The sequence below is a fragment of the Pseudoalteromonas sp. DY56-GL79 genome (assembly GCF_041414765.1).
In the GTDB taxonomy this organism is placed as follows: Bacteria; Pseudomonadota; Gammaproteobacteria; order Enterobacterales; family Alteromonadaceae; genus Pseudoalteromonas; species Pseudoalteromonas piscicida.
This window is the reverse complement of sequence record NZ_JANHZS010000027.1, coordinates 1-85,303: the sequence shown is the minus strand read 5'-3', so window position 1 is coordinate 85,303 and position 85,303 is coordinate 1. Positions and strand designations below refer to the sequence as shown.

The window sequence follows — 85,303 nt, the reverse complement described above, 5'->3', positions numbered from 1 at the left end:
GGAGTGGTAGTTCAGTTGGTTAGAATACCGGCCTGTCACGCCGGGGGTCGCGGGTTCGAGTCCCGTCCACTCCGCCAGTTTGCACTTTCTCTTCTAAGCAAGCTTCCTTGATCAAAAATCAAAAATCAAAAATCAAAAATCAAAAATCAAAAATCAAAAATCAAATAGCTCATTTGCTTTAGCCTTTCTTTTGTCATCACTATCAAGTAACTTATTTTCAACATAAGCTTATAATAATGTCGTTATAACTTTGCCAGTTGCAGCGAAGTGGTAGTTCAGTTGGTTAGCTGTTACCTTAGAGAAAGCGGCCTGTCACGCCAGGGGTTGCGGCGGTTCGACGCTTCGATTCGAGTCCCGTCCACTGGGCCAGTTTGCAATTTCTCTTCTAAGCAAGCTTCCTTGACCAAAATCAAATAACTCATTTACGTTAATCTTTCCCTTGTCATCACTATCAAGTAACTTATTTTTCAACATAAGTTTATAATAATGTCGTTATAACTTTGCCAGTTGCAGCGAAGTGGTAGTTCAGTTGGTTAGTTGTTGCCTAAGTGGGTAGCACTCATCGAGGCCAAAAGACGATTATCTACGCGCCACACTCATTGTTTTACGTCTCAGTTCTTGTCGCCTTTTATACAAATAGACTAGGGCCTGTTGACCTTTGCTGTTTGATTTTTGTTCTTCTGAGTGTGTTTTGGTCGCGACGCTCGACTTGCCGCCTAGTAATCTAGGCAAAAGTTGAGCAACAATGAACAAAGCGCACTCAGATGAACCCAAAGGGCAGCGCTTGATTAGCATTTCTTCTGTGTTGCCCCACAAGGATGTGGGGTAAGGTGACTTTGCAGGAGCACAAAGTCTTTATCGCCAGACTTACATAGAATGACTATGCTACGCTGGCTCTGTCTTGTATAAATACCAATCAAACTGCTGCAAAAACAAACTTGAAAGATCAACAGGCCCTAGTTGTAGATCTCATTTCTCCTAAGCAAAACACGATTAACTTAAAGCGCAAACTATGGTTATTTTTAACTCGCCTCTTTTCTAGCGATCTACTTGCGATCTGCCTTTATTTAAATATACTGTATATATAAACAGTATTTGGTGATGTATGGCGAATTATATAGATCTTCTTGAGCGTAAAAACTTGCTTTGGCGTGGACGTGGACAGGCCGTGCAGCATGATGTCGTCAGTACTCGCTTTGCTGCACTTGACGATTTGCTGTGCGGTGGTTGGCCGCAACAAGGTGTGATTGGTGTGGAAACTGCAATGGGAGTAGGAGAGTTAAGGTTGATATTGCCCCATTTTGTGGATGATAACCGTTTGAAGGTATTAATTAATCCTCCAGGGCAAATACATGCCGCAGCATTGCATTATTTATCGTTAGATCTGAGTGAATTTATGATATTGCAGCCACCAAGTGAAAAAAAAGCATTGTGGGCTGCGGAACAATGTGTAAAAAGTGGTGCGTGTAGTGCGCTTGTACTTTGGCACGAAGCGCTTTCTATTGCTGCTGTAAAGCGTTTGCAGTTAGGTGCACAGGCGGGAGGTTGTAGGTTATTTGCTTTGTATCAAGCGCAGTACGCCCAGACTTTACCATTTACACTTTCAGTGGTTTTACAAGCACAGCACAGCGGCTTGGATGTGACAGTAAAGAAGCACAAGGGGCACTTTGCACATCGCAGTCTTAAACTAGAGAATCCCCACTATTGGCCAGAGCTTGAAAAGCCAAATCTACCTCATGTTAGCGATAATATAGTTGCATTTTCGGGCTATGAGCGGCGTTTAACGAGCTAGTTATGTGGTTATATCTCTATTTTCCTATGCTGCAACTAGAAGGAATGACAAAGCAAACAGTTTCCGGTGATTTTGTGACACCCGTTGTTATTATTGATGGCCGCAAAAACCAGATAGTACAGCTAAATGATGCAGCGCAGCAGCGAGGTATAAAAATAGGAATGGGCCTTGGGACTGCTTGTGCATTGTGTACACAGCTTCATGTTTTGCCCTACGACGACCTTCTAGAAAGACAGCAGCTATTAGAAATTGCCAATATGCTTTATCAAGTAAGTGCAGATATTGTAATCGATGAACCTAATGGCCTTGTGCTTAAAGTCGATTCTATGCTGTCGCTCTATCATGATTTGCCAAGTTACTGGCAAGTAATATCTGGACAATTAGCGCAGCTTGGCAAGAGTTATTATTACGGCATGGGTGAGTCCACAATAATGGCTAAACTCTTGGCGCGAGAGCATTGCAATGCGCTTATGTTAACGCTGTGCCAAAAGCGTCATTACTTGGGGAAAATTGGACTAACACATACAAGTCTAGACAGTCGGGTGATTGAGCTGCTTGCTCGCACCGGAGTTAAAAATGTGGCGCAGTTAGAGCAGTTTGCACTCAGTGAGCTGGCTAAACGTTTTGATACTGAACTCGTACATTATGTAGGCTGCTTGTTTGGAAAGCTAAAGGAAACTCTTAACTATTACCAACCTGCGGAAACCTTTGAGCTTACTGCACCTTTACTTTACGAAGTCGAAGTAATGGCTTGGTTAGAAAAGCCAATCGAGCATTTGCTATCGCGTTTAGCATTATTCCTACAGCAACGTAACTTAGTAACTCGAACGCTTTATTTTACCTTAGCACTTCGAGATAAAGAGGCTTTAGAGATCACATTAAACAGCGTGGAGCCTGAATATAAGGCAGAAAATTGGCAGCGTTTGTTAAACCTCAAGCTAGAATCCATAACCTTAGATGCGCCCGTACAAAGTGTTTCACTCAAAGCTGATGCACTAGAAACGCAGCATGCCATAATAAAAGATCTCTTCTCAACGCAGCAAAGTGCGATGTCTGCGCAAGAGTTGCGGGCTATTCTATGTGCTAAGCTCGGTGAGCAGGCTGTGCAAGGTTTACAACTTACAGGCGATCCTCGTCCTGAAAAGGCCAGCACTTATAGCCACGAGCCACATTTCACGACACTCAAGAGTAAATTAAGACCTACCATTTTATTTCCGAAGCCACAGCCTTTATGTGAAAGAGTCAATATTATTTCTGGTCCAGAGCGTATTGCTTCAGGGTGGTGGGACGGTGAGCCGGTCCAGCGAGATTATTTTATTGTACAAAATGAACAAGCGCAGCGGTTATGGGTATTTCGAGAGCAAAATAACCATTGGTATATTCATGGAGTATTTAGCTAATGTCTTATGCCGAGCTTTTTTGCCAGAGCAACTTTTCATTTTTGACTGGCGCATCGCGACCAGAAGAGTTGGTCAAACAAGCAGATTTTTTAGGTTATAGCGCAATAGCCATTACTGACGAATGCTCTTTGGCTGGAATTGTCCGCGCTCATGCTTATATTCGTGATCATAAGCTCAAGATAAAACTCATCGTTGGAAGTTTGCTGAAGTACAACAATATTGACTTGGTTGCTATTTGTCCTTGCCAGCTCGCTTATACAGAGTTATGTCGAGTGATCAGTAATGCTCGCCAGCGAATGGAGAAGGGACAATATCAGCTTAGTGAGTGGGATATTATGTCGCTTAAGCATGTCTTATTGTTGTGGTTGCCAAAGGGGAACAGTCAAGATGTTCAAGCATTGCAATGGCTGTGTAAATACCACCAAAATAGAATATGGATTGGCTACCGACGTAACTTGAGTGCAAAAGATGTACATTACTTTACCCATTGTGTAAAACTGTCAAAAGCTTATCAAATACCTGTCTGCGCTGTTGGTGGGGTGCTTATGCACTGCCCGTCTAGACTAGCGCTACAGCACACACTGACAGCCATTCGACAGAATCGTGTGATAAGCGAGATCCCTGAGAAAATGATTAGTAATAGCGAGTCGGCACTGAGATCTATCTCTAAGCTTAATAAGTTGTTCTCACCTACCTTTCTTGAAGAAAGTGCCAATATCGCGAAGCGATGTGTATTTAATTTAGACTCATTGCATTATCAATATCCTCAGGAGTTAGTGCCTAAAGGCTTTACTCCAATGGCTTATTTACGCGCGTTGGTCGAAAAGGGTAAACAAGTTCGCTTTCCTGATGGCGTGCCGCCAGATATAGAAGCCATTATTGATAAAGAGCTCTCGCTTATCGAAGCGCTTGATTATCCGTTTTTCTTTATCACTATTCATGACATTGTGATGTATGCAAAACAGCATCAAATCTTATATCAAGGGCGAGGCTCAGCCGCTAACTCTGTGGTCTGCTATTGCTTAGAGATAACCGCAGTTGACCCTCGGCAAGTGGGCGTATTGTTCGAGCGTTTTATTAGTAAAGAGCGTAATGAGCCACCCGATATAGATGTAGATTTTGAACACCAACGTCGTGAAGAGGTGATCCAATATATCTACAAGAAATATGGCCGTAAACGCGCAGCATTAGCAGCAACGGTGATCACGTATCGTTTAAAAAGTGCCATGCGTGATGTTGGCAAAGCCTTGGGCATTGAAATGGCGCAAATAGAGTACTTTATTAAGCATCTCAACCGCCGTGATAAAGGACTTAACTGGCAGGCCCAATTAGTGGAGCTAGGGTTAGAGCCAAACTCATTAAAAGGTCAGCACTTTATTCAGTTGGTTAATGACATTATGGGGTTTCCAAGGCATTTATCGCAGCATGTTGGTGGTTTTGTTATCTCAGAAAGTCCATTACATGAATTAGTGCCCGTAGAAAATGCAGCTATGCCAGAGCGCACAATTATTCAATGGGATAAAGATGACCTTGAAACCCTTAAGTTACTCAAAGTCGATATCTTGGCCTTGGGTATGCTAAGCGCTATCCGTAAATGTTTTGGCTATATTGTAGCGCATACGAAGCGAAACCTGGATCTTGCCCAATTGACTCGTATGCAAGACGACCCTTTGGTCTATAAGATGTTGCAAAAAGGGGATAGTGTTGGCGTGTTTCAAGTAGAGTCTCGCGCGCAAATGAGTATGTTGCCAAGGCTGAAACCCGCGAATTACTACGACTTAGTGATCCAAATTGCCATTGTACGTCCCGGCCCTATTCAAGGGGATATGGTGCATCCATTTTTAAAGCGGCGAGATGGTGAAGAGCAAGTGACTTATCCATCAGAAGCGGTTAAATCTGTATTAGAGAGGACCATGGGGGTTCCTATTTTCCAAGAACAAGTGATAAAACTGGCTATGGTTGCAGCTGGATTTACTGGAGGAGAAGCAGATAGCCTACGCCGAGCTATGGCGTCATGGAAGAAAACCGGAGAGCTGATGCAGTTTAGAGAAAAGCTTATTCGAGGCATGCTGGAGCGGGGCTATGAAGCACAATTTGCTGAGCGGATTTTTGAGCAGATTTGTGGCTTTGGTGAATATGGTTTTCCTGAAAGTCACTCAGCTTCTTTTGCTGTGTTGGCTTATGCCTCTGCGTGGTTGAAATACTACTACCCAGCAATGTTTTATACCGCTCTACTTAATAGTTTACCAATGGGGTTTTATTCGGCTTCACAGCTGTTGCAAGATGCATCAAGGCATAAGGTTAGCATTTTACCTATTTGTGTTAACCAGTCCAATTACGAACATCAAGTCGTACAAGAGCCAAGACAAACAACGTTTGCGATCCGTTTAGGACTTCGGCTTATAAAAGGGTTAAGTGAAGAAGAAGCACTGCAATTATTACAATGCAGACCTCAAGAAGGGTTTGGTAAAATCGTGCAGTTACAACAAGCTGGTATTACCAACAGTACTATTGAAAAGTTGATTTCTGCGGATGCTTTACATCACTTTGTGGATAGCCGTTATGCTGCTAGGTGGTCGCTTGCAGATCAAAGTAAAACCTTGCCACTATTCAGCGATATTGAAGAGAAAGAGTCGCAATATAGTCACTTTAGCGCCACAGAGTTTGAAAACTTACAGGAAGATTATAATAGCACTAAGGTTTCCTTACGCACTCACCCAATCAAGCAACTTGAGCAAGCTAAGCTTATAGCCCGAACGGTTAAGGCCAATGAACTGCTTTATCGACCGCATAAATCGTTAGTAACAGTGATAGGGCTGGTAACAGGAAAGCAAGCCCCAGGTACCGCAAAAGGCGTGACCTTTTTTACTTTGGAAGACGAAACAGGCAACATCAATGTAATTGTGTGGTCTGGTACTGCTCGAGCACAAAAGCAAGCCTATATGGGCGCTCAGCTATTAGAAATAAAAGGCATAGTAGAGAAAGAGGGTGAAGTGGTACATGTTATTGCTGGTAAGTTAATCGATAGAAGTGAGTTACTAGAAGCAATGAAAATTAAGGCTCGCGCTTTCCACTAAAACTCAGTGTAGAGGGGGGAACTTTTGCTGCAGCCTTTATTGTTGACATAAATCATTTCTATTTTTTTCTTTCAGGTACAGTATCTAATGCCAATTTGATTTAATACTTGCTCAATTTGAGAGATTAACCTGACGCTAGCTGCGTTAAAAATTTCTTATTTAGAACAATTGGATAGCAAGATTTTTGCCTAGCCTAAATGTGGATTTAGGTATCTTGGCGATAGTAAGATGCTGAAGCGGAGCTATCGACATGATTTTCTTGCCTCAAAATAGACCACTTAATTGAGTGAATTGGTATAAGCCTAATTAAAAATACGTTATAAAAGGACGTAACGAATGACACTAAAAAGAAATACACTACTTATCCCACTACTTTTTTCTTCAGCTTCTCACGCTACGGTTATTGTCCAAGCTACAGCAGATAATGAAAATGCTACGGTAGAAGCGATAGGTGGTCGAGTTAACTTTGATACCGTCATAAAAAATGAAGGTAGTGCAGATGCTAACCTAAGGTACTATGACACGTTGATTTTTCCTAAAGGGGAGCTATATAACCGTTCAGCTGCAAGTAATATTACATTATCAGCTGGTGCAAGCTTTGAGCAGACCAGGCCAAGTGTTGTTGTGCCTCCTGAGTTTCCTGCTGGAGAATATAATTACGTACTATCTGTATATAATAAGGATACGGGTGAGATCACATCTTCTAACTTTTCATTCTTTAAGCAATATGGAGAAAAGAAAGGCGCCAGTTGTCATGAAATACTGATCGATGGGCAGAGCCAAGGAAGTGGCATTTATACGATAAAGTCCGAGAGTGCACCAGTACCTTATCAGGTGTATTGTGATATGGAAACTAAAGGTGGTGGTTGGACACTCGTTGGAATTAAAAATAAGGCATTACCTAATGAGGAGGTTGAAGAGCTTACTTCTTTAGATAGTGAAGCAAGTGTTGTCTCTGATCAAAAGTGGCAAGAGTTAAAATATGTTTCCCAAGAGGTATTGGTGGTAGCTGATAAAATTACAGCCGTGCTAGATATGGATATTTTGAAGAGCGCAAATTGCAAACCATTGGCTGAGTCCCTGACAGAAAACCTATTAGCCCACAACGAAACTGGTGGTTGTAATGGCAAGGGACAAGACTATTCGCTATTTGGTTCAAATCAAGGCATTACTTCCGTATACGATTATTCTTCAACTAAATTTATTAAAGAAAAAGGTGGCTCGGGATGGGGAGGTGCAGATACCTCACCCTATTATAATGGAACTAAAATGTGGATTTATGTCCGCTAAGCTAACTTTTACCCAGCGAAGTTTAAAAAATGATGATACGGTTGTTTAAGCCGTATCATCATTATAGAAGTTCCGTTGCCCTTTCAAAGCGATTTTTTAAGACTGAAGCAATTTCATCATGGCCGCTATAAAGCCTTCTTGTTTGATTATTTGATATTTTTGACAGGTGTCTGGGTTTTTCAAATCGTGGCATAGGTATAGTGTATTGCGCTCAAGCGCTGGCTTTGGATGTAAATTTGAGTCAAATAGCACAGGATCAATACCAGGAAGACCCGGCCAATATACACTACTAGCCACAAGTCCTAATTTCTCATAAGTAATCAGTTGTGGTTTTGGCAAGACAACAAATAGTATTCCAATGACTGCAAGAGTTATCCACTTACCTTTTCCCTTAGGTCTATCATTATCTGTAGCAGTTTGTGCTTGCTGTGCTTGTGCGGTTTGCTGAGCCTTCATCGCTGCAATTTGTTGTGGCGATGGTCGACGGTTTTTTGTTGTACTAGTGCGTTTCTTTTGGTTGGACTGTACTTGACCTAAAAGCGATTGTTTTTTTGATGGTTTTGCCATGCTTTAAGTAGCCTTTTAGTTGCAGGTCTCTATAATGCTTCTATGCTAAGTATAATAGCTTATTTTTACACTACAGCCTACGGGAAAGGACTATGGATCAAAATATCTCTATTTTAATCGTCGATGATGTAGGGACAGTTCGCAGCTTTTTACATCAAACCTTAATGCACTTAGGCATTGATCATGTAAGAGAAGCCTCCACTGCAACGCAGTGTGTAAAGTCATGTGAAGAGCAACATTTTGATATTGTCTTTCTAGATATTGAGCTGCCCGATGGTGATGGTAAAGAGTTAATTGCAACCCTAAATGAAATAAACCCGAATATTAATGTCGTTATGGTGTCGGCACACTCAACGGTAGACAATGTTAAAGATGCTATTGAGCGCGGTGCTAAAGGTTTTGTTGTTAAGCCATTTTCGCCAAAGAAAATCGCGGCTATGCTGAAGAAGTTTTACCCAGATTTAGAATTGGTTTAAAACTGCACTGATTTTATCTTTTGATACCAAAGTATATAAATTACAGACATAAAAAAACCGACATAATGTCGGTTTTTTCAATCCAGCAACAAATTAAAGTGCTTTGATCTTAGCAACTAAACGGCTCTTATGACGAGCAGCTTTGTTTTTGTGGATTAGACCTTTAGTTGCGTAACGGTCTAGGATAGGTGCAGCAACAGCGAATGCTTGAGTTGCAGCTTCTTTATCACCAGCTTCAATTGCAGCGATTACTTTTTTGAAGTATGTACGCATCATTGAACGACGGCTTGCGTTGTGCTTACGACGCTTTTCGCTAGTGATAGCGCGTTTTTTTGCAGACTTGATGTTAGCCAAGGTTTGCTCCTAACAATCTTAAAATAAGCTTAATTTAAAGGCCGAGGAATATGCCTGTTTTAATCGCAAAAGTCAATATAAATTAACAAGCGCGGCCTAATGTTCAACACCCAAGACTCGACTTGGGCTATTCTCAATTCTTAACCTGTACAAATCAAAACGTTGCTATGCGACATTTTTACTTCTATAGCAGGCAAGTAAACCCGTAATATCCCAAGTTGCACTAATAATTTGCAAAGCGTAGCTTCACAAAGTGCCTTGAAAATCTCAGGTCTGAACCAAAGTAAACAGTCAAATTTCACGAGGTGAAACAGGCCTACCAAGGTTAATGGCGCGTATTGTATCAAAGCTGACAGGGCACGCCTAGTGCTAAATGCACAACGACTGTGGCATAATCTGCCGCGATTCACTGAATTTAGGAGTTAAGGTGGCAAAAGGGTTATTTAAATCGGGTATGATTGTCAGTGCCATGACTATGATTTCGCGGGTTCTGGGGCTAGTTCGAGATGCCGTCGTGGCAAACCTATTGGGCGCAGGATTGGCCGCAGATGTCTTTTTATTCGCCAACCGGATCCCTAATTTTTTACGTAGGTTATTTGCAGAAGGCGCGTTTGCTCAGGCGTTTGTTCCTGTACTTTCAGAAATTAAAGAAAAGCATGGAGACGATAGAGTAAGGTTATTCGTTGCACAAGCTGCTGGGACACTCGGGACCGTATTGCTTATTGTTACTATTTTAGGGGTGATTGGCTCGCCTTTGATCGCCGCATTATTTGGCACTAGCTGGTTTCTTGACTGGTGGCAAGGTGGTGCTGATGCCGAAAAATTTGTGCTTGCAAGCGCACTATTAAAGCTCACCTTTCCTTACCTATTTTTTGTTTCATTAGTTGCACTTAGCGGGGCGGTACTGAATGTTTATAATCGCTTTGCGGCAGCGGCCTTTACGCCAGTTTTACTCAATGTGTCGATTATCGGCTGTGCTATTTTTCTCCATGATAAATTTGCACAAGGTGCGTACGCTCTAGCACTCGGTGTATTTATTGGTGGTATTGTTCAACTATTATTCCAGATCCCATTTTTGTTGCGCTTAAAAGTCTTGAGTCGCCCTCAATTTGCATGGCGAAGCCCTGAAATAACCAAAGTCAGAACATTAATGATCCCTGCATTATTTGGTGTTTCTGTTAGTCAAATTAACTTACTACTGGACGCCGTCATTGCTTCTTTTCTCGTGACGGGATCGATCGCTTGGCTTTATTATTCAGACAGATTAATTGAATTTCCACTCGGCCTATTTGGTATCGGTATTGCGACCGTGATACTGCCTGCACTTTCTAAATTACATGCAGGAGAAAAAAGTGAAGACTTTCAGAAAACACTAGACTGGGGTGTACGTTTTGTCATCTTCTTGGGATTACCAGCGATGCTAGGGCTGATGGTGACAAGCCCACTTATCATTTCAGTATTATTTGGCCATGGTGAGTTTGTTTCTCAAAATGCAGACAATATAAACAAGGTAAGCTTAGGGGTAGCCGCATATTCCGTTGGTTTATTAAGCTTTATGTTGATTAAAGTACTGGCACCGGGCTTTTACGCTAGACAAGATACTAAAACGCCTGTTCGTATTGGTATTATTACTATGGCACTCAATATGGTTTTCAATCTTATCTTAGCGCCTTTTATTGGTTATCTAGGCCTTGCATTGGCAACTTCATTGTCAGCGTCTTGTAATGCGTTTTTACTTTATCGTCAGCTGTCACATCAAGGTGTGTATCAGCTAAGCGCATTTTCTCTTGGTTTTACTGCCAAATGCTTTGTTTCAGCGGTCTCGATGGCTGCATGCGTATACTTTCTAGGCGCCCGCTTTGAATGGCTAGAGTGGGGACTAATGGAGCAGGTGCTATTACTTTGCGGATTATTAGTAACTGCGATGGTGAGCTATTTTAGTTTACTATTTATACTAGGGGTAAGATTGAGCACAATCCGAGATGCTTGATTCGCATTTTTAAGCAACTTGGGTATAATCGGGCTCTTTGATATTTGCTGCACAAAGGCACGGCACTATGCAACTAATCCGAGGGATCCATAATATTCGACCACATCATTTTGGTTGTGTGTTGACGATTGGAAACTTTGACGGGGTTCATCTTGGACATGTAGAGGTTTTGAAGGGGCTGATTAGCGACGCAAAACACTATCAACTTCCAAGCACAGTGATGTTATTTGAGCCGCAGCCCTTGGAGTTTTTTGCCAAAGATAAAGCACCGGCTAGGCTGACGCGATTACGTGATAAACTAGTCCTGTTGCAAGAGCTTGGTATAGAGCGAGTCATTTGCGTCAACTTTAATCGCAAATTTGCCTCGCAAGATGCAGAGCAATTTATCAAAGAAGTCCTAGTGACAAAGCTTGGAACCAAGGCGCTCACGGTCGGCGATGACTTTCGTTTTGGCCGTGAACGAGCTGGTGATTTTGCAATGCTAAAACGAGTGGGCGAACCGCTAGGTATGCAAGTAAAAGACACGGCAAGTTTTCGCAAGCAAGATTGTCGTGTAAGTAGCACGTTGATCCGCACGGCGCTTGCGGCTGGTGATTTACGTCAAGCACATGATATGTTGGGCCATACTTATGCCATTTCAGGCCGTGTTATTCACGGTTGGAAGAAAGGCAGAGAGCTTGGTTTCCATACTGCAAATATAGCCTTAAAACGCCAAGTGAGCCCTGTGCGCGGTGTGTATGCAGTCAAAGCGACTGTGAATCACAAAACACATTATGGCGTAGCGAATGTTGGCACTAAGCCAACCCTAAACGGAACGAAAGCCCTTTTAGAGGTGCATCTGTTTAATTTTAATGAGACCATCTACGGTCAGTTTATGAAAGTGGAGCTAATTGAAAAGCTTCGCGATGAGCAAAAATTCGAAACATTGTCGCAGTTAACAGAACAAATCAGTCGTGATGTTAGCAATGCAAAACAGTGTTTTTCTTTAACGTAGCCGATACGGAAAGTAGGATAAATGAGCGACTACAAACATACTTTAAATCTACCGGAAACTGAGTTTCCGATGCGTGGTAATTTGGCGCAACGCGAACCAAAGATGCTGAAAAAATGGTATGAAGAAGACCTATACGGTCAAATTCGCATTGCGAAAAAAGGTAAAAAGCCATTTATTTTGCATGACGGTCCTCCGTATGCAAATGGTGATATTCACCTAGGTCACTCAGTAAACAAAATCCTAAAAGATATTATTATTAAGTCAAAAACGCTTTCTGATTTTGATGCGCCTTATGTACCAGGTTGGGACTGTCATGGTCTTCCAATTGAGCTACAAGTGGAAAAGAAAGTAGGCAAACCAGGTAAGAAAGTATCGGCTGCTGAATTCCGTGAAAAGTGCCGCGACTATGCTAAAAAGCAAGTTGATGGCCAAAAAACAGATTTCAAACGCCTTGGTGTGTTAGGTGACTGGGATAAGCCATACCTAACCATGAACTTTGATTTTGAAGCCAATGCTATTCGTGTGCTTGGTCGTATTATCAAAAATGGTCACCTGCACAAAGGTGCAAAGCCAGTTCACTGGTGTACGGATTGTGGTTCAGCGCTTGCAGAAGCAGAAGTTGAATACCAAGACAAACAATCGCCGGCAATCGACGTAAAATTTGTCTTTGCTGATCAAGCGGCAATCATTAGTGCGTTTGGTTTGGCCGAAGGCCATGAGGGCAAAGGCGAAGTAAGTACCGCAATTTGGACTACAACGCCTTGGACATTACCAGCAAACCGCGCTGTGGCAGTACACGGTGCGCTAGAGTATGCGCTGGTACAAATTGAAGATGAAGGTCAAGAGCAGCGTATTGTGCTTGGTTCTGAATTAGTCAAAGACGCTGTTGATCGTTTTGGATTCAAGCACTTCCACGTACTAGGTTACGCGAAAGGCGCTGCGCTTGAGAATCTGCGCGTTGCACACCCATTCTTAGATTTCGATGTGCCTGTTATTTTAGGTGAGCACGTAACAACAGACTCAGGTACTGGTATCGTTCACACTGCACCTGGTCACGGTCAAGAAGACTTTGCAGCGGGTCAAGCTTACGGTCTAGAGGTTGCAAACCCGGTTGGTGCAAATGGTGTTTATCTACCAGATACACCGATTTTTGCAGGTCAGCACGTATTTAAAGCAAATGACAGCATCATTGAGTTATTAACTGAGAAAGGCGTATTGTTCCGTCATAAGGCGCTAACGCATAGTTATCCACATTGCTGGCGTCACAAAACTCCTATTATTTTCCGTGCGACGCCACAATGGTTCGTCAGCATGGATCAGGCTAACCTTCGCACTGATTCACTGAATGAAATCAAAAAGACAGAATGGTTGCCTGAGTGGGGTGAAAGCCGCATCGCAAACATGGTTGAAGGTCGCCCTGACTGGTGTATTTCACGTCAGCGTACTTGGGGTGTGCCAATCGCGTTATTTGTTGATAAAGACACCGGCAGCCTACATCCTGGAACGGAAGCCCTTATCGAAGCCGTTGCTAAATTAGTGGAAGAAAAGGGTATTCAGGCGTGGTACGACTTAGAGCCTAGCGCGCTATTAAGTGAAGCTGATGCTCAACAGTACGTAAAAGTACAAGACACACTAGACGTATGGTTTGACTCAGGTGTAACACATGCGTGTGTTGTTGATGCGCGAGAAGAATTAACAGGTCCTGCAGATCTTTACCTTGAAGGCTCGGATCAGCACCGTGGTTGGTTTATGTCATCAATGATGACTTCAGTTGCTATCAATGGCCATGCACCTTACAAGCAAGTGTTAACGCATGGCTTCACGGTCGATGAAAAAGGCCATAAGATGTCTAAATCATTAGGCAACGTGATCTCGCCGCAAGACATCATGAACAAGCTAGGCGCAGATATTTTACGCCTATGGGTAGCTTCTACCGATTACACGGCGGAAATGACCGTGTCTGATGAAATCTTTAAGCGCTCAGCTGACCGTTATCGTCGTATTCGTAACACAAGTCGTTACCTACTTGCGAACCTAAGCGGCTTTGATCCAAAAACGGATTTAGTAGCAATTGAAGATATGGTTGAGCTAGATCGCTGGATTGTAGCGCGCGCTGCACAGCTACAAACTGAGATCAAAACAGCGTACGACAAGTATCAAATGCTTCAAGTAACACAGAAGCTTATGAACTTCTGTACTGGTGAATTGGGCTCGTTCTATCTAGACGTCATCAAAGACCGTCAGTACACGGCGAAAAGTGATAGCCATGCGCGTCGTTCTTGTCAATCCGCGCTTTATCATATCGCCGAAGCGATGACACGTTGGATGGCACCTATCATGAGCTTTACTGCACAAGAAATCTGGGAAGTACTACCAGGTGAGCGTGGCCAGTTTGTATTCACGGATACTTGGTATGATGCAATTGAAGGGGCGACAGAAGGCTCGTTGAATAACGAGTACTGGCAGAACTTACTCGCGGTACGTGATGAAGTAAACCGTGTGCTTGAGAATGCACGTAAAGAAGAAGTGATCGGTGCAACGCTACAGGCTGAAGTAACGCTATATACAGGCGGTGACTTAGCTGAGCAGCTCAATGCCATCGGTGACGAATTACGCTTCGTATTACTAACTTCGAAGGCAACGGTAGAAGTAGTCAACAGCAAACCAGAAAATGCAGTTTCATCAGAAATTGATGGTTTATACATTAGTGTAGCGGCAACATCGGCTAAAAAGTGTGATCGTTGTTGGCACTATACCGACGACGTAGGTACGGATGAGCAACATGCAGACATCTGTGGCCGTTGTATTAGTAACGTTGAAGGTGACGGCGAGCAGCGTCAATTCGCCTAGGAGTAAAACGTGACACAAACTACACAGAAAAGTGGTCTGGTGTGGTTGTGGCTTAGTCTACTGCTTTTTGCAGTAGACTACTTCACCAAAGCACTGGTTATGGCTGAAATGGAACTCTATGAATCCATTGATATTTTGCCTATATTCAATCTCACCTATATGCATAACTATGGTGCGGCTTTTAGCTTCCTAAGTGAAGCTGGTGGCTGGCAGCGTTACTTTTTAAGTGGCATTGCCGTGGCGATTAGCACTTTACTGATTTTTTGGCTACGTAAATTGCCCGCATCAAATTGGAAGTTGGGATTGGCCTACGCGCTGGTATTAGGTGGTGCTGTAGGAAATTTATACGACCGTATCATTCATGGTTATGTGATTGACTTCCTTCATTTCTATTATCAAGACTGGCATTATCCAGCGTTTAATGTGGCAGACATGGCGATTGTCGGCGGTGCTGCACTATTAATTTTCGATGCCTTTACCAGTGGCGATAAACCACAGGAGAAAAATGCGTGAGTGAGCAACTAATTGGAGCAAAGTCTGAAGTCTTGTTCCATTTTTCAATCAAGTTATCAGACGGTTCAGCAGCAGATTCTACCAAAGTTCATAATAAACCCGCTAAGTTGTTTATGGGTGATGGCAGCCTGACGGAAAATTTTGAAAAGTGTTTGCTTGGATTAAAAGCGGGCGATGAGAAATCTTTTGAGCTAGAGCCAGAAGACGCGTTTGGACAACCAAATCCTGATAACATCTATTATGTTGATAGAAGCAAGTTTGGCGCAGAAACCCCCGCTCAAGTAGGTAGCATCATTGCATTTACGCAACCAGATGGTACTGACTTACCTGGATTGATCCGAGAAGTGGCCGGCGACTCGGTAACTGTCGATTTCAATCACCCGCTTGCAGGTCAAAAAGTAACGTTTGAAGTTGAAATTCTTGAGGTAAATAACTAATGGATATCTTGCTGGCAAACCCGAGAGGATTCTGTGCAGGTGTAGATAGAGCGATCAGCATTGTTGAGCGTGCACTCGATATTTTCGAAGCGCCTATTTACGTTCGCCATGAAGTTGTTCATAACAAATATGTTGTTGATGGTCTGAAGTCTCGTGGTGCGGTATTCGTTGAAGAGCTAAATGAAGTGCCAGACGACAGTATTGTTATTTTCAGCGCGCATGGTGTTTCTCAGCAAGTACGCAATGAAGCGAAGCGCCGAGAGTTAAAAGTCTTTGATGCAACTTGTCCGTTAGTGACAAAGGTGCATATGGAAGTGACGCGTGCTAGCCGCAGAGGTACTGAGTGTATTTTGATTGGGCACCACGGCCACCCTGAAGTTGAGGGTACTATGGGCCAGTATGACAATCCGAACGGTGGTATTTATCTCGTTGAAAAACCAGAGGATGTAGAAACACTTGAAGTCAAAGATGCTGACAATGTGTTCTATTGCAGTCAAACGACGTTATCGGTAGATGACACTGCGGATGTTATTGACGCACTGCGTAGCAAGTTTCCAAACATCAGTGGCCCACGAAAAGATGATATCTGTTATGCCACGCAAAACCGCCAAGATGCGGTTCGCGACTTAGCGGACAAAGTTGATTTATTGCTTGTGGTAGGGGCGAAAAATAGTTCTAACTCTAACCGCTTAAGAGAGCTTGCAGATAAAATGGGAACTAAGGCATTTCTTATCGATGATGCCTCTTCCATCGAAGAAACTTGGTTCGATGGGGTTGCAAAGGTTGGTGTAACTGCCGGCGCATCTGCACCTGAAGTGCTGGTTCAACAGGTTATCTCTCGACTTAAAGAGCTTGGTGGGGAAACGGTAGTTGAGAACCCTGGGCAAGAAGAAAATGTCGTGTTTGCCGTACCTGTAGAACTCAGATAAGAGAGTTAGCACGATGACACCGCGTATCAGGTTGTTGTCTGCACTATTGAGTGAGCGAGGTGTGCTAGCATTGCTAGTTGCCTCGCAAATCCTAGCCTTTTTATATACGCTGATTTCCGCGACTGCGTTTTGGCAATCCCTTGGGTTAACTAGCTTATTTATTCATTTCACTGCCTTTTTATCACTTGCCGTGATAGCGATTGTGCGCCACGCTGTTGAGAAGCGCTCAGATCTAGTTGAAGCAGGTATTCTCATTTCTGTCTTCGTGCTTTGTACTGCTGTCACTAGTACGGCTTTTCCCTATGGTTTTACACTGCTCGGTTGGATTGATGAGGCTAAAATTGAATTGAGCTTATGGCGTAACATCGCAATATGTCTTTGCATTATCACGCTTTTCGCGCATTTCTTAGCTATATTTACCGATAATATTCGTAAGGTGAAAGCGCTATCTCAAGCGGAACTTGAAGCGTTACATGCGAGAATTCGGCCGCACTTTTTATATAACTCACTCAATACCGTGGCCGAATTGACTCATATCGATCCAAATGCAGCAGAAAAGTCAGCATTAGCCCTTGCCGATTTATCTCGTGCTGCGATGTCCACACAAAATATTGTTCCGCTGGAAAGTGAAATATCTTTATGCAAAGCGTATTTAGCACTTGAGCAGTGGCGCTTTGCAGAGCGTTTGAGGGTAGAGTGGGAGTTAGACAATGTCTTGGGAGATGTTTTGATCCCTGCGTTGATATTACAGCCATTGGTAGAGAACGCGGTTAGTCATGGGGTAGAGCCAAACCCAAATGGAGCGGATATTCGTATCCATATTCACTGCAGTAAACGTACCTTAACGGTGGTAATTTTTAACAGCTATGACGCAAAATTAAAGCCGACGCACCAAGGGCATGGCATTGGGATAAGCAACATCAGACGCCGCTTGGCTTTACACTACAATCAGCCCATTGATTTTAAAACCGAAGCCAGTCAAGATAGCTATACTGTCAGTTTTTCGCTACCGCTATGAAAACAGTAATATCTTACCTTATTGTGGATGATGAGCCGTTGGCAAGAGCTCGCGTTAAACGATTAATGCAAAAGCACGTAGGCTTTCGTTGTATCGGTGAAGTTGACTGCGCGGGCGGTGTGAAAGCGCTGCTAAATCAGGAGCCTGTGCAGCTAATTTTTCTTGATATTTCGATGCCGGGTCAGTCAGGTGTTGAGCTTGCGAGCCAACTACGCCTGCAATTTCCGAGGATGAAAATCGTGTTTCTAACGGCGCATCCGGAATATGCGTTAGAAGCATTTGAGCTGCACGCCAATGGTTATCTAGTGAAGCCACTAGATAGTGATAAGCTAGATGCTTTATTGACTACTATCTTTCCGAGTATGGAGACGCTCAGCTATTACGTTGGCAGTGAGTTGCGTCACGTTCAGGTTTCGGATGTGATTGTTGCCGAGGCGGATGAAAAATATACGCGAGTAACATTGAATTCTGGCCTACAAGCACTCATTGACATGTCACTCAAGTCACTTTTAGATAAGTTCCCGACACATTTTATTCAAATCCATCGCCGCACATTAGTTAAGCGAACGGAAATTTCCGCGTTAGAGTTGCATGAACAAAAACACTATGTGTGCCTCGAGTCACTTCCCAATCGCTATGAAGTTAGCCGTAGAGCTTACACCCAACTAAAAACATTGTTTTGAGTGTTAAGCGGTGAATAAACCGTTTATCGCCTCAAAAGACCTTTCATACTATCTCGTATTGAGTTTCAAAGACGACGGCTTACACTGAGGCTAGGACAATTGAATTCTGGTTGAGATATGCATACTTCGCTAAAGCAACATGGCTTCACACTGTTAGAAGTGCTTATTGCGTTTATGATTTTAAGCTTTGGACTGCTTGGTGCGGTGGCATTACAAGCAAAAGCGAAACAAGCAAGTTTTGATTCTATGCAACGAGCCGCTGCGGTAGAGCTTGCCAGTGACATCATGCACAGAATAAGAACAAATGATGCGGCAAATATCACCACACTTTACGATGTTGACTTTAATAGCACCGAAGACGTACAGGCAAACACTACGTGTTATACACAGCGCTGTAATGCAGAAACGCTTGCGAAAACAGATATTGCCAATTGGCGTCAAGCGATAAGAGCAAGGGAAAATACAGGTTCGTTGGATAACGCGATTGTGTGTATTAATCCAACCGCAGGTGCCACTCCATCTGGGGTAAATGTGCAGGTTATTGTCACTTGGCGAGGGCGTCAGGCAATGACTGCATTGGAAAATAATCCAGCAGCCGGGTGTGGTGTTGAAGACGATAGACGGCGTGCAGTCGTAATGGAAACTTTTGTGTTGTTAAGGAGTCAGCCGTGAAAAAAATCCGAGGTTTTACATTGTTAGAACTCATGATAGCGATGTTTATCGGCGTATTGTTGTTAGGCGGCGTCATTGCTACTTATGTCGGTATGAAAGCGACGACCAACGACACCATGAGTATTGGAGAGCTACAAGAAAAAGGACGTTTAGCGCTTTCCATTATGCGGCGGGATATCGAACAAGTTGGTTTTTGGGGGACTTTTTACGATCAAGGTTTCACGGATGACAATCAAGCCGCTCCAGCTAATCCAGGAAGTGACTGCTCTGGTGGGATAAACAATGGTAGCTTTCCGAACAATGAGCCTGCTAATTTCAGGCCTATTTGGGCAACATTCACAACAAATGCAACGGCAATGGGATGCATAACTAAAGCTCGACCACAATCAGAAGTGTTACAGGTGAAGTTTCTGGAAGGGAGTCCTGTAGAGATAACAGGTCTTGTGCCAGACGCAGGTGCTATCCAATCAACTAGGTATTATTTTATTGCACAGCAAGAGCAAGCCGAATTTATTGCAGGTGGCAATGTTGGCAACATGCCAAGCGTGAATGCGACACTTTGGCCATATAGTCACCATGTATATTATGTGAGTGAAGAGCAGCAAGTTATTAATAATCGTACGATTACTGTTCCAGTGTTGAGGCGGAAGAGGCTATTAATTAGCGGTGGAATGGTTGATGAGCTAGTGATTGAAGGTGTTGAACAGATACGGTTTGTGTTTGGTTTAGATACCGATTATGACGGCCGCGTAGACAGATACAGGCATACCGCGAATATGTCTGAGGCTGATTGGAGCGGAACACGAGGTATTTTGTCTTTGCAGCTGTTTGTTTTAGTTAGAGTATTACAGCCTGATGCCGATTTCGGGGTGCAAAAGCGAACATATTATCTTGGTAATGATCCTGCTCGTCGAGAACTAACTTATACAGATGCGGTTCGGCGAACGGTTTTCTCAACCACGATTTCGATGTACAACATGGGGGGCTCAGCATGGGAAATGTAAAGCAACGGGGTGTAGTACTGATCATGGCGATGGTCATGGTAGTCGCCATAATGGCGGTTGCAGTGACTTTAATGAGTACCAGTACGTTGGATATAAAAATGACCCATGCCGTCATGGAACGAGAAGAAGCTGAAAGCCTACTCTTTGGTGAAATGCAAAGATTAATTCAGCAAGAGCAGCCGCTTCCTAACAATATTTTTCTGCGTTCAAGGCAGCAGTTAGCGGACGAAGGCACAACAGTACAAACGCCTAATGGCTTACAAGCCACTGTGACTAACCTAAATAATGGTGAGCTAGAGCTGTTTTGTCCACGTCAATATGACTATACCGAGGGTTTTGTGTGCAACATGACGGAAGTCGAAGCCACTGTGGAATATGGTGATAGGGGGCGTCACAACGTCACAATCGTGATGGGAATTGGTCAGGAAATTGTGAGTGTTTCAAATTAACAGCCTTTTTCGAGTAACTGATATGAATAAGTTAATATACACGATAGTTGCATTAATGGCGCTATTACAAACCGCTCAAGCAGAAGACATTGAGCTTTATGTTAAACATAATGTTTCTACCCGTGAGCAACCTCGGGTACTGATGCTGTTCGATACATCAGGCAGTATGGCGTGGGATTCTCAAAATGGTAAGGCGTGTTATGAGCGTTATTCATATCGTGTTTGGAATGGCTGGTACTATGAAACGCGTTATGGCTACCGAGAAACAGAGTGTTTTAATGGCAGTAACTGTTATCAAGCGAACCAATATAATCAAGCGGTTCAGGGCTGCGCGGATAGCCGCCTAAAAGTAGCACAAAATGCAATGCGCAGTTTAGTTAGCGATAATGATGATATTAGATTTGGCCTGTCTCGACTTTATTCTTCGAGTGGGGGTTATATTCTTAATGGGATTGGCAGTAGCCGCAGCGATATTGTTGATAAGATCAACGCATTACCAGCAAGTGGTTCTACGCCGCTGTCAGAAACGCTTTGGGAGTTGTATAACTATCTTAAAGGTGGCGGCGTATACTGGGGTACTAACGGAGGAAACGACAGGGATAAAGGGATTGAACGTGGGAGCAACTATATTTCTGCTTTTAAGCCCGTGCGTGGCGAAGAAGAGCGGTGTGATACGTCAATCAACTTAATTTTAATGACGGATGGCGACCCTACCAGCGATACTGATTCTAACACAAGTATCGTTAATGAATATTACTCAGTGTATGGCGCCTACCCTAATTATTTCGACATTAATGAAGGCTCTGGTGTTACCAAAAACTATTTACCAGCTTTAGCCAAAACAATGCGCGGTACGTCTCAAGTTAAAGTTGACTTATACCCTTCTACGCCTGATGAACACGACTTTGCACGTGTGTTTACAATCGGTTTTGGTAACGGTATGTCTGGTACAGGCAAGAAGCTGCTGAAGGAAACCGCGGCGCAAGGTGGTGGGCAATATTTTCATGCTCATACTGCGGAAGAGTTGTCAGACGTACTCAAAACCACCATTACCAATATCAGAAATGTAAGTGCAAGTTTTAGCTCACCAACGGTGTCTGCCAATGCAGAAGACCAAACCCAGACCGGTGATGCACTTTATTACACACAGTTTAAACCGGAAACACATACGCGTTGGCGTGGCAACCTGAAAAAGCTTAAGTTTGTGGGCACAGAGATAGTAGGTCAGGAACTGACTAAAGCGATAAATGATAAAGGTGCGATTGATAGCAATATCACAACATATTGGTCGCAAGCGGAATCAAAAGATGGCAACAATATTGAAAAAGGAGGAGTTAACTATGCGCTTGAAAATCAGGTTACTAGAAAAGTACTGTCTGATTTTGGTGGCGGTGATTTAGTTGATTTCACCTATAATAACGCCGAAAGTGCCTATGGTAATTTAACTAAACTTGCCGCTGCAATGGAATTAAGTGGTGCAAGTAAAAGTGAGATACAAAATATTTTTAATTGGGCGATAGGTCAAGACGTCGACGATGATGATGGTGACGGTTTGAGATCTGAAAGAAGGCCAGACATATTCGCCGATCCCCTACACTCAAAGCCTGCAACGGTCGACTATGGCAATGGCGATATTCGCGTGCTCATTGGTACCAACGCCGGCATGCTCCATATGTTTAAAGATCAAGGAAATAGCGTAACTGAAAGCTGGGCATTTATCCCAGGTTCTTTATTACCTATCCTGAATCCAGTCAAAACACGTAAAGCAGAAACGAAACTGTATGGCCTAGATGGACCTATTACTGTGTACTTTCACGATGTGAATAAAAATCGTAAGGTGGAAGCGGGTGATAAGGTTTGGGCCTTTGTGGGAATGCGCCGCGGCGGCAATAAATACTATGGCTTTGATATTACCAATCCAGATTCACCCAAACTATTGTGGGGTGGGCCTATTTCCGGTGATTCAAATAAGTTTAAGAACTTGGGGCAAACGTGGTCCAAGCCTGTGGTGACTTTCATTGAAAAGCAAAAGGATAGACCGGTATTGGTTTTTGCAGCAGGATACAATACCAATAAAGATAATGTTTCACGTAGCGATGATAATGATAAAGGCGTAGGGGTTTACATGGTTGATATCATGTCAAACAATGCTGATATCGTTTGGTCGCTGACTGGTGATGCGTTTAAAGGTAAGCACAGTATTGTTGCGGAGCCAACGTTAACGGACTCAGACTATGATGGCTATATTGATAGAATTTATTTAGCGGATACCGCAGGGAGTATCTGGAGAATTGATATACCCGGTCCAAACCCATCTGATAGTACTGAGCCTTGGACTCATTTTGAGTTGGCGCGTTTGGGGAGTAGCTTTGCTGATGAGGATAGACGCTTCTTTTATCGTCCAAATATTGCTCGCACCTTTTATAGTAAGGTAACAGAGACTAGATATAACGGGAATTTGATTAAGGAGCGCAGAGATACGCCGTTTGATGCCATTGTTATTGGTAGTGGTAATCGCTCGAAGCCGACAGATTCAAGTGTGACTGACTACCTTTTCATGATTAGGGACATACATACGAAGACTCAGTCATTTGTAAATGACATTCCAGAACCGATATTAATTTCTGATTTAATGGAAATGAAGAGCGATCCGTTTGGGAATGCTGTAGATGATATTGATGACTTTGTTGAACTAGAAGTAGAGCTGGCTAAGTTTAATGGCTGGAAGTATCAGTTATCAGGAGGTGAAAAATCGCTCTCTGGTGCGACTGTTATTGGAGGAGTTGCTTACTTTACTTCATTTACACCTGCAGATCAGACCACTCAGCAATGCACATTAACGGGTGGTAAAGGGCAGCTGTACATGTTCCATTTACATTATGGTACAGGTAAAACTTATGTTACTTCGCAGGATTTACCGGATACACCGACTCTAGTTGTACGCAAAGATGAAAATGGTAAAAGAGTTCCTTATATTGCAGGTCCTGGGATCATAGCTGAAGACAGCAATCCATTTGTACCGCCAGGAATACCTGGAGAACCAGTGCCAGTTGTAGGAGATAATGGCAAGGTTGTCATCTTTAAAAATAAAACTTCGGGTATCAGAACAAAACAACTTTACATTTATAAGAGGGAAGATAGCGATGAGAAGAAATAGTACCCTAGACAAAGCAATATCAGGTTTTACCCTGATTGAAGTAATGATAGTGGTGGTGATCATCGGTATTCTCTCTGCGATTGCGTACCCTAATTACACTGAGTATGTGAGAAGGGGGGCAAGGGCTGATGCCATGACTTTGTTACTTGACGCCGCAAATAAGCAAGAGCAGTTCTTTGTTGATAACAGAGCTTACAGCGATAATCTAGCGGCAATCGGTGTAGCGACGGCAACGGAAAATGGTTATTTCAATATAACACTTGAAAATGTCACTGCAGATACCTTTAGAATCGTTGCAACAGCCGCAGCAGGGCCGGTTCGAGGCGATGAACAGTGCCCAGCTTTAACCATTGATGAACTTGGGGTTCGTGGTGTGACTGGGACAACCAATCAAGACGCTATAGATAGGTGTTGGGAACGTTAATTTTCGGGGGAGTAGCTAACCTCCCCTATGTATTCATACTAACTATCCCCGAGCTTAGGTTATTTAACCTGAGGTTTGGATAAGGAATGAGCTAATTCATTGTTTTTAATATTACATTAAATTATTTCCTTATCTAGCCAGAAAGTTTTGGGATTAACAAGGCGAATTTACGTACCAATAGCGGGCTATTGGAAGTGAATTCAACGCTGTTAGCGCAAAAACTGGCCGCTAGAAAGGCATTAATTATCCGAAGCTTAGGTTATTTACTTTTGACACTCATCAGTATCTTTTAAAGTGCTTCTCCCTGTGTAGCTAACTGACAGAGACAATCCCACGGTAGAACTTGCGTTACAGTAGACAAAAGTACCGTTATATAGTCCCGCGAGATGACCAAAGCGGCGAAATATAATGGCGTTTCTTGGGTAGGTGAGCATGTCCCCTGAGTCTACTGAGTCCACAACCGCTAATTTATAATCATCGCCTGAAAACTCACCTTGAGGGTGGTAGTCGATAAAAACCGTTAACTGAGAATGCCATTCTTTGTCGTCACAGCGATTGTTTTTCAGCGGGCATAAAGTGACGGTTGCACCGCTTGAAACGGCCTGAATACGAGCAAAATTGATGGCTCGCCGCAATGCTTCGAGCTTTATTTTTGGTTTATCAAACTGAAATAAAGCCGTAAGACTGGGAAGAGAAAATAAACTGACGATAGTGATAATCGCCAAACACACTAAAGATTCCAATAGGGAAAAACCCATATGACGATGCATATCCTTTGCCTCGTTTTATATTTTCTTTAAGCCTAGTCGTTTATATATTAAAGGCAAGATTGAAACTTCGAGATATTTTGCGCATCAGTACTTTTGTGGCTATCCACAGGTATCTGTTGTATTTCCTCGATATAATGCTGTGCCAGCGGTTGAAACACTCAACTGCTGATTGTTGTCGTCACTACCAGGACAATAGGTAAAATTTCCGGCGTTTGAACCACTTAAGAGTCCACTTGAATCAAACCTTAGACGATTGTCACCAGAAAATACCATAGTGTCGTTATCGTCTACGACCTCCATCGTTCTATGGATAGTATCACCATTACTAAATGTGCCATTTTTATCCCTATCAACAAACACGCTAATTCTGTTCGTTGCCCAATTATCTTGGCAAGTAAATGGACTCCTAGCTTGAATATTGGCTGGGGGAGCTGGGCAGAGAATGACAATTTCGTCTGCGGCGGTTGCTTTTACACGAGCAAAAGCGATATTGCGCTGTAATTCTTGTAAGAAGGACTCTGCTCGGTTGCGTTGCAGCAGGTTGCCATCAAAGCTAAATGAAATGGCCAATACGATAGCCAATATAGCGATGGTTATCATCAGTTCTAGTAGATTGAATCCTGCTGATTGTTTCATTACCGCCTCACAACCAAAAAGTAATAATTTATGATTAATATTATTGCGTGAAATCACTTCAACTTTCAATGTCTTTGTTTGCCTTGGGCAAGCGGATTGTCTAAAATCGACGCTATACCAAAGGAATCGAGATAGTCATGAAGAAAATAGAAGCAATAATTAAACCGTTTAAACTTGATGATGTCCGAGAAGCGCTTTCGGATGTGGGGATCACAGGTATGACGGTATGTGAAGTAAAAGGTTTTGGTCGTCAGAAAGGTCATACTGAGTTATATCGCGGTGCTGAATATATGGTAGATTTCTTGCCTAAAGTAAAACTTGATATTGTTACCGCAGATGAAGACGTTGACAGAGCGATTGAAGTTATCCTAAAGACCGCACAAACGGGCAAAATTGGTGATGGTAAAATCTTTGTGACCGATGTTGAGCGCGTGGTTCGGATCCGTACAGGTGAAGAGGACGAAGAAGCGATTTAATACGCTGTTAAGTCAAATGCTTACCTTTTAAGGCTGCTTACCTTCTATTATGGGCAGCCTAATTCCTTCCTTATTACAACTACAATCAAATAAAATATGCTGACGGCTGATGTCTATGTACAGAAAACAAGTATTTTTTACTGCTGTAGAATGCTTGAAGGCGAGTACTGGTAGGAGAGAAGTCACGACATCGGTGATATCGTGACTTAACAGTGTATTTATTTGTTACGTGCGTTAACCGATTTGGCTTTTTTCACATTATCCGCAAGGTCTGGCAGGCCGAGTTTGCGGTAGCTTTTTTCCATAATGTCAAAAGCTTGGGTCAGATAACTACTTTGAGAGTAGTGTTCTACTACATATTTACCACGGTTTGCTGCGGCAAGATATGCTTCACGCTCGAAGTAATATTCAGCGACTCTCAGCTCGTAACGAGCCATTTTGTTTAGTAGCCAAACTAAACGTTTTTTCGCCTCTGGTGCATACGGACTGTTTGGGTAGTTTTTAACTAACGTGGTTAAATCCTGAAAAGCAACACGGGTACGATTGGCATCGCGGTCGGCTCTGTCTACACCAAAATATTCTTGGAATGCGTTTTCGTCGGCTTTAATACTTACCAAACCTCGCATGTAGTACATGTAGTCTAGGTCTTTATGATTTGGATTTAAGCGAATAAAACGATCAATAGTGGCAAGTGCTTGGTCAGTGTTACCTGTTTGATAATATGCGTAGACTAAGTCCATTTGAACTTGTCTTGCATAAGGGCCAAATGGGTAACGAGCATTAATCGCACCCAATAATTCAATGGCGCGGGCATATAAACCGGAATCTAATGTTTGTTTAGCATCTTCATAAAGCGCTTGGGCGGATTTGTTTGGTACGCGTTCAATATCTTCTTGTTCTGGTGCGGATGAACAGGCTGCCAAACCCAAAACAGACGCGGCTAACGCCAGCCTAAAGGCGTGTGTCCTTAAGTTTTTAATCATTTTATTTTACTACCTTTGTTTTCTTCGGCTAGGCCAACTCGGCAAAACCGAGTAAACTATGCATTAATACGATTCTAACCCAGTCGAGCACGGCTTGCACTGGTAAATTAGGTAAAGTTTCAGATGTCAGAGCAAATTTCCCTCCAAGCGGAGGTTCCAGTCGAACTCGGTGGTAAACGTCTAGACCAAATATTGGCTCAATTGTTCCCGGATTTTTCTCGTTCAAGAATAAAAACTTGGATCCTTGAAGATAAAGTCACCGTAGATGGCGAAGTATTCAACACCCCTCGTGAAAAGTTACTTGGTGGTGAAAGTGTCGCTATCGAGACGGTTATCGAAGCACAACGTGAATACGAAGCGCAAGATATAGAGTTAGACATTGTTTACGAGGATGATGACATTCTTGTGATAAACAAGCCGATGGGGCTGGTGGTTCACCCCGGTGCCGGTAACCCAGATGGCACTGTGTTAAATGCTCTGCTGCACCATCACCCAGAAATCATTAACGTGCCTCGTGCTGGTATCGTACACCGTCTAGATAAAGACACTACCGGTCTAATGGTCGTGGCGAAAACTATTCAAGCACAAACGCACTTGGTGAAGAATCTGCAAGCGCGTGAAAACTTCACGCGTGAATACGAAGCGGTTTGCAATGGCACGATGACCGCAGGTGGCATGATTGAAAAGCCAATCGGTCGTCACGCAACCAAGCGTACACATATGGCAGTACATGAGATGGGCAAGCCAGCTATCACTCATTATCGTGTTGCTGAAAAGTTTCGAGCACACACGCGCCTGCGCCTGCGCCTAGAAACCGGTAGAACGCACCAAATTCGTGTACATATGGCGTATTTGAATCACCCGCTAATTGGCGATCAGCTCTATGGCGGCCGTCCTCGTCCACCAAGAAATGCGACTCAAGGATTAACCGAGCAATTAAGAGAGTTTAAACGTCAGGCATTGCATGCTATAAAACTGAGTATCGCTCACCCTATTACTGGCGAGAAGATGACATGGGAAGCGCCTGTGCCTGAAGATATGATTAAGTTGGTGGCAGCGCTCAGAGAAGACACCAAAGAAAACCCGGATTTAACCTTATAAGATGCAACTTGCTCAGTGGCCATTAACCCAATTCGTTGGGACATTATCAACAACGCGCAAGGGCGGTGTTTCAGCACCGCCGTATGATAGCTTTAATCTAGCCTTTCATGTTGGCGATAATGCCGAACAGGTAGCCGAAAACCGTCGAATTTTACATGGCTATGTGGCCAACCCGATTGTATGGCTTGAGCAAGTTCATGGCGCAGAAGTGGTGGTGGTCGACGAGCAGTTTGAAATCGCGCAGGTCCATCAAGCCGATGCCTTATACACTCGCTTGCGTCAAACGCCACTGGCTATCATGACAGCAGACTGCTTACCCATTCTGCTTGCATCAAAAGATGGTGAAGAGGTGGCCGCTATCCATGGTGGTTGGAAGCCTCTTGCTGCTGGAATTATCTCGCAAACACTGGCTAAGTTTACCTGTGCACCTGAAGAGATCTGTGTATGGTTTGGCCCAGCGATTGGGCCTAGTGCATTCGAGGTGGGCGAAGACGTAGTACAGGCTTTTGAGGCGCAACGAAATACGGCATTTGTTGCCAAAAAAGACGGTAAATATCTTGCGGATATTTTCGAGCTTGCACAGTCGTTATTGCGCGAACAAGGTGTAGAGGATTTTTACGGCGATAAACACTGTACAGTAACTATGTCCGAGCAGTATTTTTCTTATCGTAGAGACAAAACAACGGGCCGTATGGCAACTTTGATTTGGCGCAAATAATCAGGGTAAATTATTACTTTTACGCTTGATCTTCGTTCAGTTAATACCCATAAATAAGGTAATTCGATATTTTATATGGGTAAATAAATCATGCGTTTAGATAGATTTACAAGCAAATTCCAAGCTGCGCTTTCCGATGCGCAGTCATTAGCGCTTGGGCGCGATCACCAATTTATTGAACCTGTTCATTTAATGTATGCTTTGCTCCAACAGAGCGGCTCAAGTGTGCGCGCATTATTAGCACAAGCAGGTGTGAGCGCCGACGAGCTTAATACTAAGTTGTCACAAGCCATTGAAAAGCTATTTAAAGTAGAAGGCGTAGGTGGTGATGTACAGCTTTCAAATAACCTTATTTCGCTGATCAATCTGTGTGATAAATATGCACAAAAGCGTAAAGACAAATATATCTCCAGCGAGTTGTTTGTTTTTGCTGCGTGCGAAGATAAAGGCCCATTAGGCGAGATTTTCAAAGCGCTTAACATCACCCAACCAAAGATTGAGCAAGCCATTAAGGCTATTCGAGGGGGTCAAAAAGTGGATGACCCTAATGCCGAAGACACTCGCCAAGCTCTTGAGAAATTTACTATCGATCTCACTGAGCGTGCCGAGCAAGGCAAGCTTGATCCGGTTATTGGCCGTGACGACGAAATCCGCCGCACTATTCAAGTGCTACAGCGCCGTACTAAAAACAACCCTGTACTTATCGGTGAACCGGGCGTTGGTAAAACCGCCATCGTTGAGGGGCTCGCGCAGCGTATTATCAACGGTGAAGTTCCAGAAGGCTTGAAAAGTAAGCGCGTACTATCGCTAGATATGGGTGCATTGGTAGCGGGAGCCAAATACCGTGGTGAATTTGAAGAGCGCCTAAAGTCGGTATTAAACGAGCTGGCTAAAGAAGAAGGCCAAGTTATTCTCTTTATTGACGAAATCCATACTATGGTAGGGGCGGGCAAAACCGACGGTGCAATGGATGCTGGCAACATGCTAAAACCCGCACTTGCTCGTGGTGAGCTTCACTGTGTGGGGGCGACCACACTCGATGAGTATCGTCAGTATATTGAAAAGGACGCGGCACTTGAGCGTCGTTTCCAAAAAGTATTTGTTGCAGAGCCAACCGTAGAGGATACCATCGCTATCCTGCGTGGCTTAAAAGAGCGTTACGAGTTGCACCACTCAGTGGATATTACCGATCCTGCGATTGTCGCTGCGGCTAATTTATCACATCGTTATATTTCAGACAGGCAGCTTCCAGATAAAGCTATCGATTTGATAGACGAAGCAGGGTCTTCAATTCGACTGCAAATAGACTCAAAGCCGGAGCAATTAGATAGACTAGAGCGCCGTATTATCCAACTAAAATTGGAAGATAACGCGCTGGCAAAAGAGAAAGATGAAGCGAGTCAAAAGCGTCGCACTGAGATGCAAACGCTCATCAATGAATTAGAAGCTGAGTATCGTGAGCTGGATGAAGTGTGGAATGCCGAAAAAGCCTCACTACAAGGCACACAAGTGATTAAGGCTGAGCTTGAGCAAGCGCGTTTAGATCTAGAAGTCGCGCGTCGAGCAAGTGATTTGCAACGTATGTCCGAACTACAATACGGTCGGATCCCTGAGCTTGAGCGAAAACTAGACCTTGCTTCTCAGGCTGAAATGCAGGAAATGAGCCTTTTAAAAAATCAGGTTGGTGAAGATGAAATTGCAGAAATTTTATCTCGCTGGACTGGGATCCCGGTCGCAAAAATGCTCCAAGGTGAGCGTGAAAAGTTACTGCAAATGGAAGACGAGCTTCACAAAAAAGTGATTGGTCAAGACGAAGCTGTTAATGCGGTTGCCAACGCTATCCGTCGCTCACGAGCCGGGCTTGCAGACCCAAATCGCCCAATTGGTTCGTTCTTGTTCTTAGGTCCAACAGGGGTTGGTAAAACGGAGCTGACCAAAGCGTTAGCCAACTTTATGTTTGATACGGAAGATGCCATGGTGCGCATTGATATGTCCGAGTTTATGGAAAAACACTCAGTTGCGCGCTTGGTTGGTGCACCTCCTGGTTATGTCGGCTACGAAGAAGGTGGCTATTTGACAGAAGCGGTAAGGCGTCGTCCTTATTCTGTGATTTTACTTGATGAAGTGGAAAAAGCGCATCCAGATGTATTTAACATCTTATTGCAGGTCTTGGACGATGGTCGCTTGACCGATGGTCAAGGTCGCACGGTTGATTTTAAAAATGCAGTGATCATCATGACCTCGAACTTAGGGTCGGATGTCATTCAAGAGCAAGCAGGAAATAACGACTACGCAACACTCAAGGAGCGTGTTATGGGCGTGCTGGCTAGTCAGTTTAGACCTGAATTTATTAACCGTATTGATGAAACCGTGGTGTTCCATCCGCTTATCAATGAACATATTAAAGAAATAGCGAGTATCCAGTTAGACAGATTGAGTAAACGCTTAACTGAAAAAGGCTTTGCGCTTGAGCTCAGTGACGCCGCGCTTGATAAAATCGCAGCAAGCGGATTTGATCCTGTATATGGTGCTCGTCCTTTAAAACGAGCCGTGCAACAATACATTGAAAACCCGTTGGCGCAGGACTTGTTACAAGGTAAGTTTGTGACTGGAGATACCATTAAAGTCGAGGTGGTTGACGACCAGATAGTGTTTAAGCACTAATATAGCTAAATGCTCTTACAGCCATGCTGTAAGAGCATTTTTCCTTCCCATACTGTAAATTTCTTCAAACTCCTTACCCTTTCGCGTATTCTACAAAGATAACAAACTGTCTTCTAAGAAAGCCGCATATGATTAATAAGTCAACCACTTACGGTATCTACGAATTTGGTGATAGCAACCAGCTGTGTAGCACCATCATTTCTTTGCCAGCGCTTACTTCAGGCCAAGTGCGCATAAAAGTAAACAGTACCAGCATAAATCCTATTGAAGTGAAAACCAGACAAGGCCTTGGTTATGTTGCAGCGCAAAAAAGCGCAGATGCCTTTTTGCCGCTCGGATACGATCTGTATGGTGAGGTGGTTGAGGTTTATGGCCCAGATAGCCAATTTAAAGTAGGCGACCTTGTCATCGGTATGGTTGGATTTGCAAGTAACCCCGGGACCTATAGTGACTATACAATGGCGCTTGAGTCAGAGCTCATCAAGGTTTCTTTGCAAGAAAATCCAGATATTGCAGGTCTTTGTCTTGCGGGTCTTACGGCAAAACAAGCGTTAGATAAATTTTCGAATCATAATCGTCCACTATATGTATTGGCACCAACTGGTGGTGTGGGGCATTTAGCAATTCAACTAGCGCAGCTCCAAGGGCGAAAAGTCATTGCTGTCTCGACCCGTCCTGAGCACGAATTGTTGTCGAAGCTCAAGGTAACGGCAATAAGTTATGACAAATTTTATCAGCACCAAGTTGAGTGCGATTTACTGGACTTAATTGGTGGCGATATTGCATTACAGTGTGTCGACTCGATGAAGCCGAATTCGCACCTAGTGACTATTCCCAGCGTCACCAAAGAAATGGTCTGTGAGCGAGCTACGATAAGGGGTGTAAGGGCTGAGGGGATGCTGGTTGCGAGTAATTTAGACGATCTTAAATATTTGTATCAGGCGTATCAAGCTGGCAAAATCAGCATAAATGTAAGTCATTACTTTGCTATGGCGGATATTGCGCTGGCTCATCACTGTATGGAAAGTGGTAAGCATGTTGGCAAAGTTATTATTAAGGCCTAAGTGTACTAAAAGTAGCCGTATTTAAATTGATTGCTCGGTTTAAATCACTCATTTAATGAATACACTTGGTATAATTTGGTTTCGACCCCATAAACTTGAAATTGGCCTGTAGGTTCGAGGAAGAATTTTTGAAACAATTAGACTTAAACACTAAGCTGGACTTATTGTCTGACGGCGCGCATCGCGGCGTTTTCAAAGGTATCAAAAGAGGTATCGAACGTGAGGCATTGCGGATCCAAGGGTCGGGAAAAATAGCGAAAACACCGCATCCAGAAAAGACAGGCCACGCACTGACCAATGGTCATATCACCACTGATTTTTCTGAGTCGCTACTCGAATTTATCACTCCAGTGAGTGAAGACCCACAAGAGACATTAGCGCAACTTTCTGATCTACAGAAGTTTACTTTGGCTAACATGGGTGATGAGTTACTGTGGCCTTTGTCGATGCCATGCTTTATTGAGGACGAAGAAGATATTGTCCTAGCGCAGTTTGGCACTTCTAATATCGGCAAAATGAAAACGCTTTATCGTGAAGGGCTGAAAAACCGTTATGGCAGCATGATGCAGGCCATTGCAGGTGTGCACTTCAATATTTCATTTCCAGAGACCGTATGGCAAAGCCTGCAAGTGATGTCTGAAGACGATAACCCTCAACAATCATTTATCTCCCAGCAGTATTTAGGCCTTATTCGTAATTTCAAGCGTGAAATGTGGCTGATAAGCTACCTGTTTGGCGCATCTCCTGCGCTTTGTCCGTCATTTTTGCAAGGTAAAAAGAGCGACTTGCCATTTAGTAAGCTAGAAAATGGCTCCATCTACCTTGAATACGGCACCGCACTTAGACTGGGTGATTTAGGTTATACCAATAGTGCACAAAGCTCGCTTAAGGTGATGTATAACGATCTGGATGAGTATATTGCGGGCTTGCGACAAGCCATTCGTTGCCGCTCCGACTTGTATCATGAAATTCCAGACTATCGAGCAGCAGAGCCAAAACAGCTAAATCGCAACATTTTACAGATTGAAAACGAGTTCTACTCACCAATTAGACCAAAACGCAATGCCAAGTCTGGTGAAACACCGACTCAAGCACTTGAACGTGGTGGTATCGAATATATCGAAATTCGTGCGTTGGATGTTAACCCATTCGAGCATACTGGTGTGAGTCTTGAGCAAATCCACTTCCTCGATGTGTTCTTAACCTATTGTTTGCTAAAGCCAAGCCCGGAGCTTTCTTTTGAAGCGCAAAAGCTCGCTGGTAAGAATTTACATCAGGTGGTTAACCAAGGTCGCTGCACAGCACTTGAACTGAGTAAAGCGGGTGAGCCTGTGAGTGTGAAGCAGTGGGGCACGGAGATTTTTACAGACTTACTCAAAGTCGCAAAAATGTTAGATGCGAGTACCGAAAAATCAGTCTATGTGGCAACAGTGGAAAAATTAATGTTGTCAATTGAAACACCTGCACTTACCTTTTCTGGGCAGTTGCTATCTCAACTGAAGAGTCGTACCTTAGAACAAGGCTCAATGGGCATTGAATTTGCGAAAAAATATAAGCAACTTCATCAAGATATCAAATACGGCTATTACGATGAAGATACACTGAAGTCATTTGCACGTCAGTCTTTCGAAGATGAGGCTGCGGTTAGAGCTGCTGATACGGTAGACTTCACGGCTTTCCTTGACGATTATTTTTCAAGGGCATAATGCACAAGGCATAAAAAAGCGCAGCCATAAGGCTGCGCAAATAAATTTCAGGGATGAAACAATGCTAAACTGCTGCATTCATAAGTTCAGACCAATGCAAATTGTAAAAGTTCATTAGGTTTCGAAAAAAATGCAAAAAAAATTAATTTTAATTAGCCTCGTCGCTGTTTTATCCGGATGTGCTACTGCACCACCTAAACAACCTCATGATATTTGTAAGATTTTTGAGGAAAAAGAAGATTGGTATTATGACGCTCGTGATGCTCAAGAAAAGTGGGGTTCACCAAAGCATGTACTGATGAGTATGATGTACCAAGAAAGTTCTTTTCGGCATGATGCGGCTCCTCCTATGGAATATTTCCTGTGGTTTATTCCTGTTGGCAGAGTGAGCTCTGCTTATGGCTACTCTCAAGCCAAAACTCCGACCTGGTCTGATTATATTCGTGAAACTGGAAACTCAGGTGCAGATCGCGATGACTTTGAAGACGCCATCGACTTTATGGCTTGGTTCGTATACAAGACTCACAAGGTAAACGGCGTGTCTAAATGGGACGCTTACGCACAATACCTCAATTATCATGAAGGCTGGGGCGGTTATCGTCGTGGTACGTATAAAAATAAGAAATGGTTAATGCAAGTCGCAAATAAGGTAAAGCATCGTGCTGCGCGCTATGCCGTTCAACTTAAACGCTGTGAAGATGATTTAGATAAGAACTGGTTCGAGAGAATTTTTTCTTGAATAAACCGCGGTGTTACTTTCAACACCGCAATTGAGTTTAGCTTTTACTTGCTTAAGAGTTATACCAATTAGTCTTAATACTTGCTCAATTTGAAGGATAAAATCTGACGCTAACTGCGTTAAAAATTTCTCATTTAGAACAACTAAATAGTAAAATTTTTGCCTTGTTATCGACAAGGTTTTCTTGCCTCAAAATAGACCACTTAATTAAGCTAATTGGTATTAGAAGAAATTTTCACCATCTTGATCATGTTTTCTTTGATCTCAATGACTTCCATCTTATAACCAGAAATCGTTAAGCCAAGAGGCGCATCTGGAATATCCTCAAGGTGCTCTACAATCAGACCACTGAGGGTTTTAGGACCTTCGGTAGGTAAGTCCCAACTCATTTCTTTATTTAAGTCACGCACGTTTACACTGCCGTCAACCATAACTGAGCCATCACGCTGCATGTTTACGTCTTCGCTCGGCGCACGCGTCTGCGTAGTGGTAAAGTCACCTACGACTTCTTCAAGAATATCTTCGAGCGTAACCAGACCTTGAATGTCACCATACTCATCAACAACAAGACCAATACGCTCTTTGGCTTCTTGGAATTTGATCAGCTGTGTATTGAGCGAGGTATTCTCTGGTACATAGTAAATTTCTCTTACCGCACGCAGTAGTGACGGCTTATCAAACTGCTCTTTTGTCAGTAGGCGTAGCGCATCACGAGCGTGAATAAAACCAACCGCATCATCAATTTGGTCACGGTAAAGTAGCACTCGGGTGTGCTGCGCATTCGTGAGCTGGCGAGCAATATCTTTCCACTCGTCGTTGATATCTATCGCATTGATCTCACTGCGTGGGATCATAATGTCTTCCACGGTCACGTGATCCAAATCTAAGATAGAAGTGAGCATGTTTTGGTGGTTTGAGGGCAGCATGGCGCTCGACTCATTTACCACGGTTTTTAATTCTTCTTTACTTAGGCTGTGCTCTTCAATCTCTTGTGGTGTGATCCCGACCAATCGCAACATACCATTGGTGATCCAGTTGGTTGCCACAACCAAAGGGAACAAGACCTTCAACAATACTTTGAGGATAACAGAGCTTGGGAACGCGACTTTCTCGGGGTATAAAGCTGCGAGAGTCTTAGGTGTGACTTCAGCGAAGATAAGAACCACAAGTGTGAGACCAAAGGTAGCTACTGCGATACCCATATCGCCATACAGGCGCAGTCCAATGATGGTAGCCACTTGCGCAGCGGCAATATTGACGAGGTTATTTCCGATCAGGATCAGACCAATCAGTCTGTCAGGACGGTTAAGAAGGTTACTTACACGCTTCGCACCACGGTGATTCTCTTTTTCAAGATGGCGTAGACGAATACGGTTGATTGACATGATACCGGTTTCTGAACTAGAAAAATAAGCCGACATCAAAATGAGCACGCCGAGTATGATAAACAAGGCGCTGGTCGATATGTCTTCCAACAGTGGATCCCTTTTTTACTTACGAAAGAGTATTAAGCGTTAGTGAGTTACGATAGTCAAGTTAAAGTTTAAAACCTGCCTAAAATCACTTCTTGTATAAAGCGACTACCAAAGTAACCTAAAGTCACGATGCCAGAAGCCGCTATGATTGAAATCACCACAGACTTACCGCGCCAGCCGAACTGCTTATGCCCAAAGGCGACGACGACATAAATAAGCCATGCAACGATAGATAAAATGGTTTTGTGAATAGTCTCTTTGGCGAACATACCGTCTAAAAAGTAAAAACCGGATGCCAATGCCAGTGTTAATAAACCTGTGCCTACAAATAACAGCTGATAAAGCTGCCTTTCCACTTGCATAAGTGGCGGTAGATGGCTGGTCATAATCGCCAAATCCCGTTGTTTTAAGCGTTTATCAATAAACATAAATTGAATGGCGTAGAGTGTGGCGATGATAAGTACACAGTAAGCCAACAAAGAAAGTGAAATATGTAAAACGAGACCAACATCTATGTTTATTGTATGCATAATAATATGGTGTGGAATGAATAGGCTTGCTAATAACAAAATAGCGGCGAAACCATACACCACGGGCAGCAATAATGTTGCAGGGAAGCGTAAAGATACGGTCGTTACAGAAACAACGATAACCCAACAGGTTAACAAGGCAACGTTGACGGTACTGAGATCTTGTCCTTGATGCGTAAACACTGAATTCACCAACACTAGCATATGAGTCAAAATGGCGACGGTGCTTAATATTAAGGTTTTCTTTTGATCTGGACCTTGTTTGTCAAATAAGCGCGATAAAACATGGCTGGTGGCCATGATGTAAAAGAGACAGGCGATTAATGACAAGCTAATAATCAACATAAAAATAAGTGCCTAATTTTTGCTTTCCTTTTTTAGCTATTGTATTTAAAGCCTATCCACTTGCATAGGGTTTTATCTCAATCCGTTAACTTATTCTTATTTTCGTTCAGCGAAAGCGTAAAAAGCAGAACAATCGGCTTGAATACTGTATTAGTGGCTCGCATATCAGTATAATGCCCGACAATTTCGAGATTTTGGAACCGATACATGTTTGAAAACCTCCAAGAGCGTTTAGGAAAAACGCTTAAAAACATCAGTGGCCGTGGCCGACTAACTGAAGACAATATTAAAGAAACACTCCGTGAAGTACGCATGGCATTGCTTGAGGCTGACGTTGCCTTGCCAGTTGTGCGCGACTTTGTAAAACAAGTAAAAGAACGCGCGGTTGGTGTAGAAGTCACAAAGAGTCTGAGCCCAGGCCAGGTTTTCATCAAGATTGTTCGTGAAGAACTTGAAAAGTCGATGGGTGAGGCCAACGAAGAGCTAAACCTAAACGCGCAGCCGCCAGCTGTCGTGATGATGGCCGGTCTTCAAGGTGCGGGTAAAACCACCAGTGTTGGTAAGCTGGCTAAATTCCTTAAAGAGCGCAAAAAGAAATCTGTGTTGGTGGTGAGTGCTGACGTTTATCGTCCAGCGGCTATCAAACAGCTTGAAACGTTAGCAGCAGAGGTTGACGTCGAGTTCTTCCCCAGTGATATTTCACAAAAACCGGTAGATATCGCAACGGGTGCTATTTCTCACGCGAAGAAAAAGTTCATTGATGTGGTACTTGTGGATACCGCAGGTCGTTTGCACGTAGATGCAGACATGATGGACGAAATCAAAGATTTACACGCGGCGATTGATCCGATTGAAACCTTATTTGTCGTTGACTCAATGACAGGTCAGGATGCTGCAAATACAGCAAAAGCGTTTGATGAAGCGCTGCCACTTAGCGGTGTTATCTTAACTAAGACGGATGGTGATGCGCGCGGCGGTGCGGCTCTGTCTATTCGTCATATTACCGGTAAACCCATTAAGTTTATCGGTGTGGGTGAAAGAACCGATGCCTTAGAGCCATTCCACCCTGACCGTGTTGCATCTCGAATTCTAGGTATGGGCGACGTACTGTCGCTTATTGAAGAAGTCGAAATGAAAGTCGATAAAGACAAAGCCCAAAAAGTGGCTGAGAAAGTCTTTAAAGGCGATGGTTTTACACTGGAAGATTTTGCTGAGCAGCTGCGCCAGATGAAAAACATGGGCGGTATGATGTCGATGATGGAAAAGCTGCCTGGTATGTCGAACTTGCCGGATGCGGTAAAAGGTCAAGTAAATGATAAGACCTTTAACCAAATGGAAGCTATCATAAGCTCAATGACGCCAAAAGAGCGTGCACGTCCTGAAATCATCAAAGGCTCGCGTAAAAAGCGTATCGCTGCGGGTTCTGGTACGCAAGTACAAGACATTAATAAGTTGCTGAAGCAATTTACCCAAATGCAGAAGATGATGAAGAAGATGAAAGGCAAAGGCGGCATGATGAAAATGATGAAGAACATGAAAGGCATGATGCCGCCGGGCATGTTCGGTGGCGGTGGGCCTAAGTTCTAAATCAAACAAAAATGTCCCGTCCTAAAATTAGTTGACGGTTTTTAGAGGCCAGTGATTTTGTCATTGGCCTTTTCAACTTGCTCTCGACTATGGTTGATGTAAAAACTATGCTGTAGTCTCTGTGAGGTCGTTTAACTCCCTCCTTTTTGTTTTTCTAATATACTTAATCTAAGTACCAAATATTTTTGACACTCATCAGTCGTTGGACTAGCCTCAATCTGTCGTTTTAGCTCAGTTAACCATCGAGCTATAATGAGTGGCGTTCAGTGGTAGAGTAGTGCCACCCATGAGTTTCTTTCTACATTTATGAAGCAGACCGACAGCGGCGGCAGGTAGTGTTGACTTACACTGCGTATTACGACAACAGCGATTGTCGATAGTGAGTATTCTAAAAGTCTATCGTTTTATGTGTGCGCTTGTGGTCTATCACTACAAGGAGCAAGTCATGTCAAATCAACCAACAGATATTGAAAAACTCGTTTTTGCCGTGGAGATATTCGCAAATGCTGGTTCTAAAAACCCAGGCGCCAGCGACGAGTCTCTGTACAACACCATCTCCAACTCATTAAAAGAAATACCATTTATTAATGTCGACATCGTATGGGGACCTCATGCTCAAATGATGCCCAATGGTGAAGCATTTAACACGATGTATGTTGCACGGGTGAGTGGAACTGACCAATACATAGTAGCAATAGCAGGTACTAATGGAAAATCATTATTTGATTGGATTTTCCAAGACTTTAATGTTGCCATCACAACCCCTTGGATTTTTGCTCCCAATGTTAAAGGGGCCGAAATTTCAGCGGCTACGGCATTAGGTTTAGCGATGCTGAATGTTATGATCCCGCAGGGGAATGTCCCAGGAAGCGGTATCCCTTTGATGCACTTTTTACGCGATACGGCTAAGTCGCCTTGTGGCATTACGGTCGCAGGTCATAGCAAAGGTGGTGCGCTTGCTCCCACTGTCGCCTTGATGCTGCGAGATCTGCAAGGTAAAGCTCTACTGTGGGATCCGGCGTGTAACGCCACTGTCAAAACCATGGGTACGGCCGGCCCAACAGCGGGCAACGATGTATTTGCCGCTCATTCTAATCAGCAGCTTCCAAATGGCAGCCTATCAGACGATAAAGCGGTGAGCGTGCGCTTTGCAAATAGTTTAGATATCGTTCCTCATGCGTGGGAGGAAAGTAGCTTGGAGGAGATTAAGACAATTTATGGAAGTGAAATTTCAAGCCGGATTGTTGATGGTTTAATTGATTTTGCAAAAGAACTTGCCAATCGTACAAACTACACGCAACTAGCACCAAGTGACCCTCCATTTGCAGGACAGCTCAATACCAGTATCATTGGTTCAGATAATTCTGACTTTGTGAACTTCTTACAGCAAGCTGCGTATCAACATGTAAACAGCTATCTAGAGTACTTCCAAATCCCCATACCTGCGCAGCAAGAAGGGCTACAGCATCTGCTCAGTGAACCCGCAATTGGAGAGCAGCTCAAGCAAACGATAGAGAGTATGGGGGAACGAGTTCACGGTAAGCTTGAGGTTGAAGCAACGTCGTCTACATTACCTTTATTAGGAGATGTTAGCACGGCTGAAGGGCAGCAGAAGGCGATAAAAACTTTGATCGCAGAAATGGATAAGCTACAGCAACCAATGGAATAACTGAATTCGTTTCTACGCCACATTTTAGTCTATTATCAAGGTGCTCAAGGGCGACAATTGCGTCGCTGTTGGGCATTTATCTAATTCAAACTTGCATTGCGCTGAAAAATGCGTAAAATGCCCGAGCTTCCCGTAATGGGAAGTACAAACTTATTAATGAAAACAGTCAATCTATGTAGAGGACGGTATGGTAACTATTCGTTTGCAACGTGGCGGCGCTAAAAAGCGTCCATTCTATCAAATCGTGGTTGCGGATAGCCGTTTCTCGCGTGACGGTCGTTTCATCGAGAAGGTAGGTTTCTTTAACCCTATCGCTGCAGGTCAGGAAGAAAAAGTACGTTTAGATTTATCTCGTGTTGATCACTGGGTAGGTCAAGGTGCAGCTCTTTCAGATCGTGTTGCGAAGCTGGTTAAAGACGCTCGTAAAGCGGCTTAATAGGCGTAAGTGTAACCATGAGTCAAAGTAAAACCTCGACAATCGTTGTTGGTAAGCTTGGTGCTCCTTATGGCATCAAGGGTTGGCTTAAGGTGCATTCATTTACTGACGATCCCCAAGGGATCTTCGATTTCAGCCCATGGTTGATAGGGCAACAAGGTAAATGGCAAAACCTTGAAGTGAGCGACTGGCGTCGTCACAACAAGGGATATATCGCTAAATTTGCACAGGTAAACGACAGAGACGAAGCAGTGGCTTATACCAATGCTGAAATCGCTGTTTATGCTGAGCAGCTTCCTGAATTACCTGAAGGGGAGTTTTATTGGCGAGATCTCATCGGCATGTCAGTAGTAACCGATAAAGGCTACGACTTAGGCATAGTTGATGACTTGATGGAGACTGGTTCAAATGACGTTTTGGTTGTGAAAGCAAACAAAAAAGATGCATTTGGCCAATCGGAAAGATTAATTCCATTCTTAACAGACTCTGTTATTTCGGATATTAATCATGACGAGAGAAAAATTACGGTAGATTGGGATCCAGCGTTTTAATGAGCGATCAGCAAAAGCTATGGGTTGGAGTGGTTTCACTTTTTCCTGACATGTTTGATGCGATAACTCAGCAAGGCGTAACGGGTCGAGCTGTGAAAAACGGCTTGATTGAGTTTAATTGTTGGAACCCGAGAGACTACGCCACTGATAAACATAGAACCGTGGATGACCGCCCTTATGGTGGTGGCCCGGGAATGTTAATGATGGTTGAGCCTCTCAAAAAAGCTATTCTTGATGCCAAAGCGGCAGCAGGAGAAGGCGCTAAAGTAATTTATATGTCCCCTCAAGGGCGAAAGCTAGATCAACAAGGTGCGACTGAATTGGCGCACTCTGAAAAGTTGATTTTAGTAGCTGGTCGTTATGAAGGTATTGATGAGCGGATCATCGAGTCTTATATAGACGAAGAGTGGTCCATCGGCGATTTTATACTGAGTGGTGGTGAGTTACCTGCCATGACATTAATCGATGTAGTAGCTCGATTAGTGCCAGGTGTGTTAGGTCATAACCAATCAGCAGAGCAAGATTCATTTTCGGATGGCTTGTTGGATTGTCCTCACTATACCCGGCCGGAAACATTGGATGATAAACAGGTGCCTGCTGTATTACTCAGCGGAAACCACCAAGAAATAGCCAAATGGCGCTTAAAGCAGTCTTTGGGTAGAACTTGGCAACGTCGTCCTGACTTGTTGCGTAACCTAGCTCTGACTGAGGAGCAGGCGGCATTACTTGCTGAATTTCAGCAAGAGAATGGCCAAGCTTGTGGCTAGAAGACAGTTACACCTAGGAATGTGAGAAATAAAATGGCAAAAGTAAACCAAAATATTATTAAAGAGCTTGAAGCTGAACAGCTTAAGCAAGACATACCTGCATTTGGTGCTGGTGATACAGTACTAGTTCAGGTTCGTGTAAAAGAAGGTGAAAAAGAGCGTCTACAGGCCTTTGAAGGTGTTGTAATCGCTAAGCGTAACCGTGGTCTACACTCATCTTTCACTGTTCGTAAGATTTCAAGCGGTGAAGGTGTTGAGCGTGTATTCCAAACGCACAGCCCTCTTATCAGCAGCGTAACAGTTAAGCGTCGTGGTGCGGTTCGTCGTGCTAAGCTTTACTACCTACGTGAGCGCTCTGGTAAATCAGCACGTATTAAAGAGAAACTTAACTAATACGTCGCATTTATCAAATGCAGATAAAACAGGCCGCTTTATGCGGCCTGTTTTGGTTTTATCCCTCTCATTATTTCCATTCTGTGAATACTCACTGACATATCAGGCGTCTTGTCACGATATTTTCATGGTTGCTTACTTTTAAAGCGGCGCACTTCTTGTTAGACTCGGTGTACTATTTAATTTACTACTGTATATATAAGTTTACATCATGAATGGGGCTAACGATTTAGAAGCAATACGCGTTGCAATAGATGATTGCGATAGCGAGCTTGTCGCGCTACTTGCAAAGCGCAAAGCATTGACCGAGCAGGTTGGAAAAATAAAACAGCAAAAGGGCGCACCGCTACATGTGCCGAAGCGTGAAGCTGAGCTGATCAAAGCGCGGCGCGCAGAAGCTGATGCCAAAGGGGTAAACCCTGATTTAGTCGAAGATATTCTGCGTCGTATGATGCGAGAAGCCTACGAAAACCAGCAAAGTGAACTCGCCTGTGCCGAACCAAAAATGTCTCCGGTTGTTATTGTCGGTGGTCAAGGCGCCATGGGTAAACTGTTTGCGAAACAGTTTAAGCGCTCAGGCTACGAAGTACGCATCTTAGACAAAGACAATCAATCACAGGCTACTGAGCTACTGAGTGATGCAAAATTGGTGCTGGTGAGCGTACCAATTAACGCGCTAGAGCAAGTCGTTAACGAGTTACCAGCGCTACCTGATGATTGTATTCTTGCAGATATTACCTCTGTGAAGCAAGCCCCGCTCAAAGTACTAATGAACAAGCACAACGGCCCTGTGGTCGGCTTACATCCTATGTTTGGTCCAGATATATCTCATTGGGTTAAGCAAACTGTCGTGGTGTGCGAAGGACGTATGCCAAAGCAATGCGAAGGATTAATCAAGCAACTAAAGATCTGGGGCAGCCAGTTGGTACCGATGGACGCTAAAAAACACGACCAATCCATGCAGATCATCCAAGTGATGCGCCACTTAACCACGTTTGTGTATGGTCAGTTTTTATCTAAGCAGTGCCATTCATTAAAAGAGCTAAGAAGCTGTTCATCGCCTATCTACCAATTAGAGCTGATGATGGTGGGACGGCTGTTTGCACAATCCCCTGAACTTTATTCAGATATTATGCTCGCGCAATTTAATGATGTCGAAGGGTTATTGGCAAGCTATCAAGATACCTTTGAGCAGACATTGACCAAGCTACAACAAGGCGATAAAGAAGGCCTAATGCAATCTTTTTCACAAGCCAAACAGTATTTCTCAGAAAGCGCGAAACACTTCCTATCACAAAGCCGAGGCCTGCTTAACAAAGCCAATGACGCTAAAGTGTTAGATTATGAGGAAAGTATTTAGCGTCAAGTTATGCCTCCTACATCACAGTGCGAATAGTGTTGTGGGAGTGACTTTACGCCACGATTTTACGTAGGTCGCCATTTATGGCGCAAACAACACCCGTGACTATCTGCATCAATGCTGATAATGCAGCTCCAAGTTTAAGGTGGGTGTCAGCGATTTCGTACTGTACTTGGCGACATGCTCACTGAGTATCAATTGCTCCGACTCGCAGTGTGGCTCACCTTCAGTAAGCTTACGGGTTATCCAATTACCTTTAAACAACTTGTGCCACCGTATCACAATCGCTTCATCCGACAGGCGGTTAGCCTTTTTATCATCAACATATAAAACAATGTGGGTGTGATTACTCATCACGGCATAAGCACAGACATCAATACAAAACACGGAGCCCAACATCAGGTGCTTTTCTTCAACCCAATCCCGGTGGTGTTCGTATGATTTTCCGGTAGATTTATCTTCACCGCACAGAAACGCACGCCTTACACAGCGGGAGATACAGTGGTAGTATTTGGTGTCGGTTAAACTGATTTGTCTTTTACGGGCAGTTGCCGTAGTTTAGTTTCCTCAATCCTTCGAGTGCAGAACTAAAGCTTAGGCGGCATCTTTGGAGGGTGCAAATTAGTGATGGGTGTCTGGCTTAAACTATGGTTTAAATCTAGTCAATGGATGGGATGCCCAAAGCTTGGCTGGCGCTCGTTCCTCACTTATTTTAGCCAAGCATTATCCGCCCCATAACCGGGCGTATGTTTACAAGGATAGCTTACAGTGAAAAGTCAAATGCGCTTGATTAAGAATGCGATGGAGTATCTACCTCTTGAGAACATAATTGACGTGGGAAAAGGAACTCGTGGTATCTACGTTCTTTACAAACGGAGGGGCTTCAGAAATGATCCCGCCCATCATTATGATGTTGTTTATGTCGGGATGGCCAGAAGCAGCATAAAAAATAGATTAAAATCACATTTAAAAAGTAAAGATGGTTTATGGTCTCACTTCTCAGCATTTGAAGTATGGGACAATATTACAAACATTGAAATTGAGGAACTAGAAGGTTTATTCAGGCATCTCTATCGTTTTGACAGTAATGCGAATGTGTTAAATGTACAACGGGCATATAAGCCATTAAGTGCGGTTGTCGCTAGTGAGTGGTTGTAAATATAACAAACGCCTGTTAGGCGTGCGTTAGTGGCTAAAAGGTAGGTATGATGAAAGTTGGTAGAAATCAACCTTGTTGCAAATTAGTGGTAGGTGTCTGGTTTAAATCTTCAGGTTTAAATATCGCGGCCCAGTTCAACAAGCGACTATGCGTACTGCGTACGCATAAATACTAAAGCGCTAGGCGAAAATGGAGAAGCTATTGAACCCAGGATACGTATACATATTAATTAATGAGTCCATGCCTGGATTGATAAAAATAGGGAAGACACGAAGAGATAGTCGTTCAAGGGCTAGAGAGTTGTATAAAACGGGAGTTCCAACCCCTTATCAAGTCGCATTTGAGTTATTTTGTGATAACCATGTTCGAACTGAGAGTGAAATCCACGATCGACTTTCAGATTTTCGCATAAACAGTAATCGAGAGTTTTTTAGGTACCCTTTGGATAAAGCAATTAGTCTCCTACAAAGAATGGGCAATAGCTCATTCGAAGAGGATACCTTTGCAGCAATAGATATTACCAAAGACTTAATGTCAAAATATTCTCATTGGATGAAAACAGATGTTGTCTCAGTTCGCATAGTTCAACCTCTGGATCGGGTTTGGCTGGAAATAACGCAGGAAAAAGAGATTGCAGGGTATCTGGTGGATCAAATAGTCACCCGTACAGACTTGGGGTTTATTACCGATGGTAAAGGAGAGAAGGATCTGTATTTCTCCCCAGGTAATCCAATCTCAAAAAACGCAGAGAAGTTCATCAATGAATTTGACCCGTACTCTATCATAAATACAACTGACCTATTTCATGATGAGGGAGCAAATGAAGTTAACGAAAAGTATAATCCGCACCGCGCCTAACAAAGTGCTCAATTTGATCTCCTCTGCGACGCTTGTTTTGCGGTTTAACGCTACGCTACCACAAAACAAAAGCGTCCGTTTTGGCAAATTAGCACGGCGTTACCGCCCCGACTCTTAGCACCGCAACAACAATCAGGTTTGATTAACCCTAAAGCTCAAACCTGACAGTGATAATTAACTATTTCAGATAAACATATTCCCGCTTGTTACTCACTCAGTATCTTATCTAAATTCGCTTTTGAGCGGGCGACGCTTTCTAGGGGGGTTAGGCCGCTTGGGTATTCTTCTTGTTCGATTACCAGCCACTGTGTGCCGCCGTGTTGCTGCATGGTCTGGATGAGCGCTTTCCAAGGGTAGTGGTTTTCGCCAATGATTGGGCTTTTGTCATCTCCTTGGTGAGTACGTATTTTGATATGTGTCGATACGGTTCTTCCTGTATATCGCTTAACATAATCGCTAGGTGATTTACCTGCATAATTCACCCAGCCGACATCGAGCTGCAGCGGAAAGTCGCTTGGGGTGTTAGTGGCGATATAATCCCAAAACGTGCTATTAGCGTATGGGTTAAATTCCTTCTCGTGATTATGAAATCCGATCCTCATATCATAACGTTTGGCAATTTGATGCACTTGGTTAAGCTGTTTTACAAATGCTTGCACTTGGTTTTTATCCCATGCTCTTTCATCCCAAGGAATAAAGAGCGTGGATACGCCTAAGGTTTTGTAAAAGAGTAGGGTGCTTGCTAGTTTTTCTTCAGTTAATGCATCAAAGCCGATGTGGGCGCTGCTCGTAACTAATCCGAGTTCGGCTAACCTTTGTTTTAATTTACTTGGGTTATCGGCATAGTTGCCAAAGTTTCCCGCAAATTCAACGCCTTCAAAGCCCATGTTGGCGAGTGCTTGCAAGGTGCCGTCGAAGTCTCTTGTTAATTCCTCTTTTACCGACCACAGTTGAACGCTAACGGGCAAAGATTGAAGGGAAGGCTGTGCATTCAGTGGCGAGATAAAAATTAAAGCAATGAACAGCATTACTTGCTTTAATCGGTTGGTGTTTTCAACAAACATGATCTACTCCTAAAGAAAAAGCAGAGCTAGACTCTGCTTCGGTTAGTCATAACAAAATGACTCAAGGGTTAGTCGCGGTACGCATACTGGCTTAGCCCAAGCTCTGCGAGTACGCCATCTAGATGCGCCTTGGCTTCAGCAGTAGGCCCAGGATAATCACCTGCAATTGGTACATTGCCCAGATAACCTATGTCTTGACAGCCCTCAGGTGTACAGAAGTAGGCGCCGAGAACGAGATCTTTAAAGCGCAAGAATGCTTTACCTATACGCTGAAATTGCTCTGGTGTTTGCGCATTAAAATAAGCAATATCATCCATAATCTTACTTTGCTGCGTGGCGCTAAGTTGTAAAAATGGCTTTTTAAAGCGCAAAGTCGACTCATCGTCAATCCAAGCAAGCGCATGGAGTATTGTCACTCTGTCTTTTTGTTGTCCGTGATACGGTGCGCTCACCCATTCATCGATCACACTCGGTACTTGTACTTCAGAAGCTGATGGATGATTTCCTTCCTTTGGCACAATAAAATCAGCTAGTACTGCAACTAACGTGAGCTGCGCTTCGGTGAGGGTGAGCGGCCAAGGTGACTCTGGCGGCATGATCATGTTTGGATCGGTTCCATACCCTTGAGCGCTAACTGGCTGTATTTCAATATCTGGCCAGTGCCCGGCAGTAGCCGTTTCACCTTCAATGGCCTTACTGCAACCAGCGGTGAGTGTTACCGCAGATCCCGCAGCAAGCAAGCCTAACCATTTTAATGACTCGCGACGTGTCATGCCTGAAATATATTTATAAGAATCAACGCGATCAGGTGTATTCATCACAGTGCTCCTTTATCAATTTGTGCTGCCAACCAAGTTGAGTTTCGCATCGCTAAGGTCATAATGGTTAAGGTGCAATTTTTATGGGGGTTAGACGCAAAGACACCGGCATCCATCACAAATAGATTGTCACAGTCCCATGTTTGGCCCCACTGATTCGTTACCGATTCTTTTGGTGAGCTGCCCATTCTCGTCGTGCCGACTTCATGAATGATCTCACCGCCTTTTGAAATGGCTTTTTCCGCAGGCGGTAGCTCGCCGACTTTGGCACCCATGTTCTCAAGGATCTGTTTCGCGGTTTTGAGACCATGCTCGATTTGCTTAAGCTCTCTGTCAGACCATTTGAAATGGAATTTAGCAACCGGGATCCCCCATTTATCTTTGACGTTTTCGTCAATTTCCATGTAAGAATCTTTGTTCGGTAGCATTTCTCCACGCAGTGCAAATCCAACATAGGAACCATAGGCATCACGCACTTGTTGCTTTAACTTGGGGCCATAACCTTGTTTATTGCCAGACACGCCAGAGCCCGGTTGATTAAAGCCGCTGCTAATTTCAAAGTGATAGCCGCGCGGGAAATTAAGCTCACCTTTCTCATGGGCTTTGTGTCCCCACCAAGGAATAAAAAGGTGGTTACCGGTATGGCCGTCTTCGTTATAACGCGGGCGGCCTTTTAACGCAGGGATTTGTGCACCAAGCCAAGCACCTGTAGAGTCCATTAGATTGCGACCTACCTGACCACTTGAGTTTGCAAGTCCCTTGGGATGTTTTGCATGTTTAGAATTAAGCAAAATACGTGCAGATTCACAGGCGCTGGCCGCCAAAATCACCACATCAGCATTGACTGCATGTTCTTGTGCAGACTTTTTATCGACGTAAGTCACACCCGTTACTTTGCCATCTTCATTCACCGCCACCGACTTCACCATGGCATCGGTGATCACTTCAAGGTTTCCTGTCGCTTTGGCCATCGGAATAAGCGAGGTTGTAGTTTGGAATGCTGCACCAATTGAGCAACCGTGGCCACAAGGTGTGGCGTAAAAACATGCTAAGCGGTCGTCTTTATTACGAGTCAGCACAGCTCTGTGCATAGGAACCGCTGGGATCCCCATTTTTTTCGCGGCAGCTGCAACCAATAATTCGGGTACTCTTGGTGTTGGTGGTGGCTGTAACACGCCAGGCGCAGAAGGGGGCATGTCATCCAAGCCGGTATTGGTACCGCAGATCCCGACTATTTCTTCTGTTTTGTCATACCAAGGCGCAATGTCTTGATATTCAAACGGCCAATCAGCGCCATGTCCATCGCGGCTTTTGCCCTTAAAGTCGTGCTCACTAAAACGTAGCGAGTAGCGACCCCAGTGATTGGTGCGGCCACCGAGCATACGTGCACGCCACCAATAAAAATCGGTGTTTTCTGCGCGTGTGTATGGTTCATCTGGCACTTGCCAACCGCCATCAATCGTCGCGTCGTAAAAACCAAAGTTCTTATCCTTATTACCAGCGCCCATGAGTGGGGCTTCGCTATTGCGGCGGAACATCGGGCTTTCTGTTTTTGGGTCGTAATTTCTGCCAGCTTCTAGCAATAAAACTTTGTGACCAAGCTTGGTGAGTGTATAAGCGGCCATTGCGCCACCGGCACCTGAGCCAACGACCAATACTTTATGATCAAATGTTGCCATGGTTATAGCTCCTTGATCTTAATGTTTTTGAACCAGACTTTGTCGCCGTGATCTTGCAGGCCGATGTGGCCTTTTTTACCTTCAGCAAACCCTTGCCATGTCGCAAATTTACTGTTCTTAACCAAAGCATTCCAAGTGGTGCTGCCAATCACGATACTCGTCGTGCTTACACCATTTTGCCAAACTTGTAGGTGGCTATCTTGTAGCTTAATGCGAACTTGGTTCCAAGCTTCGGCAGGTTTATGTGCCGTACTTGGCGCTGCGAACAGGTCATAAATAGAACCTGCAAGGTGAGAGTCTATTTTATTGTCTGGGTGTTCTTTGTTATCTAGAATTTGGATTTCTGGGGCGTGGGAGTATATAGCTCCACCTTTTTCATCCGCCAATACAAAAATCCCACTGTTGCCTTTTTTGGAAATCTTCCAATCGAGCTGGAGCTCAAAATTCTGATATTGTTTTTTGGTCAGAATATCGCCGCCACCACCTTGGGTAAGAGTCATTGCGCCGTCCTCAACTTGCCACTGGCTATTTAGACCGTCACTTTTAAAGTTGCGCCATTGCGACATATCTTTGCCATCGAATAGCAGTTGCCATCCAGCTTGTTGTTCTTGCGGACTCAATAGGTTGTCAGTTGTACTAGCGCAAGCTGTACAACTAACCGCCAATGCCAGCGTTAGTATTTTTATAGAGTTGAGCATATTGGAACCTCGTCTGTTCACTTTTTACTTGTTGCTACATATACCAATTAGTCTTAATACTTGCTCAATTTGAAGGAGCAAATCTGACGCTAACTGCGTTAAAAATTTCTCATTTAGAACAACTAAATAGCAATATTTTCGCCTTGTTATCGACAAGATTTTCTCGCCTCAAAATAGATCACTTAATTAAGCGAATTGGTATTACGCGTATTTCTCAACGCGTTTATTTTTATTGATATAAAGGTAAAGGCCGATAAAAGCGGCAATGAGAATAGCTGGGAATAACAGGATATTTTCAAGCACCGTTTGACCTGCAACTAGTTCTGATTGCTGCGCAGTTAAGTTCGCCGCTTGGGCTTCGAGTCGCGCCGAATCAATCCAACTACCAATTACTGGATTCCACATGCTGACAGCAAACATCCCCGCACCGCCCATTAGAGACATACCAAGTGCGCCTGTTTTTGGGGTGTATTCAGCAACGCAGCCCAGCATGGTTGGCCAAAAATAAGTGACGCCCAAGGCAAATAATATTGCAGCCAAGTAGATTGCTGATCCTTGTGCTTGGCTCATCATGAAAATACCCGCGGTTGCTAGTACTGCAGAGCCTAGTAACACGCCTGTTGGGTTAAAGCGGTGGACTATTGGACCGGCAAAGAAGCGACCTAATGCCATTAAGCCTGTGATCAGCGCAAGGATCATCATAGGTGAGGCGCCTGACGCACCCAGTATGCGTTCAATCCACTGTTGTGTACCAAGTTCGGTTGTTGCTGTTAAGGTCATACAGCAAATTAAAAATAGGTAGAGCGGAGAAAACAGGTGCTTGAGATTGCTGGTGGTGGAATGATCTGTGCGGTCAAATTCAGGAAACTGTGACTTGACCATCATCGCTCCATAAATCAGCGTTGGAATTAAGATCAAAGCAACTTGCCATTGCCAATTAAAGCCCGATGCAGTCATGGCATTTGATGCCAGAGCACCAATCACAATGCCGCCTGGAAACCAGACATGGAATCGGTTGAGCATAGTCGTGGTGTTTTTCGGATACATTTCGGCAATCAGTGGATTACAGCCAGCTTCCACAGAGCCATTTGCAAAGCCGATTAAAAACGTCGAGATCAGTAGTAACCAAAAACCATCAGCGGTAATGGTTAAAACCAATCCTGCAAAGTGGCAAATAAAGGCGAGGGCAACTAATTTTTTGGCGCCAATGGCATTGTAAATTGCACCACCTAGCATGGTTGCAACGGGAAAGCCCAAAAATGCCATGGCGTTAACCCAACCAAGCTCTGTATCTGAGAGTTCAAACTGCTCACCTAATTGCCCCAAAATACCTGCGCGAATAGCAAATGTCATCGATGTGACGACCAGTGCAAGGCAACAGAGCTGAAACACGGTCCGATTATGATTATTATTATTCATGGTCGTAGTCCTGTTTATTTTATGCCGAGGATTTGATTATTGCGTTCAGTATCAGTACCACTTCCTGCAAAATCATCGAAGGCTTTTTCGGTTGGTCTGATCAAGTGCTGTTTGATAAATTCAGCACCTTCTTTGGCCCCATCTTCAGGGTGCTTAATACAGCATTCCCATTCCAATACAGCCCAACCATCAAAACCGTACTGTGTTAACTTACTAAATATCTTCTTAAAGTCGACCTGTCCATCACCTAATGAACGGAACCGTCCTGGCCGTTGTTGCCATCCTTGGTATCCGCCGTAAACACCGCAGCGGCCATTGGGGATAAATTCGGCATCTTTTACATGAAACGCTTTGATACGTTCATGGTAGATGTCGATAAACGCTAAGTAGTCCAATTGCTGTAAGACAAAGTGACTTGGATCGTAAAGAATATTGGCACGCGGGTGATTATTCGTCGCCGCTAAAAAGCGTTCAAAAGTCACGCCATCGTGTAGATCTTCACCTGGATGAAGCTCATAGCACACATCCACGCCAACCTCGTCAAAGCGGTTCAAAATAGGCAACCAGCGTTTTGCGAGCTCCTCAAACCCTTGTTCCACCAAGCCATTTGGACGTTGTGGCCAGGGGTAAAAGGTATGCCAGAGCAAGGCACCAGAAAAGCTTGCGTGACTGGTCAGCCCGAGCCTAGCACTGGCACTGGCAGCTAGCATTAGTTGCTCTGTTGCCCACTCCATACGAGCCTGAGGAGAGCCATGCACTTTTGCTGGTGCAAAGCCGTCGAACATTTGATCATAAGCTGGGTGCACCGCCACTAATTGACCCTGCAAATGGGTTGATAGCTCTGAAATAGTAAGGCCATGCTCTGCAGCAATACCAGAGATCTCGTCGCAATAATCTTGGCTTTCAGCGGCTTTTTGCAGATCAAACAGTCGTTGTTCCCAACTTGGTAGCTGAATGCCTTTATAACCTAGGCTACTTGCCCACTGGCAAATACTATTAAAATTGTTAAATGGCGCCTCGTCCGAGACAAACTGCGCGAGAAAAATAGCGGGTCCTTTAATTTGCTTCATTCTTATTTTATCCAATAGTAAAGGGGTGCCACTTAGTGTCTTTTGCACTAGCTGTTACCGCGTTTTCAATAAATGCCATGCCACGGACTGCAGCGTTAATACTTGGCACGTCAAATTCTTCGTGTTGCACATTAGGTTGTTGCTGGTGTGCACGAATAAGGTTGGCGAAGTTAAGGTAGATATTTGCAAATGCTTCCAGATACCCCTCAGGGTGACCCGCTGGCACACGAGTTGCGCTAATGGCTGCTTGGCTAAGTGAGCCCACTCCTGTGCGGATCAACTGAGCTGGGGCGTTTGCTGCACGTAACCACAAACTATTAGGCTCCATTTGCGACCATTCGATACTGGCTTTGTCACCATAGATTTTTAAGGTGAGATTATTTTCTTCGCCAAGTGCTATTTGGCTTGCCATCAACACGCCCTTTGCACCGTTGCCAAAGCGCAGTAACACGGTACCGTCATCGTCGAGTTGTCGGCCGGGCACGACCATATTTAAATCCGCGCAAAGCGCCTTTATCTCCAAGCCACTCACATATTCGGCAAGGTTTGCTGCATGTACACCGATATCGCCCATACAACAACTCACGCCAGACTTGCTTGCATCTAGTCGCCAGCTTGCTTGCTTGCTGTTTTCATCATCAGCACTTGCAAGCCATCCTTGACTGTATTCAATGACGACTTTGCGTATTTTGCCAAGTTCGCCGTTTGCGATGCGGTGGCGCGCCTCTTTCACCATCGGGTAGCCGGTATAGGTGTGTGTTAATCCGTACAAGCAATTGCTATCTTGAAGCTGTGTTTGTAGACGTAGGGCCTCAGATAAATTGAGCGTTGCTGGCTTATCACTCAAGACGTGAAAGCCGTGTTCGATAGCAGCTGTGGCAATCGGAAAATGCAAATGGTTTGGGGTCACGATGGCAACAAAGTGGATGCGCTCCGACTCTGGTAATTCCGCCTCTTGTTGTAAGAGTACTTGATAGCTGGCATAGCAACGCGCTGGGTTAAGCCCGAGTTGCTGGCCCATTGCTAGGCTTTTGTTTGGATCGGCGCTAAATGCGCCTGCAACGAGTTCAATTTGACCATCTAAACGCGCAGCTATGCGGTGCACTGCACCTATGAAAGCGCCTTCTCCACCACCGATCATGGCCATGCGGATTTTGTTATTATCCATCGTTTAGCTCCGTCGAGTTATCGAGGTAAGTTAATCTGATGTTATTGATAATAGGTAACAGAGGCGCCAAAGTGATAATAAAAATTCGGTTGACAATGCAACAAAATCGGCGTTTAAAATAAATTATTATAATTATAAAAAGGCGGTAAATAGGGCAATGGAAGAGCAAACGATATTGAATAAAGCTGGCGTAAATCAATTGATTGCAGCATTTGATCTGATCCCAGACATCCTCTTTTGGGTCAAAGATACAAAAAGTAGAATAGTGCATGCGAACCAACACTTTGTTGAACATCAGGGCTATAAAACCCTAGATCAAATCTTACTGAAAACCGATTTTGACTTTTCACCGCAACACTTGGCATTCCAATACGTTAACGATGATAAACGAGTGATGGAAGGCTTTATCGTGACGGATAGATTAGAACTCAATCAAACCGCAAATGGGGAGTTGGCATGGTTTTCCACGTCAAAAAAAGTGTTACTTGATGGCGAGAATGCGATTATGGGCACTTATGGTGTTACACGACATCTAGCGAAAACGTCAAAGGCGTTGTCTCACGTAAGAGCCATTGAAGCGCCCGTTGAATTTATTCGGGCACATTACCATCGTCATATTTGTATCGAAGAATTGGCGGAACTTGCTCACCTGTCGGTAAGCGCACTGGAGCGTAGATTTAAAAAGCATTTAGCCAAAACTCCCAATCAATTTATCAACGAAGTGAGATTGGAAAATGCCCGTAAATTACTGGTCGAAACACGCTTACCGGTATCACAAGTCGCTTATCAGTGTGGCTTTTCAGAGCCAAGTTATTTTAGCAAGCAGTTTCGTCGTTTATTTGGTGAAATCCCGTCGCAATTACGTAAAGAGTTAACGTCGAGCGAGCGTTAACGCTGCGACTTCTGGTGGTAATGCTGGTGTCACCAGCGCATTTGCGTACTCGGCAGCTAACCATGGGCGTATAGGCATAGCAATGCCCCCAACTAGCGCGACTTTCTGTGCCCCTAAGCTCTGCAAATGACGGACATAACGCTCAATAAACCGTGCCGCGCTACTTAAGATTTGCTCAGCATAGGGATCGTTTGGCGTGGCAAAAACATGTTGAGCAAACTGGGCAAAATACTGGGGAGTGGCGTTTAGCGTGAGTTTGACTAGCTGTTCGGTACTGTGGCAATTCATAGCAGCCAAAAACGACTCAATCATCAGACTGCTAGGGGACAGTGTATCAAGCACCTCGATGGCATGCTTCACTAAACTCAAACCTATCCAACTGCCACTTGCACCATCACCGAGTAATAATCCGTGGCCACCGAACTCCCTAAATTGTCCATGCGTCACCAGACCCGCGCAAAATCCGGTGCCAAGAATGATTACACCGCCATCTTCGTGTTGATGCGCACCAAGGCAAGCTATGTGTGCATCGGTTGAAAATTGAAAGCGTGCAAAAGGGGAGCGCCATTGCTGCATCGCCTCACAAGCCGTCGTGACATTCGCGCCGGCAAGTCCTGCAAAAGCACTGATGTTAGCAATGTCGTGGTGAGGGATTTTTGCGTTTGTCAGCGCTGTCATTGTTGCGCTCAACACTGACTCTTGGGCCTGATGTATTGATGTTGCTATGTTTGCAGGGCCGCTGGTGGCCTCGGCAAGGAGCTGTCCATGTTGATCCTCGAGGCGGACTTTACATTTCGTCCCGCCACCATCAATCCCTAAAAATAGCTTCGATGCTGTCATTGTATTGCCTTTTCTGATCCGGTGAGTATTGCATTAACTAGCCTTGGGCAAACTTCATCGCCATGGTGCACGCCAGAGTGAGTATGTAGAGAGAGTGGACCAAATTCACTTAAAAGCCAAAGATCCGCTGCGTTTTTCGTATTGACCCCTCCACCGATCACAACTTCGATTTCAGCATTGAGTTTTTTCAGTAAGGCAATGAGCTGACTGGTACCAAACACCGCGCCTTTGCCACTTTGCCATGTATTGCCGGCGCTTAAGATCCGCTCAACGCCTAACTCTAGCAGCGTCTCGGCTGCCTGCTGCCAGTTTGCAGCGGCGTCAAAGGCGCGATGAAAGGTGACAGAAAGGCCTAAGGATTTTGCCGTGGCAATGAGTACTCGACAATGGTCAGTCGCTATCTCTTGGTTATCGTCGATAAAACCAAGCGCAATACCGGTTGCGCCCGCGCAAGCAATGCCATCTATCCCTTTTTGTAACTGATATAGCATGGTGTCATCAATAAAAAAATGCGGTGCTTGGCGTAACATCACAATACATTCGCCAAAGCTTGGTAAATACTGGGCAACTGCCGCAATCGCTGTCGGGGTTGGGGTCAAGCCACCGCAACTCAGTACACCACAGAGTTCTATCCTTGTTGCCCCAGATGCAAAAGCAATTTGTGCATTTCGCTGCAACAAATGAGGATTATCGCTGCTGAGGCATATTTCCAAGTTTTTACCTGAATAGTTTGCCAAATTCATATTTCACTCTTGAAGTTGAATAATTTTAAAGTTTAAAATGCTTGGTTTTGAATATTTAATTAGTTCAATAAAAACATTTGGTTACACATGTTTGGAACGTTTTTAAATTGCCTAATATAGAAACTAATAATGAGTTTTTATGTTAATCAGACTATAAACCAAGGAAATTGAAATTGGATCTTTTTTTGACCTAAACGCCGATTTTGTCTTAGTGCAAACCGAAATTCTATTATCACTTTTTGTAGAGCGCTCCTATTCTGAACGAGTGTTTCACAAACCATTAACCCCTATAGGGAAACAAAAAAGGGTCGTCACAAAGTCATGCGTCATGGAGCAGCAAGGGACGTCGTGGCTTTACAAATTATAAAAAACTTGGAGATAGGAATGGCCAATAATAATAACAGACGCCATGTGACAGGAAGGTCACGGCAATTTAGCAAGTCTGCACTGGTCCTCGCTATGTTATCAGCTACTAACTGGGCAATGGCTGAAGAAACCGAAAAAGAGGAAGCGCAGGAAATCGAAACGATTGAGGTGCGCGGGATCCGCGCATCTATGGCCGAAAACTTGGCGATTAAGCGTTTATCAAACGCGATTGTGGATGCCATTACAGCAGAAGACATCGGTAAGTTTCCCGATAAAAATGTGGCAGATTCACTGCAACGCGTACCCGGTGTGGTGATTTCTCGTAGTGGCGGGGAAGGGGAAAACGTCAGTATTCGTGGTCTTTCCTCTGATCTTACTTTTACGCAGTTAAACGGCAATTTTATCGCTTCTTCTCCGGGCTCGCCGTCGCGCTCTTTTAGTTACTCTTTGTTGCCTTCTACCATGGTGCAATCGGTTGAAGTGTTTAAGTCTTCTGAGGCGCGTTTAGATGAAGGTGGGGTCGGCGGCACGGTTATTCTACACAGCCGTAAACCACTGGATATGGAGGCTAATTCTGGGGCGTTGAATGTTGAATATACCTACGCTGATGTGACTAAAGAGTACGAGCCTAATTTTAGCGGCGTTTATTCTTGGAAGAACGAAGAAGAAACCTTTGGCTTACTAGTTGGTTATACCAAACAAGACCGCACTAACCGCTCTTTAGGCGGTGATATGTCGGGCGGTGGCGGTTGGCGTTGGGCAACGAGTTCAGACTTGCCAGCTGCGGACACGGCGGGCAATGTGATTGCCGATAGTACACGTCGATTTGCAGCGTTAGAAGATGCTTATGGCAACGTCTATGACGGTGTTTGGGCACCGCAAGTTGCAGGTGTTGGGGTAACCAAAGAAAAACGTGAACGTCAGGGGTTACAAGCCACCATTCAATGGCGTCCAATAGATGATTTATCTTTAACATTCAATCATTTTCATTTTGAGCTTGGGCAAAATCGCACCACGTCACAAATGTGGATCCCAGAATGGAAGTACAACCCAGATTATCTTACCGGTATTACCCTAGACGAAACCGGTACGATTGTGACTGGCATGGACTTCACCAGTGGCGCTGGTGGCACTGAAGGGAATCTTGAATTTCCTTGGATCATTGGGAGTTATACGGTAGAAAAAGATACCTCGGATACCTACGACTTCGCTTTTGAATATGCTGGTGATTTATATGATTTACGCGGTAAGTTTGGTCGCACAGAGGCCAGCGGTGGCCCTTCAGAATCTTGGAGCGCGGCGTATAAAAGCGGCCAACCTGCGAGTCGCAGCGACTCAGGACTGGTTGAAAACGCCGCTTCATTTGCAGGATGGCGATTAGGTGACAGAGTGTCGTTGTACGCCGATCCCGCTTTGCTGTCTAACCTTAAGGCTGGTATTGCCGGCGATCCCGATCCGGGGTCGACTGGTTCTAGCTTTGTCGTCAGTGACTTAGAAGAGGACTATGCTCAGTTAGACCTTGATTATCGCGTCGGGTACGGCATCGTTGATACGCTGCGCGTCGGTGCTAAATATCGTAAAGCAACACTACACCGCGAAACCAACAACACCTTCTTCATTACTCAAGATGGGGCTGACAGAATTGCCAGTGGCGAGCTAGATCCATTTAGTCAAGGTGCCATTGATGAAGTGTCTTATCAGTGGATTGGGGGTATGCCAAAACTGGAGGATATTTTGAATGCAACGTCTGAACAAAATATCCCAGGCGGTTTTGAAGTGAATGCGATGCCCACGATCAATTGGGATCGATACCGCGAAATCGTGACCAGTGAATATGTTAAGCACACGCGCCGTGAGCCTGATTTTGTGTTCGACATAGAAGAAGAGATCATGGCCGCCTATCTACAGGCCGATTTTTCTTTTGGAGATTTTAGAGGAAACATCGGAGTACGCTATGTCGAGACTGAAACGCAAATTATGTCATCGGATAAAATTAACTACTTTTTAGATGACATTGATGATGTCACCGAAGAGGATATCTTAGGTGATGAGCGCCTTATTGACGTTGAAACCACCACCGTGCGTACCGTAACCGACTCGCAATTTTTACCTAGTTTCAATATTGTCTGGGATGCCAGCGACAATCTTGTCATACGTGGTGCTATCGCCAAAACGATGTCTCGAGCTCCGTTCAACGACATGGGGGCGCCAGAGCAGCTGACCTTTATCTCTCAAGAATGGGCAGACGATAGACTAGAGTTTAGAGGCAACCCTGTGGAGCCAGGGTGGCGCGGCTCAGGGGGTAACAAGGCGCTAAAACCATTTGAATCGGTACAGATGGATTTATCTGCGGAGTATTATTATGGCGAAGGATCTGCGGTTGGCATTGCGGTATTCAACAAAGACGTAGATAACTTTATCGTGCCCTTGATTATTACCTCAGTAAGGCCGTTTGAGGGCTTTGATAACCCTTTTACCGGTGTTGAAATTGTACCGCCGGGTGATATTACCGTCACGCCGTTTACCACCACCGCCAATGGTACAAACGCAACCTCTCGGGGAATAGAGCTGTTTGCACAACATGCATTCGACAATGGCTTTGGTCTCAACGTTAACTACACCCTAAACGATACCAATCAGGCAGACATTAGCGTAGACGGTGAAAAGGTCGGTGAGTCTGCACTTGTCGGCAGTGCCGATAATCAATTTAACTTCTCCGCCTATTACGAGAATGACACCTTTAGTGTCAGAGCATCATATAACCGCCGAGGAGAAACCGCTTTGGGGCTTGCAGACGGGCTCACTGTATATCAGGAACCATACCAACAAGTTGATGTGAACGCTTCTTATAACTTGATGGAAAACCTGATCCTAACCGCGTCTGTGATCAACCTAACCAAAGAAGAACCGAGAACCTTTTATGGTGAAGATTCTAAAGCGAGATTGCGCAGCAGCAGCTATACCGGCCAGCGCTACTATGCTGGGATCACCTATCGATTTTAACTTTGGCGATAACCATAAAGTAATGCAAACAGGGTGAAGTCGTGTCAGCACAACGAGAAACAATATCACGGCTTATCACCTGCTTGTGGTGCGTTTATATCAGCCTGGTCACACGAGTTGGTTGATATGTAAGAAGGGATAAATATGAAAACGTTAAATAAAATAAGAAATGCGATCCCGCTCATTGCCGTTAGCAGTATATTGGCTGCATGTGGCGGCGGGAGCGATGACCCAAAAGTTGAAGAAGTGCCAGTAACTCCCGCTGTGACGACGGCAGAAGTATCAGGTTCAGTGATAAAAGGCGCGTTGAGCCAAGCCCGCATTTCGGTGACTGCGCTCAATGGCTCTAGCATGATGATGGATGAGAACTCGGCAACCAGTCAAACGGGGGAGTTGTTTATTGAACTGACGGGTAAAGCCGGGTTTGGCATTAATTCCACCATTAAAGTGACCGCCACAACGAGCGAAGGCTCGCAGATGCGCTGTGACGCCAGTCGCTGTGGTTCTGTAGGAATTGGGGAACTAGTAAGTGGCGAGTATATTGCTGGTGTTACTTTGGCTACCTTAAGTCATGTCGCCGTGCCGTTTGGTTCAAATGCCGATGGCAGTGCTGATGCTACCTTACAAATCAACGCCTTGACGACACTAGCAACCATGCTGGTAGAGCAGCAAATTGCTGAGGGGCGTAATGTCTCTACTCCCGAATTAATGGCATTGGCAAAAGTGGAGATGTCTGCGTTATTGCTTCGGGCCCTTGGCTGGCAAACCGGGAACATCAATGTTTTTGAGTTACCTGTGGTTAGCGCTGATCAATTAACGAATTTTGAATTAGGGGAAACTTGCACAACCTCTGACTCTGGTGAGCAAAGTTGCGAGATGGCATATGTTTCCGAAAGTGTGCAAAAGCTTTCTCTATTCAATGCCGCATTTGCACAGTTTGACGAGCAAGGCTCTTTGCAAGGCGTCTTAAGCGACTCAGCTAGTAATCTCAGCGCCGCACTTGGCGGTGATGAAGTTGCACTTGAAGCGCTTCGATTGCCAATTTACAACGCGCTTCAAGCTCACCCATTAACTGCGCAGCTAGGCCTCAGAGCCGATAGTATTATGGACTTAGCGTTACCATTATTTGATGAACCGGTATCCACGGGACCAATGCAGCAAGTCGTGACATCAGGTGCCACTATCACAGCAAGAAATGCTATTGGTGATGCTGAGAGTGCAGACAAAGCATTTGATGGCGATCCACAAACTAAATGGCTTGACCACAATGACTGGCAGGGGCCACCTACTGAGGAAGCGCCGTCTTGGATCCAGGTGGATTTTCCCACTCAACAAGCAATTAGCGGTGTTTACATTACCAGTGCTAATGATGCCCCAGAGCGAGACCCTGAAAACTTCTCCTTATTAGCTTCTAACGATGAGGGAGCGAGTTGGGTTAATTTGGGTAATGTGGTTGGGGCGTCGTTTGAAGCGCGCTTTGAACGTCAAGGCTTTGTATTTGGTAATGCGCAAAAATATACAAGTTACCGAATAGCAGTGACAAAGAACAAAAATAACGATGGCTTACTGCAAATTGGAGAAATTCAATTTGTTGGTCCGGTTTATCCGAGCGTTGACCATACAGATACTGAGACGTTTGTGGTCACGGCAAGCAACAGTATCGGTGAGGCGGAAAACCAAGATAAGGCATTTGATAACGACCCAACCACTAAGTGGTTAGATCATAATGATTGGCAAGGCCCGCCCACCGTTGAAGCGCCTTCTTGGATCCAAGTAGACTTTAATGATGCGGTGGCGGTTAATCAGCTTGCGATAACGAGTGCCAATGATGCACCAGAGCGAGATCCGGAGAACTTTGCTTTGTTTGGCTCTAACGATAATGGTGTTACATGGCAGCGGTTGAGCAATTGGGTTGGTGAATCTTTTGAAGCGCGAGGGGAGCGCCAAAGCTTTGCGGTAGCAAATCAATTGCCATATCAAAGCTATCGTCTTGAGATAACCAAGAACAAAAATAACGATGGCTTGATGCAGCTTGCTGAGATTGAATTAATCGGCCCAGAAATCTCTGGATTAGATCATGCACAAGTACAAGGTGCGAGTTACTCGGCACGTTTTAGTATTAGTGATTCAGAGGGCGCAGCACAAGCATTTGATAAAAATGTTGAGACTAAGTGGCTCGATCACAACGACTGGCAGGGGCCTCCCTCTGTTGAAAATCCAGCTTGGGTTCAAGTTAGCTTGCCGCAAGCGCAAGCGGTAAATACTTTGTACATTACTAGCGCCAATGATGCACCGGAGCGTGACCCTGAAAACTTCCAACTTTTAGCATCTCACGATGGGGAAGTATGGCAAGTATTAAATACTTGGGTAGGAGAGTCGTTTGAATCGCGTTTTGAACGTCGTGCCTTTGCGTTTGCTAATGGCTTGGCTTACACACATTATCGCTTGTCTATCAGTAAAAATGCCAATAATGATGGATTAGTGCAAATAGCCGAAATTGAACTCGCTGGACCTCAGTATGCACTTGAAGATTTGTCTGATTTGGCAGGAACAAGCTTCACCGCGCGTAATCGTATTGGAGATGCGGAAAGTGAACAAAAGGCGTTTGATAATGATATCGAGACAAAATGGCTAGATCACAATGAGTGGCAAGGCCCGCCAACAGAGGAATCACCATCTTGGATCCAAGCCGATTTTACTGCGCCACAGATTGTGAGTGGTTTGGCTATTACCAGTGCCAATGATGCACCAGAACGCGATCCCGAAAACTTCCAGTTACTGGGTTCTAATGATGGCGGTGAGACGTGGACAGAAGTCGCGGTTTGGGTGGGTGAGAGCTGGGAAGAGCGCTTACAACGAAGAGCGTTTACTTTCTCTAATGCTTTTGCCTATAGCAGTTATCGTCTAAATATTAGCAAAAATGCGAATAACGATGGCCTAGTACAGATCTCAGAAATAGAGCTCCTTGGCCTTAGCAGCGAATAGCCTGAATATCCAAAGGTTAAACAAATCTCAACCAAAAAAGCCAGAATGCAATTTGCGCTCTGGCTTTTTATTCGTCTCTATGAGAGTGACTTAGTATGATTACAACACATCTACGGCTTGCAAAGACTCGCTTTGGTAGCAGCCCAGTAAGCGTACAAATTGGGTATGATCTTTTAATTCTTCAAGTGCTACTTGGACTTGTGAGTCTGCAATATTGGCAAGCAAATCTACGTAAAAGACTTCTTCCCAAGGGTTACCAGGTACTGGGCGTGACTCTAGCTTAACCATATTGATATTGTGCTGTTTAAATACCATCAGCGCGTCAGCAAGTGAGCCTACTTGCTGTTTGGTGGCCATAATTAAACTAGTTTTTGTTGGGATTTGAGTAGACACTTGAAGTGCTTTTCTTGCTACTACAATAAAGCGGCTATGGTTTTCGGTCTGATTCGCAAGACCAGATTTCACCACTTCTAGACCCATATTCTTTCCAGCTTGTGCCGAGCCAATCGCGGCACTGTTTGGGTGCTCTGCTGCTTGTTTTAATGCACTAGAGGTCGAGTCGCAAGTTTCATGCTGAATATCCCCCAGACCTTGAATAAAACGGCTGCACTGGGCAAAAGGTTGAGGGTGCGCATAAATTTTGTCGATGGCTTGTAATTCTGTATCTGGTAATGCTAGGAGGCAATGTTCTACGGTATGGGTTACTTCGCCTACAATAGATACTTGTGCATGTTGCAATAAATCGAATACTTCGTTGATACTGCCTGAACTGGTATTTTCAATAGGTAAAATACCAAAGTCCGCTTGGCCTTTCTCTACCTGCTCGGTGATTTGCTCAAAGCTTTGGCAACCCATTTCCACAAGCTTACCGGGACGACGGCTGAAGTATTTATGACAAGCAAGCTGGCTATAAGAACCTTGTCCACCCAAGTAGGCAACGCGGTGTGTATCACCTACGGCATCGGGGTTTAAGTTCTTTTGCAGCATGGCTTGCTGGTTTAATACAGAGTCTTCTAAGATAGTTTGGAAAACGCTGTTTATATAAAAGGCATCAAGACCCAGAGATTTACCATATCGGATCAGTTTCTCCAGCAGTGCCTGCTCACGTGCTTCATCACGGATAGGTTTGTTGTTGGCAATCTTATATTCCAGCACACCATGACTAATGCGACGTCGCTTTGCCAGTAAAATCAGTAATTCCGAATCTATCTCATTGATGTCATGCCTAAGGGCATCTAATGTATTTTGTGTCATAGGTCCTCACTCCCATTTAGCCAAAAAAAAAGCCTCCCGAAGTTGGGAGGCTTAGCTATTCTTTTTCACTCGCGAACAGTCAAGCCTCTTCACCTAAAGAAGCTAAAAAAGAAATATGTGTTGCTGTTGCGTGTGATGAAATTCATTTATTCAAACCTTACTTTGAAACTGAATACATTATTAGCATAGAACTAAACGAGAAAACAAGTACTACTTTGGACGTATGGGCAAAAACCTAAGTTATTTGGTAGATAAGTGTCCAATCTCAGTGAGTTAAGTACGTTAATCAAACGTAACTTATTGGCGAGTCGAAAAATATTCTGGTATATTCAGGCAACACCACCACTGTAAATAAAAGAATAGGTTAACTTGTGGGCAATCGTCGTCCCCCATCAAGATATGGTGCAAGCTCTTTAAGTGTAAAGCTGTCGATGTTGATTTCGGCCGTGTGTTTGATCGCGGGGGTTTTTGCTGCGGCATTGATGCTAAAATCTGAAGAAAAGCAGTTAATCTATGAAGAGTATGATGAGCTCAAGCGTTTTAGTGCGCAGGTGAACAATCAGTTCTCAAATTACCTCGATCTTAAAGCCAACTTGGCCGAACAAGCCAACTCAGTGGTCTCCAAACATTTACTTTATGGCGTACAAGATTTATCTGGCGCACAAGCGAGCGTTGACGTGCGTGGCGAAAACTTAGCGAGTACAGCTAAAAATGGCCTCTCTGCAGCTATGTATACTGGCAATTTAAAATTGCAGTCAGTGCAAAAGCTATTTTCTGAATCTGAATTGCTCTGGAACATTCTTGCGCCTCCACTGTTACAAGATTTCTTTAATTTTTACTTATCTACAAAAGACGGCTTTGTTCGTGTTGCACCTCCTAATGCCTTATTAGCGAAAGACCCAAGGCTGGTAAATAATCAGCTTCATAACTTGCCTGTTTTACACGCTGAACAAAACCCAACGAGGGAAGCGGTATGGTCGGGCGTGTATTTTGATAGGGTTTGGAACAAGTGGGTGGTCAGTATTTTGGTGCCTTTATACTTACATGACAAATACCTTGGGTTAACGGGTAGCGATATAGAGTTGACCACCTTACTCGAAAAACTACCTAAATCTGACCATCAGCAAGGCTTCATCGTTTTTGATAAACAGGGCCGATTATTGGCAGCTCCCGGCCTGTTTAAAACCACCGCTGCGACTGGGCAGCTATTGGACCACAACAAGCTACCAGAAGATTTGAGTAAAATAGTACAAACTGCACTTATTACTAAGCTGCCAAATATCCAAGATGAATTTAGATATAAAGACAACTGGCATATTATGCACGTGACCCATATTGCCAATTTAGATTGGTACATTGGGATCTACAAGAAGCGGGCGTCGGCTATCTCGGCCATTGAAGAGCTTAAAGTTAAGTTCTTTGGTTTGTTTATTCTGTATGCCATTTTTGTCGCAATATTACTGCATCAGGTTTTATATCAATTAGTACTCAAACGCATCAATGCGCTCGTTAAAGCAGTGAAGGGATTTGGTCGAGGGCAGTGGGATACGCCAACCTTGCCGCATACCGATGACGAAATAGGTCAATTGAACGCCTCATTTAATGACATGAGTGTTGAGATAAAACAGCTTGTAAATGGCCTAAATCAACGTATTACAGAAAAAGAAATCGCTGAAAAGGCGGCAAACCGTTTGTCAAAAGCTGTGGCTTTCTCTGGTACTGGCGTTGTATTGACCAATGAGCATTTTCAAATTGAGTACGTCAATCCAAAAATGCAGGAAATGACGGGCTATGATGAACAGCATTTTATTGGCTCTCCGCTTTTGAGTATTATTTCAAAAGACATGGCAATTCTCATTGATGATATCGATATTGACTTACGCAGTCGCAATCATTGGCGCGGGGATACTATGTTGGCGGGTAACAGAGAGGCGCCTATTTGGGTCAGTTTGAGCGTGTCGCCGATCCGTGAAGAAGGCGGCGCAATTTCAAGTTATGTCGCCTCAGCCCAAGATATTTCGTTTGTAAAAGAAAGCCAGCGTAAAATGGAAGAATTGGCTTACTTTGATACCTTAACTGGCCTTGCCAACCGAACGTTTTTCAGGATGCAGTTACGTAAATCCATGGCGCTTGCCGAACGTGGCCATTACGCCTTTGCTCTATTTTACTTTGACTTAGATGAGTTTAAACGCATCAATGATACCTTGGGACATGACGCGGGTGACCGCTTATTGCTTGAAGTCGCGACGAGATTGAAAAAGCGGCTCCGTGCAGAAGATACCATTGCCAGATTGGGTGGGGATGAGTTTGCGGTGTTACTGAGCGGCATCAATGAGCGAGAAAATGCCATGGAAGTTGCCAATATCATTCAAAAGACACTGGCAGAACCAATAAAACTGGGGAATAACGAGGTGATCGTCAGTGCAAGTATTGGCATTACGATGGCTCCGTTTGACAGTAAAGAAGAGGAGCAGCTGCTTAAACATGCAGATTTGGCAATGTATCAGGCCAAAGCAAAAGGGCGGAACACTTACCATTTCTATAGCCAAGATTTAGACGAAGCTGCTAACGAGCGTCTATATATAGAAAACGAGCTGCGTATAGCAATTAAAGCGCAACAATTTACCTTGCATTATCAACCACAAGTGAACAGTGAAAGTGGGGAGGTTGTTGGCTATGAAGCACTTATTCGCTGGTTCCACCCAAGCGAAGGAACCATTCCGCCAAGTAAATTTATTCCAATTGCTGAAGCGACAGGCCTAATCGTAGAGCTTGGTGCATGGGTGTTAGAAGAAGCGTGCCATTTTTCTCGTCGTTTAAAAGCTGCGGGCAAGATTGCTAACGTATCCATCAACCTTTCTGCGAGACAGTTTAAAGACGCACAATTGATCCGTACGCTGTCAGATATTATTGACAGAACTGAGATGGAGCCGACTCTACTACACCTTGAACTTACTGAGAGTATGCTGATGGGAGACGTAGAAGCAGCAATCATACAACTTAGAGATATCAAAGCGCTTGGCGTTTCACTGTCTATTGACGATTTTGGTACAGGCTATTCGTCTTTAAGTTATATTAAGCGTTTCCCGGTTGATATACTTAAAATCGACCGCTCCTTTGTAAAGGATATCCCTGAAGATCCGAACGATATGGAGATCACCGCGGCTATCATTGCAATGGCGCAAAAACTAAATTTGCAGGTTATTGCTGAAGGGGTGGAAACTGAGGCTCAGATGACGTTCTTGGCGAAAAATAATTGCTATATTGTACAAGGTTATTACTACAGCCCGCCGTTGAGTGAAGCCGAGATTTTGCGGTTTGCCCCTGCAGTATAGCGGCTCAGCCCCAAGGCATGGGGCTGAAAATAATAAGCGCCTAACCGCCTGCGATTTTCACTTTGAAGCCTTGGCCTTCTAATAATTGCTTAAGCTTTTCTCTGTCATCGCCTTGAATTTCAATAACGCCTTCTTTAACTGCACCACCTTGACCCATTTTTGATTTAAGCGTTTTTGCCAATTTCTTTAGATCATGCTGTTCACTATCGATGCCAACGACAAGCATAACGCCTTTGCCTTTTCGCCCTTTAGTTTGTCTTTCAATACGAACGGCGCCGTCTTTAAAAACTTTCCCTTGAACATCTTGCTTTGGCTCTTTGGTGTCAATACGGCCTACATCTGTGGAGTACACAAGTCTTGATTCTGACATTGATTCTGGTCCTCTTGCGGGTTCTTTGCAGAGATCATAGCAAAAAGCAGATTAGATGTTTTTTATTTTTTGCTAAATGATTTTTAAGCGTTATATTTAAATTGGTGAGGGGAAACAAATCAAAATAATTTAGGAGCTTAATGATGAGCTTGAGTAAAAACGCTTCTGCTGACGGTAAGACACTAACCATTCAAATTAGAGGTAAGTTCGACTTTAATTTGGTGCAATCGTTTCGTCAGGCGTATGCGGAGGTGAATGATCAAACCGAAAAGGTTGTTGTTGACCTGCGTGAAACCGATTATATGGACAGCTCCGCTTTGGGTATGCTGTTAAATATGAAAAAAACACTAGGAAGCTCAGTTTCTAGCATTCAAATTAGTAACTGCCGTCCACAACTTAAGAAAATCCTCCAGATCTCTCGTTTTGATAAGAAGTTTGATATTGACTGATCGCCGATAGATTAGCCCCTCATGAATATCTTGGTAGTCGACGATCAGGTATTAAACTGTAAGCTGCTCAAGGCAATGCTTGAGCAACAATTTTATACCGTTTTTTGTGCCCATAATGGTCGTGATGCATTAAAAATTCTCGAAAGTCAGGACATCGACATCGTGCTGCTAGACGTTGTCATGCCCGTAATGGATGGCTTTGAGACTGCCCCCAAAATAAAGCAATATGCGGGCGACGTATACCTCCCCATCATCTTTATCACCGCACTTGAAGATCAAAGTAGCTTTGAAAAATGTCTTGCTGTAGGAGGTGATGACTTTATTCATAAGCCGTTTGATAAAGTCATTTTATCAGCCAAAATCAAAGCGCATGCGAGGACTCGTAGGCTCAGCCAACAAAGCAACGAACAACGCCGACAACTAGAATATCACTATAACCAGATAGAGCGAGAGCACGAGATTGTTGAGCACATCTTTAGTAATGCGCTTGCACAACAATCTGAATATCCTGAGATTTGTGAATACCACTTGTCACCCGCGTCAATGTTTAATGGCGATATGTTTTTAATGGCCAAGAGCCCGATGGGTGGCTTTTATTGTTTACTGGGTGATTTTACTGGCCATGGTTTAGCAGCTGCGGTCGGCGCGCTTCCTGCGTCGCGCATTTTCTATACTATGGTGCAAAAGGGGATGGCGGTTAGTGATATAGCCGTTGAGCTCAATACCGCCTTTAATGAGTTATTACCTGGTCATATGTTTTGTGCAGCAGCAATCATTGAATTGAGCAGCTCAGGGAAAAGTGTTTCTGCTTGGCTTGGTGGTTTGCCAGATTTATATCTGATTGACCAAAATGGTAGCCTTATTAAAACCATTGAGAGCCAACATATGGCACTCGGCATTTTAGAAGTCGATGAGTTTGAACGTAATCTGCTGCATTTTGAAGTTAGCCCCGACCAACGCCTCGTAATGGCGACAGACGGTATCATTGAGTCTGAGTCTGAGCGGGGGGAAATGTATGGCGAACGACGGTTAAAGCGCTTGCTGGCGAGTCGGCAGCATATTTCCACGGATCAAATTATCTCTGAAGTTCGCGAGTTTTCTGGCAATACGGAGCAACAAGATGACTTAAGTATCGCAATTATTAATTGCGTTGCCAGCGAGTCAATTGTTTCTGCGCCTAACCATTATTCAAGCTTGCCGTTCAATATTTCGTTATCTTTAGATGCCAAACAGATGAAAACTACCGATCCGGTACTTGAGCTGGTGGACTTGCTTAGTGAGGTTGACGGTATTTCGGCGCATCGCTCTAACATCTTCTTACTACTCTCCGAAGCCTACAATAATTCTTTAGATCACGGTGTGTTGGGGCTAGATTCTGAGATTAAAAATAAAGAAGATGGCTTTTTTGAGTTCTACAGTTTGCGAGAGAGTGTTTTGAAGGAGCTAAAAGAAGCGCTCATTATTATTTCAGTGCGCTACAGCCCTGAAGAGCTAAAGCTATACTTCAACATTTGTGATTCAGGTAATGGTTTTGAATCAAGCGAGCGTAACAAAGCACAGCAAGAGCATAGCCATGGCCGAGGTGTTAGCTTACTTAACGAAATTGCTCAAAGCGTTAGCTACAACAGTGCTGGAAATGAAATAGAAATGATTTATTCACTCACCTCTAAATCGGTCTAAATTCCACTCAAGCGTATTTCACCTCTGCTTTAGTTTACTATCTACTCCTATTACTCTATGTACCTGTTTTTAGTATTGGCAAGGTATAAAGAGCGTGGTAAAGTTGCATTAACTTTAGATGTTTAGATGGCTAAAATGTCAGATTATATTTCATTGAGTGGATTATCTATCTCCCGCGAGTTGCTTTTGCTGCAATTAGAAAAACTAGATGCTTATATTGAGCAAAAATCAAGCCCTGCTGTGTGGTCATATCAGATCCCTGAACTTGGGGAAGGGGGCGCTTGCAGCTTGTTTGGATACCTTCAGGAAGCACCTTTTTTATTGAGTGATTATGTTGAAAAGAACACGGCTAATGCACGATCGCTTACCAAGCTGCAAACGATAGTGTCAGCGGTAGTTGAATTTACAGCTGTTGATTGGTTTGGCATATACCAAGCAAGAGCGACAAATGAAGGGAAACAACTTCTCAAATTAGCGTATTCTGGCGCGCCGAGTAGACCGCTATTCCCTATAACGGATGCTTTTGCCGCTACGTCAAATAATATTCAAACGGTATTGAGTGCTAAAGCTCGAGTGATTAATGACATCCCTCAATATGTCGCCAGTGGAGGAGAGTACTATACTTGCGATCCAAAGGTGAAAGCAGAAACCTGTCTGCCATTATTCGATGATGCTCAAAATTGTATTGGAATTATTGATGCAGAAGCGTTTTCTGAGTCATTTTTCAACGAAGAAATTTTAGCATTGCTTGCAGCTGCATGTACGAGAATCCCTGAATATTTACCCAAATAATTATCGGAATGTCCGGCTGTAAACTTGACGCCTTTGTGGTGCTGCCAAGTTTACAAAAATGAATAAAATTCTAGATAAATATGGTAACTGAGATGCAAGTCTCTATGTTACCATCAAGTCTACTGGAATCGGGCGTCAGCCGCTCGAGTTTGCATTAATTAAAATAAAAGAGATAAGCCATGTTCTCAGAGCTAAAACCACTTCCAACAGATCCTATTTTAGGCCTGATGGCCGCTTATAAACAGGACACTAACCCAAACAAAATTGACCTTGGTGTAGGTGTTTATAAGGACGAGCAGGGAAACACGCCGGTACTTAGAGCGGTTAAAAAAGCGGAAGCGTTTCGTTTAGAAAACGAAACGACAAAATCTTATATTGGTTTGGCTGGTAACTTAGACTTCTGTCAAAAGATGGAAACACTGTTACTTGGAGAGCATAGTACATTATTGGCAAACCGTGTACGTACGGCGCAAGCACCAGGTGGTACTGGCGCATTACGTGTTGCTGCCGAATTTATTAAACGTTGCAACACCAATGCAACTGTTTGGGTTACGACGCCAACTTGGGCAAACCACATCAGCCTATTCGAAGCAGCTGGCCTAACAGTTAAAGAATATCCTTACTACGACTACGAAAACAAAGGGTTGTTGTTTGATGAGATGATCAATGCGCTGAAGCAAGTACCTAAAGGTGATGTAGTACTACTTCATGCATGTTGTCATAACCCAAGTGGTATGGACTTAAATCAAGCGCAATGGAAAGTGGTTGCTGAACTTGCGAAAGAGCAAGGCTTTACGCCATTAATTGATATTGCATACCAAGGCTTTGGTACTAGCCTTGAAGAAGATGCACAAGGCCTTAGAACGGTCGCGGATACAGTTGATGAAATGATCATCTGTTCATCTTGCTCTAAAAACTTTGGTTTATACCGCGAGCGTATCGGTGCGTGTTCAATCATTGCAAAAGACAGTACAACTGCTGATGTTTCAAACTCAGTATTACTTAGCGTTGTTCGTAGTATCTATTCAATGCCACCAGCACACGGTGCTGATATTGTAAATACCATTCTAAGCAGTACTGAACTGACGCAAATGTGGTACGACGAACTTGACGAAATGCGCGGCCGCATCAATGGTCTACGTACGTTGATCAAAGAAAGCCTAGCTGCAAAAGGTGTTGAGCAAGATTTCTCGTTCATCGACCGTCAGCACGGTATGTTCTCTTTCTTAGGTATTAATAAAGAGCAAATTGACAGACTACGCACTGAATATGCTATCTATATGGTAGGCTCTAGCCGCGTTAACGTAGCTGGTGTAAGCAAAGATAATATTAATTACTTTGCTGATGCAGTGGCAAGCGTAATTAAATAATACCACGCTACACAGCACAAAATAAAAAACCGCAGAACATGCGGTTTTTTATTTTCAGCCTAAACCACCCACTGAAGTAAGTGGTTATTATCATTTAGGCTTGCTTAATTTTGGTCACTTTATCTGGATCTGACGCTTTTTCGTTTTCAGATTTGTTTTTGGTATTGGCCTTTGGTGCTACTTTGGCACCTTTTAGCACAGACACAAAGTCATCTTTTTGTTTTGCAATTTCAAGCGCTAGGGATTCAACTTGTTGTTCACTCAGCGGCACGTCAACTTTCGTTAGCATGTCTTCCAATGCTTCAGCTACATCTAGCATCTTATCATAAGCATCAGCTTCTTTTTTAGACGTGAAAGTCATACGCTCGACTCCATTTCTTTCAACAACATATTTGATGATAACGGCCATGGTTATTCCCCTAGTCACTGTTTTTTTATACAGTAAATCGAATTGAGTGATTAAGCAAGTTATTTTGAAAATTTTTCAAGTGCTGTTGAGTGAAGTAGAATTAATTAAATTCATTAAAAACAAAAGCTTAATGTTTATTTTGATTTTTGAAAGAATGAATGTTTTTTGACAAAGTCAATATTCCAATCTTTATTTAAAAAGCTTCTGCAATCACTCACCGAGGTAAATGCAGTAAGCTTTGGATACTTTTTACGCACAAGGAGTGTATATATGTTCAATAAACCCACCATACTTTCTATTTTATTGGCGTTAGGTTTAAGCTGTTCAAGCGTGCTCGCAAAACCTGCGGAGCAAGCAAAGTCAGCTTCTCAAACACAGCAGCAAAGTGTTGTACTCGATATTAATTCCGCTGACGCTTCGGCGCTTTCAAGTTTACCAGGGATTGGTATTCGTAAAGCTGAAGCCATCGTAGAGTACCGTAAGAAAATGGGGCGCTTTAAAACAACAACGGAGTTGCTGGAAGTAAAAGGAATTGGGAAAGGAATATTGGCAAAACTGGAGGGAAAAATTAGAGTCTAGTCGTAGTTATTGTGTGCGAGCTTAGCTGCTCGCACACAGGTAGATTGAAGATCAGGGCTTATTCGAGGCGTTAAACTCAGCGATTGCCTGAGCTAACTTGGGTTTGCCAAACTGTATTTCCAGTGGTGTGGTCAGTAGCGGATAAATTAATCCTGCTACCAATAAGACAGGTAATAACAACCAGCCTTCAAATACGACCAACGAGGCAAAAAACGGTGTGAGTAGTAGCAACTTGGCTATTCTTAACACGACCTTTGTTTTTGCATCAAGGTGGCTAAGTGCAAGACGTAAGATCATCTGCTTGTCACGTAATTTAAACGCTCTCAGTTGCTCAATTTGGCTTAACCTAAAATGCATGAATGTGATATCTCAACTTCTTTTAGTAACATGGAAAAATAAGAAAAGAATAAATGCAACACTATAAAATGCAAAGATAATTTCCATCCATCCAGGCATAGACAATCCTGCAAAAGACCAATCTATATTGCCGCAGTCACCTGTTGCAGCAAAAAAACTTGGTAGCCATTCATGCAGCGGCATAAACGCAGGAAAGTTTGGTACAAAGTCACAGGTAAAAGCAAATGGATCTGTTGTAGTTTGCATACTGATATGTTCACGGGCGATAAAATAACCCCAAATACTGCCTACCCCCCACGAAACAAATGCGAGGCTACGCAGTGCGAAAGAGCGAGGAGAAATCATACCGATTAAACCAGCTGCTAATAACCCCAACATAGCAAAACGCTGATAGATGCACATAATACAGGGCTCTAAACCCATACCGTATTGGAAATACAGTGCAACGGCTTCAAAAATAGCAGCGGATAGTGCTAGCAATCCCCAAGATTGCCTAGAGAGATGAAAAGATGAAATCTTCATTATAGAGAAACCCTTTTTGTTTTATTATGCTTTATCTGGCCGCGTTAGAGCAACTTTACTTCGCAGTGTGCGCTATCTTTGCGACGATTTTTCGACTCTTGTTACCAGCAGAAGTTCGAAAATATCAGAATAGAACACTTGATTAAGTCAATTGAGGTGAGACCGACATTATCAGCATTTCTATTCTGACGTATTTACTCACTTTTCTCGAGGGCATCGATATGAAAAGTAGCACGCTCAATGGCTGAGCCGTGTAAGATAACATATTCAATATCGTTATAAGCCGCGACTGACTGCAAAGGGTTACTATTTAAAAGTAATAGATTAGCCACTTTCCCCACAGCGATGCTGCCGTACTGGTAGTCTATCGCAAATGCTTTGGCATTATTGATGGTTGCAGCAGATAACAAGCTAACGAGGTCTACTCCGGCTTGATCCATCATCATTAATTCTTGATAAGTCGATAAGCCAGGTTGCGAGACATAAGTTGGTGCGGGTGGCGTATCTGAGCCAAGCAGCAAGGTTGCGCCATTTTTATATAGATAATTTAGTGCTCGTTGCCCTTGAGAGAAAACTTGCTCAAGTTTAGCCACCTTTTGTTGATTACTTATTTCACCCCAGCCTTGACCCATTTCTCGAGAAAACCAGCGACCAGGTTCACTTTGATACCAAGCAATTTGAGACGGAGGTAATACGGTACGATATTCAGACGAGAAGGTGAAAGTGTTGTCAGTCACTTTCGCCAGAGCATTCATCACATTTAATGTGGCTTGATATGCAATGTCTTTTTCGATGATGGTATCCAGCACAGCTTTTACATTGGTTGGCAGTTCGCTTTCGCTAGGGGCTGTATTTGGCGCTAACCAGTTCCAAAGTCCATGCGCCATAACGTTGATATTGGCATCTACAGCAAGTTGTTGCATATCAACGGCATTCGCATGTGCCATTACGGGTAACTTCATTGAGTTTGCGGACTCGACTAACTGTTTGGCAGTTTCTTGATTAATAAGCGGTATAGCACTGTTTTCTCCAAAGCCATCTTCAAAGTACAGTTTGGCACAAGTTGCACCGTCAGATTTCATTCGCGTCAAGGGCTGAGCTCCTTGGTGAGCGTGTACTTGAGATGGTGTTAGCTCATGAGCGGGATCGCTGTGTTGTGCAGCAAAGTAGGGTTTATGTTGGTGTAGCTTTGAGTAACTAAGGCCTTCAGCATTATACCCTTGGTAAACTGGCATTGCGCCACAAAAGTAGGCGTCGGGTGCGGGGCCATTTGCTGTAAATTCGGTCATGCCGGTTGCAGTGTTTGACGGGTCAATAACTTGCGTGACGCCATAGTAAAGATAATTAGCGCCTTGCCGTTGTAAAAATGCTGTTTGCATTTGGCGAGCTCTAGGGGAGGTGTTAAGTAATCCCGGCATTGTTTTTAGGTGGACATGGCTATCGGTTAACCCTGGTATGAGGTATTGACCATGAGCATCAATGACCTGTGCTGCATCCGGTTTTTGACTTGAGTCAGAGACTTGTATAATTTTGCCATCTTGGATGGCGAGCCAATGATTGGAAATGATATTGACTTGGTGCTTATCAATAGGATTTAAAATGGTAGCATTGTCGATACGAAGGTCCACTGCTGCAAATAATGCATGAGAAGACAGGGCGCAACAGGCCGCAAATATTAATGTTTGTTTTTTCATAATGAAAACCAGTTAGTGTCGTATTAGATGTCTTCGAGCATAACTAGCGAGGTACTTTGTGTTTTAATTTTCATATAAATTAACTCTGAAATTTTTCTTAATTTAATTAAAACCATAATAATCAATAATGTAAGGTGTTCTGGGGTTGAAAAATTTGCTTTTGGGAAATTGGCTTGTTGTGCCTAAATTGAACCAGATTGTGGAGTATCCGACTGGCCGTGAATATACCGTCACCCCAAAAGTGATGAAATTACTGTTGGTGCTGGTCGATGCTAAAGCTGAGCCTCTGAGTATTGATACCCTCGTCGAGTTAGTTTGGCACCCGAAGGTGGTGTCTGACAATTCGGTCTATCAAGCTGTTGCGCAGTTAAGAAAGATTTTAAACACAGATCCGCAATACGAAGAATACATAGAAAGAATATCAGCTCAAGGCTACCGCATTCATCCAAACATTGCACTTAGAGAGCATAAAGTGGCTGTGATGCCAGTGAGCAAAAAGCGAATTTGGCTGCTTGGTGTCACCATTACGTTGCTCGCTCTAATCGCCTTTTTTGCTTTTTATATTCAAACTGATCAAAAGCACAAGACACAAAACAACCCTTATTTTGATGAGATCACTCTTGCCACACACCTATCCCAAAGTACAGCGGTGGAAGAGTTAGCGCGAGCGAAAACGATTTATCAACAAGTGTTATCTAAACAAAGTGATAATGTCGAGGCACTCAGTGGCTTATGCAATGCCTTTATGGGGCTTAGCGTATATGGCGCGGTGTCAGAGTATGAATCACTTGCTTTGTGTCGGCCATTGTTAGAGAAAGCACGGATCTTAGATGATACAAATATTGAAGTGATAACCTCTCTTGCGCGCTTTGCGGTGATGGAGAATGAAATTGAGCAAGCACAGGATTATTTTAAGCGCGGATTTGAGATCTCAACTAAGCATGCTCGCCTATGGCATTGGTATGGTCGATTTCTTCGGGACCAACACAAAATACCCGATGCAATTGCTGCGCATAAACAAGCGTATCAGTTAGCACCAAACGATGCGGTTATTATCCGAGGATTAGCCTATGCCTATTTGAATTTTAGAGAGTTAGTGCTCGCGCGAAAATATTTTGATCGTAGCGTTGCCATTGCCCCGCACACCAAAAACAATCCTCTCTATGCGCTAGACTTTTATCCGCTTAACCAGAATAGGGCAAGCGAATATTTGCTGTGGTACCAAAACAATCACATCAGTCATAGTAAATTGTATCCCGCGCAGCAATTGAGCCACATATTAGTGTTATTGAGTTTAGGGCGAGCAGAAGAAGCTGAGGAGAAATATCAGCAAGCCGCAAATTTAGGTTCAATTTCTACAGCATTTAGACTCTATGTTGAAGCCGGGATCGCATGGCGACAGGGTGATGTCGAAAAGGCCGAAGAACTCTTAAAACAGCGATACGAGCTAGACTCAAAGGGTAATCATTATGTGATGCCTTATATTCTTGCTTTACTTGCACGGCAGAAAGTACAACCTGCGCTAATACTTTTTGAACAGCATTTTGCTGATATCGCGGCGCTTACATTGCCAGAGGCAGGCAATGTAGGGCAATACCTTACTTATGCCCTGATGCTGAAACGTACAGGTGAACAAAGCAAGCTCAAACGAGTAACACAGTTGTTGGCACAATACCTTAATCAAGGAAATCAGCTAGATGCAGCTTTATCTCCATACTGGTCCGCACTTAGCAATGACGCAGCAGAAACACAACAAGCACTGACGCAGCTGCTCAACACTGGCTGGTTACCCGACTACAATGATAGTTTTTTTGCTACGGATCTTTATCTCGCTTTGACATCAGACCACGAATTTAAACAAGCATGGCTGAATAAGCTTGAAAGCAGACAGCGCGAGCTCTAATACTTTTGGTTACTCAGGCATAAAGTTCGCTATGTGATTTAAAAGTAGGGAGCGAATTTTCTTGGTGATTCCTTGAATAGGGGTTCTGTGTCCCGGCAGCCTTTGATATTGGCTTTAAAAACAGAGTTCGATTGTTTTGTCTGTTTATTTTGCAGTCGTTCCGTGTGCACTTTAGGAGAAGCATTTGAGTTATACAAAATGAAAGCAGAGGCTGGATGGTCTGATGAGGAGCAATTTGTTTACATTAACAGCTCAGTGTTTAGCGAAGATGAGCCCGTTATGGCCAAGTCTATATTGCATTAAGTGAGTTCTAAGCCTCACACTACATCACAATCTCACCTGCATTAAACATGGCTATTTTCAGCTAGGGTGATTTGTAGCTTGTTAGTTGAGCTTCATCTGGTACAATCAGTGGATTAACAAGCACAACCTGCCAATCAAGGCATTGATGTAATAATAAAGTGGTGTGAGATGAGAATTTTCAAAGCCAAGAGCCCAGCTGGATTTGCTGAAGAATATATTGTTGAGTCAATTTGGAACGGCGAATTCCCTCCGGGATCCATTCTACCTGCTGAGCGTGAGCTTTCTGAACTCATTGGTGTAACAAGAACAACACTGCGCGAAGTATTACAAAGGCTAGCTCGTGATGGCTGGTTGACTATCCAACATGGTAAGCCAACCCGAGTAAATAACTTTTGGGAAACATCAGGGCTTAATATATTAGAAACCTTAGCGCGTCTTGATGAAGATAAGATGCCTGAGCTGACCGATCAGCTGCTGTCAGCGCGTACCAATATTAGTGCTATCTATACGCGTGCGGCGATAAAATTCAACCCGCAGCGTGTTATCGATATTTTGTCTAAGCATGAAGAGCTAGAAGACACCGCAGAAGCGTTTGCCGATTATGACTACCAAGTTCACCATGAGCTGGCAGGTGCAGGGCAAAACAAAATTTACGTGCTTATTTTAAATGGCTTCAGAGGGTTATACTCAAAAATTGGTTGCCATTACTTTTCTGATTCAAGAACGCGAGGACTGGCGAGACAGTTCTATGCAGATTTAACCAAACTGGCAGAAAATCAAGAACACGATGGTGCTATTTCATTGATGCGTAAGTATGGTCACCAATCGGGTGAAATTTGGCAGCAGATCCGCGGTGATATGCCAGAAAATATCATGGACTAATGTCCACTGAGTGATAGACATCTTAAAAAGGCTTCTTTGTGAAGCCTTTTTTGATCTCCGAATGGCATCGTGAGCGGAGGTATTTGCGTCTCATCGAATTTATAGATTGGTGCTATCGGTAAATTCGATTGTTAATTATGGCACTTGCCAAATACACTAGGCGCAGTTTTTGGTGGTGAGAATGACAAAGAGACTTTGGTTATGAATTTAGCTAGGGTTGTTTTTTCATAAGCACGCCACAATATTGTGAACAAGATATTTTGGTCTCGACACGAGATACCAAATAAGATTGGAAATAAACCTAACTATTGGAGATAAAAATGGGTGTATTAGTAGGCCGCAAGGCACCAGACTTTACAGCAGCAGCAGTACTAGGTAACGGTGAGATCGTAGATAGCTACAACCTGCACGAGCGTATTAAAGGTAAAAAAGCGGTTGTTTTCTTTTACCCACTAGACTTCACGTTTGTTTGTCCTTCAGAGCTAATCGCGTTCGACAAGCGTTACGAAGAGTTCCAAAAGCGTGGTGTTGAAGTGATCGGTGTTTCTATCGATTCTCAATTCTCACACAACGCATGGCGTAACACTCCAGTAAACGAAGGCGGTATCGGTCAAGTTAAATACGATCTAATCGCTGATGTTAAGCACGAAATCTGTCAAGCATATGACGTTGAGCACCCAGAAGCTGGTGTTGCTTTCCGTGGTTCTTTCCTAATCGATGCTGAAGGTAATGTACGTCACCAAGTAGTTAACGACCTACCACTGGGCCGTAACATCGACGAAATGCTTCGCATGGTTGATGCACTAGCATTCCACGAAGAGCACGGTGAAGTATGTCCAGCTGGTTGGACTGAAGGTAAAGCAGGTATGGATGCAAGCCCTGAAGGTGTTGCTAAGTTCCTATCTGAAAACGAAGGCGCACTATAATTTAGTGTCGACTTTGTGATATCTCGCTGATATCAAAAAAGAAACCCGCCAATTGGCGGGTTTTTTAATGGCTACTGATACCTCAATAGCTTTCTCAGGGTAATACCAAATGTATTTAGCAAATAAGCTATTTCATCCTTCAAATTGAATAGAGAATTAATTCAATTGGTATGATACTTTGACTACTCGGCTACCTTGCCTACTTTAGCAAGTGCCATGCTAGTTAAAGTTGATAAACTGACCCAGTGATTTTATCAGTTGAATGCTTAAGTAAGCGGCAAATAAACTGATCACGGGAGTTGCGAGCAGACTCAGAAATTCGAGTTCATTAATCATTAGTCTCTTCCTTTTTTTCTTGCTCGCTGTTATCGGTTGTTTGAAACGCTTTCTCTAAAGACTGTTTGGTCTCAATTTTTATTTCTTCTAGATTCGCTTTGATTGACTCTGTGATAGCTTGCGTTACTTTGGTTTTTACTTCTTGAAGTAATGAAGCATCAATTTCTGCAGCTGTTGTTGTCATGCTTGCTGTAAACAATAAAGTTGTCATGGTGATTTTCGCTAAAGTAGTCATAATAAGTTTCCTTGTAATTTGTTAGTCGCAATAACTATTACAAAGGTTGTGCCAGAATGAATTTAATTTTTATATTATTGATTTTTATGTGTTTTAATTTTTTCTTGGCACAGGAGAATTAATGGGGTGGTGAATTTGACCAGTGCAGGATGGGTGAAATGGCTAAAATTTAGTTAAACTTATTAAGGCTGGATTAAGCGAAGCAAGAAAGGATAAAAAACAATGTTTGGGCCGAATTAACGGCCAAAGTTAGGGTCATCAGGTAAGTCAACCAAAATTAATACAGCCCCTTTACCGCCATATTCTAAAGGTGCTTGGTGCATCGCCAGTATATCTGGATGCTGAACAAGATACTGCGGTACTTTATGTTTAAGCACACGCTCACCAATTCCATGTACCACGCACGCACAAGCAATATGCTGCTTCTTACAAGCATGAATTAATGCTGCCAGTTCTTGTTTTACCGTTTCTTTATTTAGCCCGTGTAAATCTAAGATGAGTTCGGGCGCGTAGTCACCACGCCTTAACTGTTTTGCTAAATAGCGATCGGCTCCGGGCTTTACGAAGTTGATGGTTCCCGACGTATCAATATCAGGAATATACTCGTCAGAAAAGTAAAACTCAGATTGCTGCTGCTTAACTTGTTGCTTCAGCTCAATGCTCTGAATTTTTTTCTTTTGTTTGAGCTGCACCTGATCTTGTTTGAGGGGTTTTACACCATTCAAAGACTCACGAAACATCGCGAAATCGTCATTTAGGTCAGCATTAGTGTTAGATTCTCTGTTCATGATGGCATTTTAAATAAAAAAAGCATAAAAACCTAGCTTAAAAACCGCTACAATAGCGCCATATAGTTTGATCTTTAGAGAGTCATCATGACAGAAATGTCGCAACCACTTATTACCGAAGAAATGGCCGTTGAAGCCTTTCAAGACTTACATACCATTCAGGACTGGGTACGCTGGACAGCGAGCCAGTTTGTGAGTAACGAGGTATTTTTTGGTCATGGTACGGATAATCCTTGGGACGAAGCGGTCAGTTTGGTGCTTCCGGTGCTGCATATGCCAATTGATGCCCCCAAAGAAATCATGCATGCGCGCATGACGCAAAGTGAAAAAGCGCATCTGATGGAGTTTATCAAAGCACGTATCGAGCAGCGTATTCCCGTCGCCTACTTAACCAATCAAGCTTGGTTTGCTGGTATGCCGTTTTATGTTGATGAGCGCGTATTAGTACCACGCTCACCATTTGCAGAGTTAATCGCTAAACATTTTGCCCCCTGGGTAGCTGCACCGAATAAAGTAACGCGTATCTTAGATATGTGTACGGGTTCTGGTTGTATTGCGATTGCATTGGCCAAAGCATTTGAGCGCGCACAAGTAGACGCAGTAGATATTTCTTTTGAAGCCTTAGAAGTGGCTGATCACAATATTAATCAGCATATGATGCAAGACAGAGTCTTTGCTATCCAGTCTGATGTATTTAGTGGTGTACCGGGTCAAAAGTACGATTTAATCGTAGCGAATCCTCCTTATGTTGATGCAGAAGATATGTCAGATCTGCCAGAGGAGTTCCATCATGAGCCAGAGCTTGGCTTGGCGTCAGGAGAAGATGGCCTTGATGTGACCCGCACACTACTGGCAGAAGCGGCTGATCATCTAAATGATGATGGTTTGTTATTTGTCGAAGTTGGCAATTCTATGGTACATATGGAGCAGCAATTTCCTGAAGCGCCATTTACTTGGTTAGACTTTGAGCATGGTGGTTTAGGGGTCTTTGTCGTATCCAAACAACAACTATTGGAATACTTTAAAAACTGATAGGGAGCCAATGCTCTCTATCGTCTATTTAGGAATGAGGAAAAACGATGGCAGGCAATAGCATTGGCCAATTATTTAAGGTGTCGACCTTTGGTGAAAGCCATGGCGCCGCGCTTGGTGGCGTGGTAGATGGTGTACCACCAGGGCTTGAGATCACTGAAGCTGATTTACAAATCGATTTAGATAGACGTAAACCAGGTCAAAGCCGCTACACAACACAGCGCCGAGAAGGCGATGAGATAAAAATTCTCTCGGGTGTGTTTGAAGGCAAGACCACAGGCACGAGCATTGGATTGTTGATTGAAAATACCGACCAACGTTCAAAAGATTACTCAAACATCAAAGACTTGTTCCGTCCGGGTCACGGCGACTATACCTATTGGCACAAATACGGACATAGAGATTATCGCGGTGGTGGTAGGTCGTCGGCACGTGAAACTGCCATTCGAGTTGCAGCAGGGGCAATCGCGAAAAAATACCTCAAGCAAGTCCACGGCATCGAAATCAATGCCTGCCTTTCTCAATTAGGCCCGATTAAAGCCGAGCATTATGACTGGTCAGCCGTTGAAAACAATCCATTTTTCTTTCCCGATGAATCTAAGCTAGAAGCGCTAGATGAATATATGCGTACGCTGAAAAAAGAAGGTGATTCAGTCGGCGCGAAGGTAAAAGTCGTGGCGAAAAATGTGCCTGTTGGTTTAGGTGAGCCTGTGTTTGACCGTTTGGATGCCGAGATAGCGCACTCCTTGATGAGTATTAATGCCGTAAAAGGCGTAGAGATTGGTGATGGCTTTGATGTGGTTGAGCAAAAGGGCTCAGAGCATAGAGATGAGCTAACGCCACAGGGTTTTACCTCTAACCATGCAGGCGGCGTTTTAGCGGGTATTTCTACAGGGCAAGATATTATCGCATCAATTGCGCTAAAACCGACATCAAGCATCTCGGTACCGGGGCAGAGTATTGATACCCACAACCAACCGCAAGAAGTTGTGACGAAGGGTCGCCATGACCCTTGTGTTGGTATTCGTGCCATTCCAATCGCAGAAGCCATGTTGGCCATTACGCTCATGGATCACTTATTACGTCACCGTGGTCAAAACCAAGACGTAAATTTGCCGCACAAGCCAATTCCTGGTCATATCTAGCCAGTAGCGAGTAAGCTAATTTTGGCACAGTGATTGCTTTTCTTGGACAAATCAAGGAGAGCAATCATGATCACTTACCAAACCCACTCCGCAATTCGTACCACTGGGTCCGTTTCAGAGCAGCAAAGCCTTGCCCAAACTAAACGAGCTAATACCGCTGCGCAGGAGCAAGACTATGTTGCGGCTGCTAACATCGCAGGTCAATCATCCCCAGTACTCGATAGTAAAGCCAACGAACCATATAAATATGAAGTGGTGGAGCGCAATCAGTCATTTCTCGAAAAAATGAGAGAAGCGGTAATGTTTAGCCGCTTAGGGGCAAATAAAGAGAAAATTGACGAATTAAAAGAGAAAATGGCAGAACTTGAAAAGCTTGCGGCTGAGGGAAAAATTTCACCTGAAGAATTAGAAGATCGGATGGCTGCCTTACAAGAAGCGATGAGAGAAGCGGTAACTCAGGAAGAAAACAAAGCGAACAAGGACACGCTAATGAGTTAATGAGTTAATGAGGCTTAAAATAATAAAAGCCTCAGCTGAGGCTTTTATTATAGCTATAAACTAACAGCGTTTAACTGTGATATTTTTCACACGCTTCTAGCGTATTTTCGATTAAGCTTGCGACGGTCATTGGGCCCACACCACCTGGCACTGGGGTAATAAAGCTCGCGTTTTGTTCTGCGATGTCGTATTGCACGTCACCTACCAGTTTGCCAGATTCTAAGCGATTAATACCTACATCAATAACAATCGCGCCTTCTTTAACCCAGTCGCCCGGAATAAACTCAGGTTTACCGACCGCCACAACCAATAGATCGGCACGACGCACATGGGTTTCGAGGTCTTGCGTAAATTTATGGCAAACGGTTGTAGTACAACCAGCAAGTAGCAGCTCTAGTGACATAGGGCGACCAACGATGTTTGAAGCACCAACCACAACAGCATGCATGCCTTTATAACGAACACCAGTAGAGTCGAGTAGGGTGATGATCCCTTTTGGCGTACAAGGTCTCAGTGCTGGCATTCTTTGGGCAAGACGGCCTACGTTGTATGGGTGAAAGCCGTCGACGTCTTTATGAGGATCAATACGCTCTAACACTTTTTCTGCGTCTAGGCCTTCAGGTAGCGGCAATTGTACTAAGATCCCATCAACTTCAGGATCTGCATTAAGCTCATCAACAAGCGCAAGTAATTGCTCTTCGCTTGTGTCACCTGGTAAGTCGAAAGATTTAGAAACAAATCCGACTTCTTCACAGGCTTTACGCTTTGAACCAACATAAACTTGGCTCGCGGGATCCTGGCCTACTAATACCACAGCCAAGCCAGGCGCTCTTAGACCTTGCGCTAGTCTGTCTTGAACTCGTTGTGCAACAGTAGAACGAACTTGTTTCGCGATAGCTTTGCCATCAATGATGTTTGCCGTCATGATTGACCTATATTAAGGGTTAAAAAACTTGAACGATGATAGAGCCTTTAAATTCTTCTATACAAGCACTTTCATGTATTGATGAAATGATTGCTTATAAAGATGAAAAATGGGGTCGCTCTATTTATATGTCCCTTTAGTTACTACAAAGGAGGACATTTGCCCGCTATTTTCTCAAAAAACAGCCAGTCCGCCAAGTTTGCATTGCGTAAAAGCAAAGGTTTTCATGATCTGTTCTACAAGAACCGTTCAAAAATTGTTTAAGTCAGCTGTTTTATCAACAATTTGTGGCAAAATTAGGCAGTTGAAACAAAAACTAAAAAAAATATTTGACCTACTTCGGGCAAATCACTATTATGCACCCCGTTGCCAACGAGGACTCACCGATAAAAAGGTTCTTAGTTCTCCAAGGTCACAGTCGGCGATTAGCGCAGCTTGGTAGCGCACTTGGTTTGGGTCCAAGGGGTCGCAGGTTCAAATCCTGCATCGCCGACCACTTTTAAAATAAGAAGTAGCATGAAGATGTTTACGAGTTTGCGCCCTTAGCTCAGCTGGATAGAGCAACGCCCTTCTAAGGCGTCGGTCGAAGGTTCGAATCCTTCAGGGTGCGCCATCTTATTTTAATCCACATGTAGTGGCGGCTGTAGCTCAGTTGGTAGAGCCCTGGATTGTGATTCCGGTTGTCGTGGGTTCAAGTCCCATCAGTCGCCC

Annotated in this window: 75 protein-coding genes, 4 tRNA genes and 1 pseudogene; 53 read left to right on the top strand and 27 right to left on the bottom strand. The window is 43.8% G+C overall.

Annotated features, from left to right (window positions below; all coding sequences use genetic code 11):
* Positions 1-77, top strand: a tRNA-Asp gene (locus tag NO992_RS18770).
* 502 nt (positions 78-579) lie between these two features.
* Here the strand turns inward: NO992_RS18770 and NO992_RS18765 are convergent.
* Entirely contained in the window at positions 580-795 is a 216-nt protein-coding gene (locus tag NO992_RS18765) for a hypothetical protein (protein WP_084204346.1), read from the bottom strand.
* A 310-nt stretch (positions 796-1,105) separates the two neighbouring features.
* On the opposite strand from NO992_RS18765, the gene imuA reads away from it, so the two are divergent.
* The 4 genes from imuA to NO992_RS18745 all read left to right on the top strand — a co-directional run bounded on the left by imuA (position 1,106) and on the right by NO992_RS18745 (position 7,559).
* Entirely contained in the window at positions 1,106-1,792 is a 687-nt protein-coding gene (imuA, locus tag NO992_RS18760; RefSeq protein ID WP_371379824.1) for a translesion DNA synthesis-associated protein ImuA, read from the top strand.
* Between the two features lie 2 nt (positions 1,793-1,794).
* Complete coding sequence (locus NO992_RS18755) at positions 1,795-3,192, top strand: DNA polymerase Y family protein (RefSeq protein ID WP_371379822.1); 1,398 nt, start codon at positions 1,795-1,797, stop codon at positions 3,190-3,192.
* Entirely contained in the window at positions 3,192-6,269 is a 3,078-nt protein-coding gene (locus tag NO992_RS18750; RefSeq protein WP_371379820.1) for an error-prone DNA polymerase, read from the top strand. Before NO992_RS18755 ends, NO992_RS18750 begins: the two co-directional genes overlap by 1 nt.
* Positions 6,270-6,605: 336 nt before the next feature.
* Positions 6,606-7,559 (top strand): fibrinogen-like YCDxxxxGGGW domain-containing protein, encoded by a 954-nt coding sequence (locus NO992_RS18745; protein WP_371379818.1) that lies wholly within the window; start codon positions 6,606-6,608, stop codon positions 7,557-7,559.
* Between the two features lie 96 nt (positions 7,560-7,655).
* Here the strand turns inward: NO992_RS18745 and NO992_RS18740 are convergent, their stop codons facing one another.
* Positions 7,656-8,126, bottom strand: a complete 471-nt coding sequence (locus tag NO992_RS18740) for a hypothetical protein (protein WP_371379816.1) — start codon at positions 8,124-8,126, stop codon at positions 7,656-7,658.
* A gap of 92 nt (positions 8,127-8,218) precedes the next feature.
* Here NO992_RS18740 and NO992_RS18735 point away from each other — a divergent pair, with 92 nt between their 5' ends.
* Positions 8,219-8,602 (top strand): response regulator, encoded by a 384-nt coding sequence (locus tag NO992_RS18735; RefSeq protein ID WP_010370975.1) that lies wholly within the window; start codon positions 8,219-8,221, stop codon positions 8,600-8,602.
* Between the two features lie 93 nt (positions 8,603-8,695).
* On the opposite strand, the gene rpsT is transcribed toward NO992_RS18735, so the two are convergent.
* Complete coding sequence (gene rpsT / locus NO992_RS18730; RefSeq protein WP_010370978.1) at positions 8,696-8,956, bottom strand: 30S ribosomal protein S20; 261 nt, start codon at positions 8,954-8,956, stop codon at positions 8,696-8,698.
* Positions 8,957-9,383: 427 nt separating this feature from the next.
* Between rpsT and murJ the strand changes: the two genes are divergently transcribed.
* From murJ to NO992_RS18665, 13 genes are all read left to right on the top strand, one after another.
* Complete coding sequence (murJ, locus tag NO992_RS18725) at positions 9,384-10,946, top strand: murein biosynthesis integral membrane protein MurJ (protein WP_371379813.1); 1,563 nt, start codon at positions 9,384-9,386, stop codon at positions 10,944-10,946.
* Positions 10,947-11,013: 67 nt separating this feature from the next.
* Positions 11,014-11,940: a bifunctional riboflavin kinase/FAD synthetase gene (gene ribF, locus NO992_RS18720; protein WP_010370985.1), complete on the top strand. Its 927-nt coding sequence runs from the start codon at positions 11,014-11,016 to the stop codon at positions 11,938-11,940.
* A gap of 21 nt (positions 11,941-11,961) precedes the next feature.
* Positions 11,962-14,790: an isoleucine--tRNA ligase gene (ileS, locus tag NO992_RS18715; RefSeq protein WP_371379811.1), complete on the top strand. Its 2,829-nt coding sequence runs from the start codon at positions 11,962-11,964 to the stop codon at positions 14,788-14,790.
* A gap of 9 nt (positions 14,791-14,799) precedes the next feature.
* Positions 14,800-15,303: a signal peptidase II gene (lspA, locus tag NO992_RS18710; protein ID WP_010370991.1), complete on the top strand. Its 504-nt coding sequence runs from the start codon at positions 14,800-14,802 to the stop codon at positions 15,301-15,303.
* A complete protein-coding gene (fkpB, locus tag NO992_RS18705) occupies positions 15,300-15,740 on the top strand; it encodes an FKBP-type peptidyl-prolyl cis-trans isomerase (RefSeq protein ID WP_010370993.1) in 441 nt (146 codons plus the stop codon). Before lspA ends, fkpB begins: the two co-directional genes overlap by 4 nt.
* Positions 15,740-16,669: a 4-hydroxy-3-methylbut-2-enyl diphosphate reductase gene (gene ispH / locus NO992_RS18700; RefSeq protein WP_371379808.1), complete on the top strand. Its 930-nt coding sequence runs from the start codon at positions 15,740-15,742 to the stop codon at positions 16,667-16,669. Before fkpB ends, ispH begins: the two co-directional genes overlap by 1 nt.
* A gap of 13 nt (positions 16,670-16,682) precedes the next feature.
* Complete coding sequence (locus NO992_RS18695) at positions 16,683-17,687, top strand: sensor histidine kinase (RefSeq protein ID WP_371379806.1); 1,005 nt, start codon at positions 16,683-16,685, stop codon at positions 17,685-17,687.
* On the top strand, positions 17,684-18,370 hold the full coding sequence (locus NO992_RS18690) for a LytR/AlgR family response regulator transcription factor (RefSeq protein WP_371379803.1): 687 nt from the start codon (positions 17,684-17,686) through the stop codon (positions 18,368-18,370). Before NO992_RS18695 ends, NO992_RS18690 begins: the two co-directional genes overlap by 4 nt.
* A gap of 117 nt (positions 18,371-18,487) precedes the next feature.
* Positions 18,488-19,042: a type IV pilus modification protein PilV gene (pilV, locus tag NO992_RS18685; RefSeq protein WP_010371005.1), complete on the top strand. Its 555-nt coding sequence runs from the start codon at positions 18,488-18,490 to the stop codon at positions 19,040-19,042.
* On the top strand, positions 19,039-20,046 hold the full coding sequence (locus NO992_RS18680; RefSeq protein ID WP_371379801.1) for a PilW family protein: 1,008 nt from the start codon (positions 19,039-19,041) through the stop codon (positions 20,044-20,046). Before pilV ends, NO992_RS18680 begins: the two co-directional genes overlap by 4 nt.
* Positions 20,034-20,495 (top strand): hypothetical protein, encoded by a 462-nt coding sequence (locus NO992_RS18675; protein WP_010371010.1) that lies wholly within the window; start codon positions 20,034-20,036, stop codon positions 20,493-20,495. Before NO992_RS18680 ends, NO992_RS18675 begins: the two co-directional genes overlap by 13 nt.
* A 22-nt stretch (positions 20,496-20,517) precedes the next feature.
* Positions 20,518-23,652 (top strand): pilus assembly protein, encoded by a 3,135-nt coding sequence (locus NO992_RS18670; RefSeq protein WP_371379797.1) that lies wholly within the window; start codon positions 20,518-20,520, stop codon positions 23,650-23,652.
* Positions 23,639-24,076 (top strand): type IV pilin protein, encoded by a 438-nt coding sequence (locus tag NO992_RS18665; protein ID WP_371379795.1) that lies wholly within the window; start codon positions 23,639-23,641, stop codon positions 24,074-24,076. Before NO992_RS18670 ends, NO992_RS18665 begins: the two co-directional genes overlap by 14 nt.
* 263 nt (positions 24,077-24,339) lie before the next feature.
* On the opposite strand, the gene NO992_RS18660 is transcribed toward NO992_RS18665, so the two are convergent.
* Both NO992_RS18660 and NO992_RS18655 read right to left on the bottom strand, forming a co-directional pair.
* Positions 24,340-24,846 (bottom strand): GspH/FimT family pseudopilin, encoded by a 507-nt coding sequence (locus NO992_RS18660; protein WP_371379793.1) that lies wholly within the window; start codon positions 24,844-24,846, stop codon positions 24,340-24,342.
* Positions 24,847-24,945: 99 nt separating this feature from the next.
* Positions 24,946-25,482: a GspH/FimT family pseudopilin gene (locus NO992_RS18655; protein ID WP_371379791.1), complete on the bottom strand. Its 537-nt coding sequence runs from the start codon at positions 25,480-25,482 to the stop codon at positions 24,946-24,948.
* A 137-nt stretch (positions 25,483-25,619) separates the two neighbouring features.
* Between NO992_RS18655 and glnB the strand changes: the two genes are divergently transcribed.
* Positions 25,620-25,958, top strand: coding sequence for a nitrogen regulatory protein P-II (gene glnB / locus NO992_RS18650; RefSeq protein WP_010371023.1), 339 nt, complete (start codon positions 25,620-25,622; stop codon positions 25,956-25,958).
* A 218-nt stretch (positions 25,959-26,176) separates the two neighbouring features.
* On the opposite strand, the gene NO992_RS18645 is transcribed toward glnB, so the two are convergent.
* On the bottom strand, positions 26,177-26,941 hold the full coding sequence (locus NO992_RS18645) for an outer membrane protein assembly factor BamD (RefSeq protein WP_010371025.1): 765 nt from the start codon (positions 26,939-26,941) through the stop codon (positions 26,177-26,179).
* A gap of 123 nt (positions 26,942-27,064) precedes the next feature.
* Between NO992_RS18645 and rluD the strand changes: the two genes are divergently transcribed.
* The 6 genes from rluD to NO992_RS18615 all read left to right on the top strand — a co-directional run bounded on the left by rluD (position 27,065) and on the right by NO992_RS18615 (position 34,933).
* Complete coding sequence (rluD, locus tag NO992_RS18640; RefSeq protein ID WP_010371027.1) at positions 27,065-28,042, top strand: 23S rRNA pseudouridine(1911/1915/1917) synthase RluD; 978 nt, start codon at positions 27,065-27,067, stop codon at positions 28,040-28,042.
* A 1-nt stretch (position 28,043) separates the two neighbouring features.
* On the top strand, positions 28,044-28,760 hold the full coding sequence (gene pgeF, locus NO992_RS18635; RefSeq protein ID WP_371379788.1) for a peptidoglycan editing factor PgeF: 717 nt from the start codon (positions 28,044-28,046) through the stop codon (positions 28,758-28,760).
* Between the two features lie 90 nt (positions 28,761-28,850).
* Entirely contained in the window at positions 28,851-31,424 is a 2,574-nt protein-coding gene (gene clpB / locus NO992_RS18630; RefSeq protein ID WP_253103380.1) for an ATP-dependent chaperone ClpB, read from the top strand.
* Between the two features lie 128 nt (positions 31,425-31,552).
* The gene (locus tag NO992_RS18625) at positions 31,553-32,488 is read left to right on the top strand and encodes an NADP-dependent oxidoreductase (protein WP_010371032.1); all 936 of its coding nucleotides are present in this window, start codon (positions 31,553-31,555) and stop codon (positions 32,486-32,488) included.
* Positions 32,489-32,616: 128 nt separating this feature from the next.
* A complete protein-coding gene (gene gshA, locus NO992_RS18620; protein ID WP_349197592.1) occupies positions 32,617-34,194 on the top strand; it encodes a glutamate--cysteine ligase in 1,578 nt (525 codons plus the stop codon).
* Positions 34,195-34,324: 130 nt separating this feature from the next.
* Positions 34,325-34,933 (top strand): transglycosylase SLT domain-containing protein, encoded by a 609-nt coding sequence (locus NO992_RS18615; protein WP_010606683.1) that lies wholly within the window; start codon positions 34,325-34,327, stop codon positions 34,931-34,933.
* A gap of 212 nt (positions 34,934-35,145) precedes the next feature.
* On the opposite strand, the gene NO992_RS18610 is transcribed toward NO992_RS18615, so the two are convergent.
* Together NO992_RS18610 and NO992_RS18605 are read right to left on the bottom strand one after the other, a co-directional pair.
* On the bottom strand, positions 35,146-36,408 hold the full coding sequence (locus tag NO992_RS18610; RefSeq protein ID WP_010606684.1) for an HlyC/CorC family transporter: 1,263 nt from the start codon (positions 36,406-36,408) through the stop codon (positions 35,146-35,148).
* A gap of 68 nt (positions 36,409-36,476) precedes the next feature.
* Entirely contained in the window at positions 36,477-37,283 is an 807-nt protein-coding gene (locus NO992_RS18605) for an inner membrane protein YpjD (protein ID WP_017216167.1), read from the bottom strand.
* 207 nt (positions 37,284-37,490) lie between these two features.
* Here NO992_RS18605 and ffh point away from each other — a divergent pair, with 207 nt between their 5' ends.
* From ffh to tyrA, 7 genes are all read left to right on the top strand, one after another.
* A complete protein-coding gene (ffh, locus tag NO992_RS18600; RefSeq protein WP_010606686.1) occupies positions 37,491-38,870 on the top strand; it encodes a signal recognition particle protein in 1,380 nt (459 codons plus the stop codon).
* A gap of 445 nt (positions 38,871-39,315) precedes the next feature.
* On the top strand, positions 39,316-40,539 hold the full coding sequence (locus tag NO992_RS18595) for a hypothetical protein (RefSeq protein WP_371379785.1): 1,224 nt from the start codon (positions 39,316-39,318) through the stop codon (positions 40,537-40,539).
* 187 nt (positions 40,540-40,726) lie between these two features.
* Complete coding sequence (gene rpsP / locus NO992_RS18590; RefSeq protein WP_010371051.1) at positions 40,727-40,975, top strand: 30S ribosomal protein S16; 249 nt, start codon at positions 40,727-40,729, stop codon at positions 40,973-40,975.
* 17 nt (positions 40,976-40,992) lie between these two features.
* Positions 40,993-41,526 carry a ribosome maturation factor RimM gene (gene rimM, locus NO992_RS18585; protein WP_010371053.1) on the top strand — a complete coding sequence of 178 codons (534 nt, stop codon included), beginning with the start codon at positions 40,993-40,995 and terminating at the stop codon, positions 41,524-41,526.
* Positions 41,526-42,293, top strand: a complete 768-nt coding sequence (gene trmD, locus NO992_RS18580; RefSeq protein ID WP_371379783.1) for a tRNA (guanosine(37)-N1)-methyltransferase TrmD — start codon at positions 41,526-41,528, stop codon at positions 42,291-42,293. Before rimM ends, trmD begins: the two co-directional genes overlap by 1 nt.
* A gap of 33 nt (positions 42,294-42,326) precedes the next feature.
* Positions 42,327-42,686 (top strand): 50S ribosomal protein L19, encoded by a 360-nt coding sequence (gene rplS, locus NO992_RS18575; RefSeq protein WP_010371056.1) that lies wholly within the window; start codon positions 42,327-42,329, stop codon positions 42,684-42,686.
* A 211-nt stretch (positions 42,687-42,897) separates the two neighbouring features.
* Entirely contained in the window at positions 42,898-44,046 is a 1,149-nt protein-coding gene (gene tyrA / locus NO992_RS18570) for a bifunctional chorismate mutase/prephenate dehydrogenase (RefSeq protein ID WP_371379780.1), read from the top strand.
* A gap of 168 nt (positions 44,047-44,214) precedes the next feature.
* On the opposite strand, the pseudogene NO992_RS18565 reads toward tyrA, so the two are convergent.
* Positions 44,215-44,577 (bottom strand): annotated as a pseudogene (locus tag NO992_RS18565) (transposase); the annotation flags it as partial.
* 237 nt (positions 44,578-44,814) lie between these two features.
* Between NO992_RS18565 and NO992_RS18560 the strand changes: the two are divergent.
* A complete protein-coding gene (locus NO992_RS18560) occupies positions 44,815-45,204 on the top strand; it encodes a GIY-YIG nuclease family protein (RefSeq protein ID WP_371379778.1) in 390 nt (129 codons plus the stop codon).
* A 190-nt stretch (positions 45,205-45,394) separates the two neighbouring features.
* Positions 45,395-46,063 carry a GIY-YIG nuclease family protein gene (locus tag NO992_RS18555; RefSeq protein ID WP_045964386.1) on the top strand — a complete coding sequence of 223 codons (669 nt, stop codon included), beginning with the start codon at positions 45,395-45,397 and terminating at the stop codon, positions 46,061-46,063.
* 206 nt (positions 46,064-46,269) lie between these two features.
* Here NO992_RS18555 and NO992_RS18550 read toward each other — a convergent pair whose 3' ends face one another.
* The 7 genes from NO992_RS18550 to NO992_RS18520 all read right to left on the bottom strand — a co-directional run bounded on the left by NO992_RS18550 (position 46,270) and on the right by NO992_RS18520 (position 53,979).
* Positions 46,270-47,127, bottom strand: a complete 858-nt coding sequence (locus tag NO992_RS18550; RefSeq protein ID WP_371379776.1) for a sugar phosphate isomerase/epimerase family protein — start codon at positions 47,125-47,127, stop codon at positions 46,270-46,272.
* A gap of 68 nt (positions 47,128-47,195) precedes the next feature.
* Positions 47,196-47,945 (bottom strand): gluconate 2-dehydrogenase subunit 3 family protein, encoded by a 750-nt coding sequence (locus NO992_RS18545; protein WP_045964389.1) that lies wholly within the window; start codon positions 47,943-47,945, stop codon positions 47,196-47,198.
* Entirely contained in the window at positions 47,945-49,624 is a 1,680-nt protein-coding gene (locus tag NO992_RS18540; protein WP_371379774.1) for a GMC family oxidoreductase, read from the bottom strand. The genes NO992_RS18545 and NO992_RS18540 overlap by 1 nt, the downstream gene beginning before the upstream one ends.
* Before the next feature lie 2 nt (positions 49,625-49,626).
* The gene (locus NO992_RS18535; protein ID WP_371379772.1) at positions 49,627-50,322 is read right to left on the bottom strand and encodes a DUF1080 domain-containing protein; all 696 of its coding nucleotides are present in this window, start codon (positions 50,320-50,322) and stop codon (positions 49,627-49,629) included.
* Positions 50,323-50,523: 201 nt separating this feature from the next.
* Positions 50,524-51,741, bottom strand: a complete 1,218-nt coding sequence (locus tag NO992_RS18530) for a sugar MFS transporter (RefSeq protein WP_371379770.1) — start codon at positions 51,739-51,741, stop codon at positions 50,524-50,526.
* Positions 51,742-51,755: 14 nt separating this feature from the next.
* Complete coding sequence (locus tag NO992_RS18525) at positions 51,756-52,811, bottom strand: sugar phosphate isomerase/epimerase family protein (protein WP_371379768.1); 1,056 nt, start codon at positions 52,809-52,811, stop codon at positions 51,756-51,758.
* A 7-nt stretch (positions 52,812-52,818) separates the two neighbouring features.
* A complete protein-coding gene (locus NO992_RS18520; protein WP_371379765.1) occupies positions 52,819-53,979 on the bottom strand; it encodes a Gfo/Idh/MocA family protein in 1,161 nt (386 codons plus the stop codon).
* Between the two features lie 157 nt (positions 53,980-54,136).
* On the opposite strand from NO992_RS18520, the gene NO992_RS18515 reads away from it, so the two are divergent.
* Entirely contained in the window at positions 54,137-54,871 is a 735-nt protein-coding gene (locus tag NO992_RS18515) for an AraC family transcriptional regulator (RefSeq protein WP_010606702.1), read from the top strand.
* Here NO992_RS18515 and NO992_RS18510 read toward each other — a convergent pair.
* Together NO992_RS18510 and NO992_RS18505 are read right to left on the bottom strand one after the other, a co-directional pair.
* Positions 54,851-55,711, bottom strand: a complete 861-nt coding sequence (locus NO992_RS18510; RefSeq protein ID WP_371379761.1) for a BadF/BadG/BcrA/BcrD ATPase family protein — start codon at positions 55,709-55,711, stop codon at positions 54,851-54,853. The genes NO992_RS18515 and NO992_RS18510 overlap by 21 nt on opposite strands.
* The gene (locus tag NO992_RS18505) at positions 55,708-56,454 is read right to left on the bottom strand and encodes a copper homeostasis protein CutC (protein ID WP_371379758.1); all 747 of its coding nucleotides are present in this window, start codon (positions 56,452-56,454) and stop codon (positions 55,708-55,710) included. The genes NO992_RS18510 and NO992_RS18505 overlap by 4 nt, the downstream gene beginning before the upstream one ends.
* 384 nt (positions 56,455-56,838) lie before the next feature.
* On the opposite strand from NO992_RS18505, the gene NO992_RS18500 reads away from it, so the two are divergent.
* Together NO992_RS18500 and NO992_RS18495 are read left to right on the top strand one after the other, a co-directional pair.
* Positions 56,839-59,823: a TonB-dependent receptor gene (locus NO992_RS18500; RefSeq protein WP_371379755.1), complete on the top strand. Its 2,985-nt coding sequence runs from the start codon at positions 56,839-56,841 to the stop codon at positions 59,821-59,823.
* Positions 59,824-59,967: 144 nt separating this feature from the next.
* Entirely contained in the window at positions 59,968-62,808 is a 2,841-nt protein-coding gene (locus NO992_RS18495) for a discoidin domain-containing protein (RefSeq protein ID WP_371379752.1), read from the top strand.
* A gap of 99 nt (positions 62,809-62,907) precedes the next feature.
* Here the strand turns inward: NO992_RS18495 and pheA are convergent, their stop codons facing one another.
* Positions 62,908-64,062, bottom strand: coding sequence for a prephenate dehydratase (gene pheA, locus NO992_RS18490; protein ID WP_017216145.1), 1,155 nt, complete (start codon positions 64,060-64,062; stop codon positions 62,908-62,910).
* A gap of 371 nt (positions 64,063-64,433) precedes the next feature.
* On the opposite strand from pheA, the gene NO992_RS18485 reads away from it, so the two are divergent.
* Positions 64,434-67,397, top strand: coding sequence for an EAL domain-containing protein (locus NO992_RS18485; protein ID WP_371379749.1), 2,964 nt, complete (start codon positions 64,434-64,436; stop codon positions 67,395-67,397).
* Between the two features lie 40 nt (positions 67,398-67,437).
* On the opposite strand, the gene NO992_RS18480 is transcribed toward NO992_RS18485, so the two are convergent.
* Positions 67,438-67,767, bottom strand: a complete 330-nt coding sequence (locus NO992_RS18480) for a stress response translation initiation inhibitor YciH (protein ID WP_371379746.1) — start codon at positions 67,765-67,767, stop codon at positions 67,438-67,440.
* 143 nt (positions 67,768-67,910) lie between these two features.
* On the opposite strand from NO992_RS18480, the gene NO992_RS18475 reads away from it, so the two are divergent.
* From NO992_RS18475 to NO992_RS18460, 4 genes are all read left to right on the top strand, one after another.
* Positions 67,911-68,216 carry an STAS domain-containing protein gene (locus NO992_RS18475; RefSeq protein WP_010371095.1) on the top strand — a complete coding sequence of 102 codons (306 nt, stop codon included), beginning with the start codon at positions 67,911-67,913 and terminating at the stop codon, positions 68,214-68,216.
* A gap of 21 nt (positions 68,217-68,237) precedes the next feature.
* Complete coding sequence (locus tag NO992_RS18470; RefSeq protein ID WP_371379743.1) at positions 68,238-69,896, top strand: SpoIIE family protein phosphatase; 1,659 nt, start codon at positions 68,238-68,240, stop codon at positions 69,894-69,896.
* 126 nt (positions 69,897-70,022) lie between these two features.
* Positions 70,023-70,688, top strand: a complete 666-nt coding sequence (locus tag NO992_RS18465; RefSeq protein ID WP_371379740.1) for a GAF domain-containing protein — start codon at positions 70,023-70,025, stop codon at positions 70,686-70,688.
* Between the two features lie 179 nt (positions 70,689-70,867).
* Positions 70,868-72,058: an amino acid aminotransferase gene (locus NO992_RS18460; protein WP_371379737.1), complete on the top strand. Its 1,191-nt coding sequence runs from the start codon at positions 70,868-70,870 to the stop codon at positions 72,056-72,058.
* 94 nt (positions 72,059-72,152) lie between these two features.
* Here the strand turns inward: NO992_RS18460 and NO992_RS18455 are convergent, their stop codons facing one another.
* Positions 72,153-72,467 (bottom strand): YebG family protein, encoded by a 315-nt coding sequence (locus tag NO992_RS18455; RefSeq protein WP_305776422.1) that lies wholly within the window; start codon positions 72,465-72,467, stop codon positions 72,153-72,155.
* 270 nt (positions 72,468-72,737) lie between these two features.
* On the opposite strand from NO992_RS18455, the gene NO992_RS18450 reads away from it, so the two are divergent.
* Entirely contained in the window at positions 72,738-73,046 is a 309-nt protein-coding gene (locus tag NO992_RS18450) for a ComEA family DNA-binding protein (protein ID WP_371379734.1), read from the top strand.
* A 51-nt stretch (positions 73,047-73,097) separates the two neighbouring features.
* Here NO992_RS18450 and NO992_RS18445 read toward each other — a convergent pair whose 3' ends face one another.
* The 3 genes from NO992_RS18445 to NO992_RS18435 form a co-directional block, all read right to left on the bottom strand.
* Entirely contained in the window at positions 73,098-73,403 is a 306-nt protein-coding gene (locus tag NO992_RS18445) for a hypothetical protein (RefSeq protein ID WP_017216140.1), read from the bottom strand.
* A 12-nt stretch (positions 73,404-73,415) separates the two neighbouring features.
* Complete coding sequence (dsbB, locus tag NO992_RS18440) at positions 73,416-73,925, bottom strand: disulfide bond formation protein DsbB (RefSeq protein ID WP_017216139.1); 510 nt, start codon at positions 73,923-73,925, stop codon at positions 73,416-73,418.
* A 194-nt stretch (positions 73,926-74,119) separates the two neighbouring features.
* Entirely contained in the window at positions 74,120-75,619 is a 1,500-nt protein-coding gene (locus NO992_RS18435; protein ID WP_371379731.1) for an amidohydrolase family protein, read from the bottom strand.
* A gap of 145 nt (positions 75,620-75,764) precedes the next feature.
* Here NO992_RS18435 and NO992_RS18430 point away from each other — a divergent pair, with 145 nt between their 5' ends.
* The 3 genes from NO992_RS18430 to NO992_RS18420 all read left to right on the top strand — a co-directional run bounded on the left by NO992_RS18430 (position 75,765) and on the right by NO992_RS18420 (position 79,633).
* The gene (locus NO992_RS18430) at positions 75,765-77,522 is read left to right on the top strand and encodes a winged helix-turn-helix domain-containing protein (RefSeq protein WP_371379728.1); all 1,758 of its coding nucleotides are present in this window, start codon (positions 75,765-75,767) and stop codon (positions 77,520-77,522) included.
* A 471-nt stretch (positions 77,523-77,993) separates the two neighbouring features.
* The gene (gene fadR, locus NO992_RS18425) at positions 77,994-78,707 is read left to right on the top strand and encodes a fatty acid metabolism transcriptional regulator FadR (protein WP_010371123.1); all 714 of its coding nucleotides are present in this window, start codon (positions 77,994-77,996) and stop codon (positions 78,705-78,707) included.
* 320 nt (positions 78,708-79,027) lie between these two features.
* Positions 79,028-79,633, top strand: coding sequence for a peroxiredoxin (locus tag NO992_RS18420; RefSeq protein WP_010371125.1), 606 nt, complete (start codon positions 79,028-79,030; stop codon positions 79,631-79,633).
* A 328-nt stretch (positions 79,634-79,961) separates the two neighbouring features.
* On the opposite strand, the gene NO992_RS18415 is transcribed toward NO992_RS18420, so the two are convergent.
* Positions 79,962-80,204: a hypothetical protein gene (locus tag NO992_RS18415; protein WP_017216129.1), complete on the bottom strand. Its 243-nt coding sequence runs from the start codon at positions 80,202-80,204 to the stop codon at positions 79,962-79,964.
* Positions 80,205-80,440: 236 nt separating this feature from the next.
* Positions 80,441-80,992, bottom strand: a complete 552-nt coding sequence (gene smrB / locus NO992_RS18410) for an endonuclease SmrB (RefSeq protein WP_010371129.1) — start codon at positions 80,990-80,992, stop codon at positions 80,441-80,443.
* A 96-nt stretch (positions 80,993-81,088) separates the two neighbouring features.
* On the opposite strand from smrB, the gene prmB reads away from it, so the two are divergent.
* The 3 genes from prmB (at position 81,089) to NO992_RS18395 (ending at position 83,667) form a co-directional block, all read left to right on the top strand.
* On the top strand, positions 81,089-82,024 hold the full coding sequence (gene prmB, locus NO992_RS18405; RefSeq protein WP_026000853.1) for a 50S ribosomal protein L3 N(5)-glutamine methyltransferase: 936 nt from the start codon (positions 81,089-81,091) through the stop codon (positions 82,022-82,024).
* Between the two features lie 47 nt (positions 82,025-82,071).
* Complete coding sequence (gene aroC / locus NO992_RS18400) at positions 82,072-83,169, top strand: chorismate synthase (protein ID WP_010371135.1); 1,098 nt, start codon at positions 82,072-82,074, stop codon at positions 83,167-83,169.
* A gap of 66 nt (positions 83,170-83,235) precedes the next feature.
* Entirely contained in the window at positions 83,236-83,667 is a 432-nt protein-coding gene (locus NO992_RS18395) for a hypothetical protein (protein ID WP_017216127.1), read from the top strand.
* A gap of 70 nt (positions 83,668-83,737) precedes the next feature.
* On the opposite strand, the gene folD is transcribed toward NO992_RS18395, so the two are convergent.
* Positions 83,738-84,592 carry a bifunctional methylenetetrahydrofolate dehydrogenase/methenyltetrahydrofolate cyclohydrolase FolD gene (folD, locus tag NO992_RS18390; protein ID WP_010371140.1) on the bottom strand — a complete coding sequence of 285 codons (855 nt, stop codon included), beginning with the start codon at positions 84,590-84,592 and terminating at the stop codon, positions 83,738-83,740.
* Between the two features lie 419 nt (positions 84,593-85,011).
* Between folD and NO992_RS18385 the strand changes: the two genes are divergently transcribed.
* The 3 genes from NO992_RS18385 (at position 85,012) to NO992_RS18375 (ending at position 85,302) form a co-directional block, all read left to right on the top strand.
* Positions 85,012-85,088: transfer RNA gene (locus NO992_RS18385), tRNA-Pro, on the top strand.
* A 40-nt stretch (positions 85,089-85,128) separates the two neighbouring features.
* Positions 85,129-85,205, top strand: a tRNA-Arg gene (locus NO992_RS18380).
* Between the two features lie 24 nt (positions 85,206-85,229).
* Positions 85,230-85,302: transfer RNA gene (locus NO992_RS18375), tRNA-His, on the top strand.
* The last annotated feature ends 1 nt before the right edge of the window (position 85,303 follow it).

What these genes read in the sequence shown, in the direction of transcription:
- NO992_RS18765 (WP_084204346.1), bottom strand. Translation starts at nt 795, where the DNA reads ATGCTAATCAAGCGCTGCCCTTTGGGTTCATCTGAGTGCGCTTTGTTC.
- imuA (WP_371379824.1), top strand. Translation starts at nt 1,106, where the DNA reads ATGGCGAATTATATAGATCTTCTTGAGCGTAAAAACTTGCTTTGGCGT.
- NO992_RS18755 (WP_371379822.1), top strand. Translation starts at nt 1,795, where the DNA reads ATGTGGTTATATCTCTATTTTCCTATGCTGCAACTAGAAGGAATGACA.
- NO992_RS18750 (WP_371379820.1), top strand. Translation starts at nt 3,192, where the DNA reads ATGTCTTATGCCGAGCTTTTTTGCCAGAGCAACTTTTCATTTTTGACT.
- NO992_RS18745 (WP_371379818.1), top strand. Translation starts at nt 6,606, where the DNA reads ATGACACTAAAAAGAAATACACTACTTATCCCACTACTTTTTTCTTCA.
- NO992_RS18740 (WP_371379816.1), bottom strand. Translation starts at nt 8,126, where the DNA reads ATGGCAAAACCATCAAAAAAACAATCGCTTTTAGGTCAAGTACAGTCC.
- NO992_RS18735 (WP_010370975.1), top strand. Translation starts at nt 8,219, where the DNA reads ATGGATCAAAATATCTCTATTTTAATCGTCGATGATGTAGGGACAGTT.
- ribF (WP_010370985.1), top strand. Translation starts at nt 11,014, where the DNA reads ATGCAACTAATCCGAGGGATCCATAATATTCGACCACATCATTTTGGT.
- ileS (WP_371379811.1), top strand. Translation starts at nt 11,962, where the DNA reads ATGAGCGACTACAAACATACTTTAAATCTACCGGAAACTGAGTTTCCG.
- ispH (WP_371379808.1), top strand. Translation starts at nt 15,740, where the DNA reads ATGGATATCTTGCTGGCAAACCCGAGAGGATTCTGTGCAGGTGTAGAT.
- NO992_RS18695 (WP_371379806.1), top strand. Translation starts at nt 16,683, where the DNA reads ATGACACCGCGTATCAGGTTGTTGTCTGCACTATTGAGTGAGCGAGGT.
- NO992_RS18690 (WP_371379803.1), top strand. Translation starts at nt 17,684, where the DNA reads ATGAAAACAGTAATATCTTACCTTATTGTGGATGATGAGCCGTTGGCA.
- pilV (WP_010371005.1), top strand. Translation starts at nt 18,488, where the DNA reads ATGCATACTTCGCTAAAGCAACATGGCTTCACACTGTTAGAAGTGCTT.
- NO992_RS18675 (WP_010371010.1), top strand. Translation starts at nt 20,034, where the DNA reads ATGGGAAATGTAAAGCAACGGGGTGTAGTACTGATCATGGCGATGGTC.
- NO992_RS18670 (WP_371379797.1), top strand. Translation starts at nt 20,518, where the DNA reads ATGAATAAGTTAATATACACGATAGTTGCATTAATGGCGCTATTACAA.
- NO992_RS18665 (WP_371379795.1), top strand. Translation starts at nt 23,639, where the DNA reads ATGAGAAGAAATAGTACCCTAGACAAAGCAATATCAGGTTTTACCCTG.
- NO992_RS18660 (WP_371379793.1), bottom strand. Translation starts at nt 24,846, where the DNA reads ATGCATCGTCATATGGGTTTTTCCCTATTGGAATCTTTAGTGTGTTTG.
- NO992_RS18655 (WP_371379791.1), bottom strand. Translation starts at nt 25,482, where the DNA reads ATGAAACAATCAGCAGGATTCAATCTACTAGAACTGATGATAACCATC.
- glnB (WP_010371023.1), top strand. Translation starts at nt 25,620, where the DNA reads ATGAAGAAAATAGAAGCAATAATTAAACCGTTTAAACTTGATGATGTC.
- NO992_RS18645 (WP_010371025.1), bottom strand. Translation starts at nt 26,941, where the DNA reads ATGATTAAAAACTTAAGGACACACGCCTTTAGGCTGGCGTTAGCCGCG.
- rluD (WP_010371027.1), top strand. Translation starts at nt 27,065, where the DNA reads ATGTCAGAGCAAATTTCCCTCCAAGCGGAGGTTCCAGTCGAACTCGGT.
- pgeF (WP_371379788.1), top strand. Translation starts at nt 28,044, where the DNA reads ATGCAACTTGCTCAGTGGCCATTAACCCAATTCGTTGGGACATTATCA.
- clpB (WP_253103380.1), top strand. Translation starts at nt 28,851, where the DNA reads ATGCGTTTAGATAGATTTACAAGCAAATTCCAAGCTGCGCTTTCCGAT.
- NO992_RS18625 (WP_010371032.1), top strand. Translation starts at nt 31,553, where the DNA reads ATGATTAATAAGTCAACCACTTACGGTATCTACGAATTTGGTGATAGC.
- NO992_RS18615 (WP_010606683.1), top strand. Translation starts at nt 34,325, where the DNA reads ATGCAAAAAAAATTAATTTTAATTAGCCTCGTCGCTGTTTTATCCGGA.
- NO992_RS18605 (WP_017216167.1), bottom strand. Translation starts at nt 37,283, where the DNA reads ATGTTGATTATTAGCTTGTCATTAATCGCCTGTCTCTTTTACATCATG.
- ffh (WP_010606686.1), top strand. Translation starts at nt 37,491, where the DNA reads ATGTTTGAAAACCTCCAAGAGCGTTTAGGAAAAACGCTTAAAAACATC.
- NO992_RS18595 (WP_371379785.1), top strand. Translation starts at nt 39,316, where the DNA reads ATGTCAAATCAACCAACAGATATTGAAAAACTCGTTTTTGCCGTGGAG.
- rpsP (WP_010371051.1), top strand. Translation starts at nt 40,727, where the DNA reads ATGGTAACTATTCGTTTGCAACGTGGCGGCGCTAAAAAGCGTCCATTC.
- rimM (WP_010371053.1), top strand. Translation starts at nt 40,993, where the DNA reads ATGAGTCAAAGTAAAACCTCGACAATCGTTGTTGGTAAGCTTGGTGCT.
- trmD (WP_371379783.1), top strand. Translation starts at nt 41,526, where the DNA reads ATGAGCGATCAGCAAAAGCTATGGGTTGGAGTGGTTTCACTTTTTCCT.
- rplS (WP_010371056.1), top strand. Translation starts at nt 42,327, where the DNA reads ATGGCAAAAGTAAACCAAAATATTATTAAAGAGCTTGAAGCTGAACAG.
- tyrA (WP_371379780.1), top strand. Translation starts at nt 42,898, where the DNA reads ATGAATGGGGCTAACGATTTAGAAGCAATACGCGTTGCAATAGATGAT.
- NO992_RS18555 (WP_045964386.1), top strand. Translation starts at nt 45,395, where the DNA reads ATGGAGAAGCTATTGAACCCAGGATACGTATACATATTAATTAATGAG.
- NO992_RS18550 (WP_371379776.1), bottom strand. Translation starts at nt 47,127, where the DNA reads ATGTTTGTTGAAAACACCAACCGATTAAAGCAAGTAATGCTGTTCATT.
- NO992_RS18545 (WP_045964389.1), bottom strand. Translation starts at nt 47,945, where the DNA reads ATGAATACACCTGATCGCGTTGATTCTTATAAATATATTTCAGGCATG.
- NO992_RS18540 (WP_371379774.1), bottom strand. Translation starts at nt 49,624, where the DNA reads ATGGCAACATTTGATCATAAAGTATTGGTCGTTGGCTCAGGTGCCGGT.
- NO992_RS18535 (WP_371379772.1), bottom strand. Translation starts at nt 50,322, where the DNA reads ATGCTCAACTCTATAAAAATACTAACGCTGGCATTGGCGGTTAGTTGT.
- NO992_RS18530 (WP_371379770.1), bottom strand. Translation starts at nt 51,741, where the DNA reads ATGAATAATAATAATCATAATCGGACCGTGTTTCAGCTCTGTTGCCTT.
- NO992_RS18525 (WP_371379768.1), bottom strand. Translation starts at nt 52,811, where the DNA reads ATGAAGCAAATTAAAGGACCCGCTATTTTTCTCGCGCAGTTTGTCTCG.
- NO992_RS18520 (WP_371379765.1), bottom strand. Translation starts at nt 53,979, where the DNA reads ATGGATAATAACAAAATCCGCATGGCCATGATCGGTGGTGGAGAAGGC.
- NO992_RS18515 (WP_010606702.1), top strand. Translation starts at nt 54,137, where the DNA reads ATGGAAGAGCAAACGATATTGAATAAAGCTGGCGTAAATCAATTGATT.
- NO992_RS18510 (WP_371379761.1), bottom strand. Translation starts at nt 55,711, where the DNA reads ATGACAGCATCGAAGCTATTTTTAGGGATTGATGGTGGCGGGACGAAA.
- NO992_RS18505 (WP_371379758.1), bottom strand. Translation starts at nt 56,454, where the DNA reads ATGAATTTGGCAAACTATTCAGGTAAAAACTTGGAAATATGCCTCAGC.
- NO992_RS18500 (WP_371379755.1), top strand. Translation starts at nt 56,839, where the DNA reads ATGGCCAATAATAATAACAGACGCCATGTGACAGGAAGGTCACGGCAA.
- NO992_RS18495 (WP_371379752.1), top strand. Translation starts at nt 59,968, where the DNA reads ATGAAAACGTTAAATAAAATAAGAAATGCGATCCCGCTCATTGCCGTT.
- pheA (WP_017216145.1), bottom strand. Translation starts at nt 64,062, where the DNA reads ATGACACAAAATACATTAGATGCCCTTAGGCATGACATCAATGAGATA.
- NO992_RS18480 (WP_371379746.1), bottom strand. Translation starts at nt 67,767, where the DNA reads ATGTCAGAATCAAGACTTGTGTACTCCACAGATGTAGGCCGTATTGAC.
- NO992_RS18475 (WP_010371095.1), top strand. Translation starts at nt 67,911, where the DNA reads ATGAGCTTGAGTAAAAACGCTTCTGCTGACGGTAAGACACTAACCATT.
- NO992_RS18470 (WP_371379743.1), top strand. Translation starts at nt 68,238, where the DNA reads ATGAATATCTTGGTAGTCGACGATCAGGTATTAAACTGTAAGCTGCTC.
- NO992_RS18465 (WP_371379740.1), top strand. Translation starts at nt 70,023, where the DNA reads ATGGCTAAAATGTCAGATTATATTTCATTGAGTGGATTATCTATCTCC.
- NO992_RS18460 (WP_371379737.1), top strand. Translation starts at nt 70,868, where the DNA reads ATGTTCTCAGAGCTAAAACCACTTCCAACAGATCCTATTTTAGGCCTG.
- NO992_RS18455 (WP_305776422.1), bottom strand. Translation starts at nt 72,467, where the DNA reads ATGGCCGTTATCATCAAATATGTTGTTGAAAGAAATGGAGTCGAGCGT.
- NO992_RS18450 (WP_371379734.1), top strand. Translation starts at nt 72,738, where the DNA reads ATGTTCAATAAACCCACCATACTTTCTATTTTATTGGCGTTAGGTTTA.
- NO992_RS18445 (WP_017216140.1), bottom strand. Translation starts at nt 73,403, where the DNA reads ATGCATTTTAGGTTAAGCCAAATTGAGCAACTGAGAGCGTTTAAATTA.
- dsbB (WP_017216139.1), bottom strand. Translation starts at nt 73,925, where the DNA reads ATGAAGATTTCATCTTTTCATCTCTCTAGGCAATCTTGGGGATTGCTA.
- NO992_RS18435 (WP_371379731.1), bottom strand. Translation starts at nt 75,619, where the DNA reads ATGAAAAAACAAACATTAATATTTGCGGCCTGTTGCGCCCTGTCTTCT.
- fadR (WP_010371123.1), top strand. Translation starts at nt 77,994, where the DNA reads ATGAGAATTTTCAAAGCCAAGAGCCCAGCTGGATTTGCTGAAGAATAT.
- NO992_RS18420 (WP_010371125.1), top strand. Translation starts at nt 79,028, where the DNA reads ATGGGTGTATTAGTAGGCCGCAAGGCACCAGACTTTACAGCAGCAGCA.
- NO992_RS18415 (WP_017216129.1), bottom strand. Translation starts at nt 80,204, where the DNA reads ATGACTACTTTAGCGAAAATCACCATGACAACTTTATTGTTTACAGCA.
- smrB (WP_010371129.1), bottom strand. Translation starts at nt 80,992, where the DNA reads ATGAACAGAGAATCTAACACTAATGCTGACCTAAATGACGATTTCGCG.
- prmB (WP_026000853.1), top strand. Translation starts at nt 81,089, where the DNA reads ATGTCGCAACCACTTATTACCGAAGAAATGGCCGTTGAAGCCTTTCAA.
- aroC (WP_010371135.1), top strand. Translation starts at nt 82,072, where the DNA reads ATGGCAGGCAATAGCATTGGCCAATTATTTAAGGTGTCGACCTTTGGT.
- NO992_RS18395 (WP_017216127.1), top strand. Translation starts at nt 83,236, where the DNA reads ATGATCACTTACCAAACCCACTCCGCAATTCGTACCACTGGGTCCGTT.
- folD (WP_010371140.1), bottom strand. Translation starts at nt 84,592, where the DNA reads ATGACGGCAAACATCATTGATGGCAAAGCTATCGCGAAACAAGTTCGT.